Genomic DNA, 101,078 nt, shown 5'->3' on the forward strand with positions numbered 1-101,078 from the left:
CTCCTCAGTTGGAACCTTGAATCACGATCTCACTAAAAAGGAAATCCTGAATGTCCACACGCCCTAGAGCAGTTTTCTGTCCGGAAATGCGTAAATACAAGCAGATAGGGCGTTGTCGTGTTTCTGTTGGATGCGAAAACGCTCTAAGTTCTCGGAATTGCTGCTGAGATCAATAAAGCCGACCGGATATCCCGGTCGGCTTTATTGTTGGTGTCAATTGCAGGACGCTCAGCCAATCAGGGCTTTGACCAGACCGGCGGTCGAAGCATCCTGACCGTCCGTACCTTGCTTGCCCTGCACCACGGGCAGAAGGCCGGTCGCCAGTTCCTTGCCCAGTTCCACGCCCCATTGATCGAAAGAGTTGATGCGGAACAGCACGCCTTCCACGAAGACGCGATGCTCGTAAAGCGCGATCAGGCGTCCCAGAGCAAAGGGGGTCAGCTGGTCATAGGTGAAGGTGATGGAGGGGCGGTTGCCGGTGAAGACGCGATGCGGCGCAATGTGGTTTGCCTTCGCCTCGTCCATGCCCGCTTTCAAAAGCTGTGCCTTTGCTTCATCCAGCGTGCGACCTTTCATGAGCGCTGCGGATTGCGCCAGGCAATTGGCAATCAGAAGCTCGTGCTGATGGCGCAGTTCCGGCTCGAAGCCCTTCGCCGCAATCATGAACTCCGCCGGGATGATGCTCGTGCCCTGATGGATCAGCTGATAGAAGGCGTGCTGCCCATTGGTGCCGGGCTCTCCCCAGACCACCGGGCCGGATTGCCCCTCGACCGGCGTGCCGTCGATGGTAACGCCCTTGCCGTTCGATTCCATATCCAGCTGCTGGAGGTAGGCGGGGAAGCGCGACAAGCGCTGATCATAGGGCAGGATGGCGCGGGACGGATAGTCCAGAACATTGCGATGATAATAGCCGATGAGGCCGAGCAGGGCAGGAAGGTTCTCGCGAACCGGGGCCTGCCGGAAATGCTGGTCCATGGCATGCGCGCCATCGAGGAACTGGCCGAACTTGTCCGGGCCGATGGCAATCATCAGCGGCAGACCAATTGCCGACCAGATGGAATAGCGACCGCCGACCCAGTCCCAGAAGCCGAACACGCGGTCCTGATCGATGCCGAAAGCTGCAACCTTGTCCAGGGCGGTGGAAACGGCGGCAAAGTGGTGCTTTACGGCTTCTTCACCCAGCGCATCGGCAATGAATTTGCGTGCGCTGGCGGCATTGGTCATGGTTTCAATCGTGGTGAAGGTCTTCGATGCCACGATGAACAGCGTGGTTTCGGCGTTCAAAAGTTTCAGCGTGTCGGCAATATGCGCCCCATCGACGTTGGACACGAAATGGGCGCGCGGACCGTCATGGAACGGCGCCAGCGCCAGCGTCGCCATCACCGGGCCGAGATCCGAGCCGCCAATGCCAATATTGACCACGTCGGTAATGGCCTTGCCGGTCGCGCCCTTCAGGCTGCCGGAGCGGATGCCATCGGCAAACCTGCCCATGGCGGAAAGAACGCCGTTCACGTCCGGCATCACATCCTTGCCGTCCACCAGAACCGGCGTGTTGGAGCGGTTGCGCAGCGCCGTGTGCAGCACGGCGCGGTTTTCCGTGAAGTTGATCGCCTTGCCGGAGAACATCTCCTCGCGCTTTTCCGCAACGCCGCCCTCCTCGAACAGCCTTTCCAGCAGGGCCAGGATCTCGTCATTCACCGCACATTTCGAAAAATCCATCAGAAGATCGTCGAACCGTGCATGAAAGCGCGCAAAGCGATGTGAATCCGCTGCGAAAGCGGCTCTGATATCCGTTGCCCCGGTGCGTGATGCGGTTGATTTCAGCTGCTCGACAATCGCCTGCATGGTGGCTCCTCATTCTCATCAATGGATGAGTGGGAACCTATTCGCTTTATGTGGCAAATCAAGCGCAGCTTAATCGATTTAGAAAGATCGCGTCACTGGCCGACGGCAGATTGAAGCGTGCCGCCAAGGCTCTGTCCCACACGGCCCACCTGATCGGAATAGGAGCGGCGCGTGTTGGGGTCGAAAATGGCAATCGGCGTGCTGACGGCAAGGCTGGCGGCATTGCCAACGGTCTGCGCCGTGCCAAGGGCCACGGCCCCAAGGCTTTCGCCAAGACCAACGTTCGAATCGGTCACAGTCTGGCCGGCGATCAGGCGGTTGCCAAGCAGCTTCACCACATAGGGGCTTTCGGCGAACTTACCGTGGTTCAGCCGGTCGCCGCTCTGCAGTGCGGTCAGGTCCAGCACCGTAATGCCTGCTTTTTCCAGTTCAGACCGATAGGGTTCCTGTCGCGGATCGATCTGGCCCAGCCGGTCCACATTGCCGGAAATGCGTTTGGAAAGCGCAAGGGCGCGGTCGTCCTGCGAAACGAAAAGCGTGAATTTGGGGCGCTTCTTGCCAATTTCGTCAAGCTGCCTGCCAAACACATCTACATCGAGATCAGGCGAGGCCAGAATGACGTTCTGGATTTTCGGCGCGACGCGACCATCCCGAATGGCCATCTGCCGCAAGGCTTCCACCGTCAGCCACGAACCCATGGAATGGGCCATGATGGTAATCTCGCTCACGTCCGGATCCCGGGCAATGCTGCGCAGGGTCGTTTCCAGCGCATCGCGAGAATAGTTGGTGCTTTCCTTGTCGTAATTATAGGCGAAAATGCTACCGCGTGAGGGCCAGGTGAAGAGGATCGGCGCAACATCGGCGCCGCTATCGTGCACGATCTGGGCAAAACGATAGACCGCGTCCTCATAGCGATTGTTGAACCCGTGCACGAAAACCAGCACGCGTTTGCTTTTTGGCAGGTTGGCCCGCAGCCAGGAGCGTGCCTGCTGAGGTGTCAGGTCCGTCACCGCCAGCGTTGCGAAATCCTTGGCGGGATTGGCCGGAAGTCTGGACGGCCACTGAACCTGACCGATCTCTCGATTGGCATCCGGCGGGATTGAAACCTTGATCTCGGTAATCTGCGGCTCTTTTCCGCGCTCTCCGGAAAACAGAATGCCGGGATTGGGAGAAGCCTTGCGCGTGGTCGCAACCAGGACGTCCACCTGGGAAGCCTTCGGCGCGGTTTCCGCCACGGGCGTCAGCACGCCTTCCGGTCGGCCGGCGCAGGAAGAGATGGCCAGACAAACCGCCGTAAACAGAGCAATGCGTGAAGACGAAGCACAGATCATCTGCCGGACCACCGATCAATTGACGAGGCGGCAGGATCAGTCTGCCACCCTGATGATTATCGATGCTTCACGCCAGCGTCCACCTGCGAAGGGCAATTCTTGCCCGGTGTGACTTTCTTGTAAGCCGATTGGCCGTCACGTTTTGTCGCGCAGTTCCCGCCGCAGGATCTTGCCCACGTTGGATTTCGGCAGTTCGGTGCGGAATTCGATGTGCTTGGGACGTTTGTAATTGGTGAGGTTTTCCGCGCAATGCGCCTTGAGGTCCGCCTCGGTCAGGGCCGGGTCACGCTTCACCACCACCAGCTTCACCGCTTCGCCGGAATTGGCGTCTGGAATACCAATCGCCGCGCATTCCAGAACGCCCGGATGCATGGCAGCAACCTCTTCCACCTCGTTGGGATAGACGTTGAAGCCGGAGACGAGGATCATGTCCTTCTTGCGGTCGACAATCTTGATGTAACCGCGTTCGTCCATATAGCCCATGTCGCCGCTGCGGAAGTATCCGTCAGCCGTCATCACTTTGGCGGTCTCGTCCGGCCTGTTCCAGTAGCCGGGCGTCACCTGCGGTCCGCGAATGCAGATTTCACCCACTTCGCCGTAAATCAGGTCGTTGCCGTCCTCGTCGCGGATTGTCACCTCGGTGGAGGGAACCGGCAGGCCGATCGTGCCGGTAAACTCCTCGGTATCGATCCGGTTGACGGTTGCCACAGGCGAGGTCTCGGAAAGGCCATAGCCTTCCGTGATCGGGCATCCGGTCATCTTGTGCCAGCGTTCTGCCACGGGGCGCTGAACCGCCATGCCCCCGCCAAACACCATCAGCATGGAGGAGTGATCCACCTTCGGAAAGTCGGGATTGTTCAAAAGCGCGTTGAACAGCGTGTTGAGGCCGGGGAAGACATGGATCTTGTGCTTCTGCATGTCCTTCACCAGGCTGGGAAGATCACGCGGATTGGCAATCAGAATGTTATGGCCGCCAATTGCCACGCCCATCAGCGAATTCACGGTCAAGGCGAAGATATGGTAGAGCGGAAGCGCGCAGAGGAAGGTCATGACCTGCGGCCGTTCGCGCTTGATGAAGGCCGTTTCCAGCCAGTAGCTCATCTGGTCCTTGTTGGACAAAAGGTTCCGGTGCGTCAGCATGGCACCCTTGGAAACGCCCGTGGTCCCGCCGGTATATTGCAGGAAGGCAATGTCATCGAGGCCGCGATCGGCAGGCGCAAGAACCCGTTCCTTGCCGTCTGCCAGCATGCGCTTGAAGGGAATGGCAGAGGGAATGTTCCAGGCGGGAACCAGCTTCTTGACCTTGCGGACGACGAAATTGACAATGTGACCCTTGAGCCCCAGCATGTCGCCCATTGTGGTCACGACCACCTTGCGCAGTTCCGTTTTGTGAACCACCTGCTCAACCGTGTGGGCGAAGTTCTCCAGAACGAAAATGATCTTCGCGTTGGAATCCTTCAGTTGGTGTTCCAGCTCACGCGGCGTGTAGAGAGGGTTCACGTTGACGACAACGTAACCGGCGCGAAGAATACCGTAGACCACCACCGGGTTTTGCAGAATGTTCGGCATCATGACCGCCACGCGGTCGCCCTTGGAGAGGCCCTGGGCCTGAAGCCACGCGCCCACTTTCCGGCTTTCCTGCTCCAGCGCACGGAAGGTCAGGGCCTTGTCCATGCTGGAAAAGGCGGTGCGGTCGGCAAACCTTGCGCAGCTTTCTTCGAACAATTGCACGATGGATTTGTGTGTCAGCGGCGGCAGTTCCGCCGGAACGGTTGGCGGGTAGGAGGCCAGCCAGATCTTGCGCTGCGGTGCATCCATCGAGATATGCGAAACTTCGTTCATGCCGCCTACTCCTCCTGAAGGGAAGGTTGCTCCCGAGCCTCCACTCCCGCAAAGCAACCTCAGATGTTCTGTATACGGATACTACATCCGATTTATTCCGAAAGCTAAATGACTTTGACGTAAGCGTCAATTATCTGTGGTCTCGGTCCCCGAAAATTTCGGAACCGAGTGCACCTCCCAGGGGTTGGGTTGGAGGAAACGATTCAACAAGGAGGTGCGTCATGCTGCATCAAGAGCCACGCCAGGGTAAAGACCCTTATGTGAAGGATAATTACGCCCTTATCGCCAGCGACAAGGTGGAGGGAACCAGCGTCTATGGCGCGGATGGCCGCAAGATTGGCTCCATTCAGCGAATCCTTTTGGAGAAGCGCGGCGGCAAGGTTGCCTATGCCGTCCTCAGCTTTGGCGGGTTCCTGGGCATGGGCGATGATTATTATCCGCTGCCCTGGGAGAAGCTGAATTATGACGAGCAGCTGGATGGTTATCGCATCGACCTGACGAAGGACCAGATCACCGGTGCGCCCCGCTACAGCAGCCTCGACGATGAGAGCTGGTACCGCGAGCGTGACCGCACCATCTACGATTATTACGGTGTTGCGCCCTACTGGATGTAAAGCGGCACACACAGCATCAGAAAGGGCCGTGGCAGGATTTGCCGCGGCCCTTCATTTTTGAGGGGTTATTTCAATCTTCAACGCGGTATGCCATGGTCCGCGCCTGAAGCCGAAAGAGGTGCCGCCGCCCGCATGCGCGGGGCGGGCTTGAGGGGAATGAGAACGGGATCATGGTTGGTGCGGGAGGAGGAACGGCGGTCGTTCGCGATCTTCAGGCAGATGACCTGCCCGCAATTGCCGCGCTCTTTGCCAGCACCTTTCGCAAACGCCGTGCAGATCGGGTTGTAACGCCGGATCTCCTGTCCTGCCTGCGCAGCATTTATCTCGAAAATCCGTGGTTTGATCCGGACGTTGCCTCCAAGGTCTTTGTCGATGAAGAGGATCGTGTCAGAGGCTTCATCGGTGTTACGGCGCAGCGCATGGTCTATGGCGAGCGCAAGCTGCGTGCGGCTCTGGCCGGTTCGCTTGTGGTGCAGGATCCCGCCCGTCACCCGCTGGCGGGGGCACGGCTGGTACGCAGCTTCCTCAACGGGCCGCAGGATCTGTCGATCACCGAAACCGCCAATGCCACCGCCATGGGCATGTGGCGCAAACTCGGTGTGCCGGTGAATACGTCCTATAGCCTGACCTGGCTTCGTCCTTTGCGTCCGGCGGCCTCTGTCGCCGCGCTTATGATGCTGCGTCACTCCTCTGCGCACCTGCTGGCACCAATGGCGCACGCCGCCGATGCAGTCTTTGCCCGGATAAGCAAGGAAGCCCTTCGCCCGTCTCTTGAGCCATCGCCTCGGCGACTGTCCTTCTCCGATGTTGACCGTGCGACCTTCGATGCGGCTGCATTGACGCTGGCGCAGCGTTTTGCCCTCCGTCCGGACTGGGATGCCGCCTCTCTCGACTGGTTCTCCGCGCATGCCGCCCGCAAGAGGATGGTCGGGGAGCCATGCTATCGGCTGGCGGTGGATGCGCAGGGCAAGCCCCTGGCTGCCTATCTCTGGTTTCGTCGGGAAGGCAATATTGCCTGGCTTCTGCAATCCTTTGCCGGTGAGAAACAGGCGGACGATCTTGTCGATGATATGTTGGTCTCTGCTTACGAATACGGCTGTGCCGCCATTCGCGGCGGCACGCAACCCTGGTTGCTCAATGCCCTGCTTCGCCGCAAGGCCCTGCTTCTGGGGCGCAGCTATTTTCTGGCCGATGCACGCGACAAGTCGCTTCTGGCCCCCATCCAGTCAGGAGAGGCGCTCGTCAGCGGTCTGGCCGGGGAAACCTGGATGCGTCTGATCGGCGACAGGTTCTGACATCAGAGAAGTGTCGCCGGTGCGGCATGCAGGTAGTCGGCAACCTTTCGCTTTGAGGCGATGTTTTTCCATACCGCCTGGACCTGCTCCACCGTCAGGCCGGTTGCATCGGCCACCTCTTCGGCTGCAATCCCGCGATCCAGCCCGAAGAGGCACAGATCCATGAGGCTGTAGGGAAGCGAGAAATAATACTCATCCTGTCCCTGTGGCAGAGACCATGTGTCGGTGGTCGGCGGGCGCTGGCGGATCTCTTCCGGCACGCCAAGCGCTTCGGCAAGCTGGTAGACCTGGCTTTTATAGAGATGCGCGATCGGTTTGAAGTCTGCCGCGCCATCGCCATTCTTGACGAAGAAGCCCTGATCGTATTCCAGCCGGTTCGGCGTGCCTGCCACCGCATAGTTCAGCCGGTCGGCATGGTAATATTCGGTTTGCTTGCGGGTGCGCTGCTTCATATTGGCAGCGGCGATCATGCCCAGATAGACATCGAGCGGCATGCGATGGCGGCTTTGCTTGCCGTCGGGGTCGGCCACCACCAGCCAGGAGATATTATAGCCGCGGCCGGCCAGTGCATCCTCCAGCACCACCTTGCAGCCCCATCCGGCGCCGAATTCCGGCACCACCTGCCGGATAAACCCATCGCGGCGGCGATAGCAGCCCGCCGCATCGAGGCTGGGGCCGATATCTTCCAGAACCGTTTCAATGCCGATGGCCTCTGCCAGTGCCTTGCCAAGGCGCAGGCTTTCCGGATCGGAATCATGCTCCGGCATGAAGATGCCGAGCACTTTGGACGGGCCGAAGGCACGTGCGGCCAAGGCTGCGGTCACGCTGGAATCGATGCCGCCGGAAAGGCCCAATGTCGCTCCACGCTTACGAAGATCCTTCGCCACCACCTGCCGCATCCAGTCGCAGATACGTTCGATCTCCGCCTCCGCGTCGAGTTTCAGGCTTTCGCTGGAGAAGGCGGAGGCACCCGTTGTGCGAAGGGCTGTCACTGCTTGCATCATGCCACCTGTTCCTGTGCGCTTGCGGTTTCGTTCAAAAGAGAAAGGCGTATCTTGCCGCTTGTCGTTCTCGGCAGTGCCTCGTGAAATTCGATGAATTTCGGGATCATGTAATCTTCCAGATGGTCCGCGCAGTGGCGCAGAAGCTCACGCGGCGACAGGGCAAAGCCCGTCCGCAAGACCACATGCGCTTTGATCACCTGCCCGAACAGCGCGTCATCCACGCCTTCCACGGCAGCCTCCAGCACGCCGTCATGGGCATGGAGCACGCGCTCCACCTCCTGCGGGCTGACCTTCTCGCCGCGTGTCTTGATGATGTCGTCCTTGCGGGCGATGAAATAGAGAAAGCCGTCTTGATCGGCTCGAAACAGATCGCCGGTGCGATAGCGCGGGCCGTCAGCCGTGGTTTCCAGCGCCCCGGCGGTCAGAGCCTCCTGTTGCCAATAACCGACCATCACGTGCGGGCCGCGCAGTGCCAGTTCGCCCACAGCGCCTGCGGGAAGGGGATTTCCCGCCTCATCGAGAATATCTGCTCCGGTGCCTGGCAACGGCTTTCCCACGGAAAGCGGTCTTGCAGCCCGCTCCGCCGGATCCAGATAGGTGGCGCGAATACATTCCGTCTGGCCATACATGATGAAGAGCTTTGCCGAGGGCAGGAGCGATTGCAGCCGGTCGGCCACCGCAGGCGGCAGGGCTGCCGCAGCACTCGTCACATAGCGAAGATGCGGCAGGAAGCCGGGTTGCAGATCGCTCATGCCAGTCAACATTCCGGCCATGGCTGGCACCAGCGGCAGACCGGTGACCTTCTCTTCGCCAAGCGTTTTGAGAATGACGCGCGGATAGGCAAAACTCTTTTCCAGAACAAGCGTCGCCCCCACCATGAAGGCCGTCACCATCTGGGTCATGCCATAGCCGAAGGAAAGCGGAAGCACGCTGAGGATCACGTCTTCGCAGCTATTGCCGAGATAATCGACGATGGCGCGGCAGGTAAAATCCACATTGGCATGGGTCAGCATCACGCCCTTCGGCGTGCCGGTGGAGCCGGAGGTGTGGATCACAAGCGCAAGCTCACTCTCCTTACGCCCGCCAACCGCTTCATCGTGCACATCGTCTGACAGCAATTCGTTGAGGTCAAGGAGGGTGCCAGGGGGCCGCTCCTGTCCGCCAGCCACGATCAGCGCACAGCGCAACCCGGCCGTTTGCCGCGCCGCCTGCATCGCCTCTCTTTGACGGGCAAGCCCGATGATCGCGAAAGGCTCGGTGCTTGCGGCGATCTGGCCGAGCTTCTCAGCCTTCACGGTCGGATGAAGCGGGCAGGGGATTGCGCCCACGGCCCACAGCGCGAAGAAGCAACAGACCGCGTCAATGCCATTGTCGAGGAGAATGAGAACGCGGTCCCCGGGCTGGATGCCATGCGCTTCGAAGCCTGCCGCCAGCCGCCTGACGCGGTGCGCAAGCTGCGCATAGGAAAGGCGCTGACCGTCGGCAACAAGGGCGAGCTTGTCCGGTCGTTGCATTGCCTGGGCAAAGAGACTGGTTTCGAGGCGCATCTGCTGCTCCCGGCAAGGGATGGTCAAGCTCACGCAGGCTGAAGTTTCAGGCGAAGATAATGGCAGACCCGGTCAATGCTATCGAGGTTATCCGGGACGATTTCCTCGTCGGCCACGCGGATTCCGTAGCTGCCTTCGAGAAAGGCGATCAGCTCCAGCACGCCGGTCGAATCCATTACGCCGCTTTCCAGAAGCGACTGGTCGCTGCCGATCTGCGCATCCGCTCGAAACAGGAAATTCTCGGCAATGAATTCGCGAATGGCTGGCTGATACTGTTCTGGCATGGTCTCATTTCCCCCTTTTCGGCTGGCGCTTCGATCATCGGCGCCAGCAGTCTGTTTTCGGCCTGGGGGAAGTGTGCAGCCAGCGGCTGAATCTTCGCTAAGGGCAAAGCTTCAAATTTTAAACATGTGCCGAAATCGTGCGATCCCGGATCGGATCAGGTCAGAACACGCTGTTCTCGCGTACGCGCGGCGGTCAGTTCGGCGGTGGTATGATTGAGGCGGTCGGCGAGAACGCGCATGATTTCCACGGCCATGTCCGGAAAGTCGTTCATCAGGCCGAGAAAGTTTTCCTTGCTGATCTTCAAAACCTCAAGCCTAGAGGTGGCGCGCACGGTTGCCGTACGCGACACATCGCAGAGAATGGCGATCTCACCGACAATGGAATTCTTCTCCAGATCGGCAACCTTCACCTCGCCGCTCTCGGTATTGACCAGAACATCCGCCGTGCCGGAAAGGATCACATAGGCTGCATCGCCCGGATCCCCCTGCCGAAAGAGGTTCTGGCCTTCGCGGCAATTCAGGCGCTCCGAGGCAAAAGCAAGCAGCTTCAATTTTGGCGGTGCGATTTTTGAGAACAGCGGCACCCGCCGCAACATCTCGACTTCTTCCTTCAACAGCATTTGCTTTCCCCTGTCCCGTACCGAAACGATATTATGAGACAAGCTCCTTGAACATACCGTTTCTGCCGGAAAGTTCCTCAAAGCTGCCGCTTTCGACAATGTTGCCACCGGAAAAAACGAGAACGCGGTCGAAAAGTTGCGCAATATCCGCATTGGGCAGCACCCAGACAATGGCCGGGCGGTAACCATCCTTGTGCAGGTCGCGCATGACATTGGTCACGATGCGGTCCTGCGCCCGTTGATCGAGCGCGGGAAGCGGCCTGTTGAAGATGAAGAAATCGGACCGCTTCAACAGGGCGCGTGCCAGATTGATCTTCTGGCGCTGCACGCTGGTCAGGCGTCTTCCTTGTGCGCCGACATCGAAATCCAGTCCGATGGACAGCACATTCTCCTCCAGATCCATCTCCTGGAAGATGTCGCGGGCCAGCACCGTGATCCGCTCGGAAGCATCCGCCTCGCTATAGGCAATACGTCCGAACAGCACATTGTCGATGAGGGAGGCGGTTTCGGAGAAGCGCTGGGGGTCGTGGCGCTCGATTGTCTGGCTGAGTTCCTCAGGAATGTCGGCGTAGAAGGCGTTGCGGGCCTCCACGATCTTGCGTTTCAGCTCCGGCGTCAGCAAGCCGAATCTGTGCCGTGGCTCGATATAGGCAAAGCTCAGCCGGATAATGCTGGTGCGGTCCTCCCTATCGGCCTCTTCGGCAGATACGCCCTGCAGCTTCTGGAGAAGCTCCTCGTAGAGCGGAATGTCGTCGGCGCTCATGAAGGTCAGCTGCTGGAAGAAAGGATTGTCCGGCGGCAGGTCCTTGAAGAGTTCAACCGCGGTTTCGGCAATCTCAAGACCCATGGCGTAGAGGTCGTCGGTCAGGCCGGTGCCGCGCATGATCTGCTTGAAATAGGGGTGCGCGACCAAAAGCCGGGCGCTCATCGGCGGGCGCATGGTGCCAAACAACAGGTTCTCGCCCACAGTGGCCTGATCATTGAAGGCTTCCGGCTCGAAGGGCACGACCATGCTGTCGAGATCTTCTTCCTGAAGGCGGCGGCGCAGCGCGGAGCGCACATCCACAATGACATCGGTGATTGCCTTGTGCGAGGCCACATCCACCTTCGAGCGCAGCGCCAGATCGAAGATGTCCTGCGAAATGGTGGCGGCATCGAGAACGGGGCGGATCACCTTGAGAAGATCCTCGGGGCCGGTGGCGCCTGCGGATTGGTAGTCGATCCAGTCGCTGTTGAGGTCGAGCGAGGGATTTCCGGCAAGCTTGGCCTCCAGCAGATTGCGCTTGTAGCTTCGCGCCTGCGATCCTTTGTAGGTAACGTCCGTCAAGGGCGCGTGTTTCAGGCCGTAAAAGAGATTGTCGCGCAGCGTGCCGTGGAAGAAATAGGCCTCCGAAGAGATGAAGGTGATGCGGCGTCCGGTAATGGATTCCGGCATTTCCAGAATGTCCTGGCCGCCAATGGTAACACGCCCTCCATCCGGCCAGGTCGCGCGGCCAAGCGCTTCGGCGAATGCTTCCGCTCCAGATCCGTTCGGGCCGAGGATGGCAATGGTCTCGTTCGGCTGTATCTCCACCGAAACGCGGTTGAGAACCGCAGCCCCGCTATCGTCGCTCACCAGCACATGGGTGGCGACAAGCGGCGCGGCAAGCCGCTCTACCGGGGTTGCAACAAGGCTTGTAACTTTCGCATCGACAAGCTGTTCCACATCGAATTGCTCGATCACCTGCGCATATTTCACCTGCACGTCCTGGCGGGCCTGATCCCAGTCGATCAACTCCTTCAGCGGGCCGGGAAGATCCTTGTAGGCGCCGATCACAGCCACCAGCTGGCCGATATCCAGCCGTCCCTGCAAGGCGAAATAGCCTCCCACCACGTAGAACAGGAAGGGCGTGATCTGTGCGAGGAAATTGTTGATGAACTTCACCAGGAACTTCCACTGGTAAAGATCGTAGCGAATGTCGAAAATCAGGCCGAGGCGCGCGGCAATGTCGGCGCGCTCCAGGTTGGAAGTGTCGTGCGCGTGGATGGAGCCGATGCCGTCGACAATCTCGCTTACACGGCCGGAGAGCTGGCGGGCGGTCAACTGGCGCTGGCGGCCGAGTTCGAGCAAACGCCGGCGCATGCGCGGAATGATGATGCCCTGCAGGCACACAATGCCCGCGGCGATCATGCCCAGCCAGAAATTCTGGATGATGATGAAGGCAAGGGCCGTGATGGCCTGTCCGCCCAGAAGCGCCGGCTGCACGAAAGCGTCGCCGGTGAAGCCGCCCAGCGGCTCCACCTCGTCCTTGATCATCGTGGCGATTTCTGCGGATTTGGCCCGTTTGAAATAGGAGGGTGGAAACCGCAGGACGCGGTCCACGAGTTCGAAGCGGATGCGCCGCAGCATCCGCTCTCCCAGGCGGCCCTTGTAGGTATTGATGTAGAATTTGAACAGCCCGTTCAGCACAACCAGCCCGAGGAACACGAAGCTCAGCGCGAGCAGCGTGCCGAGCCTTCCCAGCTCGATCCCTTCAAACAGCTGCACCTCGCCGAAATAGGGGAGGGAGAAGGAGATCGGCATGAACAGCCTGGTCGCATTGGCATTCTCGAAGCCCTGACCCTGGATCGGCCCGTTGACGATCTGCTTGGGCAGATCGAAGGACAGGAAATAGGGAATCATTGATAAGGCAACGATGGTGAGAATCCATATCTGTTGCTTATAGGTGTTCCGCCAGATGTAACGGGTCAGGCGTGTTTCCATCCTCATCCGCGCTGCATCCAGTTATCGCTCCTCAACAGCTCATGGCGTGGCGTCCTGCGCCACCCTGGCGCGGGTCTCATGGCAAGCCCGACTAAAGCACGTTGCGGCTTATCAGCCTCATGCAACCTGCTTTAGATTCTTGTTTTTACGCATGTCGTTATCGCAAAACCGCTGCACACTTTCGCGCGACATGCTTTAGGAAAACTAGCGGGGTTTACGGCCTCTTCCAAGTCCTCTTGCCCCAAATTACGTTTCGCCTGCAATGCGGGCGCAACAACCGCCTGAAGGACAGGCTATTGGAGAAACTTGTCGAGAAGCTTTGCCGCCGAATGGCGGCGGTCGGGATCCGTGGCATCGCGGTGCAGCAGGATCAGCCGTTCCGCTTCCGAAAGCGCCTGATGGCGAAGATCGGAAACCACATCGTCCAGCCGCAGATCATGCGTCGTCGGCTCCGGCTTCATGATCGTCACCTTCTGGCGAACACCCCGCAGCTTGTGCTTGCCCAGGTCGATCCAGCCTCCCTCGCTGTATTCCGCAAAGGCTTCGCTGGCAATCACATCGGATTCGTATTTCTTGGTCAGCGCCTGCAGGCGCACCACCTCGTTGACGGCGGATCCGAAGGCTGAAAAGGTCAATCGGTCGCGCAGCCCGACATTTCCAAACATCACATTGCCAATGTGAAGGCCGATACCATAGCCAATCGGTGGCAGTCCCTTCTTCTCCCGTTCCGCGTTCAGATCCGCCATTCTGGCCTGGGCATGGCGTACGGCAGTCATCGCCGCCTGGCTGGCAGCGCGGGAGGGTTCGCGGTGCCGGTCGCACGGATAGACGGCCAGAAAGCCGTCGCCGAGGAAGCTGAGGATTTGCCCGCCATTGCGGTTGAAGGGCGCGGCCAGCGCATCGAAGAAGCTGTTCAGCGTATCGATGTAGTCCTGGCGGCTTTCCTTGTCGGCAAGCGATGTGGATTGGCGCATGTCACCCATGACGAGGGCCGCGCGGATGGTTTCTCCGTCACCGCGGCGGATCTGCCCTTTCAAAACCCGCTGGCCCGCATCCATGCCGAGATAGGTCGTCAGCATATTGCTGGCCAGCTTGTCGAGAACCGCCATCTTGGCGGCAACGGCCAGATGGTTCTGCAAGCGCATGAGGGCGGCCACCATCTCCTCGCTGAAACCCTCAGCGGCACTGGTGGACCAGGAACCCATCATGCCCTGAATGGAGCCGTCGCCGAACGGCTGCATGAAGGCGATGTAATCGGTGATCTTTTCCCGGCGAAGATCCTCAAAGACGGAAAATTCCACCGGACCTTCAGCCGGAACCTTGCGGCGGATATATTCGAGGTTGTTGCTGAGGAGATGAAAATAGGGGCTTTTCAGGAAAACATCGTTATTGCCCACGTCATGGCGATAGCCCTCCACCTCCAGCCCGCTTTGCGCGCGCCAGGTAAAGCCCAGCGCATCGTAGAGGGGGTGCAGCATGGCGAAGGACAGGTGAACCCGCACGATGGGAAGGCCCGCGGCAGAAATGCGCTCGCAAAAGCCGCGCACGATCTGCTCCAGCGATGCGCCGGCAAGTGCGGTCTTGGTCAGCCAGTCGGCGACCTTGTCCATGAAGATCGAAGAAACCGGTCCGGAAGCAGTCGTCATCGCTTGGCCTATAGTAGAGCATATCCGGCAAAACTGCGTCAGCGGGTTTGCGTTCGGACTGCGTAAAACACGAGAGACAGGAGCATTCCGGATGATTCCGTTCTCACCGGAAATGCTCCCTGAAATCAGCGTCCGTTGCCGGGCGGCGTCTCTCTGTCACATTGGTATCGCGTGACAGAGAAACAAGATGGTTCATCTCATATAACGCATATTGTTTTCGAACCCGTCGCGGGCCGTAAAATTCAGGACAGGCCCATCTGCCGCCGGCTGGAGAGCTGCCCCGCCGCCAAAGCGTAGCCGCCATTGGCGCCATCGATGAAATGCACGTGATTGCGTGAAAGCGGGCTGAACACGAAGCAGGTCATCAGCGCCTGCGGCTGGCTGTGCAGGCCAAATTCGCAGATCCCTTGCGCCTGCGCCTCTTCAAGCAATGCCTTGATCCGTGCGAAGTGGCTGTCATCGATGTCCACGGTCATCTTCAGCCCGTCATCGAATTTCCGGAAGTCGGAATTTGCCGCAACGTCGCGGGCATATTGGCGCGCATCGAAACGGCCCAGCCGTCCGCTGAAGCGGTAAAGCCAGATCACCAGCCAGACTTCGAAGCGCGCCCTTAAAAACGCGGCGAGCTTGCGCTGGAAGCCCGATACGGCGCTGACCTCTTTCGCGATGTTCCTGGCGCGGTAGTTCAGGGGCGGTCCTTCTGCCGGAATGGGATGGCTGCCCCGATCGAGTTCCGCTGTCAGGGCGATGAGCTGGCGCACCAGATGGCGAAAGCCCTCCATGGTGTCGGATGAGACGGGCTTGGCAATGATCGAGAGGATCCGGCCATGCTTTGCCGGTATCGGCTCCCAGCGGCAGGAAAGGCCGGTCAGGTCGGGCAAGCTTCCCGCTGTCGTGTCCTGCACCAGATAGCGCCCGGCCTTCATCTCCGCTTCCGCCCAGCTTGCCCCGCCACCGTTGAACATGGCGTAGCTTGCATCGGCGCTTGCCGCAAAGCGGGCCACGCCCACATCGTAACCGGCTTGTCGAATGTCTTGGACGGGCACCAGCGCCACGCGCATGTCCAGCCTCAGCGCCTCGCGCACCCAGTTGTGTACCTCGGCCAGCGCCTGACGTGCCGCAGCGGATGCCGACGGGGGCAGGGCAACCATGGCGCCGTCGCCGCCGAAGATGAAGGGGTAGGCTTTGCGGCCCAGCACATTCATCACGGCAGAAATGACCGCCGCGCCCGCCATGTTCACATCCTTGTAGCGCCCCTCCGCAATGGCCTGGGTCGAGCCCACCACATCGGCAACCGCAAGCAGCCAGCCATCGGGCAATGGCTTGTAATTGGCAGGATCGGCCACGCCTTCGAACTGGCTCAGTTCCGGCAGGGTCTCGTAAAAATCGTCGTTTGCGGCGGTGCTCATGGACGGCAAGCTAGCATGAGCTTTCGTTGCGTGCATCGGCAATGAGAGCGGTTTGCTATCTCATCGGATCAAATTCCGGCGCAAAGCCGGCTCGGCCGCATTCCCCCAGGGTCGGTCCTTCCTCAAACACCGGGCGCTCAGCTGGCGGAGGGATCGATAACCAGCCCTTCCAGTGCCTTGCGCACGCCCTTCTCGAAGACGAAGACCTTCAGGCTTTCCGTTCTGCCGCGAATGGCGATGTCCTGGCTGGGTACGCTGGAAAGATCCAGTCCCGCCAACCGTGCCACCGGCTCGGAAAGCACGAGCTTGGTATCCAGGTCCTTGGCAACCGTTTCCAGTCGGCTTGCCACATTCACCGTGTCGCCAATGGCGGTCAGTGTTCTGGCATTGCCATAGCCCAGCGTGCCCACCACTGCCGGGCCGGTGTGAATGCCCATGGCAATGCGCAAGGGGTCAGGCAGTTCATTCGCCAGCTGTTCGTTCAGTGCCTCGATCCCGGCTATGATGCGGCGGGAGGCATCCAGCGCCTGGCGGCAGGCAAGTTCCGCATTGCCGCTCAATCCGAACAGCGCCATGGCACCATCGCCGATGAATTTGTCCATGCGTCCGCCTGCCTGTTCCACCGCATGGCCGACGACGCTGAAATAGCGATTGAGCAGGAAGACGATGTCGAAGGGCAGGCGCGTCTCCGTCAGCGTCGTGAAGTTTCGGATATCGCAGAACAGAACGGCGATTTCCCGTTCACGGCCGGGAATGGCTTCGTAACTGTCCGGTGCTTCATCCACCTCGGACTTGGCCACCAGCAGGGGGGTGAGCGTGACGGGGCCATTGGGCCGCAACTGGCAGGCAAGGCGAACGCCCGGTCCGGCCTTGATGCGTGACAGCGTTCGTTCTTCCTGGCTGTCGGGTGGCGAAAGGTTTTCGCTGCCTTCAATGATCTGCACCCGACAGGTGGAACATCGGCCTTTTCCTCCGCACACGGCATAATGCGGGCGGCTTGCCATGCGGCTTGCTTCCAGAACCGTATAGCCGCGTGGAACGCTGATGGCCTGACCTTCCGGAAAGCGGATGGTGATGAGATGCGCCCGTTCGCGCAACCATCTCACCCCGCGGGCAGCGAAGACAAAAATGACAAGCGTGGCAAACGTGCCGTGCAGGGCAAGCCGGATTTCATGCAATTGCTGGCTGGCCTGGGCCGGGAGGGCCGATGGATCGTAATAGCCGCCGGGAAAGCCGCTCATGAGATAGACCGGCGTCGACATGGTGCGGCCCATCTGCATGAAGCCCAGCAGCGACAGTGTCGGCATCAGGATCGCAACCGTCAGGACGCCCGGCCATATTGCGGTGTACCAGGGTCGATAGCGCAGCCAGAAGTGAATGCCGAGACAGCCGTGCAACCATATCACCAGCAAGGCCAGAGCCTGCTTTGCCCCGTTGAACGGCGCTTTCGTCCAGAGCGAATGGACAACGATTTCGTAATTGTCGCGCAGATAGAACAGCGTGGAGGCCAGCCGTGTCGAGACGATATGGTCGATGAGCAGGATGGGCACCAGCAGTCCCAGAATGATCTGCGCCGCCTCGGTCCAGGGCATGGCCATGCTGCGGCGCATGTAAAGCGAGCCGAGGACCAGCGTGATATGGGTGAGGAAGGCGCCGTAGAGCAGAACCGTTCCTGCGGGATTGCGCCACAGGGGCAGGAACCAACGCCGGGCATAGTCCGCCATTTCCACGGAGATAAGGCCAAACATATGGTTCATCATATGCATGGTCAGGAAGGTGAAGATGATCAGGCCCGAGAGAAGCCGGGCCCGGCGCAGGCGGCGTTGTGATATCAGGTTTTCGAGCACGCCCGCTGCCATTCTGTCTCGGCTTTCCGTCTGGTTCAGGGGAGAAATGGCAGCTTTGTCATTGGCTGTAAACGTGCGGTCTGACCGGCGCCCATGGCCCGATTGTTCTCAAGCTTTATGCGATTCGTCTTTCATGTGCTGCGCCGGAATGCGCCATCATATCGTCGTCATTGGGGCAAGCCCCTCGTCAAAGCGTCAGGACCATGCCATCGCGTGCAGCGACAGTCTCGGCGAAGTGCTCCTGCGCCAGCCGCTCCAGAAGGCCCATTTCCGCATCGGTGCGCGATGGCGCGTGATGGAAGAGAACGAGTTTGCGGGTTCTGGCCATGGCCGCCAGCTTCACGGCCTGTTCCCAGCTGGAATGGCCAAAACCGCAATAGCGCTCCATTTCCGCTTCGGTGAAGGCGGAATCGTAGATGGCAATATCGGCATCGGTCATCATTTCCAGCGCCACGGGATCGATCGTGCCGGGCTTGTGCTCGAGATCGAAGACGAGCGCCACGGACTTGCCGCCCCATTCCACCCGATAGCCGATGCAGCCGCCCGGATGATTCAGCGGGAATGTCCGCAGCGTAATGCCAGGGCGAGGCGTCAGCACATCGCCCGCCTTGAAGTCGCGGAAATTCAGGGAGGCCTTGCAGATGTCGAGTTTGACTGGAAAGAAGGGCGGGCTGACGAACTGGTGCAGCATCTGCGATGTCGTCATCGTGCCATGCAGATGGCCCGACCACATGGTAACCGCAATGCTGGGATGATACATCGGCTTGAAAAACGGCAGGCCAATGATGTGATCGTAGTGGCTGTGGGTGAAGAAGAGATCGACCTGTGCGGTGCCATCGGAGAGCATGTCCAGTCCTGCCTCGCGAATGCCTGAACCGGCGTCAAAGAGAAGCCTGTCCTCGCCGCAGCGCACTTCCACGCAAGGGGTGTTACCGCCATACTTGACAAATTCGGGTCCCGACACCGGAACGCTACCGCGCGAACCCCAGAACTTTACCTGAAACACGTCTTCCTTCTTCGGTTTCCCGCCAGTTTCCTTCAGTTGTTCTGCACAATCGTTGAAATTCCTGAATTTTCACTTAGCCAAAGCCCTTTTGGACGAGATTGCAAGACCAAAGCCGGGATTTTGCGCAAATAAGGCGGGAACAGGCAGGCTTTACGCCCACTGGTTGAAAAATGCGCGCAACCTAAAATGCGGGCAATCCCAAAACGGTATGCAAAATTCAGCAGCAGAAGTTTTACTGGAAAATAATATGGTGCCGCTTAGGTGACTCGAACACCTGACCCCATCATTACGAATGATGTGCTCTACCGACTGAGCTAAAGCGGCCCAAGCGAGCTATCGCTCGCGCTGTGAGGGGGCAGATACATGGAATGGCGAACGATTTCAAGCGGGGAAATCATCTCTTTTTTGCAATCCGGCCACGCGCTGCCATCAAGCCGCCTTGCCTGGGGATAAAAAGTCAATCGCTTGCGGTGCTTGCAGTTCCTGCGGCAAGAGGTTACCGGAAGATGAACAGATGTCGGCACGATCAAGCAAGAAGGATATTTCGTGAGCGGTTTGGAAACGGCAATCAGGAACGCGCTCGAGCGTTCTGACCGCGCTGACCCGAATGTGCGCGAACGCATTTATCATTCAGCAAGGCAGGCGCTTCAGGCCGGACTGCAGAAGCAGCAGATCACCGACCTCCAGATCATCAATGCGCAAGAGACGCGGCTGGAGGAGGTCATTCTCCAGATCGAGAGCGAGGAAGCGGAAAGGAACGCCAGAGGCGCGCCCGAGTTTTCCGTCGATCCCGATCTCGACCTGACGCCGTCCCGCGCAGGCTCCGCTCCGGCAGGTCCCGCGCTCGGCGGCCAGACGCGCGAGACCGCATCCGCGAGCGATGGTGGCAACAGGGGTGGCGATCTTGGTGGCATCCGCCCGGAGCCGATGCGTGATGCCCCGGCTGAGCCCTTGCGTGCCGAGCCGGAAGCAGACCGTCTGGTCGCGTCGCAAAAGCGCAATGTTCCGCACAAGCGGCGCCGGGGTATTTTCGCGCGCAAGCCGAAGCCGGTAAAGGCTGCGGCCATGGCTGGCGATGCGCCGAAGGTTCCGGGGGAGAAGCGCAAGCCTCGCAGGCGCAGCTTGATCGCCCGCCTTTTCATCTATCTCATTTTCTTCACCTTTCTCGGTGTCGGCTTGTGGTGGGCCTATTCGGCGGGCGTCTTCATGTCCTATGCCGAGCGGGACAAGAGCGTTCCCAATCCTCCGGCCTCCATTCAGGAGGAGGATTTCAACGGCGCCCCGACCACGGCTCTGGATCCCAAGCAGGGCTTCTCATCCGATTGGCTCGAGATCTACGGCCATGATGTGAAGGCGCGCGTTTCGCCCGGCCCGCAGGCCAGCGCTGAAACGGTGGCCATGGCCGATGGGCCGGCCCTGCGCATCACATCGTCCACGCCCGATACGGCTGGCGATGTGGCCATAGAAGTTCCGGCAGATGTTCTGCGGGAACTGGCGGGCAAGACCTCAACCCTCGCCATGACCCTGCAAGCGGTGGGTGATCAGTCGGTGCAGCTTGCCGTTCGCTGCGATTTCTCCAGCCTTGGCGATTGCTCGCGCCACCGCGTCACGGCCACGCAGGAGCGGTCGGATACGCTTTTCCGCCTTACCTTCGATCGTGGCCTTGCGCCGACGCAGCCCGGCCGCATTTTCATCAATAGCGATATTCTCGGCGGCAAGCAGCCGGTTCTCGTCTATTCCATCCGCGTGCTGCCGGGCCAGTAAGGTCCGGCGCTATTTCAGCGCCTCGCGTCCGACGCTGAGAATGCTGTCGTCGATGTCGCCGATGGCCTTCTTGTCCTTGCCCTCGTAATCGATGCTGTTGAGGATGTGGCGGATGATGTTGAGCCGCGCCCGCCGCTTGTCGTTGGCGCGTACGATTGTCCAGGGCGCGATTTTGGTGTGGGTCTTTTCCAGCATCAGGTCGCGCATCTGCGTATAGTCTTTCCACTTGGTCAGTGCGGCAATGTCCATCGAGGAAAGTTTCCAGATCTTGAGAGGATCGTGGCGCCGGTCATGAAACCGTTTCAGCTGCATTTCGCGGCCGATATTCAGCCAGAATTTGAAGAAGTGGATGCCTTCGTCCACGATCAGCTGCTCGAAGCTGGGCGTCATCTTCAGGAAATGCTTGTGCTCCTGCGGTGAGCAGAACCCCATGACAGGCTCGACACCGGCCCGGTTATACCAGGAGCGGTCGAACAGCACCATTTCCCCCTTGGTCGGGAAATGCGTCACATAGCGCTGGAAATACCATTGCCCCGCCTCGGTTTCGGTCGGTCTGGTCAGGGCCACCACCCGGGCATAGCGTGGATTGAGGGCGCCGTGGATGGTAAAGATCGAGCCGCCCTTGCCAGCGGCATCGCGCCCTTCAAACAGGGCCATGATGCGCTGCCCGGTCTGGCGCATGGAGAGCTGCGCCTTGACCAGCTCGATCTGCAAGGCCTCCAGCTCGGCCTCGTATTGCTCGCTTTTCATTTTCTTCTTGTAGGGAAAACCACCGGAGGTGAGGGCGGTATCCTCCACCCAGTCCGGCAGTTTTGGATCGTCGATATCGAACACCCGTAAACTGCCGCCAATATCCAGTTCGACGGCGCGGCTTTCGCCGGAATGGGTCATGCTTTCCTCCGCAGGCCTGTGATGTCATCGGTGGGCGAAACCTCGCCCCCTTTAGAAGTCTGTGCGTAGTTTTGCAGTTTGCAAGTAGGGATCGCTTTTTTTGCCGCGTCCACAGGCGCACACTGTATATCTGTCATGCAGGCAGGTTATCCCCCTTGGCAATCTGGGGGGAGCTGCGCATGGTAGATGCGAGGATCGAGATGATGCCCGAAAACTGGTTGGAGAATGCGGGCAAACGGCTGAAGCAGGCTTGGCTGGTGCTGATCGCTGCCACCTTGCTGGCGGCTTTGGCGCTTCTGGCGCAATCTCCCGCCTATCTCGTTGTTCTCGGCTGGCTTCTTCTTGTCCTGTCCGTCCTTACAATGCCCATCGCCCGAACGGTTGAGCGCGAGGTGCCGCAGCCTGTTGTCAGCGAGGTCGAGCCGCTCGATACGCTGAAGGTTACGGGCGCGGCCTTTGCGGCTATCGATATGCCGGTCATCGTTCTCGGTCCGGACGGCGGTATCGTGGAGACCAATCCCGCGGCACAAAAGGCCTTCGGTGATTTGATCCGCGGCCAGCATCTGTCCGCACGGCTTCGCTCGCCGGGTATTCTCGATATGGTGCGCGATACCATGCAGACCGGCCAGCCCAACCAGATCGAGCATTCCGAACGCCTTCCCTCGGAGCGGGTCTATGTGGCGCGCATCAAGCCTATCCCCTCTATGGATGGGGAGCAGCGGCTCTATGCACTCTCGTTCCGCGATATTTCCGATCTTCGCAGCATGGATCGCATGCGCTCGGATTTCGTCGCCAATGCAAGCCATGAATTGCGCACGCCTCTGGCATCCTTGCGCGGTTTCATCGAAACGCTGATGGGTCCGGCCAAGTCGGATCTGGCCGCCCATGAACGTTTCCTCGGCATCATGCTGGATCAGGCCACGCGCATGAGCCGGCTGGTGGATGATCTGCTTTCCCTCTCCAGGCTGGAGCTGAAGTCTCATATCGCGCCGGATCAGCGGGTCGATCTGGTGCCGCTGATTGGCCATGTGCGGGATTCGCTCAGCCCCTTGGCCGATGAGCTGGGCGTCGAAATCTTCATGCATCTGCCCGAAGGCAAGGTGGAGGTGATTGGCGATCGCGACGAGCTTGTGCAGGTCGTTGAGAACCTCATCGAGAATGCCTGCAAATACGGGCAGGAGGGCAAGACGGTGGATGTCCACCTCAAGCGGGATGAGACGGACACGGTGGAATTCAGTGTTGTCGATCGCGGTCCGGGCATCCCGGCAGAACATGTTCCGCGCCTCACGGAGCGCTTTTATCGCGTCAGCGTTGCCGATAGTCGCTCGAAAAAAGGCACGGGTCTCGGCCTGGCCATCGTCAAGCATATCCTCACAAGGCACCGTGCGCGCCTGATTGTGAAATCCGAATTGGGCAAGGGCACCACCTTCACCGTCCGTTTTTGACAGGAATGCGGTCGCATATCTGTCACGGTGTCAAAATGCCGAATTTTTTCAGATACTTGACCTGTCATAAATGTTTCATCGAACTGACATAAAAGGGTGGTGCTCCGGCGGCTATCTGTGGCTCGCCGAAGTGCTGGCAGAGCGAGTGCTGGCTTAAGGCAGCGTCCACACAAGCCCATAACGGGAGAAGATTATGACCGTCCTGAAACTTTCCGCAGCTGCTCTGGTTGCAACTGTCGCTTTCGCCGGTGCCGCCTCTGCGCGCGACCAGATCCAGATCGCCGGTTCCTCCACTGTTCTTCCTTACGCAAAGATCGTCGCCGAGACCTTTGGTGAGACTTTCCCGAACTTCAAGACGCCGGTTGTTGAGTCTGGTGGCTCGAGTGCTGGCCTGAAGGAATTCTGCAAGGGCGTCGGCGAAGCCACGATTGACATTGCCAACTCCTCGCGCGCCATCAAGAGCAGCGAAGTTGAAGCCTGCAAGGCTGCTGGCGTGACCGAAATCCAGGAAATCCGTATCGGTTATGACGGCATCGTTTTCGCAACCGATTCCAGCAATGGCGAGATGAAGATCGAGCCGAAGGACATCTACAAGGCTCTGGCTGCTGAAGTTGTTGTCGATGGCAAGCTCGTTGCCAACCCGTACAAGAACTGGTCCGAAATCAACCCGACGCTGCCGAAGGGCCCGATCGCCGCTTACATCCCCGGCTCCAAGCACGGCACGCGCGAAGTCTTCGAAGAGAAGGTTCTGGCGGAAGGCTGCGAGCAGTCCGGTGCTGCCAAGGTCATCAAGGCTGCCATCACCGATGCCAAGCAGGCTGCTGCCAAGTGCGTTGCAGTTCGCAAGGACGGCGCTGCTGTCGATATCGACGGCGATTACACCGAGACGCTGGCTCGCATCGCAGCCAACAAGACCGGCGTTGGCGTCTTCGGTCTCGCCTTCTACGAAAACAACATGGACAAGCTGAAGGTTGCAACGGTTGATGGCGTTGTTCCGTCCACCGAAACCATTTCTTCCGGCAAGTATCCGGTTTCCCGTCCGCTGTTCTTCTACGTCAAGAAGGCACACCTCGGCGTTATCCCGGGCCTGAAGGAATATGTTGAGTTCTTCGTGTCCGACGCGATGGTCGGCCCGGACTCCCCGCTGGCAGAATACGGCCTGGTTGCCGCTCCGGACAACCAGCGTGAGCAGGTCCGCAAGGACTTCGCAGCTGGCAAGACCATGTAATACAAAGTGGAGCCGGCGATCAGATCGCCGGCTTCCTTCCTTCACGGGCTTTTTGTCTGTCGAAGGCAGCTTATCATCTGTTGCCGCGACGGGCTCAGTATCCTGTTAACCGGAATTCTGTACGGCCTCTTTTGAAAGAGGTGCGCGACAAGGCTTCAAGTTTCTGTCGCGAGGCCTGTCGCGTGAAAGTGTGCAGCGGTTTTGCGAGAACGACAGGCTTAAAAAACAAAGAATGAAAGCGGCGGGCGCAATTTCTGAAAGATCGCGACACGCTTTAGGCCCAAGCCGGGGGATTTTATGACCACTTCCATGCTCCTGTTGATTACGCTTGCGATAGCGCTCATCGGCTATCTGGCCGGCAGCCGCCGCGCATCGGCGCTGGCGGGCGGTCGCTCGTCCAGCATGCATTCCCGCCCGGGCTATTACGGCATGTTCGTTGCCGTCTGGTCCGCGCTGCCCGCACTGCTTTTGCTGGGCGTCTGGCTGGTTGCGGCACCTGCCGTCATCAATTCCAGCATTCGCGGCGATTTTCCGGCTGATGTGCAGGCCCAGCCGCAAGCCACCCAAGGCCTTGCCTTCGGCATGATCGAAGGCATTGCGCGCGGTATGCTCGCCCTTTCGCCGGAAGAGCGGGAGCAGGCAGAGCGTAACCCCGCAGATTTGCGTCCGCTGATGGGGTCGCGTGGCGTCGCCATTGCAGGCGATCCCGAGCCCTATATGGTCAAGGCCGCCAATGACCTGAACAGCATGAACGCCACCAGCAACCTGTTGCGCAACGGCCTTGTGCTGATCGTTGCCGTGGCAGGTGCAATGCTGGCCTACCGGCTCATCGCGCCGCGCTTCCGTGCCAGAAACAAGGTCGAATCTGTCATTCTGGCCAGCCTGGTTGTCGCCTCGTCGATTGCCATTCTGACCACCATCGGCATCATTGCGTCGATGCTGACCGAGGCGACCCATTTCTTCGGCCGTGTTCCGGCGCACGAATTCTTCTTCGGAACCGTCTGGGATCCGCGTTTTGCCGCGGCCGGTGCAACGGCCTCGGAAGGTCAGTTCGGTCTCATTCCGCTGTTGCTCGGCACGCTCTATATCGGCTTCGTCGCCATGTTGTTCGCCGTGCCTATCGGCCTCTTCTCCGCCATCTACATGTCGGAATACGCCTCTCCCAAGGTGCGTTCCATCGCCAAGCCGCTTCTGGAAGTGCTGGCGGGTATCCCGACCATTGTTTACGGCTTCTTCGCGCTGACCACCGTCGGTCCCTTCCTTCGCGATATCTCCTCGCAGATCAACGGGCTGGCCACGGGCAATTACGCCAACTTCATTCAGGCACAGAGCGTCATTACCGCAGGCTTCGTCATGGGCATCATGCTGATCCCGTACGTCTCCTCGCTGTCGGACGATATCATCACCGCCGTGCCCCGTGCGCTGCGCGACGGTTCGCTGGGTCTCGGTGCCACACGGTCTGAAACCATCAAGCGGGTGGTTCTGCCTGCGGCCCTGCCGGGTATTGTCGGCGCCATCCTGATGACGGCCTCGCGTGCCATCGGCGAAACCATGATTGTCGTGCTGGCAGCCGGTGTTGCGGCCCGCATTCAGCTCAATCCGTTCGAGCCCATGACCACAGTGACGGTCAAGATCGTCAGCCAGTTGACGGGTGACCTTGAATTTACCTCTCCACAAACGCTGGTGGCTTTTGCGCTGGGTATTACCCTGTTCGTCATCACGCTTTGCCTCAACATCTACGCGCTCTACATCGTGCGCAAATACCGGGAGCAGTACGAATGAGCCAGGTCGTTACACCCACGGCCATCGCCACGGGCGTTCGCGCGCCGCGCCGCGATATCGGCCTCAAGAAGCGTTATGCCGCAGAACGTCGTTTCCGCGCCTATGGCATTGCCGCGCTCTCCTTCGGCCTGATCTTTCTCTTCGTGCTGCTTTGGTCGGTGGTTTCAAAGGGCTATACCGCCTTTCAGCAAACCATGATCACGCTGCCGGTCGAGTTTTCCCAGCAGGTCATCGATCCGCAGAACCAGCGCGAAACCAATGCGCAGCTGCTGATGACGGCCAACTATCCGATCCTGGCCCGCAATGCGCTGGCCAAGGCCCTGGGCATCTCCACCACAGACCGGGCAAAGCTGCGTGAAGTCAGCCAGATGCTGTCCGATGGCGTGCGCGTTCAATTGCGCGATATGGTCGTGGCAAATCCGGCCATCATCGGCACGACGCAGACGGTGACGCTGCTGGCGGCGGGCGATCTGGACTCCGCCTTCAAGGGCCAGATCGATCTGTCGGTCACGCAGGAAAACCGCAAGGTATCCGACCAGCAGGTTGGCTGGATGAAGCAGCTGGCGGAAGCCGGTGCCTTGGCCAAGCACTTCAACACCGGCATTTTCTTCAACGGTGCTTCCAGCCGTCCTGAGGCTGCCGGTGTCGGCGTGGCGCTGATCGGCTCCTTCTACATGATGCTGATCGTTCTGGTGCTGTCGCTGCCTATCGGTGTTGCCGCTTCCATCTATCTGGAAGAATTTGCGCCGAAGAACCGCTTTACCGATCTGATCGAGGTCAACATCAACAACCTCGCAGCCGTACCCTCCATCGTTTACGGTCTGCTGGGTCTTGCAGTGTTCATCAACTTCATGGGGCTGCCGCGTTCGGCATCGCTGGTCGGCGGCTTCGTGCTCACCCTGATGACCCTGCCAACCATCATCATCGCGACCCGCGCTGCGCTGAAGGCCGTGCCGCCCTCCATTCGCTCGGCAGCGCTTGGCCTTGGTGCCTCGAAGATGCAGACCATCTTCCACCATGTCCTGCCGCTGGCAATGCCCGGCATCCTGACCGGCACGATCATCGGCCTGGCGCATGCGCTTGGCGAAACGGCTCCGCTGCTTCTGATCGGCATGGTCGCCTTCGTTGCCAATTATCCGACGACGCCGATGGACCCCTCCACGGCCCTGCCGGTACAGATCTACATGTGGGCCAACGAGGCAGAGCGTGCCTTCGTCGAGCGCACCTCGGGAGCGATCATCATCCTGCTCCTGTTCCTCATTGTCATGAATGTCGGCGCAATCCTCTTGCGGCGGCGCTTCGAAAGACGTTGGTAGTCAAGGAGACGGATCCATGAACATGATGTCCGAAGCAGCAGTAGAAAAGGCGCTGGATCAGAAAATGAATGACGTTTCCTACAAGATGATCGGCAAGGACGTGTCGGTTTATTACGGCGAAAAGCGCGCGCTGTTCGATGTGAACCTGAACGTCCGCCAGAACACCGTCACGGCCCTCATCGGTCCGTCCGGCTGCGGCAAGTCCACCTTCCTGCGGACGCTCAACCGCATGAACGATACGATTGAAAATTGCCGCGTGACCGGCCGCATCACGCTCGATGCCGACGATATCTACGATGCGGCCATCGATGTCGTTGAACTTCGCGCCCGCGTCGGCATGGTGTTCCAGAAGCCGAACCCGTTCCCGAAGTCGATCTACGAGAACATCTCCTACGGCCCGCGCATTCATGGTCTCGCCCGCAACAAGGCGGATATGGACCAGATCGTGGAAGCCAGCCTGCAAAGAGCAGGTCTCTGGAACGAGGTGAAGGATCGCCTGCATGAATCCGGCACCGGCCTGTCCGGCGGCCAGCAGCAGCGCCTCTGCATCGCGCGTGCGATCGCCGTTTCGCCGGAAGTCATCCTGATGGATGAGCCCTGCTCGGCGCTTGACCCGATTGCGACAGCCAAGGTGGAAGAGCTGATCCACGAACTGCGGACCAACTACACCATCGTGATCGTCACACACTCCATGCAGCAGGCGGCGCGCGTGTCGCAGCGCACGGCCATGTTCCATCTGGGCCAGCTGGTGGAAGAGAACGATACCGACAAGATGTTTACCAACCCGGACGATCAGCGCACGCAGGATTACATCATGGGCCGCTTCGGCTGACCCTGAGACCGCATCCTGACCGCTTCGATAACGCCAGATCCGAGGAAAAATTCATGTCATCGCATATCATGTCAGCCTTTGATGAAGAGCTGAAATACCTGAACCGCCGCATCTCCGAGATGGGTGGCCTTGCCGAACAGATGTGTGCCGATGCCGTGCGCGCGCTGGTCAATGCCGATGGCGCCCTGGCGCAGAAGGTCATCTCGGATGATGTGATCCTGGATACGGCCGAGCGCGAGATCCAGGAAAAGGCGATTGTCACCATCGCCAAGCGTCAGCCCATGGCGTCGGACCTTCGCGAAATCATCGGCACGCTGCGCATTGCAGCCGATCTCGAGCGTGTTGGCGATCTTGGCAAGAACAATGCCAAGCGCGTCATGGCGGTGCAGGGAACGGGCGTGCCGCGCAAGCTGGCGCGGGGCCTCGAACATCTGTCCGAACTGGCGCTTGTCCAGCTCAAGGAAGTGCTGGATGTGTTTGCCAATCGCTCTGCGCAGAAGGCCGAGGCCATTCGCCAGCGCGACGAGGAAATCGACGCCATGTACACCTCGCTCTTCCGCGAGCTTCTGACCTACATGATGGAAGATCCGCGCAACATCACCACCTGCACGCACCTCCTGTTCTGCGCCAAGAACATCGAGCGCATTGGTGATCACGCGACCAATATCGCCGAAACCATCTATTATATCGCGACGGGTGCGCAGCCGCAGGGCGAACGTCCGAAGGACGATACGTCCAACACGCTTGGCGCTGTGACCGAATAAGCGCGTCAGGCCGGAGTACGAAAAAGCCATGCTGCCCAAAATCGCTGTTGTCGAGGACGAGGAGGCGCTGAGCGTCCTCCTGCGTTATAACCTCGAGGCCGAAGGCTATGAGGTTGAAACCATCCTGCGGGGCGACGAGGCGGAAATCCGCCTTCAGGAGCGCGTTCCGGATCTTCTGATCCTGGATTGGATGCTGCCCGGCGTGTCCGGCATCGAGCTGTGCCGCCGGTTGCGCATGCGCCCGGAGACCGAGCGCCTGCCGATCATCATGCTCACGGCCCGCGGCGAGGAAAACGAACGCGTTCGTGGCCTTGCGACTGGCGCCGACGATTACGTGGTGAAGCCCTTTTCGACACCGGAGCTTATGGCGCGGGTGAAGGCCATGCTGCGGCGGGCAAAGCCTGAGGTTCTGTCCAGCGTGCTGCGCTGCGGCGATATCGAGCTTGATCGTGAAACGCATCGCGTGCATCGCAAGAGCCGGGAAGTGCGCCTGGGTCCGACAGAGTTCCGCCTGCTGGAGTTTCTCATGGCGTCACCTGGCCGTGTTTTCTCCCGTTCGCAATTGCTGGATGGTGTCTGGGGCCACGATATCTACGTGGATGAGCGTACGGTTGATGTGCATGTCGGCCGTCTGCGCAAGGCGCTCAACTTCTCCAACATGCAGGATGTCATCCGCACGGTGCGCGGTGCCGGCTATTCCATGGAAGCTTGAATTTCCAATGTCTGCAAAGCAGCCCGGTGCCTGGAGCATGTTGCGCAAAAGCGTGCAGCGGTTTTGCGCTAACAACATGCGGTGAAACAAAAACTTAAAGCGTGGGGAGCGGATCCGAAAGATCGCGACACGCTTTAAAGATGCCGGGTATTTCTTTGGCAGCGTTATGGCAGGCACAAAAAAAGCGGGCACATGTCCCGCTTTTTTAATTTCATGTCTTTCGGCTTGTATCAGCCGCGAGCGACAGCGTTGGCGGCTCTGCGACGCTCATTCACCGGCTGATAGGCCATACGGGCGTGATACTTGCAGTAAGGCGAACCGTCGCAAGCTTCCGCGCCGCAGAAGTGGAAATCGTCCTTCAGCGGGTCGCCAACCGGCCACTTGCAGGTGCGCTCGGTCAGTTCCGTCAGGGTCAGGCGGCGGGCCATAGGCACAACCGAATTTCCAACCGTTTCCAGAATTCTCGGTTCCGATGCGGACGCCTCGATCTCGTCCTGCATGGCCGCGATATCGGCTGGGCGTGGCTGGCGCAACGGCGCCTGGGAGGCCGGGCGGGCAGCAAAGCTTGCCGGGCGCTGCTGCGGGGCCGCAGGGCGCTTCGGTGCGCGTGTCGGGGTTGCAGTGCCGCCTGCTTTCACGCGGCCCGGCAGGTTCAAGCGATGGACCTTGCCGATCACAGCGTTGCGGCTTACACCGCCCAGTTGCGCCGCAATCTGGCTGGCGCTCAGGCCCTCGGCCCATAGCCTCTTTAACTTCTCGACACGTTCGTCTGTCCAGTTCATGCAGTCTCTCCGCCTTGAGCACGCATAAAAGACAGAATCACTCACCGTTGCGACAAATATAATTCGTCGCATGTACTACATCTATACTTTCGGTGACTAGTTCCGCCGCATGCAGTCTAGTAATTGATGATTAACCTAATAGGCGGTGGACTCGGTGGCAAGAGTCGGCGGAATCGCAGCGAATCGATTTCCGGGTTTTCCCCAACTTGCTTGACAACAGAGTCATTTTTGCCACAGCGATTCAACCGTGAGTCACGTCTGCGCACCTATGCTGAAATGCCCTTAATTCCCAGCGATTTGTTGACACGCGCGGATGAAATGCCGATAGTGCCCACGCCGTCCACTGGGGCGGCATTTTAATTTTACGCGGCGCATGCCGCACACCGTTTGAGACAACTGCCCAAGGAGTGATGTCGCCATGGCTGAAGCCGCGCTTTTCGACACGTTTGCAAGGGCTCCGCTGCGTTTTGTGCGCGGTGAGGGCGTCTGGCTCGTGACGGAATCTGGCGAGCGATATCTCGATTTCGGCGCTGGCGTGGCCGTCACCTCGTGCGGTCATGCGCATCCGCATCTCGTCGGTGCGTTGAAGGATCAGGCAGATAAGGTCTGGCATCTTTCCAACCTTTACGAGATCCCGGATCAGGAGCGCCTGGCGCGCCGTCTGGTGGATGCCACTTTCGCGGATAAGGTGTTCTTCACCAATTCCGGTGCGGAGGCGCTGGAATGCGCCATCAAGACTGCGCGGCGCTACCACTATTCCAAGGGGCATCCTGAGAAGTTCCATATCATCACCTTCGAAGGTGCCTTCCATGGCCGCACGATTGCGACCATCGCTGCTGGCGGTCAGGAGAAGTATCTGGAAGGCTTCGGCCCCAAGGCGCAGGGTTTCGATCAGGTGCCGTTCGGCGATCTGGATGCGTTGAAGGCTGCCATTACCGAAAACACGGCCGCCATCCTGATCGAGCCGATCCAGGGTGAGGGCGGTATCCGCGTCGTGCCGAAGGAATTGCTGAAAGAACTGCGTGCGCTTTGCGATAGCCACGGCCTGCTTCTGATGTTCGATGAGGTGCAGACGGGCGTTGGCCGCACTGGCAAGTTCTTTGCGCATGAATGGTCGGGTGTTGCGCCAGATATCATGGCGGTTGCCAAGGGTATCGGCGGCGGCTTCCCCTTCGGTGCCTGCCTTGCCACAGCAGAGGCGGCATCCGGCATGAAGCCCGGCGTGCATGGCACCACCTATGGCGGCAATCCGCTGGCCATGGCTGTTGGCAATGCCGTTCTGGATGTCGTTCTGGGCGATGGTTTCCTGGAGCATGTGCGCGATGTCGCGCTGGTGTTCCGCCAGGGTCTCGCAGCCTTGAAGGATCGCTTCCCGCATGTGATCGAGGATATTCGCGGCGAAGGGCTGATGCTCGGCATCAAGGCGCGCGTCCCGGCGGGTGAGCTGGTCACGGCCATGCGCGAGGAGCATATTCTGGGCGTTCCCGCGGGTGATAACGTCATCCGTCTGCTTCCGCCGCTGGTGGTCACTGCGGAAGAGGCGCGCGAAGGCATTGCCCGCATTGAGCGCGCAGCGGAAAAGCTACATAACGAGCAGTTGAAGAAGTCGGCCTGAAGCCGGCAGGTTTTGAGCGAAACGGGCCGCCGGACGGCGCCTCAATAGCCCATCGGGGCTCAATGGATTGTATCATGGCATCTCCGAAGCATTTTCTCGATTTCTCTGCCGTCTCCGCCGGTGAGTTGCGCACCATTCTGGATGATGCACGCACCCGCAAGCAGGCCACCAAGGCTGGCACCGCGGATAAGCCGCTGGCGGGCAAGATGCTGGCCATGATCTTTGAAAAGCCGTCCACGCGCACCCGCGTCTCCTTCGATGTGGGCATGCGCCAGCTGGGCGGCGAAACGCTGTTTCTCTCCGGCACGGAAATGCAGCTTGGCCGCGCTGAAACCATTGGCGATACGGCCCGCGTTCTGTCGCGCTATGTCGATGCCATCATGATCCGCACCACGGACCACACGCGCCTGCTGGAATTGGCAGAGCATGCAACGGTTCCGGTCATCAATGGCCTGACGGATGAGACCCATCCCTGTCAGATCATGGCGGATCTTCTGACCTATGAAGAACATCGCGGCCCGGTTGCTGGCAAGACATTTGCCTGGACGGGCGATGGCAACAATGTGCTGCATTCTTTCGTCGAAGGTGCTGCGCGCTTCGGCTATCGCATGAATATGGCCGTGCCGCTGGGCTCCGAGCCGCTGGACAAGTACCTGAACTGGGCACGCAACAATGGCGGCGATATCATGCTGTGCCATGATGCGGAGCGTGCCGTTGAAGGTGCGGATATGGTCGTCACCGATACCTGGGTCTCGATGAACCAGGAGCATAAGGCCCGTGGCCATAACATCTTCCAGCCATTCCAGGTGAATGAGCAGCTGATGGCAAAGGCCAATAAGGATGCCCTGTTCATGCACTGCCTGCCCGCCCATCGCGGTGAGGAAGTCACCGATGAGGTTATCGATGGCCCGCAGTCTGTGGTCTTCGATGAGGCGGAAAACCGCCTGCATGCGCAGAAGTCTGTTCTGGCCTGGTGCTTCGGCGCGATCTAGAGCCTTTCCAGAAAAAGCGGTCTCCGGTTTTCCGTCGGGAAATGCCTCTGGCCAAAGCAGAACCGGATCGTCGGCACTTTGCCGTCTGCCTTGATTTCGGCAGGCGGCATTCCCATGTGTCGGTCTTCAAATGCTGCCTCCGTTTTCCGGGGCGCGATCCAACACAAAAATCGTCGGCCTGTTTCCATACTTACAGCGCCCTGCGTCCTATATGGCGCACAAAGGACGCTGTAACGCTTTAAATTTGCTGCATAATTTTTGCCTTAAAATCGGGTTCGATTTAAGGAATTATGCAGTAAGCGGTTCCGCTGAGGCGCCATATGTGCGAAATGGAAAGCTCCGGCGCGAAGGAGTCAAGTCATGGCAGAAGCCACCGTCGATCTCAGTGAACTTCAACTTGCAGGCGATGATCGCGTTGTCCCCTTCCAGGTGGAAGGTCTGGATGTGCGCGGCCGTGCGGTGCAGATGGGCCCGCTTCTGAACCAGATTCTGGGACGTCACGATTATCCTGCGCCCGTTGCGCGTCTGCTGGCCGAGGCCATTGTCCTGACCGCGCTCATCGGCACGTCCTTGAAGTTTGAAGGCCGCTTTACCGTGCAGACCAAGGGCGATGGCCCGGTCGATCTCCTGGTGGCGGATTTCACCAGCCCGCAGAACATGCGCGCCTATGCCCGCTTCGATGAAGCGGCGCTGGATGCTGCGGTGAAGGCAGGCAAGGTTTCGCCGACCGAGCTTATGGGCCACGGCGTTCTGGCCTTCACCATCGATCAGGGCCATGGCATGCAGCCCTATCAGGGCATCGTGCCGCTCGATGGCTCGTCTCTGGAAGAAATTGCCGGTGTCTATTTCCGCCAGTCAGAGCAGATCCCCACCAAGGTTCGGCTGGGTGTCGCGGAATTGTTCGATCGCGATGCCGATGGCAAGGCCCGCCATGCCTGGCGTGCCGGTGGTGTTCTGGCGCAGTTCCTGCCGGAAGCGCCGGAGCGGATGCGCCAGCCGGATATCCACGGCGGCGATGGCGATGAGCGCGATGCGGATTTCGTCGAGGATGACGCCTGGGCCGAAGCCAGCATGCTGGTGGAAACGGTGGATACGGACGAATTGACCGATCCGCAGGTGGGCATTGAACGGCTGCTCTATCGCCTGTTCCATGAGCGGGGCGTGCGGGTCTATGAGCCGCAGATCGTCATGGATCGTTGCAGTTGCTCGCGCGACAAGATCAAGGGCGTGCTGGGTGGCTTCTCGGCAGAGGAGATTGAGGAGAGCCTCGAGAACGGCGAAATCTCCGTCACCTGCGAGTTCTGCTCCACCACCTATCGCTACGATGCTTCGGAATTCAAACCGAACTGACCACACTGCCTGATGCCGGTCTCCGGTGCCGATAATCCCGCCTCACAATGGCCAAGGCTTTTGCGTTGGCCATGGTGAGACGGGCGGGCTCGGCTTTTCCGCAGGCCTGCTGGAGCCGCGCGAGATGGCGGTTCCCTCCACGCCCGTCATCGGCAAAGCAGTGTTCGGGTAGGTGTATAGCTGCTGAGAGCCGCCCAACCCCATCAACCACTTAGCATTTTTCCATACGCCAGCCCCAAAACCTGTGTTTGAATTTGGCCGTTCCGCAACGGTTACACCAGCAGGCGTGCTGGCGATGCGGGGCCGGCGCGGGTGTGAGGGGCAAGACGCAAAACCCTCATGTCCGGGTGCGCGGAAAATGGTCTCCCTCTGGCGACAACGGAGGAAGCGGTCAGGCGTCGGACGTCAGCCTGCCTCTTCATCTCCGAAGGAGCGCGCCGGGCGTGCCTGTGCGGCACACATGGGGAGTGGTGAGGGTCAGGCTTCGCCGTCTGTAGTCCGGCCGGTTTCGGTCAGGCGGCGGTCAAAGGGCTTCCCCATCATTCCAGGCAGAGAGACCGGAGTCGCGTGCAAAAACCGCTGAACGGGGCGCTGAAAGGTGTCACTTATAACTACCCATACGAGGCAGCTTTCAGCGCCCCGGCCTGACAGTCTCTATGCCACGGGTTCACTGAACCGCGTGACTATTGGCGCATGCCGCCGGTTTTTTGAAAAGCGATAAGCTCGCGAAACAGCATGAACTCCGAAGTCTCAGAGCTTCAGTTCAGCGTGCGCAGAAGGCCGGGGGAATCCAGCGAGAAGGCCGGAATATCGACGATGAAGGTTTGCCCGTCATCGGTTTGCATCTGGTAATGGCCGAACATCATGCCGGATGGCGTGTCGAGCGGGCAGCCGGATGAATATTCATAGGTATCGCCCGGCTCCAGCCGCGGCTGCTCACCCACCACACCGGGGCCTTCCACCTCATCGACAACACCGTTTTGATCCGTGATGTGCCAGTAGCGGTGCATCAATCTCACAGTGTGAGAGGAGTGATTGGCAATAACAACCTTGTAGCCCCAGACGTAGCGGTTCTCATCTGGATCGGACTGATCCTCCAGATAATAGGGCTCCACCTCGACTTCGATATCCTTCGTCCGTGCACGGTACATGTGCCATACCTCATTGCGTAGAAGGGATATCGTACAGGTCGGGCGCAAGGTCAAGAAATGCGCCCGCTCCAGAAGCCGTGAACCCCCTAAATTTGACGGTTAATCCTAACCGTCAAGGTAAACATGTCAGTTGGCGACCTTCGACAGCGCCTGCGCCAGATCGTCGATCAGATCGTCCGTGTCCTCGATACCGCAGGAAATGCGCAAGGTGCCAGCGGAAATGCCAAGCTCTGCCCGCGCTTCGTCGGTCAGGTTCTTGTGTGTGGTTGTCGCTGGATGCGTGATCAGGCTCTTGGCGTCGCCCAGATTGTTGGAAATCTTCACCACCTCCAGCGCATCCTGAAGCGCGAAGGCTGCATCCTTGCCGCCCTTCAGCTCGAAGCAGACCAGCGTTGAGCCGCCGGTCATCTGCTTGGCGATGATATCGGCCTGCGGATGGTCCTTGCGTCCCGGATAGATGACCTTGGCCACCTTGCCCTGATCGGCCAGGAAGTCGGCAAGGCGCGCCGCAGTCTGCGTCTGCTGCTTCACGCGCAGCGGCAGTGTTTCCAGACCCTTCAGAAGCGTCCAGGCATTGAAGGGAGACATGGCCGGCCCGGTGTGGCGGAAGTAATCGTGCAGGTTCTCATTGATCCAGTCCTTGCTGGACAGAACGATGCCGCCGAGGCAGCGCCCCTGGCCGTCGATGTGCTTGGTCGCGGAATAGACGACGACATGCGCGCCCAGTTCCAGCGGCTTCTGGAAAAGCGGTGTTGCGAAAACATTGTCGACCACCAGCTTGGCGCCGATCTGGTTGGCAAGCTTTGCCACGCCGGCAATATCCACCACTTCCAGCGTCGGATTGGTCGGGCTTTCCAGGAACATGACCTTGGTGTTGGGACGAATGGCGGCTTCCCAGTTTTTCAGGTCGCGACCGTCCACCAGCGTGCATTCCACGCCATATTTGGGGGCAAGCGTTTCCACGATGTAGCGGCAGGAGCCGAACAGGGCGCGGGCTGCAACAATATGGTCGCCTGCCTTGACCTGGCAAAGAATGGCAGCGGAAACGGCGGCCATGCCGGATGCGGTAGCGCGGGCGTCTTCAGCCCCTTCCAGCGCAATCATGCGCTTTTCGAACATGTCGTTGGTGGGGCTGCCATAGCGCGCGTAGATGAAGCCGTCGGTCTCGCCCTTGAAGCGGGCCTCTGCGGATGCCGAGTTTTCGTAAACGAAGCCCTGTGTGAGAAAGATTGCTTCGGATGTCTCACCGAAAGGCGAACGCAGCGTGCCTTCGTGAACGAGCTTGGTTGCCGGGCGCCAGGTCTTGCTCATATGCGTGTCCCATTCCACAAACAAAAAAAACCGGTCGCAGACGGACCGGTTTTGCACCCGGTCCTTTTAGCCACTTGTTTAACGTGGCTGCAAGCCGACCGGCCAAATCACCACGGGATAAGTCTCGCATACGCCGATAGAGAGCTTGCGTCAATTCCCCGCTTTTGCTTTTGTCCCCCGATTAAGGAATAGGTTCAATGGAACGTAAAGCTGGCATTTTGGCGGATCGCGCGATCGGCGCACTTTTTGAGGCGGGCAAGCTGAAGAGCGAGGCTCAACTGGATGCCGACCAGATCCAGCCGGCCAGCCTCGATCTGAGGCTCGGCTCCAAGGCGCTGCGCGTTCGCGCCAGCTTCATGCCGGGCCGCAATCACACGGTTGCCGACAAGCTGGAGCGGCTTACCCTTCACGAGATCGATCTTGAACAGGGCGCGGTGCTTGAAACGGGCTGTGTCTACATCGTGCCGCTGATGGAAAGCCTGGATCTTCCAGCCGAGCTTTCCGCCTCGACCAATCCGAAGAGTTCGACGGGGCGCCTGGACATCTTTACCCGCGTGATGGTCGACTACGCCCAGGAGTTCGACAAGATCCCGGCTGGCTATTCGGGGCCCCTCTATCTGGAAATCTCGCCGCGCACCTTCCCGGTCATCGTGCGCCGCGGTTCACGCCTGTCGCAGATCCGGTTCCGTGTCGGCCATGCGCTGCTCAGCGAAGCGGAAGTTCTTGCCCTCCACCATGAAGAGACGCTGGTGGCGAGCGAAATGCCGAATGTTTCCGGCGGCGGTATCGCGCTCTCGATCGATCTCAAGGGGGCAGGGCCGGATGGCCTGATCGGCTATCGCGGCAAGCACCATACTTCGGTGATCGATGTGGATCGCAAGGCGCAGCATGATGTGCTGGATTTCTGGGAGCCGCTCTACAGCCGTGGCCGTGACGACTTGATCCTCGATCCGGATGAGTTCTACATTCTCGTGTCGCGCGAGGCGGTTCACGTACCGCCGCTCTATGCGGCGGAAATGACCCCCTATGACCCGCTGGTCGGGGAGTTTCGCGTGCATTATGCGGGCTTCTTCGATCCGGGCTTCGGCCATGCCGCAGCAGGCGGTACTGGCAGCCGTGCAGTCCTTGAGGTCCGCAGCCATGAGGTGCCGTTCATTCTCGAACATGGGCAGATTGTCGGCCGTCTGGTCTATGAGCACATGCAGGAACGCCCGCAAGGCCTCTACGGTTCAAGCCTCGGTTCCAACTATCAGGCGCAGGGCCTCAAGCTCTCGAAGCATTTCCGCGGGTAAACCAGCCCGCTCGGTTTTTGCTTGAAATGCCAATGGTCCTGATGCTAATTCTCAGGCCCTGTCATGCGGGTGTAGCTCAATGGTAGAGCAGCAGCTTCCCAAGCTGAATACGAGGGTTCGATTCCCTTCACCCGCTCCAGCCACTCGTAGTCTCAATCCTTCATCACGCTCGAGCGGGCTGCTAACACCAACAGGCATGGTTCCGTAACGGATCGGCAACCGGAAAAGCCGATGGCTGTACATGCCGCCTGTTCGCCAGATCGCGCTTAATGGCGTGGCATTATCTGGCCAGCAACTGCTCCTCGCGGTACGGGGTTTGTCGCATGGGCTACTGCCCGCCTTGTGGAGGATTAGCGACGTTCCCAGTATTTTACCATCGCAGCCGCAACCATGGCAGCTCCTGTCCGGCTAAGGTGGTTGTCATCGAATAGAAGCGGCTTACCCTCGACAACCAGCCTGCATCGCCTCTCATGGCAAAGGGTGTCAGCTGGATCAAAAACGCTGACATGATCATGTCTTGCGGCCAGAGTGCTGAGTTGATGGTGAGCAACTGCACTGTATCTGTAATGCTCCTCCAACGTGACAGCAAGAGTATCGACTTGACCAACCATCGCGAGTCTGGCGGCAGCTTGGGGTATGCTTACCCCCGGGATCTCTGGATTAGACGCAATGAGTACGACATTCTTTCCTGCTGCTGCGAGGGCTGCTACTGTCTGTGTTAGCCCCGCCAACAAGTCGCGTTCACCCGGCGAGTTCATGTAAAACTCGTAGTAAGCAGCCAGAAAAACGGTCTTGATGTTGTGTTTGTTGACGAGATACTCAACTGCCTTCTCAGTGAAGGCCTCGCAGCCCTTTTGTAGTGGAGCTTTAAAATTGAGGGCCGGTGGGCATGACGAGTAGGTCACGCCTAGGATGGACCGTCCCTGCTTTGCCAGATGTGCGCCTATTGCTTCACCAAGCTCTACGCCATGGCTGTCACCCCAAATAGCAAATTCGGGCGTTGCCGCTTGATCCCCGTAACGACAGGACTGCTCAAGGGGTGGATTGAATGCATCCGTTCTATGGCAGGTGGGTCGGCGTGAGCTATAGTCGTTTGCACCGGCGGCATAGGCAATGACATCCTCTGGCAAACGAGCAGGGACGCCTTGCCAATGATGGATGGCGACACCCGCCGCCGCCGCGGTGCAAGCGCAGGCGGTTAAGTATCGAGCAATCGTCCGCTTAGATTCGATTATTGGACGTTCAACGTAACGATAGCTCAAGATACTTATGGCCATGCATGCAAGCAACAGCGCCAAAGTCTCCAAAACATCGGGCGATTGATCCAATGTGAGGGTGCGGTAAAACACTAGCAGCGGCCAGTGCCAAAGATAAAGGCCGTAGGAAATCAGACCGATATTTTGCAGGAAAGAAAGTGAAAGTAGCTTCGAGCAGGTTGATGCGTTGGCCTTTGGCCAGATTACGAGCGCTGCTCCGAGGCAGGCATAGCTGGCATTGAGTCCGGGAAAGAGGTCTTGCTGACTTATTGTAAAGGCGCTCCATCCGATCAGGATGAGGCCCATTGCGGAAAGCGTCTCCCCAATTTTTGCCGATGAGATCTTGGGCATGAAGGCAATCAATGCTCCCAGACCAATTTCCCATGCGCGTGGATGAGGGAGATAGAAAGCGGCCTTCGAATTGTCGCTTGTCTGCCATACGGCATAGATGAAGCCCAGCATGACTGCTGCGGCCAGCGTCATCCGAAGTACGCTCTTATTTGCAACCAGCCTTAACCCCACGAGCAAGATAAGCGGCCAGACGAAATAGAATTGCTCCTCCACCCCAAGAGACCAAGTATGGAGGAGGGGTTGCGTTTCGGCAGCCTGATCAAAATATTCGGTGTTGTGATAGAAATAGAGATTTCCAAAACCCAGCGCGGCGTAGGCTGCGCTTTTAGCCAGTTCAGCGTATTCGGATGGCATCAAAAATAGCCACCCAAACGCTAGAACCGAAGAGATCATCAGGATCAGAGGCGGCGCGATTCGCTTGATACGACGACGGTAGAAGTCGGAAATTGTGAAGGTGCCTTTTTCGAGGCGGTTTAACGCGTGGAATGTGATGATGTATCCGGAGATCACAAAGAAGACGTCAACACCCGTAAAGCCGCCTGGCAACCATGTCGCGCCGAAATGATAGAGAATGACACTGAGGACGGCGACTGCGCGCAGTCCGTCTATATCCGGTCTGTACGTTGCGGGATGACCAAGGGCCACCGGCTTCATCGTCTGGAACACAAAGTCTATCCGAGTTGCAAAGTTGAAGGCTTTAGCCTCCTTCAAACGAGGAGACAAGCGCAGGCCCGGATCCGTGCATAGCCAAGAGCTGGCGATTCCAGTTCGCATTAAATTAGGACGGCCAGCGTGTTCTCGCGGCAACAACGTGACGTCAATCTGTCGCCCGACCCCGTTCTAAAGATAACGGCGGTCGCGTCCTGGTCCGCTTTTGACAGAGCCGGGGAAATCTGTCCACCGAAGTTGTGGATGCAGACATGAATGAAGCCTTCAACCATATGAGGGCTCTTCAGGTTCAGGCGCAGTTCACCATGCAGTCTTCCTGTCAATCGCCAGCTCGAACTCTGCCTTAATCACTCCTTCATCTCGGTCGCGCCGCTCGGTCTGTGCGATGTCTTGCTCCAGAAGAAGGGCTTTTTTCGCAGTTCATTGGCTGCGCGCCATGCGGCTCCGGAAACCATCAGCCAGTAGAGCGGCAGTGCCAGCCATTTCCAGCCGATGCGGCGCTTCTCCTCGCCGATCATGCAGCGGAAGCCAAGCGCCAGGAAGACGCCATAGCTTGCGACCACATTGATGAGATCGAGAATTGCCATCAGATGTGGCGGCTGGTCCGGCTCGAAAAGCAGGTGGCCCGTAAAGGTGAGAAGAAAGATCGGCAGCAGAGGGTGAAGTAAGGCTGAGACGAGCATGCCGCCGATCATCAGTTGAAAAATCAGCATGGGCCCAAGCCCCATCTCGCGGATCGCAGTCCAGGGGTGGCGCATCACCACCAGCCAGGTTTGAAACCAGCCCTTGAACCATCGGGTCCTTTGTCCCAGCCACACGGCGTAGCTGGTCGGTGCATCTTCGAGTGTCTGGTATCGAAGCGTCTGCGAACGGTAGCCGCTGCGGAAGAGACGCATTCCGAGATCCGCATCTTCCGTAACGTTGAAGGGGTCCCAGCCTCCCACCTCGCGCAGGACTGTGGTGCGGAAGTGATTGGAAGTTCCTCCGAGTGGCAGCGGCATTTTCATCCATGCCAGCATTGGCAGTATTCCACGGAAAAGGGCTGCATATTCCATGGCAAACAAGGCGCTGACGGTGCTTTCTCCGAGATTGGCGATCACAAGGGGCGCCTGGAGGCAGGCGACCTCCCTGGGCACGCGGCGAAAACGCTGGTGCGCCTCCAGCAATTGCTTGGGATGCGGTCGATCCTCCGCATCGTAAACGGCAACGAATTCACCGCGCACACTGCCCAGTGCATAGGAAAGCGCTTTCGGCTTGGTGCGGGGCTGAAAGGCCGGGACTTCAACGACCTCAAAGTGCGGCGGCAGATCGATCGATGCCAGCGCATCCAGTGTTTCCCGATCATCCGCCTCGCAGACCAGCTTGATATCCAGCAGCGAGCGGGGCCATTCCAGCCGGTCCAGATTGCGGACAAGTTGCGCGACCATGTCACCCTCCCGATAGAGGGCGACCATGACACTATATCTCGGCAATGACCGCGGAAGATCGATGAATGCAGGGGGTGGAGCCTGTTGACGCACGAGGATCAAAGCAAGGCAGCGCAACATCAAGGCAAGGAAATAGATGCTGGAGAGAAGGATGTGCAGGAGAGGAAAAAACAGCCCCGGATTGCTCATACAGGCAATCAGCACCGTGGCCAACACCATTCCGGCAAGCATGCCCTGCTTGCCGGTTGCAACAATGCGGGCGGAAGCATCTGGCAAGGTTTCGAAAAGCTCGAACACGACGGAGCGCACTCTGCGACTTGCTCCTGCTGCCCAGACGGCCCGTCGCACTGCCGAAGGCGTGGTGATGACCATGCGGTGATGCAGGGAAGGCGTTGTCCGCAGGCGGTGGGCCAAATGCTCCAGTTGCGCCGCGTGCGGCACGATGGCAATGACCGGCGCAGACACATCGTCGCGAATTCGCAATTGCGAGGGGGTCTGCAATTGTGTGTCGAGGCCCTCCATGTCCTGCACTGCCCCCTCCGGTATATTCGACAGAAAAGGCAATCCGAGCAGGTCCGCGAAAGCCCCGTAATAGGCATCCTCACGCATGTAGCCCTGTTGAAGAAGTTCTTCCTCCAGGGACGTCCCATGAAGAGACGCCTGTGTTGCGAGGCGCCTTATAAGAAGTTCCGGAAGGCCGAGAAGCGCCATTGCCGATGTCTCGGACTCGCGAGAGTCTTCCACCAGAGTGAGGAATGCAGGCTTCGCCGACGTGGTCCGACGGTGCAGCCCCGGCCTATCTGCCAAACCTGGATATTCCCCCAAGAGCGTCAAACTGGTACACCACACGGAAACCGGCTGGCCGGCCTACCCCCACCGGACGACAAGGATTGCACTTAATGCTATTGATCCAAAGAATCCAGGGATATCTAAGGTTTAGTATCTCCTTGATAAGTCTGGCTTTTCTGAGCTTTCTCGCGCATACTGCGCAGGCGGCGGAGAATGCGGGATCCCTGTTGATTCTGGCCGATCCGAACGAGCGTTTAAGCAAACCGGACCTGTCTGCCCTGCCTCGTTTGCGGATCCTCACCACGGCAGATTTTCCGCCTTTCAACTTTGTCGATCAGACGAACCGGCTTGCGGGCTTCCATGTGGATCTGGCACGGGAAATTTGCCGGGAGCTTGCAATCGAGTCCAAATGCCAGATTCAGACAGTGCCCTTTGGCGATCTGCAGGCAACGCTTGAGGCGGGCAATGGAGAGGCTGTCATGGCGGGCATCGCCGTCTCCCCGCAGTTGCGGCAGAAATTCGCCTTCTCCCATCCCTACCTGATGTTGCCTGCCCGTTTCGTCACATCCCGCACGGCGGACCTTTCCGGGCCGGCGGATATGGCATTGGCAGGCAAGCCCGTCGGCGTTGTGGCAGGCACCAGCCATGAAAAAATGCTCGCCGCCTTCTTCCCGAAGGCAAAGCCCGCGCCCTTCGAGGACCAGGCGGCCATGCTCACAGCGCTGAAAGAGGGCAAGGTCACGGCAGTCTTCGGCGACGGATTGCGCCTGCCGTTCTGGGTTGCAAGTGCGGCATCGGAAAAGTGCTGCAGGCTGTTCGATGGGCCTTATATTTCGGAGCGCCACCTGGGTGAGGGCTTCGCGGTCATGACACGCAAATCCGCATCGAACGCTCTTGTCGCCGCGGTGGATTTTGCCCTGTCGCAACTGGCACGCAAGGGCAAGATGCAGGAAATCTATCTCCGTTACTTCCCGAACGGATATTACTGAGGTTGGATATTTATTGGCTGGCCCAGATGATGCGCGCCATCCAGTCGATATCCTCCAGTGCGAAGCTTCTGTTCGGATGCTCCGGGTTCAAGGAGGTCAATTCGATCATCCGGGCGCTTTGGCGCAGCAGAACCTTGGCCATAACCTCGCCGTCGCGCGTTTTGACCACGACACGGTCCCCCTTGCGGACCTGAGCGCCCGGTTCCACGATGAGCCTGTCACCGTCCCGGTAGAGCGGCAGCATGGAATCGCCCTGAACTTCAAGAGCATAGACATTGGCCCGGTTCGGGATAGGTGCCGGAAACTCGACCACATCCCAGCCGTGGCCAGCCGGAAAGCCGCCATCGTCGAAAAAGCCGCCTGCACCGGCCTGTGCAAAGCCCAGCAGAGGGATCGAACTTCCCTGCGGGGGAAAGCTATCGTCCGGCGGCAAATGGTTCGAAGGAGTGAGGTAGCGCATGAACTCGTCGAGCGAGGCGCCGGTTGCTTCCAGAACCTTGGCAAGCGATTCCGTCGAAGGCCAGCGTTCGCGGCCATCAGGGCCCAGCCGTTTGGATTTGTTGAAGGAGGTGGGATCAAGACCTGCGCGCCGAGCGAGCCCCGAGGCAGACATCTGATGCCGCTCTGCCAGCTTGTCGATCGCCTTCCAGATCATCTCGTGCGATAACATGACGGTTCCCGCATCCTCGGTTGGCTGTCGATCCATCTTGTCCAAGGCAGCCTGTCTGCCGTCCCATCTCGTCACGCCTTCGTTCAAGACCATACAGTTCGGAAACGACGGCTCTGATAACCCTGCCTTCGCCATGGGTGGGGAAGTGGATCGGTTGCCCATTCAGTCAGAGTTCTAGTGAAAGACATCCGGCTCGTAAAGAGAGAAAGGAATAAAATCCTCTTTCTTGCGAAGCTGCGCGTCAAATCCGATCGGCGCACCTGCCAGAACCGGGTGTCACGCCACCTGCGCCATGGCGACCTTTCCAAGCTTGATGACGGCCTGTGTGCGGCTATCCACGTTCAGCTTGAGAAGAATGGCGGAAACATGGGCCTTGATGGTGGCTTCGGAAACACCGAGCTCGTAGGCGATCTGCTTGTTCAGCAGGCCCTCCGCCAGCATGGACAGAACGCGCGTCTGCTGAGGGGTGAGTGTCTTCAGACGTTCGATCAGTTCCAGAACCGCAGGATCTTCGTCTGCCTGCCGATCGAGCGAAGCCGGTGCCCAGATATCGCCCGCCAGCACGGTTTCAATTGCGTGGCGAATATCTTCCAGTCCGGAGGATTTGGAAATGAAGCCGGATGCGCCAAGCTCCAGGGCCCGACGCACCGTTGACGTATCGTCCGTGGCGGACACGATCATGATCGGCAGGCTGCTGAATTCCGCCCGCAGGGACATGAGGCCCGAAAAGCCGCTGACGCCCGGCATGGCAAGATCCAGCAGAAGCAGATCTGCCTCTGTGTATCGCCGTGCGGCGCTGCGTGCATCCTCGAAAGTGCCTGCCTCGATAATCTCGGCGGTCGGGGCAACGGTATCGAGCGCCTGACGTAGCGCGCCGCGAAAAAGCGGATGATCATCCGCAATGATGATGGTGAGTTGCTGCATGTTCACGCTCCCTCCCAAGAGCATGCCTGCCTCCTGAAGCCTGTCCTGTCTCCCCAGGTTTCCGGATTTGAACAAGGCAACCATAGCAAAAACATCGCCAGGATGTGGCGCTACATGCCCTTGAGATGAACTTTAGCTCTTGAGAAAGCTTCGAACAAGCCCAAGTTTTGATGGGCAATTGGCTGTCTTTTCTCAGGTTTTGTCGGGCGGCGGCCCTCCATCCTGCCGGGTCTCGCCAATGATATCCATGAAGCGGCGGAAGAAACGTTCCATGATCGACAGGGACTTCTCGACCTCTTCATCGCTCGGCAGGCCAGGAGCCGTCTTGGTTGCCTGTTTTTCCAGGGCTTCCACCCGGCGGGTCAGCTGATCCAGTTCCTGCTCGAAGGCCTTGCGCTCATCGGCAGCCATGCGGCAGATGAGTCCAGTCTGCTCTTCCCTGCAGAAGCTGACATCCCCGCTTTGGCGATCCAGCCGGATGAAGCCGTTCTGCGTCTTTTCGAGCTGATAGCGGTCCGGTCTGGCTTCGTCCTGGGCATGGCTCGCGGCGGCGCTGCAAGCCATGATGAGTCCGGCAAGAAGCAATTTTCCCGTTTCCATCGTCACGTCTCCTTGCGGTTTGCAAATCCAATGGTTGCGGCATGGACAAGCGGTCCGGTTTGCGGCAAAGCGTGAGACATATCTGCGGCAGCCATTGACCGCCGATTGTAAGCCACGAGAGTGTCAAACCAAGGAAGTGTCATGGCCACAGTTGATCGTCCTGCCCTTGTTTACAAGATCGTGCCGAAGGAATTGTGGCAGGAAGCGCAGAAAGCCGGAATCTTCCACGGAGCGCCGGTCGATCACGCGGATGGCTTTATTCATTTTTCGACCGCCCGCCAGGCGCGCGAGACCGCCAGACGCCATTTCAAGGGGCAGGCAGATCTTCTGCTGGTCGCGGTTGAGGCTGAGAAGCTTGGCGAGGCATTGCGCTATGAGGTCTCGCGGGGCGGAGACCTGTTTCCGCATCTTTATGCCGCCCTTCCGCTCACCTCTGTTGTCTGGACGAGGCCCTTGCCGATAGGTCCGGATGGCGATCACGAATTTCCGGAGGATTTTGCCTGATGCCGATTTTCGATCTCACCCGTGCAGCACTTTTCATGCTCGATCCAGAGCAGGCGCACGGCGTATCCATCGCGGCATTGAAGCACGGTCTGGTTCCTTCCGTGCACATTCCGGACGATCTGCGGCTGCATGTGAAGGTGGCCGGCCTGGAATTTCCCAATCCCGTCGGGCTTGCAGCCGGTTATGACAAGAATGCGGAAGTGCCCGAAGCCATTCTTCGACTGGGTTTCGGTTTCACGGAGGTGGGTACGCTGACGCCGCGCCCGCAACAGGGTAACCCGAAGCCGCGCATATTCCGCCTTGTGCAGGATGAGGCCGTCATCAACCGGCTTGGCTTCAACAATGAAGGGCATGATGCCGCCTTTCATCGGCTTCAGGCGCTGAAGACGCGTGGCATTGTCGGCGTCAATATCGGCGCAAACAAGGATAGCGACGACCGCATCGCCGATTATGTGAGCGGCATTCGCCGGTTTGCCAGCCTCGCCCGCTATTTCACGGTCAATATTTCCTCTCCCAATACGCCGGGGCTGCGCGATCTTCAGGCGCGGGAAAGCCTGGCCGCCCTGTTGACTGCTGTTCTGGCGGCGCGCGATGAAGAAGCGGCGCGGCTTCAGCGCTCGGTGCCGGTTTTCCTGAAAATTGCGCCCGATCTCACCGAAGAGGGGATGGATGATATTGCCGCAGAGGTGCTGGCTCATCCGCTGGACGGGCTGATCGTGTCCAATACCACGCTGTCACGTGCTGGCTTGCGGGATACGCGGCAGGCAGGCGAGGCCGGAGGGCTTTCCGGCAAGCCGCTGTTCTATCGTTCGACGGCGGTTCTGGCACGCATGCGCAAAAGAATAGGTCCCGACCTTCCGATCATCGGCGTGGGCGGTGTCTCATCTGCCAAGACGGCATTGGAAAAAATCCGGGCAGGCGCTGACCTGGTACAGCTCTATTCCTGCATGGTCTATCGCGGACCGGGCCTTGCAGGCGAGATCGTGCGAGGACTGTCGGCTGAGCTGGATCGGCTGGGCATGACGTCGCTGCGGACGTTGCGAGACAGCGCGGTTGATGAATGGGCCGCCGCAAAGCTGGAATAGCGCCGTCTTCGCCAACCAAATCTTTACGCTGTTGGTGTTTACTGTCAGGGCAGGCAGACCTGTCATGGCGGTGTCACACATTTGTGTTGGCGGAACTTGAAATTCCGATGTATCCTCACAAGATGTTACACCTTGTAACACGACGAAGGAGGATACGCATGCGACTGCATCTTAGCCTACCCATCGCAACATTCGGCGTTCTGATTTTCAGCGTTCTGGTCCTGCGTGCCGGTATCTGGCTCATGGCCCCGGGCGCCTGATTGCTCAAATCGTGCCGCGATCCGTCAGATTGGCTTTCAACGGCGTGGTGAACCAAACGTGCTTTTGATTTTGCCCGGAAGCAGAATGGCCAGCAGGCCGCCGCGGAAGGCGAGAAACAGGTTGAGGCTGATCCAGAGACCGTAATTGCCGAAGGCCGGAACCAGAGCTGCGAGGCAGACGATATAGCCCAGCAGCGAAAGCAACATCATGTTGCGCATTTCCCGCGACCATGTCGCCCCGATGAAGACACCATCAATCTGGAATGCCAGTGCGCCCGTCACGCCGGTGAGCGCTGCCAGGGGCAGATAATGATCCGCTATATCCCTGACCTCCGATGAGGTGGTCAGCATGTGGATGAGTGGCGATCCGATCACAAGGAACAGCGCGGCAAGAAGCGTGCCCATGGCGAGCGACCAGATGCCTGTGAGGAGCAGCGCGCGGGCGAAGCCCGGCCGATAGCCAGCCCCGACGGCCCGGCCGACCAGTTGCTCGGCGGCACCTGCCAGACCATCTAGAAAGAATGAGCACACCAGGAATATGTTCATCAGTACCGCATTGGCGGCAAGAGTGACGGCACCCTGGCTTGCTCCCATGCGTGCCATCAGCGCGAAGGAAAAATTCAACACCAAAGAGCGGATGAGGATATCCGAATTGAGCCGGAAGAGTGCCCCCAGTTTCGCACGGTCGAAGAGTTCGCCGCGACGGGGCCTTTGCCGATTGCGCATGCGATGGACGATGACGAGCAGGCCCGCCACCATGGCGACTACTTCGGCTGCGCCGGTGCCGAGCGCAATGCCCGCAATGCCCCAGTCCAGCCAGAGACCGAAAAGCAGGGTGAGAAAGACGTTTGTGCCATTGAGCAGGATTTGCAGCTTCAGGCCAAGCAGGCCTTCGCCGCGCCCCAGCACGTAGCCGAGAATGGCGAAATTGGCGAAAGTGGCCGGGCTGCTCAGCACGCGTATGGCGAAATAAGTCCGCGTTGTCTCTACCACATCAGTCTCGTCGCTCATCAGCGGAGGGGCAAAGCGCCAGATCAGCGGCGCAAGGCACAGCATGATGACCCCGAGGCCGAGCGCACCGATCAGGGCGCGCAGCAGAACAGCATATTCTTCCCTCTCATCGCGGCGTCCAAATGCCTGGGCCACCAGCCCTGTGGTGGAGGTTCTGAAGAAGCTGAGGCTGCCGAACAACAGGTCGAAAATGATGGCGCCGATGGCGAGCCCCGCCAAGGCCGCCGGATCACCCAGACGTCCCGCCACGGCCGTATCCGTCAAGCCCAGCAGAGGTGTCGTGAGGTAGCCGAGCGTCATGGGAACGGCGATGGAGAGCACCAGCCGGTTCGTGACATCAAAGCCGAGAGGCTGTTTTTCCTCTGTGGTCATAAACTCTCATCAGGAACATGCCCGGACACGATTTTCCGTCAGGCAGACAGAACCATGGCCCAATAGGGCCTCATGGTGCTACCGGACCGTGCCATAGCCACGCCGACATGAGAATAGCTGCCGAGCATGTTTTCGAGGTGCTTCTTGGAATCGATCCATGCCTGAACCGCTTCTGCCACCGTTGCCTGGCCACTTGCGATGTTTTCGGCTGCCGGCAGCGGCACGTCATTGCGCTTCATGCGCGTGCCGAAACTATCGCCGAAGCCGATGAGATGGGTCATCTGGTTGGCCTTTGCCATGCGAACGGCCTGCTCGGCCGCCGCGCGCCCGGTTGCGCTGCTGGGCGCCAGGGCGGAAAGACCGTGCTTCTTGCGCAGCTCGTTGACCAGAGGCAGGGCAGCACGCGTATCGTCCGTTGCGCCATCCACATTGACCGGGCCGCCTGTGGTGACGCAGCCGCCCAGTGTCAGAAGAGCGCCACCGGAGAGGATGAGGAGGCTGCGGCGGGAAGTGCTATGGAATGTCATGGGCGTCTAGCGTCTGTAGCTGAAAATGCGAAGGATGATGAAGGCCGGGATCACGATTACGGCGCCGGCAATCAGGTAGTCACCGACCGCGCCCAGCGCATGGAAGCCGCGATACCAGAGATCGAGAACGAAATTGCGAATGCCATAGACGATATCCCAGGGGTGAATATCGAAAACGGCCATGACGAAGCCCACGATCAGCGAGACGACGATCAGTTTCACGATTGTGCGTGCAGGGGAATCGCCCAGCATTCGGTTTATCTGATCAGACATCCAGCAGTCCTTTGGTCTTCGGGCTCTATGCCTGGCACAGATATGATCTTGTGCCTTGCATCGCAAGTTTGTGCGCGTCGCTCTCCGATAGAACTTGAGTTTTTTTGTGGCTTCGTTCAGAAGCGCGCCACCCCAACGGATCGATTGCGCTTATGAGCCAGCACCAGTTCTCCTCCGGCGATGTCATTGCTGACCGCCGCGCCGATTATGCCCGCATGCTGGCGGAGGCGGGAGATCACGCCGCTGCGGCAGAACTCTACGAACAGGCGCTTGAACTCGTGCCCGACTGGGTGGCCGGATGGGTGCTTCTGGGGGATGCCTGCCAGAAGGCGGGCAAGGTAGAAGCTGCCATTGCCGCCTTCTCTCGTGTTGAGGCCATGGATGAAACGGGCCTGTTCGGCGCGAGCCTCAAGCTTGCAGCCCTTGGCGCGGCTCCGGTGCCGGAAACGCCGCCCTCAGCCTATGTCGAAGGGCTTTTCGACGACTATGCCGACCGTTTCGAAACCTCGCTAGTGGACAAGCTGAACTACAGCGTGCCGCAGAAGCTGTTTTCGCTGGTGCAGAGACATGCGCCATTCGAACTGACGATTGACCTGGGCTGCGGAACCGGGCTGTTCGGGCTTGAGGTGGCGCGTGCCACCAGTCGGCTGGAAGGCTTCGACATTTCTGCCAACATGCTGGTCAAGGCCGAGGAAAAATATCTCTACCACCATCTGGGGCAGGCAGACCTTTCGGACGCGCTGCTTGCCGGTGAAAGCCTGTTTGCCGAGGGGCTGCCGCGCCGCCGTGCCGACCTTGTATCGGCTGCGGATGTGCTGATGTATATTGGCAGCCTGGAGGTGACCTTCTCGATTGTGACGGACCTGCTGAAACCGGGAGGGTTTTTTGCCTTCTCGGTTGAAGATGGCGGCGAGGCGGACGATGGTTTTACCCTTCAGCCCTCGCTGCGCTATGCCCATACCCGGCCTTACGTTCTGGATGTCCTGAGCCGGACCGGCTTCGAAGTGCTGGAAGAGTTGCGGACGGACATTCGAAAGGATGGCGGAAAAGATGTCTTCGGCATCCTGTTTATTGCGCGCTTGAGCCTGTAGAATATAGGTTTCTTGCAATTTCCGTCAGTGCTTCTGTCCTATCTTGCATCTCGTGATGGTGCGCCGCACAATGGCCCGCGACATCAGAGATTGAGACGGCGGCACCTATGGCTTTGGGATTTTACAGCGCGGATCCTTCCCGGCACACACTGGTTGAAGACACGCAGGGCCTTGTGACAGGCGCACTGGTGTCCGGGCTTGGCTTTTACCTGCTGAACCGGGTGGGATTGCTGACCGGCGGAACGGCTGGCGTGGCCTTCCTCATCCATTACGCGCTCAATATCTCCTTCGGCCTGCTGTTTTTCATCGTCAACCTGCCTTTCTACTATCTTTCCTTCAAGCGGCTGGGCCTTGCCTTCTCCGCCAAGACCTTTGTTGCCATCGGGCTGGTTTCGGTCATTACGGAGCTGGAGCAGCGCTATCTGCTGATCGGCTATCTGCACCCCTTCTGGGGTGCTCTGATGGGGGGGCTTCTTCTGGGATACGGGCTGCTGGCGTTGTATCGCCATCGCGCAAGCCTTGGCGGCGTCGGTATTCTGGCCATTTATGTGCAGGAGCGCTTCGGCATTCAGGCGGGCCTGATCCAGCTCGCCTTCGATGCCTGTGTCATGGCAGCCGCCTTCCTTCTGCTTGAACCGCAGGTGGTTTTCTGGTCCATTATCGGCGCGGTGGTGCTGAACCTGTTCCTGGCGATCAATCACCGTTCGGATCGATATATCGTGGTACGCTGATGGCAAATCCGGCCCGAGGAAAAACGCCTGCCGGTTTCTGGGCCTCCAGTGCCGAGCAGCATTCCCTCATCGAAGACGCGCAAGGCGTGATCGCTGGCTCCATGCTGGCCGCGCTGGGTGTGACTTTGCTGGCCTCTGCACATCTTCTGATCGGCGGCACGGCGGGTCTGGGCTTCCTGATCCGCTATTCGACCGGCCTCAGCTTCGGCGTGGTTTTCTTTGCGCTGAACCTGCCGTTCTATTGGCTGGCCTATCGACGGCTTGGCCTTGCCTTCACGATCAAGACTTTTCTTGCCGTTGCGCTGACCTCGGTGCTGACGGAAGTGCTGCCGGGACTGATCCCGATTGGCGGGATTAACCCGCTGGTGGCAGCGCTTTTTGGTGGCCTCTTGATTGGAACCGGCATGCTGGCGCTGTTTCGCCATCGTGCCAGCCTTGGCGGTTTCGGCATCCTGGCGCTTTATCTGCAGGAAAAGCTGGGTTGGCGGGCAGGCTTTGTGCAATTGGCGCTTGATGGACTGGTTCTGTCGCTCTCCTTCTTCGTTGCCACGCCCTTCACCATTCTTTGCTCTGTGATTGCCGCTGTAACGCTGAACCTGACACTGGCGATCAATCACCGCACAGACCGTTATATCGTGCGATAAGCCTCTTCTTTTTCACGCGGACATCATTACCTTCTGCTGCGTGAAGAAAGCCGCCGCACCCTTAGAAGATAAATTGCCTGACCTTCTGCCTCGCCCGTTCCAGACATGGTTTGCGGAAAAGGGGTGGCAGCCGCGCGCCCACCAGATGGAGCTTCTGTCTCGCGCCGCATCCGGCGAGAACATGTTGCTGATTGCGCCAACCGGGGCGGGCAAGACGCTGGCCGGCTTTCTGCCTTCGCTGACCGATCTCACCCGGCGGGGCAAGATCCCTGCCGGTTCCGCCTTTACCGGCGTGCATACGCTCTACATTTCACCGCTAAAGGCTCTGGCTGTCGATATCGAGCGGAACCTGATGAAGCCGGTGGCGGAAATGGCCCTGCCGGTGACAATCGAGAACCGCACCGGCGATACACCACAGGCCAAGCGCCAGAGGCAAAAAACCAACCCGCCGGATATTCTGCTCACCACGCCTGAGCAATTGGCGCTCTTGATTGCCAACAAGGAGGCGGAGCGCTTCTTCAAGGACCTGAAATATGTGGTTCTGGATGAGCTGCATTCTCTCGTCACCTCCAAGCGCGGCCATCTTCTGTCCCTTGGTCTCGCAAGGCTTCGCAGGCACGCGCCGGAGCTTCGCACCATTGGCCTCTCGGCAACCGTCTCCGATCCCATGGATCTGCGCCGATGGCTGGTGCCGCAAGGAGAAGAGCCAGCGCCACCGGCCGGACTTGTGCATGTGACCGGCGGTGCAGCACCCGACATTTCCATCATGACGACGCAGGATCGCATTCCCTGGTCCGGCCATGTGGCGACCTATGCCATTCCTGCCGTTTATGAGGAGATTAAAAAGCACAAGACGACGCTGATCTTTGTGAATACGCGCTTTCAGGCGGAGCTGCTGTTTCAGGAACTCTGGACGATCAACGAGGACAATCTGCCGATTGCGCTTCACCACGGCTCTCTGGATGCCGGGCAAAGGCGCAAGGTGGAAGCGGCAATGAGCGCCAACCGGCTTCGCGCCGTGGTGGCCACCTCCACGCTCGACATGGGGCTTGACTGGGGCGATGTCGATCTTGTCGTGCATGTGGGGGCGCCCAAGGGGGCATCGCGGCTGGCACAGCGCATCGGTCGCTCCAATCACCGCATGGATGAGCCGTCTAAAGCCATCCTCGTTCCCGCCAATCGCTTTGAGGTTATGGAATGTCAGGCAGCGCTGGATGCCAATTATCTCGGCGCGCAGGATACGCCGCCCGTGGGCGAAGGGGCGCTGGATGTGCTGGCGCAGCATGTGCTGGGCATGGCCTGTGCCGAGCCCTTCGATGCGCTTTCGCTCCATGAGGAGATCACCAGCGCCTTGCCCTATGCAAGCCTTTCCTGGGAAACCTTCGAGAGGATTGTCGATTTTGTAGCGACAGGTGGTTACGCGCTCAGAACCTATGAGCGTTATGCAAAGATCCGCAAGACGAAGGAGGGACGCTGGCGCGTTTCCAATCCTCAGATTGCGCAGCAATACCGCATGAACCTTGGCACCATTGTGGAAGCCACGGAACTGAATGTGCGCCTCGTCAAGCGCAACCAGCTAGGCTCCGTGGGGCGGGGCGGGCTCTCGCTTGGCAAGGTGGAGGAATATTTTCTCGAACAGCTGGTGCAGGGGGATACCTTCCTGTTCTCAGGCAAGGTGCTGCGGTTTGAGGGCATTCGCGAGAATGAATGCCTCGTCACCAATGCCTTCACGCTCGACCCGAAGATACCCGCCTATGCGGGCGGCAAGTTTCCGCTTTCCACCTATCTGGCGGATCAGGTGCGCGCCATGCTGGCCGATCCTTCCCGTTGGCATGTGCTGCCCGATCAGGTGCGGGACTGGCTGGCGATCCAGCAGGAAAAATCCATGCTGCCCGCCCGCGACGAGTTGCTGATCGAGACTTTTCCGCGGGGAAACCGCTTCTTCATGGTGGCCTACTGCTTTGAAGGGCGTCTGGCACACCAGACGCTTGGCATGCTTTTGACGCGGCGTCTGGAGCGGGCGGGTGCGCGACCGCTGGGTTTCGTGGCCAATGATTATGCGCTTGCCATCTGGTCTCTGAACGATATGGGCGAGATGATCGACAGTGGGCGGATATCCCTTTCCGATCTGTTTGACGAAGACATGCTGGGCGACGATCTGGAGGCATGGCTTGCGGAAAGCTTCATGCTGAAGCGCACCTTCCGCCAATGCGCCGTTATTGCCGGACTGATCGAGCGAAGGCATCCCGGCAAGGAGAAAACGGGTCGGCAGGTCACGGTATCCACCGACCTCATTTATGACGTTTTGCGCAGCCATGAGTCCGATCATATTCTTCTTGAAGCGACGCGAAGGGATGCGGCATCCGGCCTTTTGGACATTGGCCGCCTTGGCGCTATGCTGGAACGAATCAAGGGCCATTTGCGGCATCGTCCGCTGACACGCGTTTCCCCGCTTGCCATTCCGGTAATGCTGGAAATCGGGCGGGAACCTGTTGCGGGCGAAGCGCAGGAATTTGTGCTGGAAGAAGCGGCGGATGACCTGATTGCCGAGGCGATGGGCTGAACAACGAACGCATCATGATGAACCACAGATTGGCGCTTGCCGCCGCTTCAACAGCCACAGCTTCATCCGGCGCCGATATTCTCATCAATGGCGTTGCCGCTACCTGCGATCCGCTTGGCGCGCTGTATCTCAGCGATCTGTCCTGCCTTGTTGTTTCCGATCTTCATCTGGAAAAGGGTGCAGCCTTTGCCCGTCGCGGCATGATGCTGCCGCCTTACGATACGCTGGCCACGCTGAACCTGCTGTCATCCGTCATTACACGCTACGACCCTCGCATCGTGATTTCCCTCGGCGATAACTTTCATGACCGCCGGGGTTCGCAACTGATGCCGGAAGCCTTTCGCGACACGATCCACCAATTGGCGCGGGGCCGCGACTGGATCTGGATCAACGGCAATCACGATCCGGACGGCATTTTCAACCTGCCCGGACACTCCTTGGATGAACTGGTTCTGGGCGATCTTGTGTTTCGTCATGAACCGAGCCTGCTTGCGGGCAGGGGCGAGGTGGCAGGCCACTTGCACCCATCCGCAACGGTGGGACGCCGGGGCAAATATGTGCGCCGCCCCTGCTTTGCCAGTGATGGTGCGCGGCTTGTGATGCCAGCTTTCGGCGTGTTGACGGGCGGACTCGACCTGAAACATAAGGCAATGCAAGGCCTGTTCGACCATGCCGCCCTGATTGCGCATCTGCTGGGGCGTGACCGCATCTATTCGGTGCGGTTCAACAGCCTGATCGGTTAATCCTTGCGGAAAACAATGCTGGCGCCCCAGCCGGTAATGATGGCCACCAGGACGCAAAAGAGGCCATAGGCCAGCGGCTTCTCATGCGCGGCATCGGTGATGGCCTGTTCCAGGCCGGTCTTCACAACCCGCAGCGGCAGGTCTTTCTGTGCGACGAGAACCCCGCTTTTGAACAGATAGGCATGAACGAGATGCACGCCATCCGGCACATTGGCGGGAAGCCGCAGTGTGGCGCGAAACAGGCTGGAGCTGACAAAGCCGACGCCGGTGGTGTCGTTCTGGTAAAGTCCGCCGCCGACCTTCAGGCGGCGATAGGCATCGCGAAAGTCACTGAGCAGTGTTGCATTGCCAATGTAACCCGTGGGCGAAAGCGTGAGATGATCGATGCCAAGGCCAAGCCGGTTCAATTGCGGCACGGGCTGGATGTCGTTCAACGGTCGCGTGCTGGCAATGGAATAGGATTCCGGTACCTGCTCGAACGTCATCGAATGCGTGTTCATCCAGATGCCGAACACCCGCTCCTTGCGGCGAACGGTGGCATAATCGCGGGGGCCTTCGAGCGTTACCACCACATCATATTGGCCGATGGCGAGAAAAAGCTCGTCCGCATTGGTCAGTGCACCAAAGACGGTGAGATCCGCGCCGCGAAAATCCGAGGTGATGGCAATTTCCGATGTGGAGGTGCCAATTTCCAGCCCTTCCTTGACAGGTCCACCCTGACCGGGAAGGCTTTGCGCCATGGCCCCCTGACCGCCAAGGCATGCCAGCAAAAGCAGGAGCGCATAGATCATGGACCGGAGCATCGTCATGGGCTGACACTCCCCCCGATCTGCAGCGAGTAGAGGTCGGCAGGCGTTAGAACGATATCGACGGCAAGGCGAAGTCCGACGGCCAGAACCAGCAGCGCCAGCAGTGCGCGCAACTGCTCGCCGCGCAGTTTCTGCCCGACGCGAACGCCGTATTGCGCGCCGATGACGCCCGCCACCATCAGGATCGTGGCGAGAACGATATCGACGGAATAGTTGGTCGCCGCCTGAACGACGGTCGTATAGGCCGTCACGAAGATGATCTGGAACAGCGAGGTGCCGACAACGACATTGGTGGGGATGCGCAAGAGATAGATCATGGCGGGGACCATGATGAAGCCGCCGCCCACACCCATGACGGAGGTCAGCACGCCAATGCCGAAACCGAGCGCCACCACGGGAATGGCCGAGAGATAGATCTTGGACTTCTTGAACCGCATTTTCAGCGGCAGGCGATGTACCCAGTTATGCTGGCCGGGACGCTTCAAGGGGAGCGGCTGGTTCTTGGCGGCGCGGCGTATGGCGCGCAGGCTTTCCATCAGCATCAGGCTGCCGATCGTGCCAAGGAAGGCCACATAGAGAAGCGAAATGATCAGATCCAGCTGGCCGAGGCGCCGGAGCCAGGAGAAGATCCAGACACCGACCGTTGCCCCCGCAAGGCCCCCGATGAGCAGCACCGTGCCGAGCTTCACATCCAGAGAGCCGCGCCGAAAATGACTGATGGCACCGGAGACGGAGGAGGCCACAACCTGATTGGCACCCGTTGCCACGGCGACAACTGGTGGAATGTTGTAGAAAATCAGAAGGGGCGTGATGAGAAAGCCGCCGCCGACGCCGAACATGCCGGATAGAAAACCGACGGCAGCACCCATCCCGAGGATGATGAATATATTCACCGACAGCTCTGCTATGGGCAGATAGACGTTCACGGTGCGCCTCTTGAAACAACGGCACGATACGCCATCCCGCTCCTGTCGCGACAGGGTGAGCGAGGTGCCGAACCGATGCCCCGCCGTGTCGCTGTCTCAAGCGCAACGGCCTTGAGCCTTGCATGGGTGAGCCTCGCAGCAATCAGCGAGGCCGAGATACATGTCCAACCCCTTCGTCATGCGATGAGAGTGGAGCAGTGTCAATGTCTCAATGGAAGAGGTGGCGGGCAAAAAGCCCGCAACCTTGGCATGGGGGCGGGGCAATGAGGGGTCAGCCTGTCGCCTTGCCGACCTTGGCCTGATGCTGCTCCAGGAGCTTGCGCACCAGTTCCTCGGTGATGGCACCGTCATCCTTCATGCCATTGCTTTTCTGGAAAGCCTTGATGGCGGTGACAGTCTTCTTGCCCATCAGGCCATCCGGCTGTCCGGCGTCATAGCCGGTCTTGTTCAGGATCGCCTGGATATTGCGGATCGCCTTGCCCATGTCGATTGCACCGGTGGATGTTTCGGGCTGGCCCATCCATGCATCCGGAATAGTGGTGCTGTTCGATTTCGGGTCGAGAGGTTGAGCTTTCCATGCCTCGGCGGCGGCCTTGGCGCGTGCCAGTTGCTCAGGCTTCAGGGCGCGGCCAACCTCATCACGCTTCTCAGCGGCATCCTTGTCGCCACCCTTTGCGGCAACGGCAAACCACTTGTAGCTTTCCTCAAGGTTCTGCGCGGTGCCATTGCCGCGCGCAAACAGGATAGCCAGATTGAACTGGCTGTCGGCAATGCCGAGATCCGCCGCCTTGGTGAACCAGGAAACGGCTGACTTGTAATCGGCGGTGCCATTTGCGCCGGAAGCCTGCAGAACGGCGAGATTATGCATGGCGCTGGCATTTCCGGCCTCGGCTGCGCTCTGGTAAAGCGCAATGGCCTTCGTCATGTCACGGGCCACGCCTGTGCCCTTTTCATAAAGGCTGCCAAGGCGATATTGCGCCGGTGCAAAGCCGCGATCGGCGGCGAGCTGATACCAGTGCGCGGCTTCCTTCGGATCTGCGGTTACGCCATTGCGGCCTTCCGTAAAGCGAGACGCAATCTCGAACATGGCCTGCGAATCTCCCCTGGAGGCAGCCTCTGCCAGAGACTTAGGGCCAATCGTTGCGGGAACTTCAATGCTTGCCGGTGCGGAAGCGGCAGAATCGGCTGCACCCTCTGCGGCAGGGCTATCAAGAGGACGGGCATCCACCGGCATGCTGGGAGCATTGCCTGCCTGAACCGCCTGTTCGCCGGTCGCGGCCTCGCCATCCTGAGGCGCATCCTGCCCACGCGGTTCCTGTGTCGAATCCATCGCGCCGTCTTGCGGGGCGCCCTGCTCGGCAGCGGCGGGATTGATTTGCGGCGCCTGGGAGGGAAGATCGGGGGAGGGCTGCTGCTGCAGGACGGGAGAGGTTGTCGGGATGGAAGGCGGCGGCGTGACGATCTTGTCGCTGCGCGTCAACGTGTTCACCAGCGGCATGGTCATCAGGGCCAGCAGGATCGCACCGACCGCCATCAGAATGGGACGGCGATGACGCGCAAGCGTTCCCTTCAGGTTGGCACCATTTGCCTGGGCCTTGCCTTTGCCGGACGGCGCATTCACGCGTCCACGGCCCTGTGCGCCCGCCTTCAGCGGGTCCGTTTCCTGCGCGGCGGCCTTTGCCGCGCGGCGTGCGGCAGCAATGTAATCCATCCGCTCGCTGCCGTCGGTGCCGCCGGTATTGGCCGCCTGGCTCGCACGCACCCGCTCCAGGATCTTGCGCACATCCGGCTTGCCGGAGCCCGGCTCGAGAAGATCATTTTCATGACCGCTCGCCACCACGTCGGACGGATCGATCGAGGGGACCGGTTCGACAACGGCGCGTGCGACACTGCCTTTCGCCGCAGGCTCGTTCTTGCCATTGGCCTTGAAGCGCTGTGTCAGCGAAGCCAGAAGGCCGGTCTTTTCCTTTTCATCCGGGCTGTTCAGGGCGCGCTCGCTTTCCTGCTCATCGAGGAAGGCGGGTGCGGTGTCGTTCATCAACTCTTCTGCAGCGCGGGCCAGAATGCGCGGAGCCGGTTCCTGCATCACCGGGGCTGCCATAGGGGCTCTGACCGTTGGTGTCTCGGGCAGCGGTTGAACCTTCGGCGAGGACAGATGATCTTCCATCTTGTCCAGGCGTCCGGCGATCTGGACCAGCGTGCGGTGCAGGCTGTCGAAGGTGGTCTGCGCGCGCTCGTCGGAGGCGCGGGCCAGCTGCTCCAGATGACGCAAATCTTCCGCCAGAGCGACGATCTGTGCCGTATCCTGCGGGGCGGAGGTGGAGCCAGATGCTGGCTGTCCCGCTGGCTTGTAGGCCTGGATGACCGTTTCGGCCGCCTGACGCGCTGCCTCGAGAATATACTCGTCGCTCGTCGCCATATAGCTTTCGATCGAGGCCATGCGCTGGTCGAGATCGCCCGGCAACGCAGCCGCATCGCGCGGGGATGCGCGGAACAGGGCGGTCAGGTCTGCAATCTGCGCCTCCAGATGCATCAGGGCGCGGTTGTCATGCTGTGGTGCGGCTGCGGTGTCGTTCAGGCGGCGGGCAATGTCGTCCAGCCTCTGCTCAAGCCGGTCAAAGCCATCGTGCTGCGGCAATTCGCTTCTGGAAGGCTGCCGATATTGCATCTCCTCCAGCCGTTCAGCCAGTTCATCCAGACGCGCGAGAACATGACCATCCAGCTTTTCGCCGGACATGGCGTCCATGCGGCGGGACAGATCGGCGAGATAAGCGGTGAGTTCGGCCTGATCCGTATGGCCTGTCTGGCCCAGTTTGGAAACAACCTCTTCCAGCCGTTCCTCCAGCCGGTGCGAATCCTGCACCTGGGCCAGATTGTCGAATTTTTCGGCCAGATGCGCCAGGCGATCCTCCAGCCGCCGCAGCGCTGCCTGTTCCTCGCCATTGTCACGGGCGCGGCCCTGAACCGATACGGCGCGGCTGATTTCATCCAGACGGCTGTCGAGATGCGAAAACTGATTGTGAACGACATCCGGCACGGAGGGACGTGCAATCAGATCCTCAATCACCGTCGTCAGGATGAGAACCTTGTCCTCCAGAGCCTGCAGCGCCGGGCTGTCACCCATGGTGCCCAGTTCGGACTTGATCCCGTCAATGCGGTAGGCCAGTGCAATCAGCTCGCGCTGAATGCCATGCGTGTCCAGTTCCTGAAAGCGATCTTCCAGCTCTGCCCAGCGCAGTTCCATTCTCTGGACGCTGTCTTCACGGGCCAGACCGTCCATCATGTGGCGCAGCTCGTCCAGTTCTTGCTGGAGCGTGCTTCCTCCGGCGGGAGCGCGCTGGTTCATCTCATCGATGCTCAGCGCCAGCCTGCCGAGTTCCTCGCGCAATTCATCCGGCAGGCGGCGATCGAGCGAGAGTTCCCGGATGGCGCTGATTTCGGCGCGCATCTGGTCCATCTCGCGCGAGATTCCTTCGGAAATATCGCGCTTCAAATCCTGCCGCAGCGCCTGCAGCGCGCTGACGATATCGCGAACGCCATATTCCGGCTGTGGGGCGGCGGCACGCAAGGGGGCCGGTTCCGGCCTGCGACGGGGCTCCTCCCGCAGCGGCTCTCTGGCTGCGGGGCGCGGCTCATTCGCACGGCTGGCCTCGGCGCGTGATCCGGCAAATTCACGCCGTTCAAGAATGTCTTCCAGAAATGCTTCCCGGCGCTCGCGCAGGGCAGGGCGCGCCTCCTGCGGCTGGGTTTCACGGCGCGGTGCCTCGGCCTCTCTATGGTTTTCGTGCGGCGTTTCCTGAGCGGACGCGTGCTCGCGGCGCTGTTCGCGTTCTCGCGCGGCACCCAGCATGCGCTGACGCTGGCGAATCTCGTCCAGGATCTCCTTGTCGATGCGTGGTTCGCGTCCCGACGTTTTGAGCAGCCCCTCAATCCGTGCCTCAAGGCTATCGATGGTTCTGTTCAACGCATCGAGCGAGCGTTCCCCGCGCGGATTAGGATTTTGGCGTGATCCGTTCATTTCTTGCTCGCTCGCTTTCGGCTGCGCTCATTCCGACAGGTCTGCTGTTCCGGCTTCCAGCATCAGCCTTCCGGCGCCATGCTTCGTGTGACGCACAATCGCGTGGGTTTAAGCCTGGAAACTTGTTCGTGGCTTATTCCCGCGCACCGACCGGAGGGCCGAAGCACTGGAGCTGCGGCTAACGACCACCTTTCGCGAAACGTAGTTAACACCGTGTTAACGAGGGGAGGGTTCTTGCGGCGAAATACCTGAAAAATCGAGACTTGTGCCTGTTTTCACCTCTTCCTCGTGCGCGAAGAAGCGGCTGAACCTCTGGTTTAATTTATGCTGTTTTTCGCATGTTTCGATCCGGCGTCGCGCACTGCAAAGATGCGAAAGCACGTTTGCTCAACAGGGCGTAAAGATTTTCGCCACAAGCTCCGAAAGTGTCCCACGCTCTTGCCTTGAGCCTTCACAGAAGATTTTGTCGCAGCACCCACTTCTTGATTGACGTTTACGCGCACGTCAATATTTTAGGGGCATGGATGCCGGTTCTGCCGGTCGCTGATTTTGGAGGAGTTCGCGAAATGCCTGTCTACAAGGCCCCGGTTGCAGATACCCTGTTCGTTTTGAAGGATGTGCTCGGGATCGAGCGCTACAACAACCTGCCGGGCTTTGCCGATGCAACGCCGGAAATGATCGAGGCTATTGCCTCGGAGGCGGCCAAGCTCTCCGAGGAGGTGCTGTTCCCGGTCAATTACTCCGGTGATCAGGAAGGCTGTGTGCGCGCCGATGACGGCACTGTAAAGACGCCGAAGGGCTTCAAGCAGGCTTATGACGCTTATTGCGAGGGCGGCTGGATCGGTCTGGCTGTGCCGGAAGAATTCGGCGGACAGGGCTTGCCCTATACGCTGCATGCGGCGGTAGGCGAATACACATCCTCCGCCAACATGTCTCTCATGATGTATCCGGGCCTGACACAGGGTGCCATTGCCGCGATCCTCGTTCACGGTAGCCAGGAGCAGAAGGAGACCTATCTGCCGAAGATGGTTGAAGGCAAATGGTCTGGCACCATGAACCTGACGGAGCCGCATTGCGGCACGGATCTGGGTCTGCTGCGCACGAAGGCCGTGCCGAATGGCGATGGCACCTACAAGATTTCCGGCCAGAAGATCTTCATCTCGGCTGGCGAACACGACATGACGGACAATATCGTCCATCTGGTTCTCGCGCGCATCGAAGGCGCACCGGCTGGCACCAAGGGCATTTCGCTGTTCATCGTGCCGAAATATCTCGTCAATGAGGACGGCTCTGTCGGTGAGCGCAACAAGGTTGTCTGCGGTGCCATCGAGCACAAGATGGGCATTCATGGCAATGCCACCTGTGTGATGAACTATGACGAGGCCACCGGCTACCTGATCGGCGCGGAGAACAAGGGCTTGAACGCCATGTTCGTGATGATGAACGAGGCGCGCCTGGGTGTGGGTCTTCAAGGCCTCGCTATTTCCGAAATCGCCTATCAGAACGCTGTGGCCTATGCGAAGGACCGCATCCAGGGCCGCTCGCTCTCCGGCCCGAAGGCTCCGGAAAAGGCGGCCGATCCGATCATCGTTCACCCGGATATTCGCCGCACGCTGATGACGATCAAGTCGTTCAACGAAGCCGGTCGCGCCTTCATGCTGTGGACGGCGCTGAAATCGGACATTGCGCACCGTTCCAGCAATGAGGCGGAGCGTCAGGCAGCCGACGATCTTCTGGGTCTGGCAACGCCGATCCTGAAAGGTGTGTTGACCGACAAGGGATTCGACCATGCGGTGATGGCGCAGCAGGTCTATGGCGGCCACGGCTACATTGAAGAATGGGGCATGAGCCAGTATGTGCGCGATGCCCGCATTGCCATGATCTATGAGGGTGCCAACGGCATTCAGGCGCTCGATCTCGTTGGCCGCAAGCTGGCGCTCAACGGCGGCCGCGCCGTGATGGCAGCCTTCAAGGAAATCGGCGATTTCTGCGAGGAAAACCGTTCTAACGAGCAGATGGCACCTTACACCAAGGCGCTGAAGAAGGGCTTGAACGATCTTCAGGCCTCCACCATGTGGTTCATGCAGAATGCCATGGCAAAGCCTGACAATGCCGGTGCCGGTTCGACCGATTACATGCATCTCTTCGGTCTGGTCATGCTGGGCTATATGTGGGCCAAGATGGCAAAGTCTGCGCAGGAGCTGATCGCTGCTGGTGACGAACGCGCCGATTTCCTCAACAGCAAGCTGGTGACGGCCCGTTTCTTCATGGACAAGATCATGCCGGAAACGGCACTGCGCAAGGTCCGCATCGAAGCTGGCTGCGACACGCTGATGGAACTTGCAGCCGAAGCATTCTAAGCTGCCAACCAGATCATGAGCCTCCTGCTCTTTGGAGTGGGAGGTTCAGCCATGACGCCCAATTTGCTCCAGAAGGGGCGTCGCAGTGACTATTCAGGCGCGCTTGCGCCATAGGGAGAGAGACAATGACCGAAGTCTATATCTATGACCACGTGCGCACACCGCGCGGCCGTGGCAAGAAGGATGGTTCCCTGCACGAAGTGCCCTCCGTTCGCCTTGCTGCCAAGACGCTGGAAGCCATTCGCGACCGCAACGGCCTGGACACTGCGCAGGTGGACGACATCATCATGGGCTGCGTCGATCCGGTGATGGATTCCGGTGCGGTGATCCCGAAGGCTGCGGCTTTCGAGGCGGGTTACTCCACCAAGGCGCCGGGCATGCAGATTTCGAGGTTCTGCGCATCGGGTCTCGATGCCGTGAACTTCGGCGCTGGCAAGATCGTTGCCGGTTCGGATGAGATCGTGATTGCAGGCGGCGTTGAAAGCATGTCGCGCGTTGGCATGGGCATGTCCGGCGGTGCCTGGTACATGGATCCTTCGGTCAATTTTCCCGGCTATTTCATGCCGCAGGGCGTCTCCGCCGATCTGATTGCCACAAAGTATGGCTTTACCCGCGATGACGTGGATGCCTATGCGGTGGAAAGCCAGAAGCGCGCCGCAAATGCCTGGGAGAAGGGCTACTTCAAGAACTCCGTCATTCCGGTGAAGGATCAGAACGGTCTCGTTATCCTGGATCGCGATGAGCATATGCGTCCGGGCACCGATATGCAGGGGCTTGCCTCGCTCAATCCGAGCTTCCAGATGCCGGGCGAAATGGGCGGCTTTGAAGCGGTTGGCATTCAGGCGCATCCCGAAATCGAGCGCATCAATTACGTCCACCATGCCGGTAACTCCTCCGGTATCGTGGATGGCGCAGCGGCCGTTCTCTTGGGCTCCAAGGCGGGTGGCGAAACCATGGGCCTGAAGCCGCGCGCCCGCATCCGCGCCTTTACCAATATCGGTTCCGATCCGGCGCTGATGCTGACTGGCCCGGTCGATGTGACGGAAAAGCTTTTGAAGAAAACCGGCATGTCAATTTCCGACATTGACCTGTTCGAGCTCAACGAAGCCTTCGCGGCTGTCGTGCTGCGCTATCTTCAAGCCTTTGAGATTTCCCACGACATCATGAACGTCAATGGCGGCGCGATTGCCATGGGCCATCCGCTCGGCGCCACGGGTGCCATGATCCTCGGCACGGTTCTCGATGAACTCGAGCGCCGGGATTTGAACACTGCGCTGGTTACCCTCTGCATCGGTGCAGGCATGGGTACGGCGACTGTGATCGAACGCGTCTGATCGGGAGGAATGACAATGACCTACAAGAATTTCACCGTCGAAACCGACGCAGACGGCATTGCTCTCGTTACCTGGGACATGCCGGACAAGAGCATGAATGTTTTCACCGTCGAGGTGATGGACGAGATCGACGCCATTGTGGATGCAGTGGTGAAGGACGAGACGGTCAAGGGCGTCGTCTTTACCTCCGGCAAGGCAACCTTCTCCGGTGGTGCGGACCTGACCATGATCCGTGGCATGTTCCAGCTTTTGCATGAAGAGCAGGAAAAGAACCCCGATACGGCGATGCAGAAGCTCTTCGACGTGGCCGGTCGCATGACCTGGCTGTGGCGCAAGATCGAAATCTGCGGCAAGCCCTGGGTATCCGCCATCAATGGCGTGTGCATGGGTGGTGCGCTGGAACTGTCGCTTGCCTGCCATGGTCGCGTGGCTGCCAATTCCAAATCCGTGAAGCTCGCTTTGCCGGAAGTGAAGGTCGGCATTTTCCCCGGCGCTGGCGGCACGCAGCGTGTGGCACGCCTTGCCAATACGCAGGACGCGCTTCAAATGATGACGACGGGCCAGACTTTGACACCACAGCGCGCCAAGGCCATGAACCTCGTTCATCAGGTTGTCGAGCCGGATCAGCTCATTTCCGCAGCCAAGCAGATGATCAAGGATGGTCTGAAGCCGGTAGCACCCTGGGACGAGAAGGGTTTCAAGGTGCCCGGCGGCGGCATCTGGACGCCCGCTGCCGCACAGCTGTGGCCAGCGGCCCCGGCAATTCTGCGCCGTGAGACGGCGGGCAATTATCCCGGTGCTCTCGCCATTCTGAAATGCGTTTACGAAGGTTTGCAGGTGCCCTTCGATACGGGCCTGAAGATCGAGCAGCGCTATTTCACGCAGATCCTGCGCTCCACCGAAGCCTTCTCGATGATCCGCTCTCTGTTCATTTCCATGCAGGAACTGGGCAAGGGTGCGCGCCGTCCGGCAGGGCCGGAAAAGCAGAAGCTTTCCAAAATCGGCGTGGTTGGCGCAGGTTTCATGGGCGCGTCCATCGCCTATGTTTCGGCTGCTGCGGGCATTGCGGTTTCGCTGATCGATCGCGATGAAGACGCTGCTGCAAAGGGCAAGGCGCATTCTGAAAAGCTGGTGGCTGATCAGGTGGGCAAGGGTCGCATGACCAAGGAGGAGGGCGAAAAGCTTCTCTCCCTCATTACGCCGACGGCAGATTACGCAACGCTTTCGGATGTTCCGCTGGTCATCGAGGCTGTGTTCGAAGACCGTCAGGTGAAGAAGGATGTGATTGAGAAGGTCGAGGCCGTTCTGCCGGAGACGGCGATCTTTGCCTCCAACACCTCGACGCTGCCCATCACGGGCCTTGCCAAGAACTCCAGGCGTCCAAAGCAGTTCATCGGCGTGCATTTCTTCTCGCCGGTTGAGAAGATGATGCTGACGGAAGTGATCCTCGGCGAGGAGACGGGCGATGAGGCTCTGGCGGTCGCTCTGGATTATGTCGCGCAGATCAAGAAGACGCCCATCGTCGTCAACGATACGCGTGGCTTCTACGTCAACCGCTGCGTCTTCCGCTTTATCAACGAAGCCTATGACATGCTGATTGAAGGCGTGCCTGCGGTGATGATCGAAAACGCCGCCAAGATGGCTGGCATGCCTGTTGGCCCGCTGTCGTTGAACGATGAAGTGGCCGTCGATCTTTCCCAGAAGATCATGAAGGCCTCCATCGCCGATCTGGGCGAGGCCTCCGTGAAGCAGGAGCATATGGCGCTGGTCGACAAGCTGGTGAACGATCTGGACCGTCGTGGCCGCAAGAATGGCAAGGGCTTCTACGAATATCCCGCAAAGCCCGCCAAGAAGTTCCTGTGGCCGGGCCTCAAGGATCTCTACCCCCAGAAGCACGCATCCGAAGTGGATGTGAACGTGCTGAAGCAGCGCCTTCTCGTGACCATTGCGCTCGAAGCGGCGCGGACCATGGAAGAGGGCATTGTGACCGATCCGCGTGAGGCCGATGTCGGCTCCATTCTCGGCTTCGGTTTTGCGCCTTACACGGGCGGCACGCTCTCCTATATCGACGGCATGGGCGTGAAGACCTTTGTGGAACTTTGCGAAAAGCTGGCCGCGCAATACGGCGATCACTTCAAGCCGACACCGCTTCTCAAGGACATGGCGGCAAAGGGTGAGACCTTCTACACGCGCTTCAACCCCTATGGGGCAGAGCAGAAGGCGGCCTGACACACCGGCGAAACGAAAAGGATAGGCCCTGCGGGGCCTATCTCTGTTTCCGGTGCAGTTTCATCTCAGCCTCCAGGCAGCATATGCACAATGAGCGGCACGATGAGGGAGGTGGCAATCGCATTCAGCGCCATGGCAATTCCCGCAAACAGGCCCGCTGTCGGGTCCACCTCATAGGCGCGTGCCGTGCCGATGCCGTGCGAGGTCAATCCCACGGCAAAACCTCTCGCCGCATAATCGCGAATGCCCATGCGGTTCATGAAGGGCGTGACGATCAGCGCGCCGACAATTCCGGTCAGGATCACCAGCACGGCCGTCAGGGACGGATTGCCGCCGAGCGACGAGGAGATCGCCATGGCCACACCGGCGGTGGCCGATTTCGGCAGAAACGAGATAAGCACATCGCGCGGCAAACCCACGATCCAGCCCAGCAGCAGGACGGAAATGACCGCTGCGAGCGAGCCGACAGCAAGGGCAACGCCGATCGGTGCCAGAACCTTCTTCACCTCGTCCCAACGCAGATAGAGTGGCACCGCAATGGCCACCGTGGCCGGGCCGAGCAGGAAATGCACGAATTGCGCGCCTGCGAAAAAGGTCTGGTAGGGAATGTCGAAAAGCGTGACGATGAGCGACAGGGTGAGGATCGAAGTCAGAACCGGGTTGGCGAGCGGATGGCGCCTGACCAGGATCGAAAACTCGGTGGCTCCGATCCAGGTGCAGACTGTCAACGTCAACCAGATCAGGGGGGAGGTGGAGAGATAAACCCAAAGATCGACCGGACTGCGCATCAAGCCTGCCTCGCAAAGAAACGGCGTGCCGCGATAAAGGTCCATACGGTCACGGCAAGCGTGAACACTGCCGACAGCACCAGGACAAAGGCGATGGACCCGGCCTCGGATTTCACCACGCCCCAGAGCGATACGACGCCAACGCCCGCAGGCACGAACAGAAGACCCAGATTGGAGAGAAGCGCTGCCGATGCGCCTTCGACCTGCACAGGCTTGGGCCGCCCCGTCAGGTGAAAGGCGCGCAAGGCCAGAAACAGAAGCACGAGCCCGATCACCGGACCGGGCACAGGCAGCTTTGTCAGAAAGACGAGACTTTCGCCCAGCAATTGGAAGAGAAGCAGGACGGCGAAACCGCGAATCATGGTGGCTCCTGTGGGGAGATGTGTTCAAGAATGGGTCTGCCCCGCCCTTCATAGGCAAGGTGCGGGAAAAACACCGTTGAGCAGGCATTTGGAGGGTAGAAAAACTACCTTTGACAACACTAATAATCTCAAGGCATGGCGACAAACAGGGCAGGATTAGGGTAAACCAGTACTGACTTATCCCAAGGGCGCCGGATGAACAAAGCAGACAGGCCATATGCCTCTCCGAAGACGGATGTCGCGCAGGAAGCGATGATGTCTGATGGTGCCAGGCGCGATATACAGCTTGTGAAGCTGCTGACACGTTTGCCATCCTTCCGCGCAACTCTGGAGCCCGCCAGCGCCCGGCAAATCGCCTTGGCCTATGGCGCTTCGCTGCTCATAGAGCTGGTTGCGATCTGGGCCCGGTTCGTGATCGATCCCTATCTGCCTCCAGGCTTCCCCTATCTCACCTTTTTCCCCGCGGTCATCCTCACGGGTTTCATTTTCGGCATGGGGCCGGCCCTGTTGAACACCGTCATCTCGGGCGGTGTTGCGTGGTACTGGTTCATTCCGCCGGTCCAAAGCCTGGACATCAATGCCCAGTCGGCCACCGCGCTGATCTTTTTCTTCATCGTCATCGGGATCGATCTTGGCCTTCTGCGGTTGCTTCTGATGGCCTATGCCCAGCAAATGCGGGCGCGGGAAGATTTGACCCGGCATCTTCACCTGCAGCAGCTTGTTTCCGAAGAGGTTGATCACCGTTTGAAGAACCTGCTGGCGACCACGAGCGGGTTGATCTCCCTGTCGCAGCGCCATGCCAGTACGCCGGAGCAACTGGGCGCCCAGCTGCGCCAGCGCATTCAGGCCATGGGCCATTCCATTGCGCTGTTGAGAGGCTCGCTACATGGTGGCAGCACCTCCATGCGAGATGCAATCCTGTCATCTGTCGAGCCGCTGGGCCTGACCCTGGGCGACAGGCTGAGCTTCGAAGGCCCGGTTCTGAGGCTGAATGGATCCTCCATCATTTCGCTGAGCCTCATCATGCATGAGCTTGGCACCAATGCCTTCAAATACGGTGCCCTTTCGCGGGAGAGCGGGCGCATTCGCATTCATTGGCAGCTACGCGAAGAGGTGGGGGGCGATGACGAGGCCGAGCCGACGCGATGGATCGAATTGACGTGGGAGGAGCGCGGCGGCCCGCAGGTGACGCCGCCTTCGAATGCCGGATTCGGGACCGAACTGGTGCGGCGCCTTGCCAAAAGCTATGGCAGCGATTGCAAGCTGGATTATCAGCCCGAAGGTTTGTGCGTCACCCTGCGGATGCTGGCTGATACCGTTCTGGCATCGCAAAACGAGTAACGGCGCCTTTCGGCGCCGTCAGAGGAGTGTCTCAGGCTTTCTTGCCCGCAGGAACCTTCACGGTGCCCGGTGTCTGGCCGTGCGGCAGCCACTTGTCCCGCTCTCTCCACAGGGCTGGCAGTGCCAGCAGGCCGATGCAGCACAGGGCAATTGCGGTTTTCGTCAATTGCGACAGTTCCGGCGTGCGGCCGTCGAGGTAATAGACGCCGTAGACGATGGCGACGTGCCAAACATAGACATAGAGCGAGTGGCGGCCGAGCAGCTGCAGGAACTTCAGCGACAGCACCCAGATGATGGCATTGCCGATGCGCTGCACCCAGAGCGCCTTGTGCTTTGGCCCTGCAATCACAAGCCAGGTGATGAGCGTGGCGGCTGCCACGAAGTTGATGAGATAGACCGGGCCGAAATCGGCGCGAATTTCCATGGTCGCAAACTTGCCCACCAGTTCCGCCGGCATCATGCCATGTGCGGTGAGGATGCGCAGCGGCAGGAAGAAGGCGCAGACCAGCACGCAGATGGTCGGGATGAAGGTGTTCTTCGGCGAAAAGATACCCGTCCAGTTGATCTTGTTCAGCGAGGTCATCGCACCCAGCACCAGGCCCGAATAGAAGACGATCTGCCAGCCGAGCAGGTTGAACGAGGCGCGAATGCCCTGTTCATCCGGCCGCATGAAGAAGTGGTTCATTGGCTCGGTGACAAGCTTTTGCAGGCCAAGCTGCCCCGCCATCCAAAGGATGAGCGAACCGGCCATGACATGCGCCCATTTTCCATCGATCACCAGCTTCACCAGCATGGGGGCAAAGATCATGTAAATGATGTATTGCGGCAGGATATCCATGAAGGTCGGCTGGAACACGAAGCTTGCAATCGCGGCCAGACGGATCGGATCGTCGAAAGTGGTATAGCCAAGCCAGTTGTACCAGACGTAATAGGCTCCCGGCAGGACCATCTGTGCGGCCAGGACGCAAATCACGATGCCCATGGCATAGCGATACAGTTCAAATGCGCGGGAATAGATGGCATTGCGCCCGAATTCATAGCCGTTCTTGGCCATCTTGCGCACATAGACCATTCCGATCAGCAGACCGGAGAGAAACACGAAGCCCTGCGCGTCTTCCACGAAGGCAAGCTGGTTGTGGTTGATGTTGACCAGCCAGTAGCCGCCGGCGAAGACAAGGTGATTGATCAGCATGAAAACGAGGAAATAGCCTCGCATACCGTCAATGAGGTCATAGCGTTTCATCGGTCGCGTTCTCCTTGAGCGGATCATGGGCCAAGGGCTCGCGATCCGATGGGCCTCTACGGGCAGGATGATCGGGCTTCAAAGCAATGTTCGTGATGTCGAACACCGCTCTAAACGCGCACTTCACGGAGCGGTTCCGCGCGTTCAGCCTCTATTGTGATTTGGGGATTGTCACAAGCGTGTCATGAACCGCTAATGAATGCGATATTCACTCAGCTGCGGCACGGCGCAGACCTGCGGCCTGTGTGATGAAGGCGCGAAGGGCAGCGGGCTTGACCGGCTTGTGCTGAAGGCCGAGACCGTATTTCTCCGCTTCCGCCCGCACTTCCGGGGTTCTGTCGGCGGTAATCACCAGGCCGGGCAGGGGCGAGCCTGTGAGAGAGCGAGCAGCCAGAATGGCGTCGATCCCGCTTCCCTCGTCGAGGTGATAATCGGCAATCACAATATCGGGAACCGTATCGCCGGTGCTCAGCAGCGCCGACAGCTGATCGACGGAGCTGGCAGTCGAAACGCTGCATCCCCAGCCGGAAAGAAGAAGCTTCATGCCCTCGAGGATCGAGGTTTCGTTATCGATGCACAGCACGCGCAGGCCGGACAGGGGCTGCGGATTTGCACGGCTGTTTCCGCCCTGTGATGCAGGGGAGGCTGCACTTTTCTCACGCGGCAGGCGCACCCGGAAAATGGTGCCGCGACCGGGCGTCGAGGTGAGTTCCACGGGATGCGCCAGCACGCGCGATATGCGGTCGACGATGGACAGGCCAAGGCCAAGGCCCGCCGCCGTGCGTGCGCCCTCATCGAGGCGGGTGAACTCCTTGAACACGGATTTGAACTTGGAAGAGGGGATGCCGATGCCGGAATCGAGCACCTCGATCACCACATCCTTGCCACGACGGCGCGCGCCGACCAGAACCTTGCCGCTGATCGTGTATTTGATCGCGTTGGAGACAAGGTTCTGCACCAGTCGCCGGAGCAGATTTGCGTCCGTGCGGACATAAAGGGACGTGGGCAGAACCTTGAATTTCAGGTTCTTCTCCCGCGCAATCGGGGCAAAATCCGTTTCGATGCGCTGGAACAGTTCGCCCAGAGGAACCGTGCTGAGCCGCGGCTTCATGGCCCCGGTATCCAGACGGGAAATATCCAGCACGGCACCCAGAATGCTTTCCACTGATTCCAGCGCGGAATCGATATTGCGCACAAGCTGGCTATCGTCCGATTCGCCCAGACGCTCCACCAGCGAGGATGAGTAGAGGCGCGCCGCGTTCAACGGCTGCAGGATGTCATGACCGGCAGCGGCGAAAAAGCGCGTCTTGCCCAGATTGGCTTCATCCGCTGCCGCGCGGGCTTCAGCCAGGGCACGGTTAACCCGCGTCAGCTCGGATGTGCGCTCCTCCACCCGCTGTTCCAGCGTTTCATTGGCTTGCCGCAAGGCTTCCGCCGCCGCCATGCGCTCGGTCATATCGGTGAAGGTGGCGACGATCCCCTGATCCGGCATGGCATTGGAGCGGATTTCGATCACCCGTTCCCCATTGCGCAGCACGAGTGAGAAGGGTGTATCGAAGGTCTTGATCCGCGCCATCATATTGGCCGCGTCGTCCTCGGAAATAGTGCCTCGCTCGGCCAGCAGATCGATGATGTCCCGCAAGGGATAGCCCACCTGCCCAACCTGTTCGGGCAGGTCCAGAAGATTGCGGAAGCGCCGGTTCCAGATGGCCAGCCGATCCGAACTATCGAAGACTGCGACACCCTGGTCCATCTGCGAGAGCGCCGTTTGCAGAATGTCCTGGTTGTAGAGAAGCGCCTCGCTGGCCTGATCGAGAAGCCATGCGGTATCGGCACTGGCATCCTCCACCTTTTGCAGAATGAGCGAAAGGACAAGCCGTGCGGAGGATGAGCCGATGGCGCTGCCCAGCAATTGTTCCGAAAAATGGATCAGCGCCATATCTGCGGCCGCATCGTCGGCCAGCGGCCGTCCGGTGGTGCTTTCGTAATTGGCAAAGGAGCGGCGCATGCGTTCCTCGCCGAGGTAGCGGGCAATGGCAGCCTTGAGATCGCCAACGCTCACCCGTGTCTTCCAGCCGCGCGTTGCAAATTGCGAGCGGGACTGCCGTTTCACGAAAATGCCCGCCTGGATTCGCTCCACCGGCCGTGGATTGCGCGACAGGGAACCCAGAAAGAAACCGGCGCAGTTGAGAATCAGGCTGAGGAGAACGCCGTTGACCAGGGGATCGGCATTGGGTCCGGAAAAAATGCCAGTGCCGGGCAGAAGGAAATCGAGAATGGTGGAGGCCAGCGCGGAATTGTCCGGTCCGCCAAGGCTTGGAAGAAACAGAAGATAGGCCCATACGACAAGGCCGAGCAGCATGCCTGCAATGGCACCGCGCGCATTTGCCCGTCTCCACAGCAGGCCACCCAGCATGGAAGGCGCAATCTGGGCCGTTGCGGCAAAGGCCAGAAGGCCGATGGACGCCAATCCGGTTTCACTGTCACCCGCACGGTAATAGGCATAGCCGAGCAGGAGCACGGCAAAGATTGCGGTTCGGCGGATGCGCAGGAGATTCTTGACGAAGGAGGCGCGGTCGTCCCGCAAGGTCATCGATTTGCGGCGCAGGAAAATCGGCATCACGATGTCGTTCGAGATCATGATGGAAAGCGCGACCGACTCGACAATCACCATGGCGGTTGCAGCAGAAAAGCCACCGATGAAACTGATCAGGGATATGATCGGCAAGCTTTGGCTGAGCGGCAATTGCAGGACATAGAGATCCATATTGCCGCCGCCGGAAAAGGCGATCAGCCCGCCCATGGCCACCGGCAGCACGAAGATGTTGATGGCAATGAGATAAAGCGGAAAGAGCCAGGCCGCACGCCTGAGTTCGCCAGCAGTGCGGTTTTCTACCACCATGACGTGGAACTGTCGTGGAAGCATCAAAATGGCGAAGGCGGAAAGCCCGATCAACAGAAGCCAGCGCGAGACCGGCGTTTCGTAACTGAGCGCCGAGTGAACCAGCTCATTGGCAGAAGCCCTTTGCCACAGATCCATCGGGCCGTCGAAAATGACATAAAGAACCGTCAGGCCAACCGTGAGGAAAGCGATGAGCTTGACCAGCGATTCCATGGCAACGGCCAGCGTCAGGCCATCCTGGTGCTCTGTCGCATCCGCGTGGCGCGTGCCGAACATGACGGCAAAGACGGCCATCAGCAGTGTGACGATGAGGGCCAGATCGATGAAATAGAGATTGCCGTTGCCGATCCCGTAGGCCGACGGATCCACCACCGCAGAGACCGAGCTGGAGACGGCACGCAGTTGCAGGGCGATGTAGGGAATGGCGCCGATCAGGGAAATGATGGACACCAGCAGCGCCACGCCGGAATTTTTCCCGTATCGCGCGGCAATGAAATCCGCAACCGAGGTGAGTTTCTCCGCCTTTGCCAGCTCCACGATCCGGCGAATAAGCGGCATCAGCAACAGGAATACCAGGATGGGACCGATATAGATGCCGGTAAATTCCAGTCCTTTGTGGGCGGCAAGGCCCACGCCGCCGAAATAGGTCCAGGAGGTGCAGTAGACCCCGAGGCTGAGCGCATAGACCGCGGGCCGGCCAATTTTCGGCACGCCAAACTTCCTTGCCCTGCGGTCGCCATAGCTGGCGACGGCAAAGAGCAGCAGAATGTAGCCGCAAGCGGACAGCAGTATCATCCAGCCGGGCAGCATCGAACCTCCGCTTCAGGCATGCGCCGATCGCATTTCAGCGGCGATACTAGGACAATTCGGCTCCCTTGGAAATTGAGGGTGCTCTCGTCAAAAAGTACAATAGAGATTAAATTCGACGTGCCTTTCCATCTTTCCAAGCGGCAGGCGGGCGGTATATTGCGAAAAACTTAAATTTTTAGGATGCGCGGGGAAAGGTTTCGCCATGTCGATGATCAGTGAGTTTCGGTCGTTCATAGCCAAAGGCAACGTGGTTGACCTTGCGGTAGGTATCATTATCGGCGGCGCCTTTACCGGCATCGTCAACTCGCTGGTCAATGATGTTGTTATGCCCTTTGTCGGCGTTATCGTTGGCGGCATCGATTTCTCGAATTACTTCCTGCCGCTCACTTCAGCCGTGACGGCAGATACTCTGGAAGCGGCCAGAGCGCAGGGTGCGGTGTTTGCCTATGGCAAGTTCATTACGGTGATCATCAATTTCCTGATTCTCGCATGGATCATCTTTCTGATGGTCAAGGGCGTGAACCGTATTCGCGCCATGGAGGAAAAGAAGCCGGCGGAAGCCTCTCCCGCTCCGCCGCCAGCCGATGTGCAGCTTCTGACGGAAATTCGCGATCTTCTGAAAACGCGCGCCTGATCGCTTTTCCATCACCATAATCGATTCCGATCTCACTGAAAGGAATGGGTTTTCCGTGTGTAATTGCGGTATGAGGAATTTCCACTGGAGATGCCCTTATGACGATCATGGAAAGCCTCAGCGCACGCGCGCTCGCCGCGCCGCAAAGCGGTATTGTTGAACTGGTGAACTATGCCCGAGGCCGTGAGGGGCTGATTCCGTTGTGGGCTGGCGAGGGGGATCTTCCCTCTCCAGCCTTCATCAATGACGCTACCAAGGCTTCTCTCGATGCGGGTGAGACCTTCTACACCTGGCAGCGCGGCCTGCCGGAACTGCGTCAGGCGCTGTCGAACTATTACCGCCGTCATTTCGGCGTCAGCCTTTCCGCCGAGCATTTCTTCGCCACCAGTTCCGGCATGCATGCCATCAATCTGTGTGTGCAGGCACTGACCTCTGCAGGTGACGAAATCGTCTATCTCACGCCGAGCTGGCCGAATATCGTGGCGGCCGTTGGCGTGGCCGGGGCAAAGCCGGTGGCGGTGCCGGTCGACTTTGTCGATGGCGGCTGGTCGCTCGATACGGGTAAGCTGGAAGCGGCAATCACAGCCCGCACCAAGGCGCTCTTCATCAACACGCCTTCCAATCCGACTGGCTGGACGGCGACGCGTGAGGATCTGAGCAACATTCTGGCTCTCGCCCGAAAGCATGGTCTGTGGATCATCGCCGACGAAATTTACGCGCTCTACTTCTACGATGGTGAGCGGGCTCCCTCCTTTCTGGACGTGCAGCAAGAGGGCGACCGGATCATCTATGCCAATTCCTTCTCCAAGAACTGGTCGATGACCGGCTGGCGCGTGGGCTGGATCGTCGCACCGCCGGAGATCGGCCAGGTGCTGGAAAACCTAATCCAGTATTCAAGCTCTGGCCTGACACCCTTCATGCAGCGCGGTGCGATTGCAGCACTGGAGCAGGGGGATGAGTTTGTGCGCGCCAATTTCGAGCGGGCAAAGACCTCCCGCAATATTCTCTGCGACACGCTGATTGCCACCAACCGCGTGCAGACCCTGAAGCCGAGCGGCGCCATCTACGCCTTCCTTCGCATAGACGGGATCGACGATCCAAGGCGCGCTGCCTTCGACATCGTTGACAAGACGCTTGTTGGACTGGCACCCGGAACAGCATTTGGACCGGGCGGCGAAAGCTTCCTCAGAGCCTGTTTCCTGCGCGATCCTGCCCAGATTTCGGACGCGGCGTCCCGACTGGCGGACTACATTTCCAGGCTTTGATAAACTTGGATATTCGTGCCGATACGAGCTTATTCGCTAAAATTGCGCGGAAAATTGAAAACCTTCATTTTCCATAGTGATTACAATAGTTTGCTCTAATGCGTCCCGGTAAGATCTCCTGAAGCCCGTCGTGGTTGGATGTTCCAATCAAGACTGGCAGGGAGCATCGGACATGACGGTTCTGGTGACGGGTGGAGCAGGGTACATCGGCAGCCACATGGTGTGGGCGTTGCTGGATGCGGGGGAGGATGTCGTTGTGCTCGACAGGCTCTCCACCGGATTTCGTTGGGCGGTGCCCGATGAGGCACGGTTCTACCTTGGCGATGTGGGTGATCGCGAGCTTCTGAGGCGGATTTTCGCGGAAAACAGCATTGATGCCGTATTGCACTTCGCGGGCTCCATTGTCGTGCCGCAATCGGTCCTGCATCCGCTGGAATATTACGAAAACAATACGTCCAAAACCGGCGTCCTCGCCTCGGCGGCGATCGAGGCGGGTATCGAGAATTTCGTCTTCTCGTCCACCGCAGCGGTATACGGCGATAACGTGGGCGAGGGACTGGTTCGCGAATCAGACCCTACCTATCCGAAGAACCCTTACGGCCAGTCCAAGCTGATGTCGGAAATGATGCTGCGCGATGCGGCCAATGCGCATCCGTTCCGCTATGTCGTGCTGCGCTATTTCAACGTTGCCGGAGCCGATCCACAGGGTCGGACGGGCCTCTCGACACAGGGAGCGACCCACCTTATCAAACTGGCCTGCGAGGCGGCACTCGGAAGGCGGGAGGCGCTCGATGTCTATGGAACGGACTATCCGACCGTGGACGGCACAGGCGTTCGCGATTACATCCATGTCAGCGATCTGGTGGCCGCGCACCTGAATGCACTTGCCTATCTGCGCCGTGGCGGCGGCTCCATGATCGCCAATTGCGGCTATGGCGCCGGCTATTCGGTGCTGCAGGTCGTCGAGTCCGTCAAGCGCGTGCATGGCCAGGATTTCCGCGTTCGCTTCTGTCCGCGCAGACCGGGGGATACGGCAGCCGTTGTGGCGGATTCCTCACGCGCCCGCGAGATTCTGGGTTGGCGGCCGCGACACGCAAACCTCGACCACATCATTGCCACGGCGCTCGATTGGGAGGAGACGCTTCAGGCCAGACGCCAGGGCGATCTCACGACGATTCACCGTAGACTTGCTGCGAGTTTCTAAAGCATGTCGCGCAAAAGTGTGTAGCGGTTTTGCGGCCACGACATGCGCGAGAACAAGAGCATCACCCGTAACGACAGAAGGCGCCGTTTTATACGGCGCCTTCTGCTTGAGAAAAGGAAACGGGCTGCCTGATCAGGCCACCATGCCCCAGTCGTCGCTGCCGGTCTCGAACATGCGCTCCAGGTTCAGGAAGCAGATCATTCCGCTGTCATGGGCGATCAGACCATCGGAGAAGGCACCGCTGGAGCCTGCCGCCGTCGGCACTGGCTGGAGACGGCTTGAGGGGATCGTCATGATGTCAGACACGCGATCGACCAGCAGACCAACCGTCATGCCCTTGATATCAGCAACGACGATGGCGCTGCGTTCGTTGACTTCCGTGTTGTGCATGCCAAGCTTCACGGCCAGATCGACAATCGGGATCACCGTGCCACGCAGGTTCATCACGCCGATCACGTCATAGGGTGCGTGCGGCAGCGGGGTGACCGGAGCCCAGCCGCGAATTTCGCGAATGGACGTGGTGCGAACGCAAAACTCCTGCGAATGCAGTCGGAACGCAATGATTTCCAGAACTTCTTCGCCGCTCATCTGTATCGCGTCCATCAAAACCCCCAGCAATTGGTTTCATAAGTGAGTTGTCGAGCCTCGAATTCGCGTCTGCATCCTTGCCCCTATGGGCCCGGCCAGGTTTTGGCCGTGGGCTGTTTGGGGCGAATGCCAGCGAATCACTCCAATATTTCACGAATATTGCTGAAGAAGATTTCCGCTTTCCTAATGACGGGCACGCAGAACCAGTAATTTTTGGCAAATACAACGATAAGGGGAGATTGAAGGAAAATCTTTGGAAATGGTGCTGCGAAAGAGGATTGAACTCTCGACCTCTCCCTTACCAAGGGAGTGCTCTACCACTGAGCTACCGCAGCATCCTGTTGGCGGGGCTTGCCTCGCCGGAACGAGGGGCCTATTGCCATAGCTTGTTCACGAGTGCAAGCCGCAAACTCTACAAAATTGTCAAAACCGTCAGAAGCCGGCGACCGTTTCGGTTTCGAACGGCTTGCAGTAGGGTGAGTTCATGACTGAAGACGACGAATCGATGAATGCGAAGCCTGTGCGCTCGCAGCCAACGGAAACGGAGCTGCGCAAGGCGCGTGCTGCCCAGAAACTGCGCGAAAATCTGGCACGCCGAAAACAGCAGGCACGTGCAAGGCGGGCGGGGGAGGCGGATGTTGGCGAAGGATTGCCTGCCGCAAAATCGGACGATTCGGACGCATGATGCAAAGCAAAGGCCGCACATTCCGGTAAGCGAATTGAAGCTTTGGGCGATTTCGTCTAAGGGACGCGATAAGTCTGGGGCTTGTGGGGGACTTTGCCGCCGATTGGCGCTTATGCGAAAAACGGCGAGCGTAACGAACAAGAGTGTGGCGGCGGCAGCGGATCCTGGAAAGGCCGGTATGTTCGCCTGTAACAGGAAAGGCGGGCCTTGAAGGCTCGTTGATAGTGAATGGATCGCATCCGAATTTCTGGCGGCAACAAGCTGCACGGCATCATTCCGATTTCAGGCGCAAAAAACGCCGCTCTCCCATTGATGATTGCCTCGCTTCTGACCAGTGACACGCTGACACTCGAAAACGTGCCGCATCTGGCCGATGTCGAAGGGCTTATGCGTATCCTCGGCAATCACGGCGTGGATATTGCCGTCAACGGTCGTCGCGAACGCCAGGAAGACGGTTACTCCCGCACGATCCATTTCACCTGCCGCACCATTGCCGACACGACCGCCCCTTACGAGCTGGTTTCCAAGATGCGCGCCAGTTTCTGGGTCATCGGGCCTCTGGTTGCCCGCGAAGGCCGTGCACGGGTTTCGCTGCCGGGCGGCTGCGCCATCGGCACGCGTCCGGTCGATCTCTTCCTGGAGGGATTGCAGGCGCTTGGGGCGCAGATCGAAATCGACGGCGGTTATGTGAACGCAACGGCGCCCGCGGGCGGCCTGGTCGGCGCGAAATACACCTTCCCCAAGGTTTCCGTCGGGGCGACGCATGTGATGGTGATGGCCGCCACGCTTGCCAAGGGCACGACCATTATTGAAAACGCGGCGCGTGAGCCGGAAGTTGTCGATCTTGCCAATTGCCTCAATGCCATGGGGGCGAAAATCTCCGGCGCAGGCAGCAAGACGATCACCATCGAAGGTGTGACCAGCCTTTCCGGCGCGCGCCATCGCGTTCTGCCGGATCGAATCGAGACCGGCACCTATGCCATGGCGGTTGCCATGACCGGCGGCGATGTGACACTGGAAGGAACCGACATGGCCCTTCTGGACACTGCACTGGAAACGCTGCGTCAGGCAGGCGCCGAGATTACGGCAACGGAAAGCGGCATCCGTGTCGTGCGCAATGGCAACGGCATTCATCCCGTCGATATCGTGACCGAGCCCTTCCCGGGCTTCCCGACCGATCTCCAGGCACAGTTCATGGCGCTGATGACGCGCTCTTCCGGCGTTTCGCATATCACCGAAACCATTTTCGAAAATCGTTTCATGCATGTGCAGGAACTCGCCCGCCTTGGTGCCCGGATTTCGCTATCCGGCCAGATGGCCCGCGTGGAAGGCGTTCAGCGCCTCAAAGGTGCGCCGGTAATGGCGACCGACCTTCGCGCCTCCGTCTCATTGGTTATCGCCGGGCTTGCTGCCGAGGGTGAGACCATCGTCAACCGCGTCTATCACCTCGACCGCGGTTTCGAGCGTCTGGAAGAAAAACTCACCCGCTGCGGTGCCGTGGTGGAACGGGTCAGCGAATAAGGTTTGGCGGCACATCGTCCGGCGGTTGTTTCCCGCCGGCCGACATCCTATCTCCTGAGCCTGGGAAGCGGCTGCAAGGCAGCTTGGCAAGGATCGAAGATGGTAGAGATGACAGACCTGAAACTGCTTGCACTGGACGAAGAAGATCTTCAGATCATTTCGGCCCATATGCAGGATAGCGTGTTCAAGGCGGCAGACCTGGAGTGGTGGCCAAAGCGCAGCCAGTTCTGCCTTGTGGTCAACCGTTTTGTCTGGGAAAAGGCAAATCGTGCGACCGAAGGCTATGAGCGTCGTCGCGCCGCGCTGACGTTCAAGCGGGTCAGCGCCGTGCGTACGCTCGGCGTCAGCCGGCAGGATGAGAATGCGGTTTATGCCCTGCTGGCCATTCGGTTCAGCAAGAAGGGCGATGGGCCGGACGGGGTGATCGAGTTGACCTTGGCGGGCGGCTCTGCGATCAGCCTGGATGTGGAATGTATAGAGGCGCAGCTGGCCGATACCGGCGGTGTCTGGGGAACCGAAAACAGGCCAAGCCACGAGGCATAAGCGCTGCCGGGCTGGCCCTTCCTTTCGGTTCAAGAATGAAGAGGGACGAGACGGTGGCAATCTGGCTGGAACAGGCTTCGGGCGATTTCGAGACACGTTTTGCGGAATTCCTGACGACAAAGCGGGAAGTTTCGGAAGATGTGAACGCAATCGTGCGCGCCATTGTGGACGATGTGCGCACCCGCGGCGATGCGGCGCTTGTGGAATATTCCCAACGTTTCGACCGGGTTGATCTTCACGAGGTCGGGCTTCGCGTTACCGATGCGGAGATCGATGCTGCCTTCGGGCAGGTGGATGAGACCGTGATCGAGGCCCTGAAGCTGGCTGCGGAGCGCATTGAACGGCACCATGCCCGCCAGATGCCGAAAGACGATATCTACGAGGACGCCCTGGGCGTCGGGCTCGGCTCGCGCTGGACGGCAATCGAGGCCGTGGGCCTGTATGTTCCGGGCGGCACGGCAAGCTATCCCAGCTCCGTTCTGATGAACGCCGTGCCGGCGCGCGTGGCGGGTGTTGAGCGCGTCGTCATGGTTTGCCCGGCAACCGGCGGCAACATCAACCCGGCTGTGCTGGTGGCGGCAAGAATTGCCGGTGTCTCGGAAATCTATCGCGTCGGTGGCGCGCAGGCCGTTGCTGCGCTCGCCTATGGCACTGAGACCATTGCACCGGTCTACAAGATCGTCGGCCCCGGCAATGCCTATGTCGCCGCAGCCAAGCGGCAGGTGTTTGGAACGGTCGGCATCGATATGATCGCCGGTCCTTCCGAAGTGCTGGTCATTGCCGATGCGGAGAATGATCCGGATTGGCTGGCAGCGGATCTTCTGGCGCAGGCGGAACACGATGCAGGCGCTCAGGCCATTCTTCTGACCGACGACCGCAGCCTTGGCGAAGCGGTCGAGAAGGCCGTGGAGCGGCAGTTGAAGACGCTTTCCCGCTCTGAAACGGCCGCAGAAAGCTGGCGCGATTTCGGTGCAATCATCTTGGTCGATGATCTGAAGGCTGGCCTGCCGCTGGCAAACCGCATTGCCGCGGAACATCTGGAACTGGCGGTGGCCGATCCAGACCAGCTTCTTCCCGGCATTCGCAATGCGGGAGCAATTTTCATCGGGCGGCACACGCCTGAGGTAATCGGCGATTATGTTGGCGGCTCGAACCATGTTCTGCCCACCGCACGGTCTGCGCGCTTTTCTTCCGGTCTCTCGGTACTGGATTTCGTCAAGCGCACGTCCATTCTGCGGCTCGGCCCGGATCAGCTGCGAGCGCTTGGGCCTGCGGCCATTACGCTTGCCAATTCCGAAGGGCTGGATGCCCATGCGCGCTCCGTCTCCATTCGGTTGAACCAGGGGTGAGGCCACATGGCTGATGGCGATTTCCGGCTGTTCGACGTGGTGCTGGACGACAGCATCGGCCGCTCGACGCCGGATGTCGAGCATGAGCGGGCTGTCGCCATTTTCGATCTGATCGAGGAAAACCGCTTTGTGCCCGTGGGCCATGCGGGCGGACCCTACCGGCTGCTGCTGTCTCTGATCGACGCCAAGCTCGTCTTCACGATCACGACCGAGGCCGGGGAAGCGGTTGCAACGCATATCCTGTCCCTGACGCCGCTTCGCCGGATCATCAAGGACTACTTCATGATTTGCGAAAGCTATTATGAGGCTATCCGCTCTTCCACGCCCTCACAGATCGAAGCGATCGATATGGGCCGGCGCGGCATTCACAACGATGGCTCCGAGACATTGCGGGAGCGACTGAAAGGCAAGATCGAGATCGACTTCGACACGGCACGCAGGCTCTTCACGCTGGTCTGCGTTTTGTATTGGCGCGGTTAGAATGACGAGCGCGTCCGCCTCCGAAGCCAAATCGACACGGCCGGGCGCCGTATTGTTCATGTGCGGCATGAACGCCATTCGCTCGCCTATGGCAGAAGCCATTGCAAAACGGCTGTTGCCAACCGATATCTATGTCCGCTCCGCCGGTGTCAAAGCAGGCGAGCCAGATCCCTTCGTCGACGTGGTTCTCCAGGAAATCGGGCTTTCCGTGCCGAAGCATCCGCCGCAAACGCTGGATGAGCTGGAGGATGATTTCTTCGATGTCATCGTCACGCTTTCGCCGGAAGCGCATCATCGGGCACTGGAACTTACCCGGTCCCAGGCGATAGAGGTCGAATACTGGCCGATGCTGGATCCCACTGTGGAGACGGGCAGCCGCGAACGCATTCTCGACGCCTACAGGGGCGTGCGGGATGAGTTGTGGGAGAAGATTCGGACGCGCTTTGCGCAGCCGCATGTCCAGCCGCAACAGACGATTTGACAACAAGCCGAACCCTCATTCAGAGGAGTGTGAGATTCGCTCGTTGAATAGGTTCACAAACGAGCGGGGAACGTGTAGTTTCCGCGCAATTTTCAAGGCTGCAGCCTCCTTGCGGCCTCATACCGACCAAACACAGGAAGAAAAGCTCTCGATGGCGAAAGAAGAAGTTCTGGAATTCCCGGGCATTGTGACCGAATTGCTGCCCAATGCGACATTCCGGGTGAAGCTCGAAAATGAACACGAAATCATTGCCCATACGGCTGGCCGCATGCGCAAGAACCGTATCCGCGTTCTGGCAGGCGACAAGGTGCTGGTGGAAATGACCCCCTATGACCTGACCAAGGGCCGCATCACCTACCGCTTCAAGTAAGCGGACCTATCTCGCAGCAACCCTGAGGATCCCCATGGCTCTGGACCAAAAGCTCATTCTCGCCTCGGGTTCGCCGAGGCGCCTTGATCTTCTTAACCAGATGGGGATCAAACCGGCGCGCCTGATGCCGATGGACATCGACGAGTCGCCGAAAAAATCCGAGCATCCGCGTTCGCTTGCCCGCCGTCTTTCGCTGGAAAAGGCGGAAGCAGCCTTTGCCGCCGTGAAGGACGATCTGTCCTGGCGGCACAGCTATATCCTGTCTGCCGACACGGTCGTGGCGGTTGGACGGCGCATTCTGTCCAAGACTGAATATATGGATGAGGCTTCCAGCGCGCTTCACCTTTTGTCCGGTCGCGGCCATTGGGTCTATACCGGCATTTGCCTCGTTACGCCGGGCGGCCAGTTCCGCCAGAAGGTGGTGGAAACGAAAGTTCGCTTCAAGCGCCTTGCCACCAAGGAAATCGATGCCTATCTGGCTTCCGATCAATGGCGGGGCAAGGCGGGTGCCTATGCCATTCAGGGGATTGCCGGCAGCTTCGTGCAGAAGCTGGTGGGTTCCTATACCAATGTCGTGGGCCTTCCGCTGTATGAAACGGCGCTTTTGCTGAACGGCGAAGGCTTCGAAGTGGCCAACCTCTGGCCGGAGAGCTGACATGACTGACAAGACCATTTCCAGCGCAAAGGTGGAGCCTCTGCGCAAGGCGAGGCCGTGCCCGGAATGCGGCAAGCCTTCCGTGCGCGAAAACTATCCCTTTTGCAGTGACCGCTGCCGCACACTGGATCTTTCGCGCTGGCTGAATGGCTCTTATGCCATTCCTGTGGCTGACGATGAGCGCAAGGCAGACGACGAGGATAATTACTGAGAGCCACCTGCAGGGCAAGCAGAGCGCAAACCCCATGGGGATCAAAGACTTGAAGGGGCGAGACAGAGGTTTTTCACAAGCCTGTCAAAAAAGTTGCCAAAGCCGCTTGCCATGTCCGAACAAGATGTTATAACCCCGCTCGCTCCCGGGGGAAACGCCCCGGCGGTCTTCGAAAGAGGCCGAAAGGCTTCGCAGAAGCCAAGATGCCCGGATAGCTCAGTTGGTAGAGCAGCGGATTGAAAATCCGCGTGTCGGTGGTTCAAATCCGCCTCCGGGCACCATTTATTTTGCTTCAAACATATCACATGTTCACGGCCTGGATGTTGTCAGACCTGCTCTCGCCTGCGTCAGCATGAGCTTGAGGGCATTGTCTGGAGAAGTTCTGGCCAACCCATTCAGGTGGAGCTATTTTTCCCTGATCGGCAGTTTTCGCCTCCGGTCATGCTGCTTGGGAGCATGGAATTGACAGGAGGCAGAGCTTTACCCCAGCCATTCGGCAATACCACGCGCTGCGGCGCGGCCTGTGGCGAAACAGGCGGTGAGGAGATAGCCGCCTGTCGGTGCTTCCCAGTCGATCATCTCGCCTGCCGCGAAGAGACCGGGAAGGGCTCTCAGCATATAGGCGTCATCCAGCGCATCCCAGCGAATGCCACCAGCCGTGGAAATGGCCTCCGCGATCGGACGCGGGCGCTCCAGCGGCACTGTCAGGTTCTTGATGAGCGCTGCGGTCCCTTCCGGGGTATGAAGCGCGTCAGCGCCGCTCACTTCGCGCAACAGGGCAATCTTCACGGGTGAGAGCCCGATCTTGCGCAGCCGGTTGGATAAGCTTTGGCTTTTCGATTGTTTTTGCAGGGCGGAGCGAATCTGAGCTTCGGTTCGACCGGGAGAAAGATCAAGCCGGAGATGGGCTTTGCCCGTGCGGAGCCATTCCTCTCGCAATGCCTCCGCATGCGCGTAGATCAGGCTTCCCTCCACTCCATGCCCGGTGATGACGAATTCGCCCTGTGATGGTCCAGCCGCAGAGAGGATCGAGACGGATTTGACCGGCGCTCCTGCATAGCGTTCCTTGAAGACGGGACTCCAGGCCGCATCGAAGCCGCAATTGGCCGGAAGAAGTGGCGCCTGTGGCACGCCCAGCTGCTCCAGCAGCGGCACCCAGGCGCCGTCGGAACCAAGCCTGGGCCAGCTTGCGCCGCCCAGGGCAAGCAGAATTGCCTTTGCCCTGATGAGCTTCGGCCCTTCCGGCGTTTCGAACTCAGCGCATCCGGGTTTGATGCCCGTCATGCGATGCCGGGGGAGAAAGCCAACGTGCGCCTCTTCAAGCCGCTTGAGCCAGGCGCGCAGCAGCGGCGATGCCTTCATGACTGTGGGAAAGACGCGTCCCGACGTTCCGACAAAGGTTTCCGTGCCAAGCGCGGCCGCCCAATCGCGCACATGCTGCGGCTGGAAGGCATCGAGCGCATGGGCAAGGCGTGGGCTGGCACTGCCGAAGCGGGTTCGAAACAGCGTGTACTCTTCGGAGTGGGTAATGTTGAGACCGGATTTGCCCGCCAGCAGGAACTTGCGGCCAAAGGTGGGCATGGCATCGCACACGGTGACGGAAAAACCGGAACGGCTCAGCTCTTCCGCCGCCATAAGGCCGGCAGGCCCCCCGCCGATGATGAGAACGTCCACCGTCAGTTCAGGCAGTGCCATGCGCGACCTTTGCTCATTTCAGGATGGCGCAAAACCGGGTTTGCGCCATGTGGTTCAAGCCATCCATTGCTGGATATAGGGCCAGACTTCAACACTTCCGTGGTAGAGCATGTTGAAGGTGACATAGACGATGACGGCCAGACCGAGATAGGCGATCCAGCGGTAGCGATGCAGCAGCTTCGCCACCAGATTGGCGGCAAGGCCCATCAGCGCGATGGAAACGATGAGACCGATGATCAGAACGGTCGTGTGCTCCTGTGCTGCACCGGCCACTGCCAGTACGTTATCGAGCGACATGGACACATCGGCAATCACGATCTGAGTGGCGGCCTGCAGGAAGGTCTTGTTGACCTTGGTCTTTTCCGCTTCTGCCTGAGACATGGCATCTTCAGCCGTGTGGTCCGCCGAGCGGAGCTCGGTCCACATTTTCCAGCATACCCAGGCCAGAAGAAGGCCGCCAAGCAGCTGCAGCCCGACAATGCCAAGCAGATAGGCGGTTACCGTTGCAAAGCCGATGCGCAGAACCGTCGCCGCAATGATGCCGACAAGAATGGCTTTGTTGCGCTGGTGAGCAGGAAGGCCCGCCGCCGCCAGGCCGATGACAATGGCATTGTCACCCGCCAGTACGAGATCGATTGCGATGACCTGGAAGAGTGCTGCCAGTCCCGCCGCTGTAAAAATTTCCATTTGCTTCTTGTCCCTTAGGCGCTTCGCCCCCGCGATTGCGCGCCTGTCCATTCTTTACCGAATGGCTACATAAGATTTCCGGCAGGATGACAAGAGGGGCCATAGGTTGTGGTGCAGATTTCTTGCGATCTGCACCAACTTTAGATTGGTCTACTTCAGGCGTTTCTTGAGGGCGTCGATCAGATGGCGTGCGAGCGCGTCGTAATCTTCATCGAAGTGATGTCCGCCTTCAATGCCGAGGGTTTCGATACCGCGTGAGGCGAGCGCTTTGCAGGCGTCCTCGTCATCCTCTGTGCCATAGACGCACTGTACCCGCTTTGGGTCAATCTTCTGCAGATCCACCGTCGGGTCGCCGCCGTCGCCTGTGCCGGAACCGCCAAGCCAGCCGGACACCGAGATTTCAAATTCGGCGGAGTTCGAAAGCGCCAGAAGAGACAACAGGATGACGCGGCTGCGGTCTGTTTCGGGAAGCTGGTTATAGGTAGAGGGAAGAATGTCGGCGCCGAAGGAATAGCCGACCAGCATCACATTCTGCACGTTCCACTGTTTGCGGTAGGCGCGAATGATCCGGCTGAGGTCCGCAGCGGTGGTCGCCGCGTCCTTCTTCGACCAGAAATAGCGAAGCGCATCCAGACCGACGACCGGGATTCCATCTCCCTGCAAGGCAGCCCCCACTTCGCTGTCAATGTCGCGCCAGCCCCCGTCGCCGGAAACGATGATGGCCATGGTGTTGTAGGCGGGCTTTGCCTCCAGAATGGTCAGAGGCAGGCCAAGCGGTGAGGAATCCGCGCTGCCCGCGTCGATGCGATCCTTCAGCGCCTGGACGAGTGCCGTATCGGCATCGCTGTCCTTTTCCTCGATGTCGATGTCGTCATGGTCAACCTTCAATGCCTTGGCATGGGCTGCACCATCGGCAGGGGCAGATTTCGTCAGCAAAATCGTGGTCGGAGCTGGCAGATCGCCATCGGTGAGGCCGTACTGTATGGCGTTGCCGATGCTCTTCTTCTCGGCGGGCGTGCACAAAACCTTGGGAAGCGTGATTGTTGCTTCCGGATCGACCGCAACGACTTCGCCAATCGTATGCGGCGGGCTCTGTGCGAGCATGCCGAGCGCATAGGCGCCGCCCGCGCCAACGCCAGCGACGATGGGGCTGCGATAACTGCCGTTGCCCAGCGAGCGCTGAACCTGTTGGGCCAGCGACTCGATGTCGGAGATCATATAGATGCAGTCGTCGCCATCCTTGCCCAGCGAGGCGATGTAGGACGGAAGATCGATGCCGATCACCAGCGCGCCCTTGTCCGTCAGTGCCTTTGCCTGCTGATCTTCCCGGGCATTCCAGCCATCCGCATCGGAGAGAAGAAAGATATTGGCCTTCACATCGCCCGATGGTTTCAGAATATGCGGGGAAGGGATCATGCCCGTATCAAAGGTCTGATCGCCTGATTGCGCGGCAGCCGGGCTGAAGACGAAGCCGCAAAGCATTGCAGAACACAGCAGAATGCGTCCGATTGTTTTTTTCATTTGCCAACCACACCGCGAACTCCGCCGCTGATCAAGAGGGTTACATCCATCAGCGCGAGCACCGCGCCTGTTCCACCCGCAACCGCGAAATAGCGGGGCTCCCATTTGGGATGGAACTTCGACTTGAAGGCCCTCAGGCCCTTGAAGTTGTAGAAGCGTTCACCGTGTTCGAAAAGGGTGCTGCCAATCCGATCCCATACCGGTGCCACTTCGCGCTTCGACATGCCGGAAAGAGGAGCCATGCCGAGATTGAACCACTGATATTCGGCGGTTTTTAGATGCTCGATGAGACTGACGAAGAGGAAATCCATGGCCCCGCGCGGTGCCTCCGGCGCAAATCGCATCAGATCGACACTCGCTTCAACCTTGGTATCCGTCAGGAACAGGGTGGCGAAGGCGACGATCCGCTCGCCCATGCGAATGATTGCAACCGGCATGGCGGCCACATAGTCTTCATCGAAGGCGCCAAGCGAGAAGCCTTTCTCGCGCGTTTGATGATGGGCCAGCCAGGACTCCGATACGGCCTTCAGCTCCGGCATGATGGCCGGAACCTTTTCCCTCTCCACGATGGAGAACTCCATGCCGTCGCGCTTGCCCTTGTTCAAGGCCTGCCGCAAACCGGCCAGCCTGCCGCCCTTCAGATCGAAGGTGGCAAGATTGACCAGTGCCATCTCGCCCAGCTTGAAGGCGCGCAACCCCGCATCGGCACAATAAGACAGCAGCGCAGGAGAGACCTGGTACAGCACGGCCCGCCCGCCAGCATCGCGTGCCCGCTCCACGAAGCGCCAGATCATCTCAGCCGTTTCCTCGCGGTCGCCGACCGGATCGCCCAAGGCAATCCAGGAACGGCCCTGGATGCCGTACATGATGAAACTGCGCCCGCTATCGGAGAACATGACATGCTTGTCGCCCATCCTTACCAGATTGGCATCGGCATTATCCTGTCCATCCACGATGGCAGAGGCCCTGGCGATGTCTTCGGCGGTCACATCGTCCGGACGGTTGAAGGCCGGTCGCAGCAGGCTGAAGATTGCAACGGCTCCGGAAAGAATGGAAACGCCCAGAAGCGCACGCAAACCACGCGGTGCTTCCCCGAAGAATTCGAACTGCCACCAGAGCTGATGGCTGTAATCCACATCGCGATAGACAAAGAGGAGAATGGTCGTTGCGCCCGCCAGGATGATGCCGATCGCCATGATCCAGGGTGTGCTGAGAACCTGGCTGAAAAGGGATGCAGGCCGCTGGAAACGCTTTCTGTTGAGCAGCATGGCGACGACGAAGAAGCCGAGGAAAGCTGCTTCGCCAAGCGCCACGGCGCGCAGAAATGAGAAGAGAAAGCCGAAAACACCGCATAGCAGGGCCACCCACCAGGCACCGTCGAGACGCTGCGCAAGGCCGCGGGAGGCGATGACCAGCCCCAGCCCCAGAAGGCTGGAGAGGAAATGCGCACTCTCGACCACGGAAAGCGGAATGAAGCCGGACAGGATGTCGAGATCAGTGTCGGGTGTCGGCGTGACGCTGGAGAAAATCAGCATGGTGCCAAGCAACAGGGCGAAAGCCGAGAGCAGTGGTGGCGAAAGCCTGATGGCCACATTGCCGATGTCGCTTGCCACCGGATGCTTGGCCAAAGCGCGCGCTTCCGAAACGATGACCATGACGATGGCAATCGTCAGCGGCAGCACGTGATAGATCATGCGGTAAAGCATAAGGCTTCCCAACAGGATATCCAGGCTGATCGCATTGCCCAGCGCGCCAATGATCACCGCCTCGAAAACGCCGAGACCTGCCGGGACGTGGCTGAGCACGCCGAGGCCGACGGCTGTTGCATAAATGGCAAAGAAGGACGGCCAGCCAATATTGGTCTGCGGCAAAAGCACATAAAGAACCGAGGCCGAAACAGCGAGATCTGCGGCTGTAATCAGGAACTGCCGCGACGAGGTCAATGTGTCGGGCAGACGCAGGCGAATGCGCATGATCTGCACATGTCGTCCATTACGGCCAACGAACAGAAGCGCACCCAGGACGATCAGGACCGCAACGGCGCCCAGGCGAAGATAGTAGGCATCGAAGCCGACGATGCTCGCAAGGCGCGGCGCGGTCACAAGGGCCGCAATGGAACTGACCGCCAGAAGGCCGAGACCGAAGGCAAAGGTGACGAAGGCGATGACGCGCGCGATGTCTTCCGGCGAAAGACCGAGGCGGCTGTAGGCGCGAAAACGGATGGCGCCGCCGCTGAGCGCGCCAAAGCCCGCCGTATTGCCGATGGCATAGGCGCTGAAGGCCGTGGCAGCCACCGGACCGACGGGTAATTTCCGGCCGATATAGTCAAGTGCGTTGAGATCGTAATAGATCAGCGCCACGAAACTCAGCGCGGTAAACAGAACGGCCAGACCAATCGCTCTCCAGCTGGTCTTGGCAAGGGCATCCACCACTTCATCATAGCGAACTTCGTGCGTCAGCTTATAGACGGCAACTGCCATCATCGCGAACACGAGCAGCATGGCCAACCAGGTCAGATAGAAACGGAATCGCGCAAGGAAGGCGATCAGGCGATTGCTGTGCGGCGCATCCGTTGAAGAACTTTCGTGAGCAGTCATAAAGCACCTGGTTGCAGATCAAGCATTTCCGGCGTGAGTGTCGTACTCAATTTGGATGGAAACGCTTACTCCTCTCGCTGAAACTTGGACAAAACTACGGCGTCATCCAAAACTATGCAGGCTTTTCTCTTTTATTTCATGTGACCTGAAACGAAACAGATTCTGACTCGGAAACTTTGCGTCGCTGGCCTCGCTGCGGGGCCGTCCGGTGCGTCAGGCTCGTCGCCATGGCTTTAGACCGTCCTCATGAAATTTCCTTAAAGAAATGCCTAAAATCATAGGCAATGGTCGTTCGAGACAAATAAGAGACGAACGCGGCCTGACCGGATCAAGCCCTTCGGTCGAGCGGTTCGCGCCAGCCGGGACGAGGGGTGCGTGACGCCGCCCATGCAGGCATGCCCGCCCCACGGAAATCGGGGCATAGGATCGACCAACCCGTTCAGACAGCATGTGTTTTCCCCATTACTGGCGGCTTCCGCTTGAGGCGCAGGTGCCCGGGGCACCCATCGGCAAAATGCGCGATCCTGGCCAAAATACACCGCTAGAGACGAATTTATTCAGGTTCCGACCCCCACAGAGAAAAGCTTTCGCGCTATTTCGCACGCTCAGCGTCCATATCGGGCGCAGCTTTATGGTCATAGGAAGTTGTCATGCCTGAAAATCCTTACAAATCCTCCTCATCGATAGAATAGAATGTAACGGATTTCACACAGGGCATCGGCAATGCATCAATCTTTGCATTCTTCAGCATATCAGGTTTTAGGAAATCGCTTGAGCCGGGTCGCGCATTAACTTTCAAGCAAGGAATTAACCATACAACTAGAGCTACACGGCGAAATGGGATGGATGCCAACCTTCCTCCCTTTCGGGCATGAAGCCGCGCCGACGTACCGGTTTCGACCCGGTATACTCTCCATGACAACTCAAGGTTATGCGTAAGTCTTGCGCCGGTTTGCACTTCGGGTTTCAGCCCTTCTGCAGATCTGTGTGCGATCTTAAGACGCCATTATCGTTTTCATGGATGAATGCGGATGCGAGCTCGAGGGTGTCGGGCGCGAATGGGATCACACACCGGTCGATCATGCCGGTAATTATGGGGATGAGCCTTGGCTCAAGACGCGGGATCGGAACAAACCAGGAAGGCGCAAGCGGGCAGCTTGCGTGACCGACTGGCGTTTGCCGGCCTCGATGCCGAAAGTTGCGAGCTGCTGCGCAGGTTTCGCCCCACGCTGGAAGCCCGCCTCAAAGAGGGCTTGCGAGATTTCTTCCACCGGCTGCAATCCTCCTCCGAAGCCATGCGCTTTTTCGAGAGCGACCTTCAGGTAGAGCGTTTGCACGATCTGCAGGCATCTCACTGGAGTGTGCTGACGGATGCCCGGTTCGATGCGCTCTATGCCGAGCGTGTCAAAGTGCTTTCGGATGCAGAAGGGCGCATGGGGCTGGATCCGCGCTGGCATATCAGTGGCCATGCGGTGATGCTCGAGAATCTGATTGACGGGCTGCTGGAGCAGATGGCGCCGAAATCGCTTCTGCCCGCCTCGCGCAAGCGGGACAAGGAAATTACGGATGCCGTGCGTGCTGTCATTCGGCTCGTGATGGTTGATGTTGAAATCGCCATTTCGCTGCGCATCAACGAATTGCGGCAGAAGCAACAGCGGGCGCTGGCCATGCAGCGCGAGAAGGATCAGGCGGAAGCCAATGATCTTCTGGGCCCGGTTGCCGCGGCCCTTGCAAGCAAGGATCTGACGGTTCGCATCGGTGAGGCGCGCCCCGAAGTATATACCGAGCTTTGCGAGCTTCTGGATCAGGCGCTCGACGCGATGACGGCGGCGCTGGAAAATGCCTCCGCACGCCTGGTGCGCGCTGAGGAAATGACCACCGCGCTTTCCACCGATGCAAGGCAGGTGGCGGATGAGGTGGTGGCCCAGGCGCAAGCGCTGAGCACGACCTTTAATGAACTCTCGTCTCTGACCGACAATGCCCGGGCAAGTGCTGCTGAATCGGCTGTCGCGGAAAAATCCGTGGCCCAGGCCCGCCGCGCCGCTGAAGAAAGCGGAGAGGTGGTCGGCAAGGCGATCAGCGCCATGTCGGACATTGAGCAATCTGCCGAGAAGATCGGCCAGATTATTGGTGTCATCGATGAAATCGCATTCCAGACCAACCTTCTCGCACTCAATGCGGGAATTGAGGCTGCCCGTGCCGGAGATTCAGGCCGCGGCTTTGCTGTCGTTGCGCAGGAAGTTCGTGCCTTGGCACAACGGTCTGCCGATGCGGCGCGTGAAATCAAGCAGCTTGTCAGCGGCACCAAGAGCCAGGTCGATGCGGGCGTGAAGATGGTTCATCAGACGCAGCAAGCGATTGGCGGTCTGGTGGAGCAGGTTAAATCGATCAACGACACGGTTACCGGCATTGCCAGGGCAACGGACGATCAGGTGCGCTGTCTCGAACAGATGCGTCTGGATGTTGAAACGCTGGATCGTCGCATGGCTGCAAGCGCCGAGCGGGCGCGCGCCGTCGGCGATAATGGCGATAGCCTGCATACGGTCATCATTGAGCTTGGCCGCACCGTTCGGGAATTCCGGATCGAGCGGCAGGCGGAGAAGGGTCGCATCTGGGAGGCGCGCCGTCCTCGCGGAGAAGACAGAAACGAACTTGGCGATCATGCGGATCTGGCTGGAGGCAATCTTGCCTTCCTGCCATCGCAGGCGGTCGCCTTTGGAAGATAGACGGTCTAAGGGCCGGTTTTGACATTCTATCGGCCCGAATGCGGTGCCGTGGCGAAGTTTGAAGGACGAGGGTTGAAGGAATGGCAGTCAAGAATGCACAGGCAGAGACAGTGAAGCTGGCCTCAGTTCTGGACCTCAACGAGGCGTCCAATCTGCATGGTCAATTGTCATCGCTGCGCGGCAAGGATGTGTCGATCGACGCATCCGCTGTCGAGCGTGTTGGGGTGCAATGCGTGCAGGTTCTCATGGCGGCAGTGAACGCCTGGGAAAAGGACCAGAAGAGCTTCGTGTTCAACAAGGTTTCTGATGCATTCACGAAGACCATGCAGCTCATCGGCATCAATGTAGATCACCTGCTCGCGAAGGAGATTCGGCAGTGAAGAAGAAAGTACTTACCGTGGACGATTCACGGACGATCCGGAACATGCTTCTGGTGACTCTCAACAATGCCGGTTTCGAGACCATTCAGGCCGAAGATGGCGTGGAAGGTCTGGAAGTTCTCGAAGAATGCAACCCGGATGTCATCGTAACCGACATCAACATGCCGCGTCTCGATGGCTTTGGCTTTATCGAGGGTGTGCGCCGCAATGAGCGCTATCGCGCCGTGCCTATCCTCGTACTGACCACGGAAAGCGATGCGGAGAAAAAGAACCGCGCGCGCCAGGCCGGTGCGACTGGCTGGATCGTCAAGCCTTTCGATCCCGCAAAACTGATCGATGCGATTGAGCGTGTAACCGCCTGAACCGGGAATTCCTGCGATGGATATGAACGAAATCAAAGAGATCTTCTTCCAGGAGTGCGAGGAGCAGCTCGCCGAACTGGAATCTGGTCTTCTCAAGCTGAATGATGGCGACCGTGACCCGGAAACGGTGAATGCCGTCTTCCGTGCGGTGCACTCGATCAAGGGTGGTGCCGGTGCGTTCGGCCTGGATGACCTGGTTTCGTTCGCTCACGTGTTCGAAACGACGCTGGACTGCGTTCGCTCGAACAAGCTGGAACCAACGCAGGATGTTCTAAAGGTCATGCTGAAGTCCGCCGACGTGCTGGCGGACTTGGTGGCAGCCGCGCGTGATGGAGGTTCAGTCGACGAAGGACGCAGCCGCGGCCTCGTGAAGGAACTGGAAGCGCTCGCACGCGGTGAAATTCCGGCCGGTGGTGGCTCCGATGCGCCAAAGGCGGCTCCGCCGAAGGCCGCGCCAGCGCCCGTTGCCGCAGCACCTGCGCCGGCTCCCACGGATGATAGCGGTTTCCAGCCTATCCCGTTTGCCTTCGAGGGCTTCGGTGATGAAGATGCTGCACCGGCAAAGACTGCCTTCGAAGTCAGTTTCAAGCCGCGCCGCGAACTTTACGGTAAGGGCAATGAGGCCGCTCTTCTGCTGCGCGACCTGTCGCGCGTTGGTGAGATGAGCATCAACTGCGACACGGACAGCTTGCCGGACTTCGACAAGATGGATCCGGAAGGCGCCTATTTCAGCTGGACGATTGTCGTCAAGACCGACAAGGAAGAGCAGGCCATTCGCTCGGTCTTCGAATTCGCTGAATGGGATTGCGATCTCGAGGTGAAGCTGGCGGAAGCCTCGCAAGAGGAACTGCCGATGGTGCCCGTTCCCTTCGACCTCTCCGCGCTTGACGAGGGTGGAGCCGAGGATGAGAGCGGTCGTGACGATGCCTCGCAGGATCAGGCGGCTGCTCTGGCTGCTGCCGAAACGGCAAGCAATGTCACCAAAATGGCCGCGGCCGCAGCGCGCGTCGAGAAGAAGGAAAGCCAGGCCGCAGCCGCTGCTGCCGCCGCAGCCGCAGCCGCTGCCGCCAATGCAACGGCCAATGCCGCAGCAAACAGCGCTGGCCAGACGATCCGCGTCGATCTCGATCGCGTTGACCGCCTGATCAACCTGGTGGGCGAGCTTGTCATCAACCAGGCCATGCTGTCGCAGAGTGTTATCGAGAACGATGCGACGGGCACGTCGTCCATCAATATGGGCCTGGAAGAGCTGCAACAGCTCACTCGCGAGATCCAGGACTCGGTTATGGCGATCCGCGCCCAGCCGGTAAAGCCGGTCTTCCAGCGCATGTCCCGTATCGTCCGCGAAGTGGCCGATATGGTGGGCAAGTCGATCCGCCTGATCACCGAAGGTGAAAACACCGAAGTGGACAAGACGGTCATCGACAAGCTGGCCGAGCCGCTGACCCACATGATCCGTAACGCTGTCGACCATGGTATCGAAAGCCCGGAACGCCGTGAGGCTGCGGGCAAGAATCCGGAAGGCACCGTCAAGCTGACGGCAAAGCACCGCTCCGGCCGTATCGTCATCGAACTGGTGGACGACGGTGCAGGTATCAACCGCGAAAAGGTTCGTCAGAAGGCGATCGACAACGACCTCATTCCGGCAGATGCGAACCTCTCCGACGAAGAAATCGATAACCTGATCTTCATGCCGGGCTTCTCCACGGCCGACAAGATCTCCGATATTTCCGGCCGCGGCGTCGGCATGGACGTCGTCAAGCGATCGATCCAGGCGCTTGGTGGTCGTATCTCGATCAGTTCGCGTCCGGGTCTCGGTTCGACCTTCACCATGAGCTTGCCGCTCACGCTGGCCGTTCTCGATGGCATGGTCGTCACCGTGGCTGGCCAGACGCTGGTGGTGCCTTTGACCGCCATCGTGGAAACCTTGCAGCCGGAAGCGTCCAGCATCCATTCCTTTGGTGCAAACCAGCGGTTGATTTCGATCCGTAACTCCTTCTGCCCGCTGGTGGATGTTGGACGGATCCTCAATTTCCGCTCCACGCAGGCCAATCCGATTGAAGGCGTTGCCCTGCTCGTGGAATCGGAAGGTGGTGGCCAGCGCGCCCTTATGGTCGATGCAATCCAGGGGCAGCGTCAGGTCGTTATCAAATCTCTCGAAGCAAACTACACGCATGTTCCCGGCATCGCAGCCGCTACCATCCTTGGCGATGGACGCGTTGCCCTCATTCTCGATGTCGATGCGGTCGTTGCCGCTTCACGCGGCCAGTCGCTGCGTGGCGACGGTGCTTTGAAGTCGGATATGTCATTGGCAGCAACGGGTTGAGTGTATGTCGTACGCCGTGAAGAATCTTGCGCAGGGTAGTCGGGAGCTCATCGCTTTCCGCATTGGCGATCAGGAATTTTGCGTCAACATCATGTCAGTGCGGGAAATCCGCGGCTGGACGAAAGCGACGTCACTTCCACATTCGCCATCCTATGTCATGGGCGTCATCAATCTTCGCGGGGCTGTGCTTCCGATCGTCGATCTCTCAGCCCGCCTCGGTATGCGGCGCGCTGAACCTACACCACGCCACGTCATTATCGTCGCTCAGGTCAAAAGCCGGGTGGTTGGTCTTCTGGTCGAAGCTGTCTCGGACATACTGACGGTGACGGACGAAAACATTCAACCGGTTCCGGAGGTCTCCTCTGATCTTGAGAAGCAATATGCACGCGGCATCCTGGCCATCGACAAGCGGATGATCTGCCTGATCGAGTTGGACGCGATTTTCCCGGAAACTGAAAGCGAAGCTGCATGAAAGCGACAGGTCTCGTAGATACCCGGCAGTCCCCGGACGAGGTCTTGGCCAGCGGAGAATATCCGCTGACACGCCGAGACCTGTCCGAAATTGCCGCGATGATCTATGCCGATGCCGGCATCTATCTGAACGACACCAAAGCCTCCCTGGTATACTCGCGCTTGTCGAAGCATATTCGCAATCTCGGTCTCAGCGGCTTCCGAGAATACTGCACCCTGGTTGCCTCCCCGGAAGGGGCAGGCCCGCGCCGTGAGATGCTTTCCCATCTGACGACGAACTTCACGCGGTTCTTCCGCGAAAATCACCATTTCGAGCACCTGCGCGATGAGGTGCTGCCAGGCTTGATCAATCGGGCAAAAAGCGGTGGCCGCGTCCGCATCTGGTCTGCTGCCTCGTCTGACGGGCAGGAACCCTATTCGATCGCCCTGACGGTTTTGTCCCTTCTGCCCAATGCAGCGGATCTGGACTTCAAGATTCTGGCAACGGATATCGATCCGAAAATTCTCGCCCTGGCGCGTGCCGGGGTCTACGACGAGAATTCGCTGGAAACTGTCTCTGCGCCGATGCGCAAGCAGTATTTCCGTGAAGTGGATGTCGGTGGTCGACGTAAATTCCAGATCGACGATCGCGTCAAAAAGCTGATCACCTACAACGAATTGAACCTGATGGCGCAATGGCCATTCAAGGGCCAGTTCGACGTGATCTTCTGCCGGAACGTGGTCATTTACTTCGATGAGCCAACCCAGATGAAAATCTGGCAGCGCTTTGCTTCGCTTCTGCCTGTGGGCGGTCATCTTTACATTGGCCACTCCGAGCGCGTGACGGGTGACGCAAAGAACCTTTTCGATAACATTGGAATAACCACCTACCGCTATACTGGCAAAGATGCGGGGAGGAAGGGATGAGTATGCCTGCCAGAGTTCTTGTTGTCGATGACTCGCCCACCATGCGTGGGCTGATCACGGCTGTGCTGAACCAGGATCCAGAGGTCAACGTTGTTGGCCAGGCCGGGGACGCGCATGAAGCACGGGCTGCCATCAAGCAGCTCAATCCAGATGTGGTGACGCTCGATATCGAAATGCCCAATATGAACGGGCTCGAATTTCTCGAAAAGATCATGCGTCTGCGTCCCATGCCTGTCATCATGGTCTCCACCATGACGCATCAGGGGGCCAACGCCACGCTTGCCGCGCTGGAAATCGGTGCCTTCGATTGTGTCTCGAAGCCTGTGCCGGGGGATTCGCGTCCCTTCGGCGATCTGGCGGAAAAGGTGAAGGCAGCGGCACGCTCCAAGCGCGGAAGAACCCAGGTTTCTGCGGCGCCGCCGATTGCGCCCGCATCGGGATACCGGGTCGGCCGGAAGGTCGTCGCCATCGGTTCCTCCACCGGAGGTGTCGAGGCACTGATCGCCGTGCTGCAAAAATTCCCGCCAAATTGCCCGCCGACGGTTATTACACAGCACATGCCGCCGACGTTTACGAAAAGTTTTGCAGAAAGGCTTAATCGTCTTTGTGCTCCTGTGGTGCAGGAAGCAACCGATGGTGCCCGTCTGGAGATCGGAAAGATCTACCTGGCTCCCGGTGGTGAGAGGCATCTGCAGGTCGTCAACCCCTCTGCTCCAAGCTGCCGGCTTGTTGAGCGCGATCCGGTCAACGGCCACAGGCCGTCTGTCGACGTACTCTTCGATTCGGTGGCCGAACTGGCGGGACGGAATGCTGTCGGCGTCATCCTGACCGGTATGGGTCGAGACGGCGCTTCCGGATTGCTCAAGATGCGTGACGCAGGTGCGCGCACCATCGGGCAGAACGAGAAGACCTGCGTGGTCTACGGCATGCCCCGAGTGGCCTACGACATCGGGGCCGTCGAGCAACAATTGCCGCTCGGCGCCATCGGAGACGAAATCTTGAAATTAACTGCTGCCCGAAAAGAAGGTACCGAATAAATGTCTCTCGCTGAAAAAATAAAAGTTCTGATCGTGGATGATCAGGTAACGAGCCGGCTGCTGCTCAGCGACGCCCTGACACAGCTCGGCTTTAAACAGATCACAGCTGCGGGTGATGGCGAGCAAGGCATGAAGATCATGGCCGAGCAGCCGCATCATCTGGTGATCTCCGACTTCAACATGCCGAAGATGGACGGTCTCGGTCTGTTGCAGGCCGTGCGTACGAACCCGAACACCAAGAAGGCCGCCTTCATTATCCTGACGGCCCAGGGTGATCGCGCTCTCGTTCAGAAGGCCGCTCAACTGGGCGCAAACAACGTTCTGGCCAAGCCCTTCACGATCGAAAAGATGAAAGCTGCAATCGAAGCCGTATTCGGAGCGCTTAAATGAACCAACTGGCCGCAGCCAAGCGGATGAATATCATCCAAGGCGAGTATAAGGTAACGGATGACCCAGATGCCGTCATTACGACGATCCTGGGATCTTGCGTGGCTGCGTGCCTGAGAGATCCGGTCGCGGGTGTAGGGGGGATGAACCATTTCCTGCTCCCGGGCAATGGTCCAGGGGGCATGTCAGGCGGGGATATGTCGCGCTACGGCGTCCACCTGATGGAACTCCTGATCAACGGCATCCTGAAACGTGGCGGGCGGCGCGATAGACTGGAAGCCAAGATCTTTGGTGGAGCCAAGACCATTGCCAGCTTTTCCAATGTGGGAGAGCAGAACGCGACTTTTGCGACCCAGTTTCTGCGTGATGAAGGCATCTCCATCGTCGGTTCCTCGACGGGCGGTGACTTCGGGCGGAAACTGGAATATTGGCCTGTCAGCGGCCGGGCCAGAACCTATCCCTTGACCGGTGCGGAAACACAGAAGACCGTGGCTCAGGAGCAGCGCCCAGCGCGCCCGGCCAAGCCAGTCGAAAGTTCAATCGAGTTTTTCTGATCGGAGAAGCAATGTCCGAACTGCATGCACAGCCATCGCTTCCCGCAGACGAAAAGCTGCCGGACGTCCTGATGCGGATCGTCAGCGAACTGCACGATGTGGCCTATCTTATCGAGCGCGTCGAACCACAACTGCTGGAAATCGGCGGCGCCTCGATCCTTCAATCGCCTGACAGCATGAAAGTGCTCCAAGGCATCGATCTTGCTGTGCAGAAGGCGAGGGGACTGGCGGAGTTCATCGATACCATCACCGCCGACATTCCCGATGACTGGACGGTGGACGTGACGACGGCGCTGAGCCTGGTAAAGCTTGCCGATATGCACAAGGCATTGAGCAACGGCTTGCGCCACGGCCATTCACAGCCTCTCTCGAAGGCTGCGGGTGATTTCGATTTCTTCTGACCGTTTTCGGTAGCTCCCCTTCAAGGGCAGCCTGTTGATTAATGCATTGTCAGGATCGCGATCCGTTCGTGAATTTAATCAAAACGCTATAAACGCCAAACGTGCGGCCTAGGGTCGAAACCCAATCAGGGTATTGATGAGATTAGCTATCCATGATTCACTTCCTGCAGCAACAGGAGTG

General features: G+C 59.2%; 84 protein-coding genes, 4 tRNA genes, 1 pseudogene and 1 riboswitch. Of the genes and pseudogenes, 51 read left to right on the top strand and 38 right to left on the bottom strand.

Annotation, left to right across the window (positions count from 1 at the left end):
• Positions 1-228 precede the first annotated feature (228 nt).
• The 3 genes from pgi to ACFSE1_RS07280 all read right to left on the bottom strand — a co-directional run bounded on the left by pgi (position 229) and on the right by ACFSE1_RS07280 (position 5,018).
• Positions 229-1,845 carry a glucose-6-phosphate isomerase gene (gene pgi / locus ACFSE1_RS07270; RefSeq protein ID WP_377398596.1) on the bottom strand — a complete coding sequence of 539 codons (1,617 nt, stop codon included), beginning with the start codon at positions 1,843-1,845 and terminating at the stop codon, positions 229-231.
• Positions 1,846-1,937: 92 nt separating this feature from the next.
• Positions 1,938-3,176 carry an alpha/beta hydrolase gene (locus ACFSE1_RS07275; protein ID WP_377398599.1) on the bottom strand — a complete coding sequence of 413 codons (1,239 nt, stop codon included), beginning with the start codon at positions 3,174-3,176 and terminating at the stop codon, positions 1,938-1,940.
• A gap of 135 nt (positions 3,177-3,311) precedes the next feature.
• Complete coding sequence (locus ACFSE1_RS07280) at positions 3,312-5,018, bottom strand: long-chain-fatty-acid--CoA ligase (RefSeq protein ID WP_377398602.1); 1,707 nt, start codon at positions 5,016-5,018, stop codon at positions 3,312-3,314.
• A gap of 221 nt (positions 5,019-5,239) precedes the next feature.
• On the opposite strand from ACFSE1_RS07280, the gene ACFSE1_RS07285 reads away from it, so the two are divergent.
• Positions 5,240-5,632, top strand: coding sequence for a PRC-barrel domain-containing protein (locus ACFSE1_RS07285; RefSeq protein ID WP_377398605.1), 393 nt, complete (start codon positions 5,240-5,242; stop codon positions 5,630-5,632).
• 170 nt (positions 5,633-5,802) lie between these two features.
• The gene (locus tag ACFSE1_RS07290; protein ID WP_377398608.1) at positions 5,803-6,927 is read left to right on the top strand and encodes a hypothetical protein; all 1,125 of its coding nucleotides are present in this window, start codon (positions 5,803-5,805) and stop codon (positions 6,925-6,927) included.
• A 2-nt stretch (positions 6,928-6,929) separates the two neighbouring features.
• Here the strand turns inward: ACFSE1_RS07290 and nadE are convergent, their stop codons facing one another.
• The 10 genes from nadE to ACFSE1_RS07340 all read right to left on the bottom strand — a co-directional run bounded on the left by nadE (position 6,930) and on the right by ACFSE1_RS07340 (position 19,357).
• Positions 6,930-7,928, bottom strand: a complete 999-nt coding sequence (nadE, locus tag ACFSE1_RS07295) for an NAD(+) synthase (protein WP_377398806.1) — start codon at positions 7,926-7,928, stop codon at positions 6,930-6,932.
• Complete coding sequence (locus tag ACFSE1_RS07300; protein WP_377398611.1) at positions 7,928-9,478, bottom strand: class I adenylate-forming enzyme family protein; 1,551 nt, start codon at positions 9,476-9,478, stop codon at positions 7,928-7,930. The genes nadE and ACFSE1_RS07300 overlap by 1 nt, the downstream gene beginning before the upstream one ends.
• A 29-nt stretch (positions 9,479-9,507) precedes the next feature.
• Positions 9,508-9,762, bottom strand: coding sequence for an acyl carrier protein (locus ACFSE1_RS07305; protein ID WP_377398614.1), 255 nt, complete (start codon positions 9,760-9,762; stop codon positions 9,508-9,510).
• A 155-nt stretch (positions 9,763-9,917) separates the two neighbouring features.
• On the bottom strand, positions 9,918-10,382 hold the full coding sequence (locus ACFSE1_RS07310; protein WP_377398616.1) for a cyclic nucleotide-binding domain-containing protein: 465 nt from the start codon (positions 10,380-10,382) through the stop codon (positions 9,918-9,920).
• A gap of 31 nt (positions 10,383-10,413) precedes the next feature.
• The gene (locus tag ACFSE1_RS07315; RefSeq protein WP_377398809.1) at positions 10,414-13,125 is read right to left on the bottom strand and encodes an ABC transporter transmembrane domain-containing protein; all 2,712 of its coding nucleotides are present in this window, start codon (positions 13,123-13,125) and stop codon (positions 10,414-10,416) included.
• Positions 13,126-13,418: 293 nt separating this feature from the next.
• Positions 13,419-14,771 carry an adenylate/guanylate cyclase domain-containing protein gene (locus ACFSE1_RS07320; protein ID WP_377398619.1) on the bottom strand — a complete coding sequence of 451 codons (1,353 nt, stop codon included), beginning with the start codon at positions 14,769-14,771 and terminating at the stop codon, positions 13,419-13,421.
• 242 nt (positions 14,772-15,013) lie between these two features.
• A complete protein-coding gene (locus tag ACFSE1_RS07325) occupies positions 15,014-16,180 on the bottom strand; it encodes a DUF3095 domain-containing protein (RefSeq protein ID WP_377398622.1) in 1,167 nt (388 codons plus the stop codon).
• Positions 16,181-16,317: 137 nt separating this feature from the next.
• Complete coding sequence (locus ACFSE1_RS07330; RefSeq protein WP_377398625.1) at positions 16,318-18,039, bottom strand: adenylate/guanylate cyclase domain-containing protein; 1,722 nt, start codon at positions 18,037-18,039, stop codon at positions 16,318-16,320.
• Positions 18,040-18,214: 175 nt separating this feature from the next.
• Positions 18,215-19,033 (bottom strand): MBL fold metallo-hydrolase, encoded by an 819-nt coding sequence (locus ACFSE1_RS07335; protein ID WP_377398628.1) that lies wholly within the window; start codon positions 19,031-19,033, stop codon positions 18,215-18,217.
• A gap of 248 nt (positions 19,034-19,281) precedes the next feature.
• Positions 19,282-19,357: transfer RNA gene (locus ACFSE1_RS07340), tRNA-Thr, on the bottom strand.
• 222 nt (positions 19,358-19,579) lie between these two features.
• Between ACFSE1_RS07340 and ACFSE1_RS07345 the strand changes: the two genes are divergently transcribed.
• Entirely contained in the window at positions 19,580-20,797 is a 1,218-nt protein-coding gene (locus tag ACFSE1_RS07345) for a hypothetical protein (RefSeq protein WP_377398631.1), read from the top strand.
• A gap of 9 nt (positions 20,798-20,806) precedes the next feature.
• Here ACFSE1_RS07345 and ppk2 read toward each other — a convergent pair whose 3' ends face one another.
• On the bottom strand, positions 20,807-21,688 hold the full coding sequence (gene ppk2 / locus ACFSE1_RS07350) for a polyphosphate kinase 2 (RefSeq protein WP_377398634.1): 882 nt from the start codon (positions 21,686-21,688) through the stop codon (positions 20,807-20,809).
• A gap of 179 nt (positions 21,689-21,867) precedes the next feature.
• On the opposite strand from ppk2, the gene phoR reads away from it, so the two are divergent.
• The 7 genes from phoR to phoB all read left to right on the top strand — a co-directional run bounded on the left by phoR (position 21,868) and on the right by phoB (position 29,767).
• Positions 21,868-23,133, top strand: a complete 1,266-nt coding sequence (phoR, locus tag ACFSE1_RS07355; RefSeq protein WP_377398637.1) for a phosphate regulon sensor histidine kinase PhoR — start codon at positions 21,868-21,870, stop codon at positions 23,131-23,133.
• Positions 23,134-23,326: 193 nt separating this feature from the next.
• The gene (locus ACFSE1_RS07360; RefSeq protein ID WP_377398640.1) at positions 23,327-24,361 is read left to right on the top strand and encodes a substrate-binding domain-containing protein; all 1,035 of its coding nucleotides are present in this window, start codon (positions 23,327-23,329) and stop codon (positions 24,359-24,361) included.
• A gap of 297 nt (positions 24,362-24,658) precedes the next feature.
• Positions 24,659-26,143 carry a phosphate ABC transporter permease subunit PstC gene (gene pstC, locus ACFSE1_RS07365; protein WP_377398643.1) on the top strand — a complete coding sequence of 495 codons (1,485 nt, stop codon included), beginning with the start codon at positions 24,659-24,661 and terminating at the stop codon, positions 26,141-26,143.
• Positions 26,140-27,459 carry a phosphate ABC transporter permease PstA gene (gene pstA / locus ACFSE1_RS07370; protein ID WP_377398646.1) on the top strand — a complete coding sequence of 440 codons (1,320 nt, stop codon included), beginning with the start codon at positions 26,140-26,142 and terminating at the stop codon, positions 27,457-27,459. Before pstC ends, pstA begins: the two co-directional genes overlap by 4 nt.
• Before the next feature lie 16 nt (positions 27,460-27,475).
• Entirely contained in the window at positions 27,476-28,291 is an 816-nt protein-coding gene (gene pstB, locus ACFSE1_RS07375; protein ID WP_377398649.1) for a phosphate ABC transporter ATP-binding protein PstB, read from the top strand.
• Between the two features lie 53 nt (positions 28,292-28,344).
• A complete protein-coding gene (gene phoU, locus ACFSE1_RS07380; RefSeq protein ID WP_377398652.1) occupies positions 28,345-29,055 on the top strand; it encodes a phosphate signaling complex protein PhoU in 711 nt (236 codons plus the stop codon).
• A gap of 28 nt (positions 29,056-29,083) precedes the next feature.
• The gene (gene phoB / locus ACFSE1_RS07385; RefSeq protein ID WP_377398655.1) at positions 29,084-29,767 is read left to right on the top strand and encodes a phosphate regulon transcriptional regulator PhoB; all 684 of its coding nucleotides are present in this window, start codon (positions 29,084-29,086) and stop codon (positions 29,765-29,767) included.
• 230 nt (positions 29,768-29,997) lie between these two features.
• Here the strand turns inward: phoB and ACFSE1_RS07390 are convergent, their stop codons facing one another.
• Entirely contained in the window at positions 29,998-30,621 is a 624-nt protein-coding gene (locus ACFSE1_RS07390) for a GcrA family cell cycle regulator (RefSeq protein WP_377398658.1), read from the bottom strand.
• Between the two features lie 346 nt (positions 30,622-30,967).
• Between ACFSE1_RS07390 and ACFSE1_RS07395 the strand changes: the two genes are divergently transcribed.
• The 4 genes and pseudogenes from ACFSE1_RS07395 to ACFSE1_RS07410 form a co-directional block, all read left to right on the top strand.
• A complete protein-coding gene (locus ACFSE1_RS07395; RefSeq protein WP_377398661.1) occupies positions 30,968-32,164 on the top strand; it encodes an aspartate aminotransferase family protein in 1,197 nt (398 codons plus the stop codon).
• Positions 32,165-32,238: 74 nt separating this feature from the next.
• Positions 32,239-33,156, top strand: a complete 918-nt coding sequence (gene argF / locus ACFSE1_RS07400; protein ID WP_377398664.1) for an ornithine carbamoyltransferase — start codon at positions 32,239-32,241, stop codon at positions 33,154-33,156.
• A gap of 360 nt (positions 33,157-33,516) precedes the next feature.
• Positions 33,517-34,506 (top strand): Hsp33 family molecular chaperone, encoded by a 990-nt coding sequence (locus ACFSE1_RS07405; RefSeq protein WP_377398667.1) that lies wholly within the window; start codon positions 33,517-33,519, stop codon positions 34,504-34,506.
• Between the two features lie 18 nt (positions 34,507-34,524).
• Positions 34,525-34,678: pseudogene (locus tag ACFSE1_RS07410) on the top strand (thiazole synthase); the annotation flags it as partial.
• Between the two features lie 586 nt (positions 34,679-35,264).
• Here the strand turns inward: ACFSE1_RS07410 and apaG are convergent.
• The gene (gene apaG / locus ACFSE1_RS07415) at positions 35,265-35,657 is read right to left on the bottom strand and encodes a Co2+/Mg2+ efflux protein ApaG (RefSeq protein WP_377398670.1); all 393 of its coding nucleotides are present in this window, start codon (positions 35,655-35,657) and stop codon (positions 35,265-35,267) included.
• Between the two features lie 126 nt (positions 35,658-35,783).
• The gene (locus ACFSE1_RS07420) at positions 35,784-36,968 is read right to left on the bottom strand and encodes an O-succinylhomoserine sulfhydrylase (RefSeq protein WP_377398673.1); all 1,185 of its coding nucleotides are present in this window, start codon (positions 36,966-36,968) and stop codon (positions 35,784-35,786) included.
• A gap of 45 nt (positions 36,969-37,013) precedes the next feature.
• Positions 37,014-37,092: riboswitch (SAM riboswitch) on the bottom strand.
• Positions 37,093-37,165: 73 nt separating this feature from the next.
• Between ACFSE1_RS07420 and ACFSE1_RS07425 the strand changes: the two genes are divergently transcribed.
• Both ACFSE1_RS07425 and ACFSE1_RS07430 read left to right on the top strand, forming a co-directional pair.
• Positions 37,166-38,260, top strand: a complete 1,095-nt coding sequence (locus ACFSE1_RS07425; protein WP_377398676.1) for a 2'-deoxycytidine 5'-triphosphate deaminase — start codon at positions 37,166-37,168, stop codon at positions 38,258-38,260.
• Between the two features lie 65 nt (positions 38,261-38,325).
• Positions 38,326-38,399 (top strand) — tRNA-Gly (locus ACFSE1_RS07430).
• Between the two features lie 211 nt (positions 38,400-38,610).
• Here the strand turns inward: ACFSE1_RS07430 and ACFSE1_RS07435 are convergent.
• The gene (locus ACFSE1_RS07435) at positions 38,611-40,533 is read right to left on the bottom strand and encodes an acyltransferase family protein (RefSeq protein ID WP_377398679.1); all 1,923 of its coding nucleotides are present in this window, start codon (positions 40,531-40,533) and stop codon (positions 38,611-38,613) included.
• Positions 40,534-40,883: 350 nt separating this feature from the next.
• Positions 40,884-42,770: a glycosyltransferase family 2 protein gene (locus ACFSE1_RS07440; protein WP_377398683.1), complete on the bottom strand. Its 1,887-nt coding sequence runs from the start codon at positions 42,768-42,770 to the stop codon at positions 40,884-40,886.
• Positions 42,771-42,862: 92 nt separating this feature from the next.
• Here ACFSE1_RS07440 and ACFSE1_RS07445 point away from each other — a divergent pair, with 92 nt between their 5' ends.
• Positions 42,863-43,741, top strand: coding sequence for a transporter substrate-binding domain-containing protein (locus ACFSE1_RS07445; RefSeq protein ID WP_377398686.1), 879 nt, complete (start codon positions 42,863-42,865; stop codon positions 43,739-43,741).
• A 10-nt stretch (positions 43,742-43,751) separates the two neighbouring features.
• Here ACFSE1_RS07445 and ACFSE1_RS07450 read toward each other — a convergent pair whose 3' ends face one another.
• The 3 genes from ACFSE1_RS07450 to ACFSE1_RS07460 form a co-directional block, all read right to left on the bottom strand.
• Positions 43,752-44,411, bottom strand: coding sequence for a LexA family transcriptional regulator (locus ACFSE1_RS07450; protein WP_377398812.1), 660 nt, complete (start codon positions 44,409-44,411; stop codon positions 43,752-43,754).
• 276 nt (positions 44,412-44,687) lie between these two features.
• Positions 44,688-45,335 (bottom strand): response regulator transcription factor, encoded by a 648-nt coding sequence (locus ACFSE1_RS07455; RefSeq protein ID WP_377398815.1) that lies wholly within the window; start codon positions 45,333-45,335, stop codon positions 44,688-44,690.
• 192 nt (positions 45,336-45,527) lie between these two features.
• Positions 45,528-45,935, bottom strand: coding sequence for a hypothetical protein (locus tag ACFSE1_RS07460; protein WP_377398689.1), 408 nt, complete (start codon positions 45,933-45,935; stop codon positions 45,528-45,530).
• Positions 45,936-46,076: 141 nt separating this feature from the next.
• On the opposite strand from ACFSE1_RS07460, the gene ACFSE1_RS07465 reads away from it, so the two are divergent.
• Both ACFSE1_RS07465 and ACFSE1_RS07470 read left to right on the top strand, forming a co-directional pair.
• The gene (locus ACFSE1_RS07465; protein WP_377398692.1) at positions 46,077-46,439 is read left to right on the top strand and encodes a DUF952 domain-containing protein; all 363 of its coding nucleotides are present in this window, start codon (positions 46,077-46,079) and stop codon (positions 46,437-46,439) included.
• Positions 46,439-47,524, top strand: a complete 1,086-nt coding sequence (locus ACFSE1_RS07470) for a quinone-dependent dihydroorotate dehydrogenase (protein WP_377398695.1) — start codon at positions 46,439-46,441, stop codon at positions 47,522-47,524. Before ACFSE1_RS07465 ends, ACFSE1_RS07470 begins: the two co-directional genes overlap by 1 nt.
• A 296-nt stretch (positions 47,525-47,820) precedes the next feature.
• Here the strand turns inward: ACFSE1_RS07470 and ACFSE1_RS07475 are convergent, their stop codons facing one another.
• Genes ACFSE1_RS07475 through ACFSE1_RS07485 form a run of 3 tightly spaced genes read right to left on the bottom strand, consistent with a single transcriptional unit; the run spans position 47,821 to position 49,967 of the window.
• Positions 47,821-49,167, bottom strand: a complete 1,347-nt coding sequence (locus ACFSE1_RS07475) for an MATE family efflux transporter (RefSeq protein WP_377398698.1) — start codon at positions 49,165-49,167, stop codon at positions 47,821-47,823.
• A gap of 38 nt (positions 49,168-49,205) precedes the next feature.
• The gene (locus ACFSE1_RS07480) at positions 49,206-49,694 is read right to left on the bottom strand and encodes a CAP domain-containing protein (RefSeq protein WP_377398701.1); all 489 of its coding nucleotides are present in this window, start codon (positions 49,692-49,694) and stop codon (positions 49,206-49,208) included.
• Between the two features lie 6 nt (positions 49,695-49,700).
• Entirely contained in the window at positions 49,701-49,967 is a 267-nt protein-coding gene (locus ACFSE1_RS07485) for a DUF6460 domain-containing protein (RefSeq protein ID WP_377398704.1), read from the bottom strand.
• A 152-nt stretch (positions 49,968-50,119) separates the two neighbouring features.
• Here ACFSE1_RS07485 and ACFSE1_RS07490 point away from each other — a divergent pair, with 152 nt between their 5' ends.
• The 5 genes from ACFSE1_RS07490 (at position 50,120) to pdeM (ending at position 55,739) form a co-directional block, all read left to right on the top strand.
• Positions 50,120-51,058 (top strand): class I SAM-dependent DNA methyltransferase, encoded by a 939-nt coding sequence (locus tag ACFSE1_RS07490; protein WP_377398707.1) that lies wholly within the window; start codon positions 50,120-50,122, stop codon positions 51,056-51,058.
• 107 nt (positions 51,059-51,165) lie between these two features.
• A complete protein-coding gene (locus tag ACFSE1_RS07495) occupies positions 51,166-51,789 on the top strand; it encodes a YitT family protein (protein WP_377398710.1) in 624 nt (207 codons plus the stop codon).
• Positions 51,789-52,433, top strand: coding sequence for a YitT family protein (locus ACFSE1_RS07500; RefSeq protein ID WP_377398713.1), 645 nt, complete (start codon positions 51,789-51,791; stop codon positions 52,431-52,433). The genes ACFSE1_RS07495 and ACFSE1_RS07500 overlap by 1 nt, the downstream gene beginning before the upstream one ends.
• 73 nt (positions 52,434-52,506) lie before the next feature.
• Positions 52,507-54,996, top strand: a complete 2,490-nt coding sequence (locus tag ACFSE1_RS07505) for a ligase-associated DNA damage response DEXH box helicase (protein ID WP_377398716.1) — start codon at positions 52,507-52,509, stop codon at positions 54,994-54,996.
• 17 nt (positions 54,997-55,013) lie between these two features.
• A complete protein-coding gene (pdeM, locus tag ACFSE1_RS07510) occupies positions 55,014-55,739 on the top strand; it encodes a ligase-associated DNA damage response endonuclease PdeM (RefSeq protein ID WP_377398818.1) in 726 nt (241 codons plus the stop codon).
• Here the strand turns inward: pdeM and ACFSE1_RS07515 are convergent.
• The 3 genes from ACFSE1_RS07515 to ACFSE1_RS07525 form a co-directional block, all read right to left on the bottom strand.
• Complete coding sequence (locus tag ACFSE1_RS07515) at positions 55,736-56,542, bottom strand: TIGR02186 family protein (protein WP_377398821.1); 807 nt, start codon at positions 56,540-56,542, stop codon at positions 55,736-55,738. The two genes, pdeM and ACFSE1_RS07515, sit on opposite strands and share 4 nt — an antisense overlap.
• A gap of 2 nt (positions 56,543-56,544) precedes the next feature.
• Positions 56,545-57,474, bottom strand: coding sequence for a sulfite exporter TauE/SafE family protein (locus tag ACFSE1_RS07520; RefSeq protein WP_377398719.1), 930 nt, complete (start codon positions 57,472-57,474; stop codon positions 56,545-56,547).
• Between the two features lie 271 nt (positions 57,475-57,745).
• The gene (locus ACFSE1_RS07525) at positions 57,746-61,492 is read right to left on the bottom strand and encodes a peptidoglycan-binding protein (RefSeq protein WP_377398722.1); all 3,747 of its coding nucleotides are present in this window, start codon (positions 61,490-61,492) and stop codon (positions 57,746-57,748) included.
• 566 nt (positions 61,493-62,058) lie between these two features.
• Between ACFSE1_RS07525 and ACFSE1_RS07530 the strand changes: the two genes are divergently transcribed.
• The 3 genes from ACFSE1_RS07530 (at position 62,059) to ACFSE1_RS07540 (ending at position 67,415) form a co-directional block, all read left to right on the top strand.
• Positions 62,059-63,852 (top strand): acyl-CoA dehydrogenase C-terminal domain-containing protein, encoded by a 1,794-nt coding sequence (locus ACFSE1_RS07530; RefSeq protein ID WP_377398725.1) that lies wholly within the window; start codon positions 62,059-62,061, stop codon positions 63,850-63,852.
• Positions 63,853-63,977: 125 nt separating this feature from the next.
• Positions 63,978-65,186 carry an acetyl-CoA C-acetyltransferase gene (locus ACFSE1_RS07535; protein WP_377398728.1) on the top strand — a complete coding sequence of 403 codons (1,209 nt, stop codon included), beginning with the start codon at positions 63,978-63,980 and terminating at the stop codon, positions 65,184-65,186.
• A gap of 15 nt (positions 65,187-65,201) precedes the next feature.
• Positions 65,202-67,415: a 3-hydroxyacyl-CoA dehydrogenase NAD-binding domain-containing protein gene (locus ACFSE1_RS07540; RefSeq protein WP_377398730.1), complete on the top strand. Its 2,214-nt coding sequence runs from the start codon at positions 65,202-65,204 to the stop codon at positions 67,413-67,415.
• A gap of 65 nt (positions 67,416-67,480) precedes the next feature.
• Here the strand turns inward: ACFSE1_RS07540 and ACFSE1_RS07545 are convergent, their stop codons facing one another.
• Positions 67,481-68,203, bottom strand: a complete 723-nt coding sequence (locus ACFSE1_RS07545) for an LrgB family protein (RefSeq protein ID WP_377398733.1) — start codon at positions 68,201-68,203, stop codon at positions 67,481-67,483.
• Positions 68,203-68,565, bottom strand: a complete 363-nt coding sequence (locus tag ACFSE1_RS07550) for a CidA/LrgA family protein (RefSeq protein WP_377398736.1) — start codon at positions 68,563-68,565, stop codon at positions 68,203-68,205. The genes ACFSE1_RS07545 and ACFSE1_RS07550 overlap by 1 nt, the downstream gene beginning before the upstream one ends.
• Positions 68,566-68,760: 195 nt before the next feature.
• Here ACFSE1_RS07550 and ACFSE1_RS07555 point away from each other — a divergent pair, with 195 nt between their 5' ends.
• Positions 68,761-69,906 (top strand): sensor histidine kinase, encoded by a 1,146-nt coding sequence (locus tag ACFSE1_RS07555; protein WP_377398739.1) that lies wholly within the window; start codon positions 68,761-68,763, stop codon positions 69,904-69,906.
• A gap of 31 nt (positions 69,907-69,937) precedes the next feature.
• Here the strand turns inward: ACFSE1_RS07555 and ACFSE1_RS07560 are convergent, their stop codons facing one another.
• Both ACFSE1_RS07560 and ACFSE1_RS07565 read right to left on the bottom strand, forming a co-directional pair.
• A complete protein-coding gene (locus ACFSE1_RS07560; RefSeq protein ID WP_377398742.1) occupies positions 69,938-71,149 on the bottom strand; it encodes an OpgC family protein in 1,212 nt (403 codons plus the stop codon).
• A 208-nt stretch (positions 71,150-71,357) separates the two neighbouring features.
• Complete coding sequence (locus ACFSE1_RS07565; protein WP_377398745.1) at positions 71,358-74,861, bottom strand: PAS domain-containing hybrid sensor histidine kinase/response regulator; 3,504 nt, start codon at positions 74,859-74,861, stop codon at positions 71,358-71,360.
• 208 nt (positions 74,862-75,069) lie between these two features.
• Here ACFSE1_RS07565 and mscL point away from each other — a divergent pair, with 208 nt between their 5' ends.
• The 3 genes from mscL (at position 75,070) to galE (ending at position 77,964) form a co-directional block, all read left to right on the top strand.
• A complete protein-coding gene (mscL, locus tag ACFSE1_RS07570; RefSeq protein WP_377398824.1) occupies positions 75,070-75,495 on the top strand; it encodes a large conductance mechanosensitive channel protein MscL in 426 nt (141 codons plus the stop codon).
• Positions 75,496-75,593: 98 nt separating this feature from the next.
• Positions 75,594-76,760: a pyridoxal phosphate-dependent aminotransferase gene (locus ACFSE1_RS07575; protein ID WP_377398748.1), complete on the top strand. Its 1,167-nt coding sequence runs from the start codon at positions 75,594-75,596 to the stop codon at positions 76,758-76,760.
• A 172-nt stretch (positions 76,761-76,932) separates the two neighbouring features.
• Positions 76,933-77,964 carry a UDP-glucose 4-epimerase GalE gene (galE, locus tag ACFSE1_RS07580; RefSeq protein ID WP_377398751.1) on the top strand — a complete coding sequence of 344 codons (1,032 nt, stop codon included), beginning with the start codon at positions 76,933-76,935 and terminating at the stop codon, positions 77,962-77,964.
• Positions 77,965-78,096: 132 nt separating this feature from the next.
• Here the strand turns inward: galE and ACFSE1_RS07585 are convergent, their stop codons facing one another.
• Entirely contained in the window at positions 78,097-78,567 is a 471-nt protein-coding gene (locus tag ACFSE1_RS07585; RefSeq protein ID WP_377398754.1) for a chemotaxis protein CheW, read from the bottom strand.
• Between the two features lie 245 nt (positions 78,568-78,812).
• Positions 78,813-78,887 (bottom strand) — tRNA-Thr (locus ACFSE1_RS07590).
• Between the two features lie 170 nt (positions 78,888-79,057).
• Between ACFSE1_RS07590 and ACFSE1_RS07595 the strand changes: the two genes are divergently transcribed.
• The 10 genes from ACFSE1_RS07595 (at position 79,058) to ACFSE1_RS07640 (ending at position 85,128) form a co-directional block, all read left to right on the top strand.
• A complete protein-coding gene (locus ACFSE1_RS07595) occupies positions 79,058-79,237 on the top strand; it encodes a hypothetical protein (protein WP_377398827.1) in 180 nt (59 codons plus the stop codon).
• A 228-nt stretch (positions 79,238-79,465) separates the two neighbouring features.
• The gene (gene murA, locus ACFSE1_RS07600) at positions 79,466-80,758 is read left to right on the top strand and encodes a UDP-N-acetylglucosamine 1-carboxyvinyltransferase (protein WP_377398757.1); all 1,293 of its coding nucleotides are present in this window, start codon (positions 79,466-79,468) and stop codon (positions 80,756-80,758) included.
• Positions 80,759-80,866: 108 nt separating this feature from the next.
• A complete protein-coding gene (locus ACFSE1_RS07605; RefSeq protein WP_377398830.1) occupies positions 80,867-81,301 on the top strand; it encodes a DUF2948 family protein in 435 nt (144 codons plus the stop codon).
• Between the two features lie 53 nt (positions 81,302-81,354).
• The gene (gene hisD / locus ACFSE1_RS07610) at positions 81,355-82,650 is read left to right on the top strand and encodes a histidinol dehydrogenase (protein WP_377398833.1); all 1,296 of its coding nucleotides are present in this window, start codon (positions 81,355-81,357) and stop codon (positions 82,648-82,650) included.
• Positions 82,651-82,656: 6 nt separating this feature from the next.
• The gene (locus ACFSE1_RS07615; RefSeq protein WP_377398760.1) at positions 82,657-83,130 is read left to right on the top strand and encodes a UPF0262 family protein; all 474 of its coding nucleotides are present in this window, start codon (positions 82,657-82,659) and stop codon (positions 83,128-83,130) included.
• A gap of 1 nt (position 83,131) precedes the next feature.
• On the top strand, positions 83,132-83,611 hold the full coding sequence (locus ACFSE1_RS07620; protein WP_377398762.1) for an arsenate-mycothiol transferase ArsC: 480 nt from the start codon (positions 83,132-83,134) through the stop codon (positions 83,609-83,611).
• A 151-nt stretch (positions 83,612-83,762) separates the two neighbouring features.
• Positions 83,763-83,981, top strand: coding sequence for a translation initiation factor IF-1 (gene infA / locus ACFSE1_RS07625; protein ID WP_007759621.1), 219 nt, complete (start codon positions 83,763-83,765; stop codon positions 83,979-83,981).
• A gap of 34 nt (positions 83,982-84,015) precedes the next feature.
• Positions 84,016-84,636, top strand: a complete 621-nt coding sequence (locus ACFSE1_RS07630) for a Maf-like protein (RefSeq protein WP_377398765.1) — start codon at positions 84,016-84,018, stop codon at positions 84,634-84,636.
• Between the two features lies 1 nt (position 84,637).
• The gene (gene yacG, locus ACFSE1_RS07635; protein ID WP_377398768.1) at positions 84,638-84,847 is read left to right on the top strand and encodes a DNA gyrase inhibitor YacG; all 210 of its coding nucleotides are present in this window, start codon (positions 84,638-84,640) and stop codon (positions 84,845-84,847) included.
• 205 nt (positions 84,848-85,052) lie between these two features.
• Positions 85,053-85,128, top strand: a tRNA-Phe gene (locus tag ACFSE1_RS07640).
• A 199-nt stretch (positions 85,129-85,327) separates the two neighbouring features.
• Here the strand turns inward: ACFSE1_RS07640 and ACFSE1_RS07645 are convergent.
• The 4 genes from ACFSE1_RS07645 to mprF all read right to left on the bottom strand — a co-directional run bounded on the left by ACFSE1_RS07645 (position 85,328) and on the right by mprF (position 91,347).
• Complete coding sequence (locus ACFSE1_RS07645; protein ID WP_377398771.1) at positions 85,328-86,542, bottom strand: TIGR03862 family flavoprotein; 1,215 nt, start codon at positions 86,540-86,542, stop codon at positions 85,328-85,330.
• Positions 86,543-86,596: 54 nt separating this feature from the next.
• Positions 86,597-87,229, bottom strand: a complete 633-nt coding sequence (locus tag ACFSE1_RS07650) for a TerC family protein (RefSeq protein WP_377398773.1) — start codon at positions 87,227-87,229, stop codon at positions 86,597-86,599.
• A gap of 150 nt (positions 87,230-87,379) precedes the next feature.
• Positions 87,380-88,750, bottom strand: a complete 1,371-nt coding sequence (locus ACFSE1_RS07655) for a virulence factor family protein (protein ID WP_377398775.1) — start codon at positions 88,748-88,750, stop codon at positions 87,380-87,382.
• Positions 88,747-91,347 carry a bifunctional lysylphosphatidylglycerol flippase/synthetase MprF gene (mprF, locus tag ACFSE1_RS07660; protein WP_377398778.1) on the bottom strand — a complete coding sequence of 867 codons (2,601 nt, stop codon included), beginning with the start codon at positions 91,345-91,347 and terminating at the stop codon, positions 88,747-88,749. The genes ACFSE1_RS07655 and mprF overlap by 4 nt, the downstream gene beginning before the upstream one ends.
• 1,106 nt (positions 91,348-92,453) lie before the next feature.
• On the opposite strand from mprF, the gene ACFSE1_RS07665 reads away from it, so the two are divergent.
• From ACFSE1_RS07665 to cheT, 10 genes are all read left to right on the top strand, one after another.
• Positions 92,454-94,073, top strand: a complete 1,620-nt coding sequence (locus tag ACFSE1_RS07665; RefSeq protein WP_377398781.1) for a globin-coupled sensor protein — start codon at positions 92,454-92,456, stop codon at positions 94,071-94,073.
• Between the two features lie 80 nt (positions 94,074-94,153).
• Positions 94,154-94,453 (top strand): STAS domain-containing protein, encoded by a 300-nt coding sequence (locus ACFSE1_RS07670; protein ID WP_377398784.1) that lies wholly within the window; start codon positions 94,154-94,156, stop codon positions 94,451-94,453.
• Entirely contained in the window at positions 94,450-94,815 is a 366-nt protein-coding gene (cheY1, locus tag ACFSE1_RS07675) for a chemotaxis response regulator CheY1 (RefSeq protein ID WP_062555331.1), read from the top strand. The genes ACFSE1_RS07670 and cheY1 overlap by 4 nt, the downstream gene beginning before the upstream one ends.
• Positions 94,816-94,831: 16 nt before the next feature.
• The gene (locus ACFSE1_RS07680) at positions 94,832-97,141 is read left to right on the top strand and encodes a chemotaxis protein CheA (protein ID WP_377398788.1); all 2,310 of its coding nucleotides are present in this window, start codon (positions 94,832-94,834) and stop codon (positions 97,139-97,141) included.
• A 4-nt stretch (positions 97,142-97,145) separates the two neighbouring features.
• The gene (locus tag ACFSE1_RS07685) at positions 97,146-97,613 is read left to right on the top strand and encodes a chemotaxis protein CheW (protein WP_377398791.1); all 468 of its coding nucleotides are present in this window, start codon (positions 97,146-97,148) and stop codon (positions 97,611-97,613) included.
• The gene (cheR, locus tag ACFSE1_RS07690; RefSeq protein ID WP_377398794.1) at positions 97,610-98,518 is read left to right on the top strand and encodes a protein-glutamate O-methyltransferase CheR; all 909 of its coding nucleotides are present in this window, start codon (positions 97,610-97,612) and stop codon (positions 98,516-98,518) included. Before ACFSE1_RS07685 ends, cheR begins: the two co-directional genes overlap by 4 nt.
• Positions 98,515-99,555 carry a protein-glutamate O-methylesterase CheB gene (cheB, locus tag ACFSE1_RS07695; protein WP_377398797.1) on the top strand — a complete coding sequence of 347 codons (1,041 nt, stop codon included), beginning with the start codon at positions 98,515-98,517 and terminating at the stop codon, positions 99,553-99,555. The genes cheR and cheB overlap by 4 nt, the downstream gene beginning before the upstream one ends.
• Positions 99,556-99,945: a response regulator gene (locus ACFSE1_RS07700; RefSeq protein ID WP_062555336.1), complete on the top strand. Its 390-nt coding sequence runs from the start codon at positions 99,556-99,558 to the stop codon at positions 99,943-99,945.
• Positions 99,942-100,496 (top strand): chemoreceptor glutamine deamidase CheD, encoded by a 555-nt coding sequence (gene cheD, locus ACFSE1_RS07705; RefSeq protein ID WP_377398800.1) that lies wholly within the window; start codon positions 99,942-99,944, stop codon positions 100,494-100,496. Before ACFSE1_RS07700 ends, cheD begins: the two co-directional genes overlap by 4 nt.
• An 11-nt stretch (positions 100,497-100,507) precedes the next feature.
• Entirely contained in the window at positions 100,508-100,897 is a 390-nt protein-coding gene (gene cheT / locus ACFSE1_RS07710; protein WP_377398803.1) for a chemotaxis protein CheT, read from the top strand.
• Positions 100,898-101,078: the final 181 nt, after the last annotated feature.

The sequence above is a fragment of the Affinirhizobium helianthi genome (assembly GCF_042680945.1).
GTDB lineage: Bacteria > Pseudomonadota > Alphaproteobacteria > Rhizobiales > Rhizobiaceae > Neorhizobium > Neorhizobium helianthi.

Coding starts and splice junctions, on each gene's coding strand:
- pgi (WP_377398596.1), bottom strand. CDS start 1,845: ATGCAGGCGATTGTCGAGCAGCTGAAATCAACCGCATCACGCACCGGG.
- ACFSE1_RS07275 (WP_377398599.1), bottom strand. CDS start 3,176: ATGATCTGTGCTTCGTCTTCACGCATTGCTCTGTTTACGGCGGTTTGT.
- ACFSE1_RS07280 (WP_377398602.1), bottom strand. CDS start 5,018: ATGAACGAAGTTTCGCATATCTCGATGGATGCACCGCAGCGCAAGATC.
- ACFSE1_RS07285 (WP_377398605.1), top strand. CDS start 5,240: ATGCTGCATCAAGAGCCACGCCAGGGTAAAGACCCTTATGTGAAGGAT.
- ACFSE1_RS07290 (WP_377398608.1), top strand. CDS start 5,803: ATGGTTGGTGCGGGAGGAGGAACGGCGGTCGTTCGCGATCTTCAGGCA.
- nadE (WP_377398806.1), bottom strand. CDS start 7,928: ATGCAAGCAGTGACAGCCCTTCGCACAACGGGTGCCTCCGCCTTCTCC.
- ACFSE1_RS07300 (WP_377398611.1), bottom strand. CDS start 9,478: ATGCGCCTCGAAACCAGTCTCTTTGCCCAGGCAATGCAACGACCGGAC.
- ACFSE1_RS07305 (WP_377398614.1), bottom strand. CDS start 9,762: ATGCCAGAACAGTATCAGCCAGCCATTCGCGAATTCATTGCCGAGAAT.
- ACFSE1_RS07310 (WP_377398616.1), bottom strand. CDS start 10,382: ATGCTGTTGAAGGAAGAAGTCGAGATGTTGCGGCGGGTGCCGCTGTTC.
- ACFSE1_RS07315 (WP_377398809.1), bottom strand. CDS start 13,125: ATGGAAACACGCCTGACCCGTTACATCTGGCGGAACACCTATAAGCAA.
- ACFSE1_RS07320 (WP_377398619.1), bottom strand. CDS start 14,771: ATGACGACTGCTTCCGGACCGGTTTCTTCGATCTTCATGGACAAGGTC.
- ACFSE1_RS07325 (WP_377398622.1), bottom strand. CDS start 16,180: ATGAGCACCGCCGCAAACGACGATTTTTACGAGACCCTGCCGGAACTG.
- ACFSE1_RS07330 (WP_377398625.1), bottom strand. CDS start 18,039: ATGGCAGCGGGCGTGCTCGAAAACCTGATATCACAACGCCGCCTGCGC.
- ppk2 (WP_377398634.1), bottom strand. CDS start 21,688: ATGACCCATTCCGGCGAAAGCCGCGCCGTCGAACTGGATATTGGCGGC.
- phoR (WP_377398637.1), top strand. CDS start 21,868: ATGGTAGATGCGAGGATCGAGATGATGCCCGAAAACTGGTTGGAGAAT.
- ACFSE1_RS07360 (WP_377398640.1), top strand. CDS start 23,327: ATGACCGTCCTGAAACTTTCCGCAGCTGCTCTGGTTGCAACTGTCGCT.
- pstC (WP_377398643.1), top strand. CDS start 24,659: ATGACCACTTCCATGCTCCTGTTGATTACGCTTGCGATAGCGCTCATC.
- pstA (WP_377398646.1), top strand. CDS start 26,140: ATGAGCCAGGTCGTTACACCCACGGCCATCGCCACGGGCGTTCGCGCG.
- pstB (WP_377398649.1), top strand. CDS start 27,476: ATGAACATGATGTCCGAAGCAGCAGTAGAAAAGGCGCTGGATCAGAAA.
- phoU (WP_377398652.1), top strand. CDS start 28,345: ATGTCATCGCATATCATGTCAGCCTTTGATGAAGAGCTGAAATACCTG.
- phoB (WP_377398655.1), top strand. CDS start 29,084: ATGCTGCCCAAAATCGCTGTTGTCGAGGACGAGGAGGCGCTGAGCGTC.
- ACFSE1_RS07390 (WP_377398658.1), bottom strand. CDS start 30,621: ATGCGACGAATTATATTTGTCGCAACGGTGAGTGATTCTGTCTTTTAT.
- ACFSE1_RS07395 (WP_377398661.1), top strand. CDS start 30,968: ATGGCTGAAGCCGCGCTTTTCGACACGTTTGCAAGGGCTCCGCTGCGT.
- argF (WP_377398664.1), top strand. CDS start 32,239: ATGGCATCTCCGAAGCATTTTCTCGATTTCTCTGCCGTCTCCGCCGGT.
- ACFSE1_RS07405 (WP_377398667.1), top strand. CDS start 33,517: ATGGCAGAAGCCACCGTCGATCTCAGTGAACTTCAACTTGCAGGCGAT.
- apaG (WP_377398670.1), bottom strand. CDS start 35,657: ATGTACCGTGCACGGACGAAGGATATCGAAGTCGAGGTGGAGCCCTAT.
- ACFSE1_RS07420 (WP_377398673.1), bottom strand. CDS start 36,968: ATGAGCAAGACCTGGCGCCCGGCAACCAAGCTCGTTCACGAAGGCACG.
- ACFSE1_RS07425 (WP_377398676.1), top strand. CDS start 37,166: ATGGAACGTAAAGCTGGCATTTTGGCGGATCGCGCGATCGGCGCACTT.
- ACFSE1_RS07445 (WP_377398686.1), top strand. CDS start 42,863: ATGCTATTGATCCAAAGAATCCAGGGATATCTAAGGTTTAGTATCTCC.
- ACFSE1_RS07450 (WP_377398812.1), bottom strand. CDS start 44,411: ATGTTATCGCACGAGATGATCTGGAAGGCGATCGACAAGCTGGCAGAG.
- ACFSE1_RS07455 (WP_377398815.1), bottom strand. CDS start 45,335: ATGCAGCAACTCACCATCATCATTGCGGATGATCATCCGCTTTTTCGC.
- ACFSE1_RS07460 (WP_377398689.1), bottom strand. CDS start 45,935: ATGGAAACGGGAAAATTGCTTCTTGCCGGACTCATCATGGCTTGCAGC.
- ACFSE1_RS07465 (WP_377398692.1), top strand. CDS start 46,077: ATGGCCACAGTTGATCGTCCTGCCCTTGTTTACAAGATCGTGCCGAAG.
- ACFSE1_RS07470 (WP_377398695.1), top strand. CDS start 46,439: ATGCCGATTTTCGATCTCACCCGTGCAGCACTTTTCATGCTCGATCCA.
- ACFSE1_RS07475 (WP_377398698.1), bottom strand. CDS start 49,167: ATGACCACAGAGGAAAAACAGCCTCTCGGCTTTGATGTCACGAACCGG.
- ACFSE1_RS07480 (WP_377398701.1), bottom strand. CDS start 49,694: ATGACATTCCATAGCACTTCCCGCCGCAGCCTCCTCATCCTCTCCGGT.
- ACFSE1_RS07485 (WP_377398704.1), bottom strand. CDS start 49,967: ATGTCTGATCAGATAAACCGAATGCTGGGCGATTCCCCTGCACGCACA.
- ACFSE1_RS07490 (WP_377398707.1), top strand. CDS start 50,120: ATGAGCCAGCACCAGTTCTCCTCCGGCGATGTCATTGCTGACCGCCGC.
- ACFSE1_RS07495 (WP_377398710.1), top strand. CDS start 51,166: ATGGCTTTGGGATTTTACAGCGCGGATCCTTCCCGGCACACACTGGTT.
- ACFSE1_RS07500 (WP_377398713.1), top strand. CDS start 51,789: ATGGCAAATCCGGCCCGAGGAAAAACGCCTGCCGGTTTCTGGGCCTCC.
- pdeM (WP_377398818.1), top strand. CDS start 55,014: ATGAACCACAGATTGGCGCTTGCCGCCGCTTCAACAGCCACAGCTTCA.
- ACFSE1_RS07515 (WP_377398821.1), bottom strand. CDS start 56,542: ATGCTCCGGTCCATGATCTATGCGCTCCTGCTTTTGCTGGCATGCCTT.
- ACFSE1_RS07525 (WP_377398722.1), bottom strand. CDS start 61,492: ATGAACGGATCACGCCAAAATCCTAATCCGCGCGGGGAACGCTCGCTC.
- ACFSE1_RS07530 (WP_377398725.1), top strand. CDS start 62,059: ATGCCTGTCTACAAGGCCCCGGTTGCAGATACCCTGTTCGTTTTGAAG.
- ACFSE1_RS07535 (WP_377398728.1), top strand. CDS start 63,978: ATGACCGAAGTCTATATCTATGACCACGTGCGCACACCGCGCGGCCGT.
- ACFSE1_RS07540 (WP_377398730.1), top strand. CDS start 65,202: ATGACCTACAAGAATTTCACCGTCGAAACCGACGCAGACGGCATTGCT.
- ACFSE1_RS07545 (WP_377398733.1), bottom strand. CDS start 68,203: ATGCGCAGTCCGGTCGATCTTTGGGTTTATCTCTCCACCTCCCCCCTG.
- ACFSE1_RS07550 (WP_377398736.1), bottom strand. CDS start 68,565: ATGATTCGCGGTTTCGCCGTCCTGCTTCTCTTCCAATTGCTGGGCGAA.
- ACFSE1_RS07555 (WP_377398739.1), top strand. CDS start 68,761: ATGAACAAAGCAGACAGGCCATATGCCTCTCCGAAGACGGATGTCGCG.
- ACFSE1_RS07560 (WP_377398742.1), bottom strand. CDS start 71,149: ATGAAACGCTATGACCTCATTGACGGTATGCGAGGCTATTTCCTCGTT.
- ACFSE1_RS07565 (WP_377398745.1), bottom strand. CDS start 74,861: ATGCTGCCCGGCTGGATGATACTGCTGTCCGCTTGCGGCTACATTCTG.
- mscL (WP_377398824.1), top strand. CDS start 75,070: ATGATCAGTGAGTTTCGGTCGTTCATAGCCAAAGGCAACGTGGTTGAC.
- ACFSE1_RS07575 (WP_377398748.1), top strand. CDS start 75,594: ATGACGATCATGGAAAGCCTCAGCGCACGCGCGCTCGCCGCGCCGCAA.
- galE (WP_377398751.1), top strand. CDS start 76,933: ATGACGGTTCTGGTGACGGGTGGAGCAGGGTACATCGGCAGCCACATG.
- ACFSE1_RS07585 (WP_377398754.1), bottom strand. CDS start 78,567: ATGGACGCGATACAGATGAGCGGCGAAGAAGTTCTGGAAATCATTGCG.
- ACFSE1_RS07595 (WP_377398827.1), top strand. CDS start 79,058: ATGAATGCGAAGCCTGTGCGCTCGCAGCCAACGGAAACGGAGCTGCGC.
- murA (WP_377398757.1), top strand. CDS start 79,466: ATGGATCGCATCCGAATTTCTGGCGGCAACAAGCTGCACGGCATCATT.
- ACFSE1_RS07605 (WP_377398830.1), top strand. CDS start 80,867: ATGACAGACCTGAAACTGCTTGCACTGGACGAAGAAGATCTTCAGATC.
- ACFSE1_RS07615 (WP_377398760.1), top strand. CDS start 82,657: ATGGCTGATGGCGATTTCCGGCTGTTCGACGTGGTGCTGGACGACAGC.
- ACFSE1_RS07620 (WP_377398762.1), top strand. CDS start 83,132: ATGACGAGCGCGTCCGCCTCCGAAGCCAAATCGACACGGCCGGGCGCC.
- infA (WP_007759621.1), top strand. CDS start 83,763: ATGGCGAAAGAAGAAGTTCTGGAATTCCCGGGCATTGTGACCGAATTG.
- ACFSE1_RS07630 (WP_377398765.1), top strand. CDS start 84,016: ATGGCTCTGGACCAAAAGCTCATTCTCGCCTCGGGTTCGCCGAGGCGC.
- yacG (WP_377398768.1), top strand. CDS start 84,638: ATGACTGACAAGACCATTTCCAGCGCAAAGGTGGAGCCTCTGCGCAAG.
- ACFSE1_RS07645 (WP_377398771.1), bottom strand. CDS start 86,542: ATGGCACTGCCTGAACTGACGGTGGACGTTCTCATCATCGGCGGGGGG.
- ACFSE1_RS07650 (WP_377398773.1), bottom strand. CDS start 87,229: ATGGAAATTTTTACAGCGGCGGGACTGGCAGCACTCTTCCAGGTCATC.
- ACFSE1_RS07655 (WP_377398775.1), bottom strand. CDS start 88,750: ATGAAAAAAACAATCGGACGCATTCTGCTGTGTTCTGCAATGCTTTGC.
- mprF (WP_377398778.1), bottom strand. CDS start 91,347: ATGACTGCTCACGAAAGTTCTTCAACGGATGCGCCGCACAGCAATCGC.
- ACFSE1_RS07670 (WP_377398784.1), top strand. CDS start 94,154: ATGGCAGTCAAGAATGCACAGGCAGAGACAGTGAAGCTGGCCTCAGTT.
- ACFSE1_RS07680 (WP_377398788.1), top strand. CDS start 94,832: ATGGATATGAACGAAATCAAAGAGATCTTCTTCCAGGAGTGCGAGGAG.
- ACFSE1_RS07685 (WP_377398791.1), top strand. CDS start 97,146: ATGTCGTACGCCGTGAAGAATCTTGCGCAGGGTAGTCGGGAGCTCATC.
- cheR (WP_377398794.1), top strand. CDS start 97,610: ATGAAAGCGACAGGTCTCGTAGATACCCGGCAGTCCCCGGACGAGGTC.
- cheB (WP_377398797.1), top strand. CDS start 98,515: ATGAGTATGCCTGCCAGAGTTCTTGTTGTCGATGACTCGCCCACCATG.
- ACFSE1_RS07700 (WP_062555336.1), top strand. CDS start 99,556: ATGTCTCTCGCTGAAAAAATAAAAGTTCTGATCGTGGATGATCAGGTA.
- cheD (WP_377398800.1), top strand. CDS start 99,942: ATGAACCAACTGGCCGCAGCCAAGCGGATGAATATCATCCAAGGCGAG.
- cheT (WP_377398803.1), top strand. CDS start 100,508: ATGTCCGAACTGCATGCACAGCCATCGCTTCCCGCAGACGAAAAGCTG.